The 111284-nt window shown below is 71.0% G+C and carries 108 protein-coding genes, 2 tRNA genes and 1 pseudogene (2 of these 111 cut by a window edge); 56 read left to right on the top strand and 55 right to left on the bottom strand.

Annotated features, from left to right (window positions below; all coding sequences use genetic code 11):
• Both ACFQMF_RS09485 and ACFQMF_RS09490 read left to right on the top strand, forming a co-directional pair.
• Positions 1–421, top strand: partial view of a class I SAM-dependent methyltransferase gene (locus ACFQMF_RS09485; RefSeq protein WP_256408852.1) — the 3' portion only. It extends 386 nt beyond the left edge of the window; the window shows 421 of its 807 coding nt (coding positions 387–807); the start codon falls outside the window, past its left edge; its stop codon occupies positions 419–421.
• A gap of 75 nt (positions 422–496) precedes the next feature.
• Positions 497–1225, top strand: a complete 729-nt coding sequence (locus ACFQMF_RS09490) for a 3-oxoacyl-ACP reductase family protein (RefSeq protein ID WP_256408853.1) — start codon at positions 497–499, stop codon at positions 1223–1225.
• 3 nt (positions 1226–1228) lie between these two features.
• Here the strand turns inward: ACFQMF_RS09490 and ACFQMF_RS09495 are convergent, their stop codons facing one another.
• The 5 genes from ACFQMF_RS09495 to ACFQMF_RS09515 all read right to left on the bottom strand — a co-directional run bounded on the left by ACFQMF_RS09495 (position 1229) and on the right by ACFQMF_RS09515 (position 6948).
• On the bottom strand, positions 1229–2383 hold the full coding sequence (locus ACFQMF_RS09495; RefSeq protein WP_256408854.1) for a pyridoxal phosphate-dependent aminotransferase: 1155 nt from the start codon (positions 2381–2383) through the stop codon (positions 1229–1231).
• Between the two features lie 87 nt (positions 2384–2470).
• Entirely contained in the window at positions 2471–3115 is a 645-nt protein-coding gene (locus ACFQMF_RS09500) for a DUF7095 family protein (protein WP_256408855.1), read from the bottom strand.
• 79 nt (positions 3116–3194) lie between these two features.
• Complete coding sequence (locus ACFQMF_RS09505; protein WP_256408856.1) at positions 3195–3713, bottom strand: Mut7-C RNAse domain-containing protein; 519 nt, start codon at positions 3711–3713, stop codon at positions 3195–3197.
• Complete coding sequence (locus ACFQMF_RS09510) at positions 3713–5551, bottom strand: helix-hairpin-helix domain-containing protein (RefSeq protein ID WP_256408857.1); 1839 nt, start codon at positions 5549–5551, stop codon at positions 3713–3715. The genes ACFQMF_RS09505 and ACFQMF_RS09510 overlap by 1 nt, the downstream gene beginning before the upstream one ends.
• 83 nt (positions 5552–5634) lie before the next feature.
• Positions 5635–6948: an MFS transporter gene (locus ACFQMF_RS09515; RefSeq protein WP_256408858.1), complete on the bottom strand. Its 1314-nt coding sequence runs from the start codon at positions 6946–6948 to the stop codon at positions 5635–5637.
• 144 nt (positions 6949–7092) lie between these two features.
• Between ACFQMF_RS09515 and ACFQMF_RS09520 the strand changes: the two genes are divergently transcribed.
• Positions 7093–7530 (top strand): DUF2237 family protein, encoded by a 438-nt coding sequence (locus tag ACFQMF_RS09520; protein ID WP_256408859.1) that lies wholly within the window; start codon positions 7093–7095, stop codon positions 7528–7530.
• Between the two features lie 18 nt (positions 7531–7548).
• Here ACFQMF_RS09520 and ACFQMF_RS09525 read toward each other — a convergent pair whose 3' ends face one another.
• The 5 genes from ACFQMF_RS09525 to ACFQMF_RS09545 all read right to left on the bottom strand — a co-directional run bounded on the left by ACFQMF_RS09525 (position 7549) and on the right by ACFQMF_RS09545 (position 12133).
• Positions 7549–8775 carry an MFS transporter gene (locus ACFQMF_RS09525; protein WP_256408860.1) on the bottom strand — a complete coding sequence of 409 codons (1227 nt, stop codon included), beginning with the start codon at positions 8773–8775 and terminating at the stop codon, positions 7549–7551.
• Positions 8776–8861: 86 nt separating this feature from the next.
• A complete protein-coding gene (locus ACFQMF_RS09530; RefSeq protein ID WP_256408861.1) occupies positions 8862–10256 on the bottom strand; it encodes a signal recognition particle protein Srp54 in 1395 nt (464 codons plus the stop codon).
• A 93-nt stretch (positions 10257–10349) separates the two neighbouring features.
• Positions 10350–10826, bottom strand: coding sequence for a PIN domain-containing protein (locus tag ACFQMF_RS09535; protein WP_256408862.1), 477 nt, complete (start codon positions 10824–10826; stop codon positions 10350–10352).
• Positions 10823–11119, bottom strand: coding sequence for an AbrB/MazE/SpoVT family DNA-binding domain-containing protein (locus ACFQMF_RS09540; RefSeq protein ID WP_256408863.1), 297 nt, complete (start codon positions 11117–11119; stop codon positions 10823–10825). The genes ACFQMF_RS09535 and ACFQMF_RS09540 overlap by 4 nt, the downstream gene beginning before the upstream one ends.
• A gap of 84 nt (positions 11120–11203) precedes the next feature.
• Positions 11204–12133 (bottom strand): pantoate kinase, encoded by a 930-nt coding sequence (locus tag ACFQMF_RS09545; protein WP_256408864.1) that lies wholly within the window; start codon positions 12131–12133, stop codon positions 11204–11206.
• Between the two features lie 123 nt (positions 12134–12256).
• Between ACFQMF_RS09545 and ACFQMF_RS09550 the strand changes: the two genes are divergently transcribed.
• The 3 genes from ACFQMF_RS09550 (at position 12257) to ACFQMF_RS09560 (ending at position 14443) form a co-directional block, all read left to right on the top strand.
• The gene (locus ACFQMF_RS09550; protein WP_256408865.1) at positions 12257–12760 is read left to right on the top strand and encodes a YgzB family protein; all 504 of its coding nucleotides are present in this window, start codon (positions 12257–12259) and stop codon (positions 12758–12760) included.
• 127 nt (positions 12761–12887) lie between these two features.
• Positions 12888–13385: a FlaD/FlaE family flagellar protein gene (locus tag ACFQMF_RS09555; RefSeq protein ID WP_256408866.1), complete on the top strand. Its 498-nt coding sequence runs from the start codon at positions 12888–12890 to the stop codon at positions 13383–13385.
• Between the two features lie 2 nt (positions 13386–13387).
• Positions 13388–14443: an acetate and sugar kinases/Hsc70/actin family protein gene (locus ACFQMF_RS09560; RefSeq protein WP_256408867.1), complete on the top strand. Its 1056-nt coding sequence runs from the start codon at positions 13388–13390 to the stop codon at positions 14441–14443.
• A gap of 28 nt (positions 14444–14471) precedes the next feature.
• Here ACFQMF_RS09560 and ACFQMF_RS09565 read toward each other — a convergent pair whose 3' ends face one another.
• From ACFQMF_RS09565 to ACFQMF_RS09575, 3 genes are all read right to left on the bottom strand, one after another.
• Entirely contained in the window at positions 14472–14945 is a 474-nt protein-coding gene (locus tag ACFQMF_RS09565) for a hypothetical protein (RefSeq protein WP_256408868.1), read from the bottom strand.
• A gap of 86 nt (positions 14946–15031) precedes the next feature.
• Positions 15032–15373: a hypothetical protein gene (locus tag ACFQMF_RS09570; protein WP_256408869.1), complete on the bottom strand. Its 342-nt coding sequence runs from the start codon at positions 15371–15373 to the stop codon at positions 15032–15034.
• A 158-nt stretch (positions 15374–15531) separates the two neighbouring features.
• Positions 15532–15682 (bottom strand) — tRNA-Gln (locus tag ACFQMF_RS09575).
• Between the two features lie 171 nt (positions 15683–15853).
• Between ACFQMF_RS09575 and tnpA the strand changes: the two genes are divergently transcribed.
• Both tnpA and ACFQMF_RS09585 read left to right on the top strand, forming a co-directional pair.
• The gene (tnpA, locus tag ACFQMF_RS09580) at positions 15854–16234 is read left to right on the top strand and encodes an IS200/IS605 family transposase (protein ID WP_256408870.1); all 381 of its coding nucleotides are present in this window, start codon (positions 15854–15856) and stop codon (positions 16232–16234) included.
• Positions 16231–17505, top strand: a complete 1275-nt coding sequence (locus ACFQMF_RS09585; protein WP_256408871.1) for an RNA-guided endonuclease InsQ/TnpB family protein — start codon at positions 16231–16233, stop codon at positions 17503–17505. The genes tnpA and ACFQMF_RS09585 overlap by 4 nt, the downstream gene beginning before the upstream one ends.
• Positions 17506–17639: 134 nt before the next feature.
• On the opposite strand, the gene ACFQMF_RS09590 is transcribed toward ACFQMF_RS09585, so the two are convergent.
• A complete protein-coding gene (locus tag ACFQMF_RS09590) occupies positions 17640–17978 on the bottom strand; it encodes a hypothetical protein (protein ID WP_379791902.1) in 339 nt (112 codons plus the stop codon).
• Positions 17979–18304: 326 nt separating this feature from the next.
• Entirely contained in the window at positions 18305–18622 is a 318-nt protein-coding gene (locus ACFQMF_RS09595; protein ID WP_256408873.1) for a hypothetical protein, read from the bottom strand.
• A 6-nt stretch (positions 18623–18628) separates the two neighbouring features.
• Here ACFQMF_RS09595 and ACFQMF_RS09600 point away from each other — a divergent pair, with 6 nt between their 5' ends.
• The gene (locus ACFQMF_RS09600; protein ID WP_256408874.1) at positions 18629–19219 is read left to right on the top strand and encodes a DUF5658 family protein; all 591 of its coding nucleotides are present in this window, start codon (positions 18629–18631) and stop codon (positions 19217–19219) included.
• 28 nt (positions 19220–19247) lie between these two features.
• Here ACFQMF_RS09600 and ACFQMF_RS09605 read toward each other — a convergent pair whose 3' ends face one another.
• Entirely contained in the window at positions 19248–20432 is a 1185-nt protein-coding gene (locus ACFQMF_RS09605; RefSeq protein ID WP_256408875.1) for a S24/S26 family peptidase, read from the bottom strand.
• A gap of 1108 nt (positions 20433–21540) precedes the next feature.
• Positions 21541–21870: an ArsR family transcriptional regulator gene (locus ACFQMF_RS09610; RefSeq protein ID WP_256408876.1), complete on the bottom strand. Its 330-nt coding sequence runs from the start codon at positions 21868–21870 to the stop codon at positions 21541–21543.
• Between the two features lie 297 nt (positions 21871–22167).
• Between ACFQMF_RS09610 and ACFQMF_RS09615 the strand changes: the two genes are divergently transcribed.
• The gene (locus ACFQMF_RS09615; RefSeq protein WP_256408877.1) at positions 22168–22749 is read left to right on the top strand and encodes a metal-dependent hydrolase; all 582 of its coding nucleotides are present in this window, start codon (positions 22168–22170) and stop codon (positions 22747–22749) included.
• A 128-nt stretch (positions 22750–22877) separates the two neighbouring features.
• On the opposite strand, the gene ACFQMF_RS09620 is transcribed toward ACFQMF_RS09615, so the two are convergent.
• The 4 genes from ACFQMF_RS09620 to ACFQMF_RS09635 all read right to left on the bottom strand — a co-directional run bounded on the left by ACFQMF_RS09620 (position 22878) and on the right by ACFQMF_RS09635 (position 24956).
• The gene (locus tag ACFQMF_RS09620) at positions 22878–23042 is read right to left on the bottom strand and encodes a hypothetical protein (protein ID WP_256408878.1); all 165 of its coding nucleotides are present in this window, start codon (positions 23040–23042) and stop codon (positions 22878–22880) included.
• A gap of 86 nt (positions 23043–23128) precedes the next feature.
• Positions 23129–24364 (bottom strand): RNA-guided endonuclease InsQ/TnpB family protein, encoded by a 1236-nt coding sequence (locus ACFQMF_RS09625; RefSeq protein ID WP_256408879.1) that lies wholly within the window; start codon positions 24362–24364, stop codon positions 23129–23131.
• Between the two features lie 9 nt (positions 24365–24373).
• On the bottom strand, positions 24374–24502 hold the full coding sequence (locus ACFQMF_RS09630; protein WP_321169218.1) for an AbrB/MazE/SpoVT family DNA-binding domain-containing protein: 129 nt from the start codon (positions 24500–24502) through the stop codon (positions 24374–24376).
• A gap of 52 nt (positions 24503–24554) precedes the next feature.
• Positions 24555–24956 carry a DUF7504 family protein gene (locus ACFQMF_RS09635; protein WP_256408880.1) on the bottom strand — a complete coding sequence of 134 codons (402 nt, stop codon included), beginning with the start codon at positions 24954–24956 and terminating at the stop codon, positions 24555–24557.
• A gap of 222 nt (positions 24957–25178) precedes the next feature.
• Here ACFQMF_RS09635 and ACFQMF_RS09640 point away from each other — a divergent pair.
• Both ACFQMF_RS09640 and ACFQMF_RS09645 read left to right on the top strand, forming a co-directional pair.
• Positions 25179–26462, top strand: a pseudogene (locus ACFQMF_RS09640) (RNA-guided endonuclease InsQ/TnpB family protein).
• A gap of 50 nt (positions 26463–26512) precedes the next feature.
• The gene (locus ACFQMF_RS09645; RefSeq protein ID WP_256408881.1) at positions 26513–26662 is read left to right on the top strand and encodes a DUF7550 family protein; all 150 of its coding nucleotides are present in this window, start codon (positions 26513–26515) and stop codon (positions 26660–26662) included.
• Between the two features lie 62 nt (positions 26663–26724).
• On the opposite strand, the gene ACFQMF_RS09650 is transcribed toward ACFQMF_RS09645, so the two are convergent.
• From ACFQMF_RS09650 to ACFQMF_RS09665, 4 genes are all read right to left on the bottom strand, one after another.
• Positions 26725–27858, bottom strand: a complete 1134-nt coding sequence (locus ACFQMF_RS09650; protein ID WP_256408882.1) for an ABC transporter ATP-binding protein — start codon at positions 27856–27858, stop codon at positions 26725–26727.
• Between the two features lie 135 nt (positions 27859–27993).
• The gene (gene purL, locus ACFQMF_RS09655) at positions 27994–30264 is read right to left on the bottom strand and encodes a phosphoribosylformylglycinamidine synthase subunit PurL (protein ID WP_256408883.1); all 2271 of its coding nucleotides are present in this window, start codon (positions 30262–30264) and stop codon (positions 27994–27996) included.
• 509 nt (positions 30265–30773) lie between these two features.
• Complete coding sequence (locus tag ACFQMF_RS09660) at positions 30774–32030, bottom strand: RNA-guided endonuclease InsQ/TnpB family protein (RefSeq protein WP_256408884.1); 1257 nt, start codon at positions 32028–32030, stop codon at positions 30774–30776.
• A 225-nt stretch (positions 32031–32255) separates the two neighbouring features.
• Positions 32256–32633, bottom strand: coding sequence for a hypothetical protein (locus tag ACFQMF_RS09665; RefSeq protein WP_256408885.1), 378 nt, complete (start codon positions 32631–32633; stop codon positions 32256–32258).
• A 192-nt stretch (positions 32634–32825) separates the two neighbouring features.
• Between ACFQMF_RS09665 and ACFQMF_RS09670 the strand changes: the two genes are divergently transcribed.
• The 9 genes from ACFQMF_RS09670 to pyrE all read left to right on the top strand — a co-directional run bounded on the left by ACFQMF_RS09670 (position 32826) and on the right by pyrE (position 43859).
• Positions 32826–33851 carry a two-component system sensor histidine kinase NtrB gene (locus ACFQMF_RS09670; protein WP_256408886.1) on the top strand — a complete coding sequence of 342 codons (1026 nt, stop codon included), beginning with the start codon at positions 32826–32828 and terminating at the stop codon, positions 33849–33851.
• Positions 33852–33942: 91 nt separating this feature from the next.
• The gene (locus ACFQMF_RS09675) at positions 33943–35034 is read left to right on the top strand and encodes an MBL fold metallo-hydrolase (RefSeq protein WP_256408887.1); all 1092 of its coding nucleotides are present in this window, start codon (positions 33943–33945) and stop codon (positions 35032–35034) included.
• 56 nt (positions 35035–35090) lie between these two features.
• Entirely contained in the window at positions 35091–36041 is a 951-nt protein-coding gene (locus ACFQMF_RS09680) for a DUF4129 domain-containing protein (protein WP_256408888.1), read from the top strand.
• A gap of 2 nt (positions 36042–36043) precedes the next feature.
• The gene (locus ACFQMF_RS09685) at positions 36044–36631 is read left to right on the top strand and encodes a DUF7269 family protein (protein ID WP_256408889.1); all 588 of its coding nucleotides are present in this window, start codon (positions 36044–36046) and stop codon (positions 36629–36631) included.
• Entirely contained in the window at positions 36624–37937 is a 1314-nt protein-coding gene (locus ACFQMF_RS09690) for a DUF58 domain-containing protein (protein WP_256408890.1), read from the top strand. Before ACFQMF_RS09685 ends, ACFQMF_RS09690 begins: the two co-directional genes overlap by 8 nt.
• The gene (locus tag ACFQMF_RS09695) at positions 37877–38512 is read left to right on the top strand and encodes a DUF7519 family protein (RefSeq protein ID WP_256408891.1); all 636 of its coding nucleotides are present in this window, start codon (positions 37877–37879) and stop codon (positions 38510–38512) included. Before ACFQMF_RS09690 ends, ACFQMF_RS09695 begins: the two co-directional genes overlap by 61 nt.
• A 130-nt stretch (positions 38513–38642) precedes the next feature.
• Positions 38643–39608, top strand: coding sequence for a bifunctional 2-dehydro-3-deoxygluconokinase/2-dehydro-3-deoxygalactonokinase (kdgK1, locus tag ACFQMF_RS09700; protein ID WP_321169219.1), 966 nt, complete (start codon positions 38643–38645; stop codon positions 39606–39608).
• A gap of 273 nt (positions 39609–39881) precedes the next feature.
• Positions 39882–43193 (top strand): PAS domain-containing protein, encoded by a 3312-nt coding sequence (locus ACFQMF_RS09705; RefSeq protein WP_256408893.1) that lies wholly within the window; start codon positions 39882–39884, stop codon positions 43191–43193.
• Positions 43194–43310: 117 nt separating this feature from the next.
• Entirely contained in the window at positions 43311–43859 is a 549-nt protein-coding gene (gene pyrE, locus ACFQMF_RS09710; RefSeq protein ID WP_256408894.1) for an orotate phosphoribosyltransferase, read from the top strand.
• Positions 43860–43876: 17 nt separating this feature from the next.
• Here pyrE and ACFQMF_RS09715 read toward each other — a convergent pair whose 3' ends face one another.
• Positions 43877–44839: an AAA family ATPase gene (locus ACFQMF_RS09715; protein ID WP_256408895.1), complete on the bottom strand. Its 963-nt coding sequence runs from the start codon at positions 44837–44839 to the stop codon at positions 43877–43879.
• Between the two features lie 143 nt (positions 44840–44982).
• Here ACFQMF_RS09715 and ACFQMF_RS09720 point away from each other — a divergent pair.
• Positions 44983–45067 (top strand) — tRNA-Ser (locus tag ACFQMF_RS09720).
• A 118-nt stretch (positions 45068–45185) separates the two neighbouring features.
• Positions 45186–45548, top strand: coding sequence for a group I truncated hemoglobin (locus tag ACFQMF_RS09725; RefSeq protein WP_256408896.1), 363 nt, complete (start codon positions 45186–45188; stop codon positions 45546–45548).
• A 48-nt stretch (positions 45549–45596) separates the two neighbouring features.
• On the opposite strand, the gene ACFQMF_RS09730 is transcribed toward ACFQMF_RS09725, so the two are convergent.
• The gene (locus ACFQMF_RS09730; protein ID WP_256408897.1) at positions 45597–45908 is read right to left on the bottom strand and encodes a DUF8081 domain-containing protein; all 312 of its coding nucleotides are present in this window, start codon (positions 45906–45908) and stop codon (positions 45597–45599) included.
• 180 nt (positions 45909–46088) lie between these two features.
• Here ACFQMF_RS09730 and ACFQMF_RS09735 point away from each other — a divergent pair, with 180 nt between their 5' ends.
• Entirely contained in the window at positions 46089–47756 is a 1668-nt protein-coding gene (locus tag ACFQMF_RS09735) for an alpha-amylase family protein (RefSeq protein WP_256408898.1), read from the top strand.
• A 39-nt stretch (positions 47757–47795) separates the two neighbouring features.
• On the opposite strand, the gene ACFQMF_RS09740 is transcribed toward ACFQMF_RS09735, so the two are convergent.
• The 3 genes from ACFQMF_RS09740 to ACFQMF_RS09750 all read right to left on the bottom strand — a co-directional run bounded on the left by ACFQMF_RS09740 (position 47796) and on the right by ACFQMF_RS09750 (position 51555).
• Entirely contained in the window at positions 47796–49364 is a 1569-nt protein-coding gene (locus ACFQMF_RS09740) for a (R)-citramalate synthase (RefSeq protein ID WP_256408899.1), read from the bottom strand.
• 302 nt (positions 49365–49666) lie between these two features.
• Positions 49667–50404: a hypothetical protein gene (locus tag ACFQMF_RS09745; protein ID WP_256408900.1), complete on the bottom strand. Its 738-nt coding sequence runs from the start codon at positions 50402–50404 to the stop codon at positions 49667–49669.
• Between the two features lie 458 nt (positions 50405–50862).
• Positions 50863–51555 (bottom strand): hypothetical protein, encoded by a 693-nt coding sequence (locus ACFQMF_RS09750; protein WP_256409055.1) that lies wholly within the window; start codon positions 51553–51555, stop codon positions 50863–50865.
• A 171-nt stretch (positions 51556–51726) separates the two neighbouring features.
• Between ACFQMF_RS09750 and ACFQMF_RS09755 the strand changes: the two genes are divergently transcribed.
• The 9 genes from ACFQMF_RS09755 to ACFQMF_RS09795 all read left to right on the top strand — a co-directional run bounded on the left by ACFQMF_RS09755 (position 51727) and on the right by ACFQMF_RS09795 (position 62204).
• A complete protein-coding gene (locus tag ACFQMF_RS09755; protein ID WP_256409056.1) occupies positions 51727–52308 on the top strand; it encodes a biotin transporter BioY in 582 nt (193 codons plus the stop codon).
• Positions 52309–52386: 78 nt separating this feature from the next.
• Positions 52387–53166 (top strand): energy-coupling factor ABC transporter ATP-binding protein, encoded by a 780-nt coding sequence (locus tag ACFQMF_RS09760; RefSeq protein ID WP_256409057.1) that lies wholly within the window; start codon positions 52387–52389, stop codon positions 53164–53166.
• Positions 53163–53876 carry an energy-coupling factor transporter transmembrane component T family protein gene (locus ACFQMF_RS09765; RefSeq protein WP_256409058.1) on the top strand — a complete coding sequence of 238 codons (714 nt, stop codon included), beginning with the start codon at positions 53163–53165 and terminating at the stop codon, positions 53874–53876. Before ACFQMF_RS09760 ends, ACFQMF_RS09765 begins: the two co-directional genes overlap by 4 nt.
• A 101-nt stretch (positions 53877–53977) precedes the next feature.
• Positions 53978–56170 carry a (Fe-S)-binding protein gene (locus tag ACFQMF_RS09770; RefSeq protein WP_256409059.1) on the top strand — a complete coding sequence of 731 codons (2193 nt, stop codon included), beginning with the start codon at positions 53978–53980 and terminating at the stop codon, positions 56168–56170.
• Positions 56171–56337: 167 nt separating this feature from the next.
• Positions 56338–57375 carry a PstS family phosphate ABC transporter substrate-binding protein gene (locus ACFQMF_RS09775; protein ID WP_256409060.1) on the top strand — a complete coding sequence of 346 codons (1038 nt, stop codon included), beginning with the start codon at positions 56338–56340 and terminating at the stop codon, positions 57373–57375.
• A gap of 57 nt (positions 57376–57432) precedes the next feature.
• Positions 57433–58407, top strand: coding sequence for a phosphate ABC transporter permease subunit PstC (pstC, locus tag ACFQMF_RS09780; RefSeq protein WP_256409061.1), 975 nt, complete (start codon positions 57433–57435; stop codon positions 58405–58407).
• Positions 58407–60173 (top strand): phosphate ABC transporter permease PstA, encoded by a 1767-nt coding sequence (pstA, locus tag ACFQMF_RS09785; RefSeq protein WP_256409062.1) that lies wholly within the window; start codon positions 58407–58409, stop codon positions 60171–60173. Before pstC ends, pstA begins: the two co-directional genes overlap by 1 nt.
• 1 nt (position 60174) lies before the next feature.
• Positions 60175–61011, top strand: a complete 837-nt coding sequence (gene pstB / locus ACFQMF_RS09790; protein ID WP_256409063.1) for a phosphate ABC transporter ATP-binding protein PstB — start codon at positions 60175–60177, stop codon at positions 61009–61011.
• 140 nt (positions 61012–61151) lie between these two features.
• Positions 61152–62204, top strand: coding sequence for a sodium:calcium antiporter (locus ACFQMF_RS09795; protein WP_256409064.1), 1053 nt, complete (start codon positions 61152–61154; stop codon positions 62202–62204).
• Positions 62205–62251: 47 nt separating this feature from the next.
• On the opposite strand, the gene ACFQMF_RS09800 is transcribed toward ACFQMF_RS09795, so the two are convergent.
• Positions 62252–63208: a VOC family protein gene (locus ACFQMF_RS09800; RefSeq protein WP_256409065.1), complete on the bottom strand. Its 957-nt coding sequence runs from the start codon at positions 63206–63208 to the stop codon at positions 62252–62254.
• Between the two features lie 90 nt (positions 63209–63298).
• Here ACFQMF_RS09800 and ACFQMF_RS09805 point away from each other — a divergent pair, with 90 nt between their 5' ends.
• From ACFQMF_RS09805 to ncsA, 5 genes are all read left to right on the top strand, one after another.
• Positions 63299–63718, top strand: a complete 420-nt coding sequence (locus ACFQMF_RS09805; RefSeq protein ID WP_256409066.1) for a cobalamin B12-binding domain-containing protein — start codon at positions 63299–63301, stop codon at positions 63716–63718.
• The gene (gene meaB, locus ACFQMF_RS09810) at positions 63719–64843 is read left to right on the top strand and encodes a methylmalonyl Co-A mutase-associated GTPase MeaB (protein ID WP_256409067.1); all 1125 of its coding nucleotides are present in this window, start codon (positions 63719–63721) and stop codon (positions 64841–64843) included. It abuts the gene before it with no gap.
• Between the two features lie 46 nt (positions 64844–64889).
• Positions 64890–65846, top strand: a complete 957-nt coding sequence (locus ACFQMF_RS09815) for an alpha/beta fold hydrolase (protein ID WP_256409068.1) — start codon at positions 64890–64892, stop codon at positions 65844–65846.
• A gap of 96 nt (positions 65847–65942) precedes the next feature.
• Positions 65943–66728, top strand: coding sequence for a response regulator (locus ACFQMF_RS09820; RefSeq protein ID WP_256409069.1), 786 nt, complete (start codon positions 65943–65945; stop codon positions 66726–66728).
• A 557-nt stretch (positions 66729–67285) separates the two neighbouring features.
• Positions 67286–68269, top strand: a complete 984-nt coding sequence (gene ncsA / locus ACFQMF_RS09825; protein WP_256409070.1) for a tRNA 2-thiolation protein NcsA — start codon at positions 67286–67288, stop codon at positions 68267–68269.
• A 39-nt stretch (positions 68270–68308) separates the two neighbouring features.
• Here the strand turns inward: ncsA and ACFQMF_RS09830 are convergent, their stop codons facing one another.
• Genes ACFQMF_RS09830 through ACFQMF_RS09840 form a run of 3 tightly spaced genes read right to left on the bottom strand, consistent with a single transcriptional unit; the run spans position 68309 to position 70862 of the window.
• Positions 68309–69388 carry a hypothetical protein gene (locus ACFQMF_RS09830; protein WP_256409071.1) on the bottom strand — a complete coding sequence of 360 codons (1080 nt, stop codon included), beginning with the start codon at positions 69386–69388 and terminating at the stop codon, positions 68309–68311.
• Positions 69385–70488 carry a glycosyltransferase family 4 protein gene (locus ACFQMF_RS09835; RefSeq protein WP_256409072.1) on the bottom strand — a complete coding sequence of 368 codons (1104 nt, stop codon included), beginning with the start codon at positions 70486–70488 and terminating at the stop codon, positions 69385–69387. The genes ACFQMF_RS09830 and ACFQMF_RS09835 overlap by 4 nt, the downstream gene beginning before the upstream one ends.
• Positions 70485–70862, bottom strand: a complete 378-nt coding sequence (locus tag ACFQMF_RS09840; protein ID WP_256409073.1) for a 6-pyruvoyl trahydropterin synthase family protein — start codon at positions 70860–70862, stop codon at positions 70485–70487. Before ACFQMF_RS09840 ends, ACFQMF_RS09835 begins: the two co-directional genes overlap by 4 nt.
• Positions 70863–70968: 106 nt before the next feature.
• Here ACFQMF_RS09840 and ACFQMF_RS09845 point away from each other — a divergent pair, with 106 nt between their 5' ends.
• The 3 genes from ACFQMF_RS09845 (at position 70969) to ACFQMF_RS09855 (ending at position 74327) form a co-directional block, all read left to right on the top strand.
• Positions 70969–72960, top strand: coding sequence for an aldo/keto reductase (locus ACFQMF_RS09845; RefSeq protein WP_256409074.1), 1992 nt, complete (start codon positions 70969–70971; stop codon positions 72958–72960).
• Between the two features lie 63 nt (positions 72961–73023).
• Positions 73024–73410, top strand: coding sequence for a DUF7475 family protein (locus tag ACFQMF_RS09850; protein WP_256409075.1), 387 nt, complete (start codon positions 73024–73026; stop codon positions 73408–73410).
• A 146-nt stretch (positions 73411–73556) separates the two neighbouring features.
• Positions 73557–74327 carry a CDP-alcohol phosphatidyltransferase family protein gene (locus ACFQMF_RS09855; protein ID WP_256409076.1) on the top strand — a complete coding sequence of 257 codons (771 nt, stop codon included), beginning with the start codon at positions 73557–73559 and terminating at the stop codon, positions 74325–74327.
• A gap of 13 nt (positions 74328–74340) precedes the next feature.
• On the opposite strand, the gene ACFQMF_RS09860 is transcribed toward ACFQMF_RS09855, so the two are convergent.
• The 4 genes from ACFQMF_RS09860 to ACFQMF_RS09875 all read right to left on the bottom strand — a co-directional run bounded on the left by ACFQMF_RS09860 (position 74341) and on the right by ACFQMF_RS09875 (position 77786).
• Positions 74341–75390 carry a zinc-dependent alcohol dehydrogenase gene (locus ACFQMF_RS09860; RefSeq protein ID WP_256409077.1) on the bottom strand — a complete coding sequence of 350 codons (1050 nt, stop codon included), beginning with the start codon at positions 75388–75390 and terminating at the stop codon, positions 74341–74343.
• A 181-nt stretch (positions 75391–75571) separates the two neighbouring features.
• Positions 75572–76789, bottom strand: a complete 1218-nt coding sequence (gene ftsZ, locus ACFQMF_RS09865; protein ID WP_256409078.1) for a cell division protein FtsZ — start codon at positions 76787–76789, stop codon at positions 75572–75574.
• A gap of 4 nt (positions 76790–76793) precedes the next feature.
• Entirely contained in the window at positions 76794–76973 is a 180-nt protein-coding gene (locus tag ACFQMF_RS09870; RefSeq protein WP_004595187.1) for a ribbon-helix-helix domain-containing protein, read from the bottom strand.
• 213 nt (positions 76974–77186) lie between these two features.
• The gene (locus ACFQMF_RS09875; RefSeq protein ID WP_256409079.1) at positions 77187–77786 is read right to left on the bottom strand and encodes a double zinc ribbon domain-containing protein; all 600 of its coding nucleotides are present in this window, start codon (positions 77784–77786) and stop codon (positions 77187–77189) included.
• A 179-nt stretch (positions 77787–77965) separates the two neighbouring features.
• Between ACFQMF_RS09875 and ACFQMF_RS09880 the strand changes: the two genes are divergently transcribed.
• The 4 genes from ACFQMF_RS09880 to ACFQMF_RS09895 all read left to right on the top strand — a co-directional run bounded on the left by ACFQMF_RS09880 (position 77966) and on the right by ACFQMF_RS09895 (position 84326).
• Entirely contained in the window at positions 77966–78394 is a 429-nt protein-coding gene (locus ACFQMF_RS09880) for a DUF7518 family protein (protein WP_256409080.1), read from the top strand.
• Positions 78395–78418: 24 nt separating this feature from the next.
• Positions 78419–82006 (top strand): chromosome segregation protein SMC, encoded by a 3588-nt coding sequence (smc, locus tag ACFQMF_RS09885; protein WP_256409081.1) that lies wholly within the window; start codon positions 78419–78421, stop codon positions 82004–82006.
• Positions 81999–82985 carry a segregation and condensation protein A gene (locus tag ACFQMF_RS09890; RefSeq protein ID WP_256409082.1) on the top strand — a complete coding sequence of 329 codons (987 nt, stop codon included), beginning with the start codon at positions 81999–82001 and terminating at the stop codon, positions 82983–82985. Before smc ends, ACFQMF_RS09890 begins: the two co-directional genes overlap by 8 nt.
• A 96-nt stretch (positions 82986–83081) precedes the next feature.
• Complete coding sequence (locus tag ACFQMF_RS09895) at positions 83082–84326, top strand: glycosyltransferase family 2 protein (protein ID WP_256409083.1); 1245 nt, start codon at positions 83082–83084, stop codon at positions 84324–84326.
• A 407-nt stretch (positions 84327–84733) separates the two neighbouring features.
• Here ACFQMF_RS09895 and mtnP read toward each other — a convergent pair whose 3' ends face one another.
• The 3 genes from mtnP to ACFQMF_RS09910 are packed head-to-tail and all read right to left on the bottom strand — an operon-like array spanning position 84734 to position 86828.
• On the bottom strand, positions 84734–85600 hold the full coding sequence (mtnP, locus tag ACFQMF_RS09900; protein ID WP_256409084.1) for an S-methyl-5'-thioadenosine phosphorylase: 867 nt from the start codon (positions 85598–85600) through the stop codon (positions 84734–84736).
• Between the two features lie 50 nt (positions 85601–85650).
• A complete protein-coding gene (locus ACFQMF_RS09905) occupies positions 85651–86646 on the bottom strand; it encodes a YeiH family protein (protein ID WP_256409085.1) in 996 nt (331 codons plus the stop codon).
• Positions 86646–86828 carry a hypothetical protein gene (locus tag ACFQMF_RS09910; protein WP_256409086.1) on the bottom strand — a complete coding sequence of 61 codons (183 nt, stop codon included), beginning with the start codon at positions 86826–86828 and terminating at the stop codon, positions 86646–86648. The genes ACFQMF_RS09905 and ACFQMF_RS09910 overlap by 1 nt, the downstream gene beginning before the upstream one ends.
• Positions 86829–86939: 111 nt before the next feature.
• Here ACFQMF_RS09910 and ACFQMF_RS09915 point away from each other — a divergent pair, with 111 nt between their 5' ends.
• The 3 genes from ACFQMF_RS09915 to ACFQMF_RS09925 all read left to right on the top strand — a co-directional run bounded on the left by ACFQMF_RS09915 (position 86940) and on the right by ACFQMF_RS09925 (position 89826).
• Entirely contained in the window at positions 86940–88406 is a 1467-nt protein-coding gene (locus ACFQMF_RS09915) for an HD domain-containing protein (RefSeq protein ID WP_256409087.1), read from the top strand.
• 100 nt (positions 88407–88506) lie between these two features.
• A complete protein-coding gene (locus tag ACFQMF_RS09920) occupies positions 88507–88953 on the top strand; it encodes a hypothetical protein (RefSeq protein WP_256409088.1) in 447 nt (148 codons plus the stop codon).
• Positions 88954–89016: 63 nt separating this feature from the next.
• The gene (locus ACFQMF_RS09925) at positions 89017–89826 is read left to right on the top strand and encodes a nucleoside phosphorylase (RefSeq protein WP_256409089.1); all 810 of its coding nucleotides are present in this window, start codon (positions 89017–89019) and stop codon (positions 89824–89826) included.
• A 49-nt stretch (positions 89827–89875) separates the two neighbouring features.
• Here the strand turns inward: ACFQMF_RS09925 and ACFQMF_RS09930 are convergent, their stop codons facing one another.
• Together ACFQMF_RS09930 and ACFQMF_RS09935 are read right to left on the bottom strand one after the other, a co-directional pair.
• Complete coding sequence (locus tag ACFQMF_RS09930) at positions 89876–90541, bottom strand: HD domain-containing protein (RefSeq protein WP_256409090.1); 666 nt, start codon at positions 90539–90541, stop codon at positions 89876–89878.
• A gap of 9 nt (positions 90542–90550) precedes the next feature.
• A complete protein-coding gene (locus tag ACFQMF_RS09935) occupies positions 90551–91246 on the bottom strand; it encodes a phosphoribosyltransferase (protein WP_256409091.1) in 696 nt (231 codons plus the stop codon).
• Between the two features lie 585 nt (positions 91247–91831).
• Between ACFQMF_RS09935 and gatB the strand changes: the two genes are divergently transcribed.
• Genes gatB through ACFQMF_RS09950 form a run of 3 tightly spaced genes read left to right on the top strand, consistent with a single transcriptional unit; the run spans position 91832 to position 94024 of the window.
• Entirely contained in the window at positions 91832–93319 is a 1488-nt protein-coding gene (gene gatB / locus ACFQMF_RS09940) for an Asp-tRNA(Asn)/Glu-tRNA(Gln) amidotransferase subunit GatB (RefSeq protein ID WP_256409092.1), read from the top strand.
• Between the two features lie 7 nt (positions 93320–93326).
• Positions 93327–93545, top strand: a complete 219-nt coding sequence (gene samp2 / locus ACFQMF_RS09945) for a ubiquitin-like small modifier protein SAMP2 (RefSeq protein WP_256409093.1) — start codon at positions 93327–93329, stop codon at positions 93543–93545.
• A complete protein-coding gene (locus ACFQMF_RS09950) occupies positions 93542–94024 on the top strand; it encodes a GNAT family N-acetyltransferase (protein WP_321169221.1) in 483 nt (160 codons plus the stop codon). The genes samp2 and ACFQMF_RS09950 overlap by 4 nt, the downstream gene beginning before the upstream one ends.
• 7 nt (positions 94025–94031) lie before the next feature.
• On the opposite strand, the gene ACFQMF_RS09955 is transcribed toward ACFQMF_RS09950, so the two are convergent.
• Complete coding sequence (locus ACFQMF_RS09955) at positions 94032–95393, bottom strand: MEDS domain-containing protein (protein WP_256409094.1); 1362 nt, start codon at positions 95391–95393, stop codon at positions 94032–94034.
• Between the two features lie 277 nt (positions 95394–95670).
• Between ACFQMF_RS09955 and ACFQMF_RS09960 the strand changes: the two genes are divergently transcribed.
• On the top strand, positions 95671–96480 hold the full coding sequence (locus ACFQMF_RS09960; RefSeq protein ID WP_256409095.1) for an RlmE family RNA methyltransferase: 810 nt from the start codon (positions 95671–95673) through the stop codon (positions 96478–96480).
• A gap of 15 nt (positions 96481–96495) precedes the next feature.
• On the opposite strand, the gene ACFQMF_RS09965 is transcribed toward ACFQMF_RS09960, so the two are convergent.
• The 10 genes from ACFQMF_RS09965 to ACFQMF_RS10010 form a co-directional block, all read right to left on the bottom strand.
• Positions 96496–98163: a histidine kinase N-terminal 7TM domain-containing protein gene (locus ACFQMF_RS09965; protein WP_256409097.1), complete on the bottom strand. Its 1668-nt coding sequence runs from the start codon at positions 98161–98163 to the stop codon at positions 96496–96498.
• Between the two features lie 107 nt (positions 98164–98270).
• A complete protein-coding gene (locus ACFQMF_RS09970) occupies positions 98271–98843 on the bottom strand; it encodes a dihydrofolate reductase (protein WP_256409098.1) in 573 nt (190 codons plus the stop codon).
• A 40-nt stretch (positions 98844–98883) separates the two neighbouring features.
• Positions 98884–99954, bottom strand: coding sequence for an ornithine cyclodeaminase family protein (locus ACFQMF_RS09975; RefSeq protein ID WP_256409099.1), 1071 nt, complete (start codon positions 99952–99954; stop codon positions 98884–98886).
• Positions 99955–100479: 525 nt separating this feature from the next.
• Positions 100480–101658: an inorganic phosphate transporter gene (locus ACFQMF_RS09980; protein ID WP_256409100.1), complete on the bottom strand. Its 1179-nt coding sequence runs from the start codon at positions 101656–101658 to the stop codon at positions 100480–100482.
• Positions 101658–101786, bottom strand: coding sequence for a DUF7859 family protein (locus ACFQMF_RS09985; protein ID WP_255310142.1), 129 nt, complete (start codon positions 101784–101786; stop codon positions 101658–101660). The genes ACFQMF_RS09980 and ACFQMF_RS09985 overlap by 1 nt, the downstream gene beginning before the upstream one ends.
• A gap of 319 nt (positions 101787–102105) precedes the next feature.
• On the bottom strand, positions 102106–102672 hold the full coding sequence (locus ACFQMF_RS09990; RefSeq protein WP_256409101.1) for a metallophosphoesterase: 567 nt from the start codon (positions 102670–102672) through the stop codon (positions 102106–102108).
• Between the two features lie 471 nt (positions 102673–103143).
• Positions 103144–104127: a replication factor C small subunit gene (locus ACFQMF_RS09995; protein ID WP_256409102.1), complete on the bottom strand. Its 984-nt coding sequence runs from the start codon at positions 104125–104127 to the stop codon at positions 103144–103146.
• Between the two features lie 100 nt (positions 104128–104227).
• Positions 104228–105175, bottom strand: coding sequence for an electron transfer flavoprotein subunit alpha/FixB family protein (locus ACFQMF_RS10000; protein WP_256409103.1), 948 nt, complete (start codon positions 105173–105175; stop codon positions 104228–104230).
• A complete protein-coding gene (locus ACFQMF_RS10005; protein WP_256409104.1) occupies positions 105172–105960 on the bottom strand; it encodes an electron transfer flavoprotein subunit beta/FixA family protein in 789 nt (262 codons plus the stop codon). Before ACFQMF_RS10005 ends, ACFQMF_RS10000 begins: the two co-directional genes overlap by 4 nt.
• A 112-nt stretch (positions 105961–106072) precedes the next feature.
• A complete protein-coding gene (locus ACFQMF_RS10010; RefSeq protein ID WP_256409106.1) occupies positions 106073–107383 on the bottom strand; it encodes a helix-turn-helix transcriptional regulator in 1311 nt (436 codons plus the stop codon).
• Positions 107384–107548: 165 nt separating this feature from the next.
• Between ACFQMF_RS10010 and ACFQMF_RS10015 the strand changes: the two genes are divergently transcribed.
• From ACFQMF_RS10015 to ACFQMF_RS10025, 3 genes are all read left to right on the top strand, one after another.
• The gene (locus ACFQMF_RS10015; RefSeq protein ID WP_256409107.1) at positions 107549–108844 is read left to right on the top strand and encodes a DUF7094 domain-containing protein; all 1296 of its coding nucleotides are present in this window, start codon (positions 107549–107551) and stop codon (positions 108842–108844) included.
• 102 nt (positions 108845–108946) lie between these two features.
• On the top strand, positions 108947–109348 hold the full coding sequence (locus ACFQMF_RS10020; protein WP_256409108.1) for a hypothetical protein: 402 nt from the start codon (positions 108947–108949) through the stop codon (positions 109346–109348).
• A gap of 32 nt (positions 109349–109380) precedes the next feature.
• Positions 109381–109917 (top strand): type IV pilin N-terminal domain-containing protein, encoded by a 537-nt coding sequence (locus tag ACFQMF_RS10025; protein ID WP_256409109.1) that lies wholly within the window; start codon positions 109381–109383, stop codon positions 109915–109917.
• A gap of 44 nt (positions 109918–109961) precedes the next feature.
• Here the strand turns inward: ACFQMF_RS10025 and ACFQMF_RS10030 are convergent, their stop codons facing one another.
• On the bottom strand, positions 109962–110585 hold the full coding sequence (locus ACFQMF_RS10030) for a methyltransferase domain-containing protein (RefSeq protein WP_256409110.1): 624 nt from the start codon (positions 110583–110585) through the stop codon (positions 109962–109964).
• Between the two features lie 157 nt (positions 110586–110742).
• On the opposite strand from ACFQMF_RS10030, the gene ACFQMF_RS10035 reads away from it, so the two are divergent.
• Positions 110743–111284: the 5' portion of a DUF6663 family protein gene (locus tag ACFQMF_RS10035; RefSeq protein WP_256409111.1), read on the top strand. Its footprint extends 283 nt past the window's final position; the window shows 542 of its 825 coding nt (coding positions 1–542); its start codon is at positions 110743–110745; its stop codon lies beyond the right edge, outside the window.

Consider the following 111284-nt stretch of genomic DNA (forward strand, 5'->3'; position numbering starts at 1 on the left):
GCCGGACAACGGCGACGTGACGGTCAGCTCGACGGTCGCCGCCGAGGAGCGGCTGGAGCGGGAGGCCCGCGAGGCGTACCTGAGAGGCGTCGGCACCGACGTCGCCCTCGGCGACCGCGTGCGGGAGGCGTTCGCGGGGGCGGGGCTCGACGACGTCCGGACGCGCCGGTACGTCCACGAGAAGCGGACCGCGCCGCCGTACGCGGAGCCCGCGCTGTCGTCCGCGGCGCGGAAGGCCTCCGGCGCCGGGCTCGCCGATCACCGCGAGGAGCTGATCGCCGCGACCTCCGCGGACGCCTACGACGACCTCCGGCGGCGCTGGCGCGAGATGGGCCGCGAGGTGGTCGACGCGATCGGGGACGGGGAGTACGAGCGCGTCGAGCGCGTCCCCTTCGACGTGACGGTGGGACGGGTGCCGTAGGCGGCCGGTGAGTCCGACCGTCGGCCCGCTACCGAGGCCGGAAGGTCGAAGTCGGACGGGGTCGATTCGCGACACATGCCGGCCGCACTCGTGACGGGCTCTTCGAGGGGTATCGGACGGGCGATCGCGCTTCGGTTCGCCGCCGACGGCTACGACGTCGCCGTCAACTACCGCACCAGCGACGAGGCCGCGGAAGCGGTCGCGGAGGCGGTCCGCGACCGGGGTCGGGAGGCGGTCGCCGTCGGCGCCGACGTCTCGGACCCCGACGCGGCCGCGCGGCTCGTGGAGACCGCCGCCGACGCGCTCGGCGGGCTGGACCACGTCGTCAACAACGCCGGGATCGACCAGCACGTGTACACCGAGGACCTCGACCCGGCGGACTTCGACCGGGTCACCGACGTCAACGTCAACTCCGCGTTCAACGTCACGAAGGCGGCGCTCCCGCACCTCCGGGACTCCGACGACGACCCCTCGGTGACGAACCTCTCCTCGATCCTCGCGCACACCGGGGCGCCGATCGAGTGCCACTACGCCGCCTCGAAGGGGGCGCTCCTCTCGCTCACCCGGAGCCACGCCGGGGACTTCGCGCCGGAGATACGGGTGAACGCGATCGCGCCCGGACACGTCGAGACGGACATGACGGACGACCGGACGCCGGAGGAGAGGCGCGAGGAGCTGGCCGAGATCCCGATCGACCGGTACGGCCAGCCCGAGGACATCGCCGACGCGGCCGCCTACCTCCGTGACGCGACGTTCGTCACGGGCGAGACGCTGAACGTGAACGGCGGGGAGCTGATGCGCTAGCGGTCAGAACTCGGCGAGCCCCGCCTCGATCCGGTCGAACCCCTCCTCCAGCCGGTCGACCGAGTTCGCGAACGAGAGGCGGAGCCGCCCGGGGGCCGTGTCGCCGAAGCCGTCGCCGGGCGCGAGGACGACGCCGTGCTCCCGCAGGAGGTACTTCGCGACGTCGATCGCGGGCGCGTCGATCCCGGGGTCGAGGAAGGCGTAGAACGCGCCCTCGGGCCGGGGCGCCGAGAGCCCCTCGATCCCCGCGATCCGGTCGACGACGAGGTCGCGCCGCTCCTCGAAGGCGCGGTACATCTCCTCGAACGGCTCCCGCGGGCCCGTCAGGGCCGCGATCGCGGCGTGCTGGGCGACGCTCGACGCGCAGGCGGTTGTCGACTCGCGGACCGTCGCCACCTCGTCGATCACCTCGGGGTCGCCCGCGAGCCAGCCCAGCCGCCAGCCGGTCATCGCGTACCGCTTCGAGCAGGAGCCGACCGTCAGCACGTGGTCCGGGCCGCCGGTGTAGGCGGCGATCCCCTTGGCGGGGCCGTCGTACGTGAGCCCGAGGTACACCTCGTCGGCGATCACGTAGGCGTCGTGATCGGCCGCGGCCTCGACGACCGCCCGGCACTCGTCGCGGTCGAAGACGCGCCCGGTCGGGTTCGAGGGCGTCGTCAGCACGACCGCCGCGGTGTCGTCGCTCATCGCGTCGATCACGCGGTCGGCGTCGAGCGCGAACCCCGTCTCGGCAGGCATCGGGACCTCCCGGAACGTCCCGTCCGCGAGCGTCGCCTGCGTCTCGTAGTTCGGCCACGTCGGCCCCGGAACGAGCAGCTCCTCGCCGGGCGACACCGTCGCGAGGACCGCGAGGTGGAGCGCCTCCATCCCGCCGACGGTGACGACGATCTCGTCCGGGTCGTGCTCGACGCCGTACTCGGCCGCGAGCGTGTCGCTGATCGCGCGCCGGCACTCGGGGAGTCCCGCGTTGGAGGTGTAGTGGGTCGCGCCGCCGCGGGCGGCGCTCGCGGCCGCGTCGATCACGTGTTCGGGCGTGTCGAAGTCCGGTTCGCCGACCTCCAGCCTGACGAGGTCGCCGTCGTGACGCTCCGCGAGGTCGAACATCACGCGGATCCGCGAGCGCTCCGCGCGCCGGACGCGGTCGGTGGGCGTGGGCATACCGTCCCCACGGCGAACCGCGCAAAAAACCGTCCGGTGGCGGCCGACGCGGTCGGGAAGGGGAACCCGAAGTAACCGGCGTCCCGACTACACCATGTCGCCGCGCACCGAGGCGCCCTCCTGCTCGGCGCGCCGGCGTTCGAGCACGTCGGCGGCCTCGCGCGCCACGTCCTCGTCGGCGCCGAGCATGCCGAGCGCTGCGGGGAGCGTCGGCATCGCGAGGGAGGCCTCGCGGAGCCGGTCGAACGCCTCCTCGTCGCGGGTGCCGTCGACCCACAGGCAGACCCCGCGGGGGTCGAGCACCTCCTCGTAGGCGTCGCGCGCGAGCGCCCCTTTCAGGCGCTGACGCACGTTGTCCTCGAAGCTCGCGTTACACACTTCGAGGTGGATCGGCTCGTCCTCCGCGACGAGCTCGGCCGCGAGGCACTTCTCGGGGGCGGCGTACCCGTTGTCGCTCGCGCGCACGCGGTCCGGGTGCGCCTCGGCCCACTCGGCGCGCACGGAGGTGCCGACGCCCTTCACGCCGTACTCGGCCTCGAACGCGACGGCCGCCTCGCTGTCGCCGCCCATGATCACGTCCTTCGTGAGGTAGACGTCGAGGCGCTCGACGGGGTCGAGCCCGAGCGCGACGTCGCCGAACGCCCACACCTCGCGGACGGGGACCGGCATCGTCTCGTCCTCGACGCGGTCGACGAGGGTCGCCAGCCGGTCGACGGCCTGGTCGCGGTTCATCGACCGACCGTAGGCGGGTCGCGGGCAAACCGGTTTCGCTCGGGCGCGGACGGCGGTGCGGCCCGCGACGACCCGAGCCTCACACCGCGTCGAGCCGCTCGGCGACCGACGTCCAGTGACCGCCCTTCCAGAACCAGCGCCCGCAGTCGCGACAGCGCCACGCGGGGCGGGGGTCGTCGCCGTCCGGGGGAGACTCGGCCGCCGGCGACGCTCCCACGTCGTCGGGGACGTACTCGGGGCGGTCGCCGGGGTCGATATCGGCCCCCGGACCGATCCGTTCGACCGGGCCGTTGCAGTCACCGCATCGGGTCGGCTCCGCAGCGAGTTCGACCGGGAGCCCCGCGGCCGCGACCTCGCGGAGCTGGTCGAGCACGTCGCGCTCGGTGAGGAGGACCGCGGCGGGGTCGCGGTCGGCGGCGCGCGCCGCAAGCTCGCGGTCGCGGGTGATCAGGGTCCGGTCCTCTTCGGCCGCGATCGACAGGAGCCGGTCGTCCGCCTCGACCCCGCGGTCGAGCGCGTACGCCGCGTCGTGGCCGCACATCCGGAGGTACGTCGCGAGCTTCCCGCACATCGCGTCGCAGAGGACCCGGGGAGCCATCAGCCGTCGATGAACTCGCGCAGGCCGGCGGCCGAGCGCGCGTTGAGCACGTCGGTCGCCTCGGCCCACCCGCGCCGCGCGGTGTGGACGCCGTACCGCGCGTTGTCGAGCTCGCGGGGCGAGTGCGCGTCGGTGTTCACGGCGACCGCGGCGCCCGCGTCGAGCGCTGCTCGAACGGCGTCCCCGTCGGCGTCGAGGCGGGCGGGGTTCGCGTTCACCTCGATCGCGGTGCCAGCGTCGGCGGCGGCCGCGACGACGGCCTCGACGTCCGGCGAGACGCCCGGTCGGCTGTTGATGATCCGGCCGGTCGGGTGGCCGAGGACGTCGACGTGGGGGTGTTCGACCGCGCGGACCAGCCGCGCCGTGGCGGCGTCGTCGTCCTGGCCGAGCGCGGAGTGCGGCGAGGCGACGACGAGATCGAGGTCGGCGAGCGTCGCGTCGTCGGTGGTGACCGCTCCCTCCGCGTCGACGTTCGCCTCGATCCCGTGGAACACCGCGATCGTGTCGTCGTCGCCGCCCGGGTCGTCCCCGTCGCCCGGGTCGTCCCCGCCGCCCGCGCCGTCGACCTCGCGGCCCATGACGGCGCCGTCGACCTCGCGCACCGCGTCCTCGACCGCCGCGGCCTGCTCGGCGATGTCGGCCTCGTCGAGCCCGGTGTTTCCGAAGATCCCCGGACCGGCGGCGTGGTCGGTGACGACGTGGTAGTCGTGGCCGCGCTCCGCGGCCGCCTCGATCATCTCCGCGATCGAGAAGCCGCCGTCCGACCAGTCGGTGTGCGTGTGGAGGTCGCCGCGCAGGTCGCCGGTCTCGACGAGGTCCGGGAGTTCGCCCGCCGCGGCCGCCTCGACCTCGCCGTTGTCCTCGCGGAGCTCGGGCGGAACCGGGTCCATGTCGAGCGCCTCGTAGACGCCGGCCTCGGTCTCCCCGGCGACGCGCTCGCCGACGCGCTGGCCCGCGTCGGGGTCGTCGACCGCCGAAACGTCGAACAGCCCGTACTCGTTGAGCTTCAGGTCGCGGTCGATCGCGCGGTTGCGGACGGCGACGTTGTGGGCGCGCGAGCCGGTGAAGTACTGGAGCGCGGCGCCGAACTCCGCGGCGTCGACGACCCGGAGGTCGACCCGGGTCCCGCTCGCGCGGACGCTCGCCTTCCCGGTGCCCGCCTCGATCGTCGCGTCCGCCTCGGGCCAGTCGGTGAACGCCTCGACGACCGGCTCGCCCGCGTCGCTGGCGACGAGCAGGTCGATATCGCCGATGGTGTCCTTCCAGCGCCGGATCGAGCCGCACACCTCGGCCGAGCCGACCGCGTCGAGGTCGGCGAGGTACGCGAGCGCCGCGTCGGCGACGGGCCGGGCGTCGCCGAGCCGGGTCCGCTTCCGCGCCTCGCGGGCGAACGGGACGTTCTCCAAGATGTTCTCCTCGGTCTTCGCGCCGAAGCCGGAGACCTCCCGGATCTCCCCGGCCTCCGCGGCCGCCTCCAGCTCGTCGAGCGTGGTGACGCCGAGCGCCTCGTAGAGGCTCCCGACCGTCTTCGGCCCGACGCCCTCCACGGCGGTGAGTCCCGCCATGTCGACCGGGAGCTCCTCGCGGAGCTCTTCCAGTTCCTCGATCTCACCGGTCTGGAAGTACTCCACGACCTTCGACGCGATCGCGTCGCCGACGCGGTCGATCTCGGCGACGGCGTCCTCCCCCTCCCCCGCGAGGTTCTCGATCGGCGCGGTGTGCTCGCGGACGTTCTCGGCGGCGCGGCGGTAGGCCGTCGGCTTGTACTCGACGCCCGTCGCCTCCAGCAGGTCGGCGAACTCCTCCAAGAGGGCGGCGACCTCGTCGTTCCGGCTCATTTGTGCGGCGTTCGGTCGGGCGCTCCTTATACTGCCCGGCGGTGACCCCGACCCCCGTTCGCCGCCGGGATCCGACCGGTCGGTCACCCGGTCGCTCCGCCGACCAGCGGCGCCGCGGCGGCGTACCGTCGGACGAGGAGGACCAGCGCCGCGCCGAGGATCACCAGCCCGCCCGCGGCGCCGAAGGCGACGACGTAGCTCACGGCGGCGAGCCACCCGCCGGCGACGCTGCCGACCCCGCCCGCGAGCGCGCCGAGGGCGGCGTAGGTGCCGAGCGCCTCCCCGCGGATCGACAGCGGGGAGAGCCGCGTGACGAGCGTCCCCGCGGTCACCGCGATCACGGCCCACGTCACCCCGATCACGGCGAAGGCGACCGCGGCGGCGCCGAACCCGAGCGTCGCCGCGCCCCACGTCGCGCCGACGAGCGCGACGGCGGGGAACGCGACCGCCCGCGTCGACAGCGAGGCGGTCTGGAGGAGGGCGGCGTCGCGGTCGGCGGTCAGCCGTCCCGCGGCGCCGAAGGAGGCGGCGGCGGCGATCCCGTTTATGAGGTACAGCGCGAAGACGCCGTCGGAGCCGAAGCCGACCTCGGTGAGGAACGCCGGCAGCGGCGCGAAGAAGACCGCGAACCCGGCGAAGACGCAGAAGACGGCGATGAAGTACAGCGCGAGCGCCGGCGTGAACCGCTCGACGAACCGCCGGGGGTGGAGCCCGCGGAAGTCGGCCCGACCGACGGTGAACGGGAACGCGGCGGTCCGGACGCTGAACCGGTCGGCCGCGCGGATGGCGCGCCGGAGGCGGGTCCCCGACGCGCGCCGGTCGGCGCCGGGGCCCGGGTCCGCCGGCAGCGTCCGGATCCCGAGGAGGAGACCGAGCGCCGCACAGACCGCGAGCGGGACGAACAGCAGCCGGATCACGGCCTCGGGCGGGAGGAACCGCCCGCCGACGCCCGTCCAGACGGCGCCGAGCAGCAGTCCGAGCGCCCAGCCGATCCCCTGGTACTGGTTCAACAGCGCGATCCGCTCGCTCCAGGCGCTCTCCGGGACGTCGGCGACCGCGAGCAGCGTCAGGACCGGGGTCGCCGCCGCGAACGCGAACCAGATCGCGCCGTTGGCGAGGATCACCGGCGTCACGCGGTCCGTGAGCGGGATCACGGCGATCCCGACCGCGACGAGCGCCAGCATCGCGAGCACGACGACCCGCCGCCTGCCGGTCCGGTCGGCGATCCGCCCGGCGCCGAGCGCGGCCGGGACCCCGACGACGGCGGCGACGGCGGCGAGCACGCCGAGCACGACCGGCCCCCCGCCGAGCTCGACGACGTACAGCGGGGCGACGAGCGAGGCGCCCCCGAGCGCGACCGACCCGAGCCCCCACCCGTACAGCCAGCGTTCGGCCATGCCACCCGGTGGAGCGGGCCGCCGGATAGGCGCACCGATCCGCGCGGCGCGGCCGAGACGCGGAGGTCGAGCGGGCGGCGCGGGGCCGGATCGAGGCGCCCCCGCGGCACCACCGATAAGTCGCGCGGGCACCGAGCGAGGGACGTGTCCACCGACGAGACCGACGGGACCGAGGCCGAGCGCAACGTGTTCGGCGGCGAGCTGGAGCCCTGCGGCCGCGAGCCGGTGACGGGGTACCTCCGCGACGGGTACTGCCGCGACGTCGACGGCGACGTCGGCGAGCACACCCTCTGTGCGGTCGTCACGGCGGAGTTCCTGACATACAGCCGCGACCGGGGGAACGACCTGATCACGCCGCGGCCGGAGTTCGACTTCCCCGGGCTGGAGCCGGGCGACCGCTGGTGCCTCTGCGTCGGCCGGTGGGTCGAGGCGGCGGACGCCGGGGTCGCCCCGCCGGTCGTGTTGGAGGCGACCGACGAGTCCGTGCTGCGCGCGGTCGACCTCGACCGGCTCCGGGAGCACGAGTTCGACCCGGAGGCGTTCGATCCGGGGACGCTCGGCGACGGGGCGCAGGGAGGGTGAAGAGGGGCGCACGCGGAGCTACGTCGTCAGCCACAGCCCGCCGGCGGCCAGCGCCGCCGCGGCCATCGAGCCCGCGAGCAGCGCGAACGCGGGGCGGAATCCGGCGACGTCGGCGACGGCACCGACGACCGCGGGCGCGAACGCGCCGGCGCCCATGAGCAGCGTCCGAACGACGCCGAGCCCCCCGCCGGCCAGCCGCTCCGGGAGGGCCTCGACGAGGTACGCGCCGCGGACCGGCCGGAATCCGTGCGAGCCGAGCCCGAGCGCGACGACGACCGCGCCGAGGGCGAGCGCGCCCGAATCAGCGAGGGCGATGGCCCCGACGAGGGCCGCGGCCGCGAGCCCCAGCGCGGCGACCATCACCGGGAACCGCCCCAGTCTGTCCGAGAGGTCGCCGGAGAAGAGCTGGACGAACGTCGCCGCAAACAGGGCGGAGTACAGCAGGTTCGCGGTCGTCGTGGCGAGGCCCGCCGCCTCGGAGAGGTACAGCGGGAGGAACGCGACCGTCCCGTTGTACGCGAACGAGAAGGCGACGGTGACGAGGACGAACGCCGCGAGCCGGCGGTCCTCGAACAGCGCGAGGTAGTCGCGGGCGCTCGGCCCGGGGTCGTCGCGTTTCCGGCCGCCGTCCGCGCCGGCCGAGAGCCGCCCGGGCACGCGAGCGACGAAGGCCGCCGCGAGCGCCAGTCCGACCGCTCCCGTGACGGCGAAGAGCCCGCGCCAGTCGCTCCCCGGGAGGCCGGAGAGCAGGGCCGCGAGCCCGGGAAGCGGAGAGACGAACAAGACGACGGCCGCGGGCGCGACCACCCCGCCGAACGCGCCGAGGGTGTCGTGGACGCCGAGCGCGCGCCCGGTCCGGACCGGGTACATCCGCGAGAGCAGCCGGACGGCCACGGTCTTGTGCGCGCCCGTGCCGGCGCCGATGACGAGCATGGCGCCCGCCAGCGCGAGGAAGGGCGCGTCGAACAGGATCGCGAGCGAGCCCACGGCCGCGACGCCCGCTCCCGCGGTGATCACCCGGACCGCGCCGACGCGGTCGGCGACCGCCCCGCTCGGGAACTGCATCAGCGCGTAGACGGTCATGAACCCCGAAAACGCGGCGCCGACGGCGGCGTTGCTCACGCCGTAACCGGCCTGGAGCGGCTCGAAGAGCGGCGGGAACGCGTACCGCACGAACTTGCCGAGAAACCAGATCAGGGCGGTCAACGCGAGCACGTCGTACTCCCCGACCCGCCGGATGTCCATCGGGCGCTCTTACCCGGTCGGCGATATAAAATGCCTGAAGCGCTCCGAGACTGCCGGTAGGTCGGGACCGACGGGCGGTCGACCCCTCAGAACGGTCCCTTCCCGCCGCCCATCATGTCGCCGAGACCGCCGCCGCCCTCGCCGCCCATCTTCTTCATCATGCGCTGCATGTCGCCGTCGCCCATCCCCTGGAACTGGCTGATCGTCTGCTCCATCATCGAGTGCTGCTCCAAGAGCTGCCGCACCGTCTCCTCGTCGGTGCCGGAGCCGCGGGCGATCCGCTCGGTGCGCGACTGCCCGACGACGCGGGGGTTCGTCAGCTCCTCCTCGGTCATCGAGTCCATGATGCGCTCGAACTTGCGCATCCGGTCCTGGGTGACGTCCATCGCGTCGTCCGGGAGCTGGTCCATCATCCCGCCGCCCATGCCGGGGATCATGTCCATCACCTGGTCGAGTGGGCCCATCCGGTTCATCGCGTCCATCTGCTTTTTCATGTCCTTCAGGGTGAACTCGCCCTGGAGCATGTCCTCGGGGTCCCAGTCCTCGTCCTCCTCCTGGGCCTCCTCCATGGCGCGCTCGACGCGCTCGGAGAGCTGCTTGAGGTCGCCCATCCCGAGCAGCCGCGAGATGAAGCCGGAGGGCTCGAACCGCTCGATGTCCTGGACCGTCTCGCCGGTCCCGAGGAAGGCGATTGAGGAGTCGGTCTCGTTGACCGCCGTGAGGGCGCCCCCGCCCTTCGCGGTCCCGTCGAGCTTCGTGATCATCACGCCCTCGATGCCGATCGACGACTCGAACTGGCGGGCCTGCTCCTTGGCGCCCTGTCCGATCGCGGCGTCCAGGACGAGGAGCGAGCGGTCGGGGTCGACCGCCGACTCGATCTGCTCGATCTCCGCGATGAGGTCGTCTTCGAGCGCGTGCCGACCCGCGGTGTCCACGATGTGCACGTCGGCGTCCGCGGTCTCCTCCAGTCCCGTCCGCGCGATGTCGACGGGATCGTCGCTGTCGGGGTCGCCGTAGAAGTCGACCTCGGCGCGCTCGCACATCTGCTTCGCCTGGTCGTACGCGCCCGGCCGGAAGGTGTCGGTCTGGATGACGGCCGGTCGGAGCCCCTTCTTCGAGAACCACCACGCCATCTTGGCGGCGGAGGTGGTCTTCCCCGACCCCTGGAGGCCGGCCAGCAGGATCGTCTGGTTTTCGAGGGGGAGCTCGGTGGAGTCGCCCACGAGGTCGACCATCTCCTCGTAGACGATCTTGAGGACGTGGTCCCGCGCCGTGGTGCCGCCCGGCGGCTCCTCTTCGAGCGCGCGGGTCTTGATCGAGTCCGACAGCTCCATCACGAGGGAGACGTCGACGTCGGCCGAGAGGAGCGAGCGCTGGATCTCCTTGACGATCTCCTCGACGTCGCTCTCGGAGAGGCGGGTCTTCCCCTGGAGCTTGTCGAGGCTGCCCCGCAGGGACGAGCCGAGGTCGTCGAGTACCATTTGCCCGAGCTAGGCGGGCGACGCGGTAAAGCTTTGTTCGTCGGCGTCGGCGACGGGGCCCGTCAGCGCGGGGTGCCCGGGGAGGCGATCGGTTCAGTTCGGAGAAACCGCCAGCGACGGGAAGTACGTCGAGTAGAACCCCCCATCGAACGTGATCAAGCCGTCGCAGTCGACGGCGGCGTGCGCGCCGATGAGGAAGTCGGCGGCAATGTGCTGGCGCGGCGAGAGCGACTCGCCGCACGCGTCGCAGTCGACGGAGTGTTTCTCACCGCACGCGGGACACTCGATCCCGTCGGGTCGACGGTCCACGTATTCCCGGAATCGATCACCCGCCGCGAAGCGTGCCTCTCGCGACGGATCGACGACATCGACGCTGAAATCCGCGAGGAACCGATCGAGGTCAGCGGCCGAGTCGAAGCGGCCGTCGGCCGCGAGTTCGGCGTAGACGACCGGCGTGACGACCACCGCCCCCTCTCGGTACGCGTCTCTGAGAGCCGCCTCGCTGGCGTCGGCGTACTCGTCGTCGTAAAGCAGCGCGAGGAATGCGTTCGTGTCGACGGCAGTCGTCACGGGTCGGCACCATCGTCGTCAGTCGACTCCTCGACCGCAGGCGAGTCGTCCGTGTCGCGCGGATACTCGCCGCGGAGTCGACGCATCCGCTCCGGCATCGTCTCGTCTCCGTCGGCGCTTCCCCGATGCTTCTCGAACGGGTCGTCGCCCTCTTCGGTGGTGGGGGCCTGTTTCTGAAGCCGGTACTCGGAGCCGACGCGCTCGAAGTCGACCTCGTCCCCTGGCTCGATTCCGAGAGCGTCTCGGATCTCTTTCGGGATCGTGACTTGTCCCTTCGTGGTGACTCGGGGCATACCGTAGCTATACATTCAATGTAATACTAAATAAGTATTACTCCGACGACGACGGTGCGCGATCCGTTCGTCACCGGGGTGTCGTCACTCGACGAGCCGCGCGCCGGCGGCGTCGACCCGACACGCCTCGGGGTCGTAGCCCGCGTCGGAGAGCCCGGTGCCGAGCGCGAAGGCGGTGCGGCCGAGCATCGCCATCGCGGCCTCGCCGCCGGCCGCGTCGACCGCGTCGACCGCCTCGGCGACTTCCGGGACGAGGAGGTCGGCCTCGCGGGCGAACTCGCGGGCCGCGTCCAGCAGCGTCGGGAGCCGCGGGTCCGCACGGAGCCGGTCGAGGGCGTCCTCGCCGGCCGCGGTAAGGGCGGCCGTGTCGCCGCCCAACACCGCCTCCGTCGACAGCTCGCCGAAGGTGACGTACTCCACGCGGGCGGCCGCGGGGATCCCGTCGAGCTCCCCGATTCCCGGCGCGCCGGGCTCCACCCGGATCGGGACGCCGCCGCGCGCCTGCGCGACCACGTCGCCGAGACCGGTGCCGCGACCGACCTCCGCCTCGTGGGCGATCCGGACCAGCTCGTTCTCGGAGCGGCAGCGGTCGAGCGCGTCGTTGGCCGCGAGGGCCGCGCCGAGCGCCGCGGCCCCGGAGACGCCGAAGCCGGCGCCGATCGGGAGGTCGGACTCGACCGCGACGTCGACCGGGACTCCGTCGGTCTCGCCCGGGGCGTCTGCACTGCCGGCAGCGTCCCCACCGCCGGCGGCGTCGGCACCGCCCGCGGCTCCGAGCGCCGCGAGCGCGTCCTCGACCGCCCCGATCGTCCCTGGTCCGCCGTCGATCTCGCGGGCGCCGACCGACCCGTCGCCCCGGCTCGTTCCCGTCGCCGACACCCGAACGGTCACCCCGTCGGTGAGGGTCAGGCCGGCTCCCCGCGACCCGGTGGCCGCGGGGCGCTCGGCCGAGTGCGCGCTGAAGAAGGCGGTGACGTGCCCGGGGACGAACGCGGTCGCCCGCTCCCTGCTCATGGCGGCCCGGAGGACCGGGCGTCGATTAACGGTTGTTATCCGCGGCGGGGAGTCGCCGGCGTCCCCGACCGGAGACCGCCGACACCGTAGCCCGTAAGTACCCCCCACTCGAATCCGGGCCGTATGCGAGACCAGTTGCGCCCCGTCCTCGCCGCCGTCCTGGCGTTGGCGTTCCCGGGACTCGGCCACCTCGTCCTGCGTCGCTGGGGGCGGGCGCTGCTGTGGCACGTCACGGTCGTCGGCGGCGGCGTCGCCCTCCTCACCCTCTACGACGTCGACCCGAGCGGGTCGGCCGCGTCGCCGTTCGAGGCCGCCGCCGCGCTGCCGACCGAGGTCGCGCTCCCGGTCGCCCTCCTCACCGTGCTGTCGTCGATCGACGCCTTCGTCGTCGGTCGGGCCGACGTCGCCGAGCGGAACCGCGTCGACGCGACCGCCGAGGCGGTCCGGCGCCGCGCCGCGAGCGCGGACGACGAGGGCGGCGCCGTCGCCTCGCCGATCGGCGAGCTCACCGGCGACGACGGCGAGGCCGCCCGGGTGGAGTGCCCGAGCTGCGGGAAGGAGACCGACGCCGAACTCGACTTCTGTCACTGGTGTACGGAGCCGCTCCCGTGGGCCGACGCCGAGTGAGAGGGGGAGCGCGGGAGGCCGACCGCCGGGGGCCCGGCGTTAGTTTCTCATCGGTGATAACTGCGGAGGAACTATCATATGTCCCGGCGGTGAGGGTGGGGGTACGGACGCGAACGACGGACGGAACATGAGTCTGAATCCACGGCAATACGACGTACGGGAGCTGCGCCGGATCGCGGGGGCACCGCGGGACGGCGCCGACGAAGCGCCTCGGGAGCGGTCGCTTCGTCAGCCGAACCGGAACCGAGCGGAGCAGGCCGCCCGCTCGGCCGCGTTCACCGAGCTGCTCCAGCGTCAGCGAGGGCTGCGGCTGTCCGGCGGCGGGTCGACCCCCGCCGACGCCGAGGACCGCCCGTACCTGCGGGCGGTCCCGGCCGCACCGGACGCGGAACGCGAGGTCGGCGAGTGGCTCGGCTACCTCGTCGACGTCGGCGGCCACCTGCGGAGCCGCGACGCGCTGTCGTACTACGCCGAACTCGGGTGGATCGACCCCGACGCGGTCGGCGCGCTGACGCGCCGGCTGGAGGGGTTCGACGCCCCGCGGCGGGACCGCCCCTTCACGCCCGCGGACCATCGGATCAGCCTCGTCTCCATCGTCCGGATCGCTTCGTGTGCGAGTGATTAACAATGAGCGACGACGACGAATCCACGGAGATCAACGGTACAGACGGCCCGGACGCGGTCGGCGTGAAACTCGGGAGCACCCGGACGGTGCTCGACCTCCCCGACGGGCGGGGCGGCCGCGAGCGACGCTCGACGCTGACGTGTCTGGCGACGTACGAGGACGCCATCACGGGCGAGGAGAAGGTGCTGTTCGGCGAGGAGGCCGCGATCGAGTACCCCGACACGGTGCGGTTTATGCTCCGGTCGGGGCTGCCGGAGGACGACGAGAGCGTCGCCGACGCCGAGCGCTTCTTCGAGGCGCTCGTGGACGCCCACGACGTCCCCGAGGACAGCGCGGTCGTCTACGCGGTCCCCACCATCGACAACGAGGCGGGCGTGGAGAACCTCCGGTCGGTGATCGAGGGCTCCTCGATCGGACAGGCGGAGACGCGGAGCTATCCCGAGTCGCTGTGCGGGGCGATCCCCGCCTACGGCGACGACCTGACCGCCATCGACGAGGTGTTCGTCTCGATCAACATGGGGTCGACGACGCTGGAGGCGTGCGCCTACCGGCGCGGCGAGCAGCTCTCGCCGTTCTCGACCGGCTCGGTGACGGGCAACGAGGTCGACCGCCGGATCGTCGCCGCCGTCGAGGAGGAGAGCCAGGGCCGGGTCCACATCGACCGCACGACCGCCCGGGAGTACAAGGAGGAGCACGCCGACGTGTACGACTTCGAGCCGTTCACGGACGTGATCCAGCAGCCCGGCGGCGGGAGCCACGAGTTCACCGTCGACCGCGGCGTGCGCGAGCCCGTGGACCGGTACATCGACGAGGCGGTCGACGTCGTCGCCAACGAGTTCCTCCCGGAGCTCGCGAACGACCACATGAAACCCTACCAGCTCGCGCTGGGCCGCCCGGTCGCCGCCACCGGCGGCATGGCCTGTATCCCCGGGCTCACCGAGGAGTTCGAGAAGCGGCTCTCGGCCGAGCTCGACCGCGACGTCGAGGTCGTCTCTCCGGACGACCCCGCGACCGCCGCCGCAGAGGGCGCCGGCAGGATTGCGGAACGGCTGATCTGAGCGGCGAGCGTCTGTTTTTAATACGGATTCACACGTCGAACAGCCGGTCGGCGTCGTCCGCCTGTCGGCGATAGATCCCCCGCCCCTTCAGCCGCGGTACCTCGTGTCGGTGGAGCGTCTCCGCCTCGCGGTCGTACACGATGGGGAAGACGTTGGTCCGGCGGCGGGCGACCGTGTACGAGCGCGCCGCGTCGACGAGCGCCGGGTCGGGCTCGCGGACGGCGAAGACGACGTAGCCGAGCGGGGTCGTCGAGCCGTGGCGGTCGTCGACGCGGTCGACGAGCACGTCGCGGAACGAGTCGGCGGTCGCGACGAGGTCCTCCGGGCCGAGGTCCGGCTCGTCGTCGACGAGCGTCGCGAGGACGGCGACCGCCCCGATCGAGTCGTCGTCCTCGCGACGCTCCCAGACCGGGTCGAACCCGTTCGTGCGCTTATCGACCGGCTCGAAGCCGTGTTTCCGGCGGTTCCCGGCGACGGCGTCGCGGTACTGCGTGCGGTCCATACGCTACCGCAGGACCCGGATGATAAAAAATGACACACATGCCGGCGACCGGCGCGGCTCTCGAACCGCCTCCCTCGGCCGGCCGGTCAGCGTAGTCGGTCGAGCTCGTTCGCCGCCGCAAGCTCCGCGACCATGTGCCGGTGTTGCACGGCCCACCACCGCTTCGCGACCGCGTACGCGACGGCGACGGCGGCGACGGCGAGGAGCCCGGCGACCGGACCCGCCGTGACGGCCACGAGGTACGACTGGGCGGCGAGCGTGCAGACGACGACCGCGGCGACGAGCGTGGCTATGGGGCGACGGCGCGGGTCCCGCGCGAGGTCGGTGAGACGGCGCGGACCGCGTTCGAACGCCGGCGGTGACCCGTCGGCGACCGCGTCGCCCTCGACCTCCCGCGCCGAGCGCGTCGATCGGGTGGATCCGAACATACGGGTCCGCGAGAACGCGCCGCAGGTATATTTCTTGTGGGTAGATCACACGCGCCGAGAACACACGGCACGCCGGTCGAACTCGGTAGTCGAAGCGGAGCCGATCAGGACACGGAAACCGCGCTCGCGACGCCGTTCTCACGGTCGGCCGCGCGAAATAGTCCCGGGCGGATTCGAACCGCCGTCAATGGCTGACTTCGGGCGTCCGACGGGCGTCTCCGAGGAGACGGCCCGAGATCGTGCCTCGGTCGCAGACGCGGACGAACTCCCTCCAAAGGCCATTATGATTGGCCACTACACCACGGGACTCCGACCGGTAATTGCCCGCCCGCACTCAAGTAGGTTACGAGAAATTCGAGGCGAAAGCCTCGCCCCTTCAGGGCGGGGATGAAGCCGACCAACAGTATTCAACCGCCAACGATAGCATAGACGGGGTTCCAACACAATATTTAATGCGTCTAACTATAATAGTATACACAGATGGTAAAGAGTACTCGTCATGCGAAATACGAACTCTACTACCATACAGTGTTCGTGCCAAAATATCGGCGTTCGCATCCGACGGGGAAGACGAAGGAACGTCTCGAAACCATCTTTGCGGAAATCTGTGAGAATAAAGACCTCGAACTGGCCGAGTCCGAGGTCATGCCCGACCACGTACACCTGTTCATCGGCAGTCCACCCAAAAACGCCCCGTCGCTCATCGTCAACTGGGTGAAGGGCATCTCCGCCCGCAAGTACAACCAGCGGTACGACGACCGCGTGAAGTGGACTCGTTCCTACTATGTCGGTACGGCGGGAAGCGCCTCGAAGGGCGCTGTCGAACAATACATCGCTGAACAGGAGGGTGGCAAGGAATGAAGCGCGTCAACACCTTCGAGGTCGTGCCACAGACCGAGAACGACAAAGAGTGCCTTCTACGGCTACTCGACGCCTCCGCTTCCCTGTGGAACGAACTGACGTATGAACGCAGACAGAACTACTTCGGTGACGGCGACGTATGGGACACCGCCGAGTACCGAGGATGCTACAACGGCGTCGTCGGAAGCGCAACCGTCCAACAGGTCACGCGCAAGAACAGCGAAGCGTGGCGATCGTTCTTCGCCCTCAAAGAGAAAGGCGAGTACGCCAACCCACCGTCGTACTGGGGCAACGAGGAGGACGGACGCGAACTCCGTACCTACATCCGAAACAATCAGTACACGATCCAGTGGGGCAAGCGTAGCCGTCTCGAAATCCCTGTCGGGCAAGAACTGAAAGACGAATACGGACTCGGCTACCACGAACGACTCCGCCTCGAACTCCGAGGCAACCCGAAGTGGGACGGCAAACAGGGCCGTCTGGAACTTGAGTACGACAAAGTGAGCGACACGTTCAGGGCTTTTCAGCCAGTCACCGTCCCTGATTCTCGACTGGATTCACCACTGGCTTCTCACGAAGCCGCCCTCGACGTTGGCGCGAACAACCTCGTCGCCTGTTCCACGACTACCGGGAACCAGTACCTCTACGACGGGCGGGAGTTGTTCGGACGGTTCCGCGAGACAACCGACGAAATCGCCCGCCTACAGTCGAAACTCCGCGAAGGACGCTACAGTTCCAAGCGGATTCGACGGCTGTACCGACAGCGAACGAAGCGGCGTGACCACGCACAGAACGCGCTGGTGCGCGACCTCGTTGAACGACTGTACGACGAGGGTGTGGAAGCGGTGTACGTGGGCGACTTGACCGACGTGCTAGAAACGCACTGGTCGGTCAGGGTGAACGAGAAAACGCACAACTTCTGGGCGTTCAAGAAGTTCATCCACCGTCTCGCATGCGTTTGTGAGGAATACGGTATCAGCCTCGAAGCCGAGTCGGAAGCGTGGACGAGTCAGACGTGCCCGAAGTGTGGCGACCACAAGGAGACGGTTCGCCACAGGGATACGCTGACGTGTCCATGCGGGTTCGAGGGGCACGCTGATCTCACGGCGTCAGAGACGTTCCTTCGAGAAAACAGCGATTGCGAAGTCAGGCCGATGGCACGGCCCGTGCGATTCGAGTGGGACGACCACGATTGGTCGGGGCAACCACACCCTCACGACAGTCCCAAAGAAGCGCGCACGAACCCGCAAGTTGCCTCCGTGGGTCGGTAGCCGAACCCCCAACGAGGAATCCTCGCGCTTTATGGCGGGGAGGATGTCAATTTCCCTGACCGATCGTCGGAGCCACGCGCGCCGATCACGGAGTCCCCAGCCACGGGGACCGTCCCGAGTCCGCCTCAGTTCGGCTAGAACGGAACGACGCTTCCTGTTTGAAGCCCGGCGAGGAGCACGCTCGCGTTGTGGACCGACACGATCGCGAAGCACACCGAGGGCAACCCGTAGCCGACGAGCCGAACGACGGGGGCCAGGTGACCGTCCCGTCGCCGGACGGAGACGAGCACCGAACCGATCTCGACGACGAGGGTGACGCCCGCGATGATCGCGGCCGACGCCACCGCGAGTCCGATAACGACTCCCACCTCGCGAAAGAGGGACGCGACGATCGGGTTCGCCTCGTAGACGCCCGGAAGGTGTAACAGCCCGATCCCGGTCGTCAGCGCGTCCGACAGCTTCGTGACCGTCAATAATGCCAACCCGGACACGGAGAGGGTACTCCGACCGTATCCGGCGGACGGCGCGGGCGACGCGGACGGCCCGGAAGACGGCGTCGGCGTCGATCGGCGGCGCCGCTCGGACGGTCGCCTCGCCGCCGACGGCCCGGATTCGTCGAGGACGAACCGGTCCCGGTATCGGCAGTCGACCGGCTCCGCGTCGCCGTCCGAGTCGGCCCGCTGCGTCGACATCCCTTGTCGTGACGCATAGTTTCAATCGACATAAACATGTGTGCCAGTGTCTGACTGTCAAGCGCTCGGAGCCGACAGCGACCGAGGGCCTCGAAGCACCGAGAGCCTTACTCGCGAGGCGGGAACTCGGAGTCCGTCGGCGGGACGGGATCCGTCGACCGGGACCGGGTGCGGAGGGTCGGATCGGAGAACGGATTCCAGGAGCTGCCCGCCGCCACGCCGGTGAACGTCTCCTCGCAGGAGGGACAGACGGGCTCGGTGAGCATCGACAGGTCGACGCGCGCGTCGCAGCTCTCGCACCGCCCGCCGTCGACGTTCGACCGTTGAGCCTCGCGGCGGAGATCTGAGAGGTCGGCGCGCGTCCGCTCGGCCTGCGCGACGGTCTCGACCGTCTCTTCGACCTCGTCGAGTCGCTCGTCGACCACGGCGCGGTGGAGGGGGCCGTCGAGACGTACCTCTCGCTCGTGGCCCGCCGCCGACGGATCGAGGCCCGGCGGGACGAGGCGGACCTGGCCGACGACGAGCGCTACCGGGAACTGACGGGCGAGATCGCCGCCCGGCGCCGACAGATCGACACGCTGCTCGCGGAGATCGACGACCCGGTCACGGGGGCCGGGGGCGACGCAGTCGACGCGGACGCCGCGCCCGGCGTCGACGACGCCTCGGTGGCGAGTGTCCCAGCTGGACCGCCGCTGTACCAGAGTCGCTCGACGCAGTTCTACGCGCTCTGGCTCGCCGCCGCCCTCGCGTACGGGGTCGGCGACGTGGTCTCGACGCTGTACGCGACGATCGCGGTCCCCGGACTGATCGAAGGGAACCCAGTTGTCAACGCGCTGCTCTCGACCGCGGGGCTCCCGGGATTCCTCTTATTAAAACTGATCGTGCTGCTCGTGTTGGTCTCGGTGAGCGTTCAGGGGGCTCGACAACGGGAGCCGTTCTCGTACTACTGGCCGCCGGTCGTCGCGACCGGGATCGGCCTGCTGCTCACGGGGTGGAACGTCCGGCTCATCGCGGGCGCGTGAACGACGAGGAGACCTTCCGGGTCCCGACTCACCGCCATTTGCGGATCGTCCGCCGGACCCGCTGGGACAGCGACAGCTCCCGACCGCGGTCGCGGAACCGGAACGGTTCGAGCCCGACGGCGAGCACGTACACCGCCGTGACGACGACGACTATCACGGCGTTTATCGCCGCGACGGCGGCGAACGGGTGGATCGCGTGCAGCGAGAGGATTACCGGCGCCGGGAGGAACTGCACGTACTGCCACTCTGAGACGGACCTGACGTACGCGCCGGTCTCCTCGGGGGCGTGAAGCGTGACGGTGGTCGACGCCGTCTCGCCGCGGGGCGCAGTGAGCGAGCTCTGAGCGACGTCGACGCCCGTGCTGGCCGCGTCGACGGTCGCGATCCGGGGGATGAACCCGTCGTTGCTGAAGTTGTACGTGTACTCCACAGAGCCGCCGCGCTCGATGACGGTCGGGTTCGAACTCGGCGACTGCGAGCTCACGATCGTGATGTCGTTCGTCCCTGAGGGGATCACCATACTCGCCGTCGCCGGCACGGTGATGAGAAGCAGGATGGCGAGCAGGACGAGGACCGCGCTCGTCTTGCCGCCGCGGTCCCTGGAGCGGTCGTCTCGGCCCGAGCGGCGGTTCGACCCGCCGACGGCCTCAGCGACGAGGCTGTAGCCTAAGAGCAACAGCCCGACGAGGACCATCGACGAGCCGACGTTACCCTCGGCGAGCCCTCCGAGTCCCGGAATCGCAGCGAGGAACGTCGCCGCAAAGCCAAACGCGTCCTGCATCGCGATGGCGGCGAGGCCGATGTTGGGGATGACGACCGTGTCACCGCCGAGCTGGAGCGCGACGGCCTTGATCTGCGACTCCTGAACCGGCGGTTCGGGACCGTCCTGATCGGTGAAGGGGTTGGCGTCGCCGCGCGTGATATACCCTTGATCGGTCTCCGCGACGACCCGATGGGTGGTCAGTCCGCCGCCCTGAAGCCCCTGAGCGTCGAACGTCACCACGTCGCCTTCCTCGACGTCGCCGGCGATCGCCGGCGGGACAGCGATGAACCCGTCACCCGGGGCCATGTTGGCCGGCTCGGCGTTCATGCTCCCGGTGAGGACGAACCCGAGAACGATCGGCTGGCCGAGCTGCTGGCCGATCAGCATGGCAACTACGAGGACGACGAGAAGCGCCGTGATGCCGGATCCGGCCAGCGATCGCAGATCCATCGTTGAATTCCCTCTTCCGGCCTCGTGCCGGTCACGGCTCGCTACGTGCGTCGAACGTATAGCTCGTTCGCCGACCGGCCGCCGGCTGCGGCGATCACGAACAACAATACGGCCGCCGGGCGGGAGATGAGCAACCCACTCCAAAACGGATACAGTAGCGCGGGAGCGCTACTCTCAGGCAACCAGCAAAAGCGAGTGAGTAACGAGGAGTATAGCACGTTCGTATTAGGCTTGTAACTTCGATAAACACGAGCCTATCAGTATCCATACACTGACTTTCGCTTCCGCGCGAACGTCAAGAGACACTAGTACGCAGGCCACAATACCGGCGACTGTAACAGAATTCGGTCGATGCCAGCATCGGTGATCTGCGATCAGTTTACTGTGAGAATTCCCCGCGAAATCGGCGCTTCGTGGGAAAATCCACCGATACTGGGAGAGAGTTCCCGTCCGCAACATACCTGCGTGAAATAAGTGACACTACTGGGCATCTCGCAGCAAGAAGCAACAACGCAGTAGAGAGGATGACACTCACGGAATCGAGTGGGAGAACCTCACAGAAAACCACCAGACGGCGTGGCAGCCATCCGTTTCCTCACCAACACGCATGGTGGCACCACACCAAACAAAGTAAGAGGAACTATCGCGTATCTGAACAGACGGATCGCCGTCACCACCCCCACGGTATCGGGTGTGATCCGGTAGTACGGCATTATCTTATCATTAAACGAATATACATCAGACGGCGCTCACTACGACTCACTCCCGGGTGGTGACACACCGAAACACTCGTTGATGGGCGCATTCAGCCGGATCACACGGTCTCGTCTGCCGGCTGTATAACACGTCACCACAACCACTGAGCCACTAAGTGGCCGGCTCAGATTGGTTTTCACCCGTTCTCCACAGAAGTATTGCGGCCGGCAGCATTCCTGAAACACATAGAGACCACCATGCTAACATACCAGCAAATACCCCCACCAGCCGTGAGGAGAGGACTTCCTGCCTCTGTGTCGCTTGCAGGTTCAGAGATTTGCACAGGGTGTGTCGCCTCGATAGGCATTGGAACTGAATTTGCTACGGTGGAAGACAGTGTTGGCGTGGTCGATCACTGAGTCGACGCCGATCCAGTGATCTCGATAGCCGGTGGTTCGATTGTTACTGCAGACGCTCGTTGATCAAGGAGTGCTTCGAACCGGTCGCGATCAGTTTCATAGATCGATTGGTGCTGGACGGCGACGACCCCACGGGGTGTGATCTGATACAATCCCGAATGCTCGTTTGGCCCAATACGCTGGATTAGATCCGCGTCTGCAAGCGCCGGAAGTCGGGTGTTCACGTAGTTACGATCTTTCTCAATACGAACTGCAAGGTTTGACGCTGTATCTCGATATCCGTCGGCCAGTGCAGCAAGCAACTGGAAGTCTGTCGGTTGCACAAGCCGTGTCTGCATATGAGAGACAATATACTATACCAATATAGGATCACTGTTTTGAGAGGGTATTCAGAGAAACTGGTTCGTTGCGAAGACACACTGGTATCACGAGTGTCTGCCAGTACTCGATTGGCATGAGTAGTAGGTAGAGAACTGCACCGATTTATACGAGACAGATGGCCGTATTGAAATTAGAGCATAGTATAAATAATCTGTGCTCATCTGCAGTCTAATTCATCATTATCCCGGGAACAGATGTCAATAGCGGCGCTTATTCACCTTCCTCATTAGCTCCTTACTGTGCTACCGCTGGGTCATTTCGCCTTTGCATATCTCTGGTACGCAGTCTATGCGGCCGTTGGGACACGCCAGCTCCCAGTGCGTCTCGCGTTGGTCCCGCTTGCAATTGGGAGCCAGTTTTCGGGTCTGCTTGATAAACCGCTAGCATATCTTGACGTGCTCACCTATGGCCGCTCGTTCGCACACTCTGTGTTCACGTTCGCAGTTTGTACACTTACCGTCTGGTGGGTTACGATGCGTCTTCGCGGCCGTTGGACGACAGAGTCACCGTCCGAGCAGCTCCGAGTCGTAATTCCGCCAGCATTTGCTCTCGGGTATCTGAGTCATCTTCTCGGCGACACCTATCGTTTTCTCTTTATAGGTGATTTCTGGGCCGCACGCTTTCTGTTGTATCCGCTGTTTCCCGTCTCGGAATCGCCTGCTGATGATATCTCTCCATGGATCCGGTTGTTCCAAATTTATCAGGAGATGGAATCGCACCCACAGTTGATTCTTATCATTCTCGCACTTGTTGTGTTTGTGGGCCTACAACTCCGTTACTACCTATCTCAAAAAGGGAGTCCCTCAGTAATCAAATCATAGATTTGACGGGTCAGTCAGTCGTTGATCCGCGGACAATTGTAGTAGAACGGCGCACACAAGGAGTCGTAGCGGGCGGGCGGCCACAACGTGTTGTTTAGCGGATTGCACGCAAACTCATCGCCCTGACATCAAACCACTTCGATCTCCCGCCATTCGTTCCGCTCCGGCCGCTGCACCCGAAACCCCCACGTCTCGTCGTCTCGACGCCGCATCTCGACCACGCCGTCGAACAGCGGGACGAACTGCTCAACCGTCGTCTCGTCGTGCGCACCGGGGTCGATCGTCGCCGCCACGGGTCACTCCTCGCCGGTCGCTCGCTGGGCGAGAACATACAGGAACTGGAACACCTCCGAGGCGGACGCGTGAACGCACCCCGGGATCAAGCCCCGGGGCTTCCTGCTTCAACGACGCGCTTTGCATCCACAACCTCTCGGTGAGGGGTGAACGTAGGGAGCGCAGTCTGCACAGGCGTTGATTCGGACAGTCCCCGCCCTAACTGCTTCAGCCCTCGATTACGTACGTTTTTCGCCGCATTCAGATCCCGATCATCCGTATGTCCACACGCCGGACACGAGTGCTCTCGTACCCAGATCGGTTTTGCCGTCTCGACACCGCACCACGCGCACTCTTTCGTCGTCCCTCCCGGCTCCACTAGCTCAACATGCGTTCCGTGAAGCTCGCTTTTGTATTCCAGCAACCGGATGAACCGTGACCACGCGACATCCTGTTTGTTCTTCGCGTTCTGGCTGGTTTCCAACATTGACTTCACGTCCAAGTCTTCGACTGCCACAACATCATACTCTTCGACGAGCCACGTCGTCAACTTGTGCTGGTAGTCTAGCACCTTCCGCTTAATTGCGCGTTTCGCCTTCGCGACCTTCTGGCGCTGGTTCTCCCAGTTGGCCGAGCCATGTTCCTTCCTATCGAGCTTCCGCTGTTCGCGCGCGTAGCGGTCGTACTCGTCGGACAAATCGAGTCGTTCCACCGAGAGGTTCTCTGAGGTGTGGATGTAACTGATGATGCCAAGGTCTACACCGACACAGTCCTCAGGTCCGATCTCACTCAGTGACGGTTTGTCAGGCGTATTGTCCACAGTGGTCACGAGTGAGACGTACCACTCACCTGTCTTCTCCTTTTTTAGAATGACCCTGTCAATATCAGCTGCCGCCGGGACTGAGCGGTCAGTGCGAATCTTGAACCAGCCAATCTTTTCGAGTCGGAACCGTACGAACCGGTCGTCGCCCGTGTTGTGATCCACGTTGAAACGACTGGACTGATTGTACGATACCGACCGAAATTCACCAGCACCTTGCCAATTCAACTCTCCGACCTTGTAACCCTCATCTTGGCGGTCTTGGAGGTTGTCGAGGTCTTTGTGAATTTGGCTGATAGCCTGTTGAGCGGCGTGTTGTGATGGCTCTGAGAATGTCGGCCATCTGTCTGTCCAGCCTGTGAGTTTGTTATGCTGGTCATATTCAGATGGTCGATTGTTGGAGTCACTGTAGTAGTCTCGGACAGCATGGTTGCGGATCTGTCGGAGAATGTCGATGTGTCTCCACGCTTCGCTGGCCACGTCGTCAGGTAGGTACGCACGGAAGCGAAGCGTGTGTTTCATTCAGATTTTTTAGTCAAGTTTCACTACAGTGAGCTCCAACTGGTCACCTTCCTCAAGATCAAGTCCGTCTCGAACCTCTTCTGGGATCGTAACAACACCTCGTTGTCGCATTTTCGGGTAGCACTTCATCTGACTCATACTGATTCAATCAGTACTAGACATTATAATACTGTCGGCTTTAACCCCGAGGTCAAGCTCCGGGGCAGTCGCCTTGACCCCTGTACATCAACAGCGGCGAGACGGTCGTCACGCCGACCGCGAGCGCGTCCTCGTCGCGGTCCTCGGCCAGATCGACGAACGTCGTCCCGATGGACGTGAGGTTCCCCGGGTCCTGCGCGTATCCCGTCGCGTCGCCCCCGTCGCCCGCTCGGCCGACGGCGTTCGCCACGCAGTCGACCACGACCGGCTCCGCCGGGTCGCCGTCGACGGTCCGCCGGTGAGCGTCTCGCACGCGGGAGGCGGGCTGCCGGGTCGACACCAGGACCGGCCTGCCCGGTCGCGCCGCCAACAGCCGGTGGAACAGCCGTCGGCGACCGGAGAACGCCGGACCAACGATCAGTACGTCGTCAAGATCGCGACCGGGGAGGGACATCAACGGAAACGAATTAAGTATCAGACAATTAAGCCTTCCGGCGGTCGCCGCGCCGGTCAGCATAATACAAGGTGGAGCCTCCGACCTCAAGGAGTGAGCGAAACGAGCGAGTAGGTCGGGGAGGAAACCGACCCGGCACTACACCAGCCACGTTCGATTGTCGGCTGACTCCTCACTGAATCGTTACTAATATAAAAACGAGAGTATACATCTGAAGTACGGATGGAGGTCCGCCGCACCATCCCTGTCAAGCTTAATGTGGCCGACAGCGACGCTGACCTCCTCCATGAAACCATCTCCGAGTTTCTGTGGGCCGCCAACTACGTCGTCGACCACGCCTGGCAAGGCGAGTATAAAACGACGAGCAAAGCCGAACTCCAACGTGAAACCTACGACGATGTGCGGGCTGAGACACGGTTACAAGCGAATCTCGTCCAGAACGCTCGCAACAAGGCTGCCGACGCCGTTCAAAGCGTCGTCGCCCGCTGGAAACAGGGCGATTACGCGGGAAAGCCGCGCTTCACTGCCTCAACTCTCGTCTACGACAAGCGGTGTGCGACGTTCAACGACGACCACGCGACGCTCGCAACCGTCGAAGGCCGCATCACCGCCGAGTACATCCTTCCGGACGATAACCGCGAGACGCCCCACTCGGAGTACCTGTTCAACGAAGATTACGACGTAACGGGTGCGGAACTCCACTACCACGACGGCGAGTTCTACCTTCACGTCCGCACAAAGGCGGACGTAGAGTCCGAGACTGCCGATGAAGGTGACGCCGAGCACAGCACAGTCCTCGGCGTTGACCTCGGCATCGAAAACGTCGCCGTCACCTCGACGGGCACGTTCTAGAACGGGTCGGAGTTGAACCACTGGCACCGCGAGTTCGAGAAGCGACGCGGGTCGCTCCACCAGCGCGGGACGCGGGCCGCTCACGAAACCATCCAGTCGGTCGGACAGACCGAGACGGGGCGGTACGATCACTTCTTCCACACCGTCTCGAAAGAACTCGTCGCAGAAGCCGTCGAACACGACTGTGACGTGATCGCGTTCGAAAACCTGAGCGGAATTCGTGAGCGGATGCCGAACGCCAAGAAGTTCCACGCGTGGGCGTTCCGACGCCTGTTCGAGTACGTCGAGTACAAAGCCGAAGTCGTCGGCATTTCGGTCGAGCAGGTGAGTCCCGCCTACACCTCCCAGCGGTGTTCCAAGTGCGGGTTCACTCACGAAGACAACCGCCCCATCTCGAACGGACAGGACGTGTTTGAGTGTATTAAGTGCGGGTACTCACCCCATGCAGACTACAACGCGGCGAAGAACATCGGTTTGAAGCATCTCCGCTCGGCGCAAACGTCGTCGGGCGGAGGCGCGCCCGTAAACGTGCGCTTGAATCGCGGGACGTTGAACGTGAACGGTGATTACGAACCTGCCAGCGATGGCCAGAACGGGAGTCCACGCGAAAGCCCCACCCTCAACGAAGCGAACAGCGAAGCCGTGAGCGAGTAGGGCGGGGTAGTTTACACGCGTTTTTATATCTCGGGTCGCCACGGGTGGGTATGGACGACCACTCTCACGACCCCGACCCGGACGAGCGCGTGACCGCACCCATGCAGTCGTTCGGCAACCGCGAGGTCGGCATCGGCGCCGCCGTCACCCTCGTCGGCCTGCTGATCGCGTACGTCATTCCCTTCCTGTTCAGCTTCTGAGCGGCGACACGGGTCGCTCCCGAGTTTAAAATACACACGACGGACCACCGCCAGCCACCCGCTTATCGCGGATACCACGCCAGCGGGTGGTCGGCGGTGAGCTCCAGCGTGACCGGCTCGTCGAGGTCGAACTCCTCGACGTGGTTGTGGAGGCAGTGGACGGCGCCGCCCGACTCCAGTTCGACCCGGTAGACGAAGGAGGGGCCGACGTACTGCCGCGAGACGATGACGCCGTCGGCCAGCTCGGGGCTCGCGGGCGTCGCCCGGAGGTCGTCCGGACGCACGAGCACGTCGACAGGCGCGCCGTCGTAGACCGTGTCGTACCCCTCCAGCGTGACCGCGTCGAACCGGCCGATCCCGGTCTCGACCTTCCCGTCGCGGAGCTCGCCTTCGAGGAACGACGCCCGCCCGAGGAAGGAGGCGACGAACTTCGACTCGGGGCGCTCGAACACCTGCTCGGGGCGCCCGACCTGCTCGATCCGGCCGTCGTTCATGACGGCGACGCGGTCGGAGATGGAGAGCGCCTCCTCCTGGTCGTGGGTGACGGAGACGGCGGTGACGCCGGCCTCCTTCAGGATCTGACGCACCTCCTCGCGCATCTCGACGCGGAGCCGGACGTCGAGGTTCGAGAACGGCTCGTCCAGCAGCAGCACCTCGGGCTCGGGGGCGAGCGACCGGGCGAGCGCGACGCGCTGCTTCTGGCCGCCGGAGAGCTGATCGGGCGTCTTGTCGCCGTGGTCGGTCATCTCGACGAGCTCGAGCAGCTCGTCGACGCGCGCCTCGGTCGCCGACGCGTCGGCGTCGGAGAGCCCGAAGGCGATGTTCTCCCGGACGGTGAGGTGCGGGAACAGCGCGAAGTTCTGGAAGACGATGCCGACGTCGCGCTGCTCCGGCGCGACGAACGCGCCGTCGCCGCCGGCGACGACCTCGTCGTCGAGGCGGATCTCGCCCTCGGTCGGCTCCTCCAGCCCGGCGATGGTGCGGAGCGTCGTCGTCTTCCCGCACCCGGAGGGGCCGAGGAAGGTGAGGAGCTCGCCCGGCTCGACGTCGAGCGAGACGCCGTCGACGGCGGTCTCGGGCCCGAACTCCTTGGTCACGTTCGACAGCGACAACACCGGGTCGGGCGACGGGTCCGCGGGCGACCCGCTCTCCGTGTCGCTCGACCGCTTCGTTCCGGGAGATTGCGTCTGAGCCATCGGTGGATCGGACGCCGGACGGACCGGCGTTCCGTGATTGCTCCTACGTATTTTAGGAATGCCTAAAAGCGTGTCGCTCGGTTCGGGGCGGCGGGACCGACGGGAACGAAGGAGAGCGACGTTCGCGGTACCGCGTCAGGCCAGTTCCCGCCCGATCACGCCGCGGAGCTCCCGGATCGCGTCGGCGTCGAGCGCGGTCGATTCCTCACCGACCGACAGCGAGAGCGTCCCGTCGGTCGTCACGTCCCCGAGCCTGAGGACGGGGAGGTCGCCCGCAGCCTCCGCGACCGCCTCGGAGTCGGTCGTCTGGACGACGAGGCGGCCGGGCGTCTCGTCGAACGCCGCGACGCGGTCGGGGAGGCTCACGTCGGCGCCCGCGTCGTCGGTCACCAGTTCGGCGAGCGCGACCGCGAGCCCGCCGTCGCTCACGTCGTGGGTCGCCAGCGTCGACTCGCGGCGGGCGACCGCCGAGAGCGACGCGGCGATGTCGACAAGGGCAGGGGAGTCGGCGGCCGCGTCCGGCAGCTCCGGGAACCGGTCGCTTCCGCCCGCCTGCGCGAGGTACTCGGACCCGCCGAGCGCGTCGCCGCCGGCGCCGACGAGGAGGAGCTCGGAGTCGCCGGCGCGGTCGGCGTCGAGCGCGGCCGGCGGCGCGTCGTACCCGCGCTTCGTCCCGATCAGCGCGAGCGTCGGCGTCGGCGGGATCGGCCCCTCGACGCTGTCGTTGTACAGCGAGACGTTGCCGCCGACCACGGGCGCCCCGAGCGCGGCGCAGGCGTCGGCGAGTCCGTCGACGATTCCCTTGAAGCCGCCGTACACGTCCGGCTTCTCCGGGTTGCCGCCGTTGAGGCAGTCGACCGCGGCCAGCGGGACCGCGCCCTTCGCGGCGAGGTTGGTCGCGTTCTCCAGCGCGACGGCGCGGGCGCCCTCGTAGGGGGCCACCTCGGTCCAGTTCGGATTCGCGCCCGCGGAGAGCGCGAGGCCGACGCCCGGCCCGCCGTCGCCGCCCGCGGCGTCGCCGCCCTCGGCGGAGTCGTCGCCGTCCGCGGCCGCCTCCCGGATCGCCATGATCGCGGCGTCGTCGCCGGGCTTCACGGCGGTGCGGGCGCCGACCTCGTGGTCGTACTGGCGGTACACCCAGCGCTTGCTCGCGGTCGACGGCGCGGAGACGACCGCCTCGACCGCGTCGGCCAGGGCGGGCTCGGGGAGGTCACGGGCCGGCCGCGTCGGCTCCTCGCTCGGGAGGTCGTTCATCGGCGCGCCGTCGGCGAGGTACTCGGCGTCGACGTCGACGACGGTCTCGGACTCGCCGTCGCCCTCCCCGTCGCCCGCGAACTCGCAGACGTAGTTCCCGTCGGTCACCTCGCCGATGACGGAGCAGCCGAGGTCGAACCGCTCGGCGAGCGCGCGCACGCGGTCGACGTCGCCGGGCGCGACCTCGTAACACATCCGCTCCTGGCTCTCGGCGAGCAGGATCTCGGTCGCGTTCATGTCCGGCTCGCGCTGGTGGACCGCGTCGAGGTCGATCCGGGCGCCGAGCCCGCCCTTCGCGACGAGCTCGGAGGAGGCGCCGCCGAGCCCGGCCGCGCCGAGGTCGCGGGCCGACCGCACGAGGCCCTCGTCGACGAGGGCCTCGTTGCACTCGATCAGCCGCTTCTCGGCGTAGGGGTCGCCAACCTGCACCGCGGGGCGGTCCTCGGTCTCGGCGTCCTCCGCGAGGTCCTCCGAGGCGAAGGAGGCGCCGCCGAGCCCGTCGCGGCCGGTGCCGTTGCCGACGAGGACGAGCTTGTTCCCCGGTTCCGTCGCGGTCGCGGTCACGAGCCGGTCCGCGTCCGTCAGCCCGACGCAGGCGACGTTGACGAGGGGGTTCCCCTCGTAGCCGCCGTGGAAGGCGACGCTGCCGCCGACGGTGGGGACGCCGATGCAGTTGCCGTAGTGGGAGATGCCCTCGACGACCCCCTCGAAGAGGTACCGCGAGCGCTCGCGGTCGAAGCCGCCGAAGTACAGCGAGTCGAGGAGGGCGATCGGGTACGCCCCCATCGACATCGTGTCGCGGACGATGCCGCCGACCCCCGTGGCCGCCCCGTCGAACGGGTCGACGAAGGAGGGGTGGTTGTGGCTCTCGACGCCGAAGGTGACGTACTGGTCCCCGTAGTCGTCGGCGTCCCGCTCCGACGCGGGCGCGTCGGCCGCGTCCGGCTCGGGCAGCGCGAGGACCGCCGCGTCGTCGCCGGGCCCGACGACGACCTGGTCGCCCCCGCTCTCGAACGCCGACAGCAGCGGCCGCGAGGAGCGGTACGCGCAGTGCTCGCTCCAGAGGTTCTCGAACAGCGCGGCCTCGGCCGTCGTCGGCTCCCGACCGAGCTCGGCGACCACGAGCTCGCGGTCCGGTTCGGAGAGACTCATTCACTTACGTGGTTACCGAGCTCGTTATAATGCTTTTCTATGTACACATTCGTGCATCCAGATCGACACCGGTGGTGACGCGGGCCGCAGTACTGTGCGGTGGCGCGCGCCTCCGAGCGGCCGCCACCGGCGGCCGCGGAGGAGCGCCGCGCGAGGGAGTCGCGAGGGAGCGGGCGACCGGCGGGAGCCCCGACCGAGCGACGAGGCTGGGGAGGCGTGAGGTGCGGGGCGGTTGCGGTCGGGTGGGACTCAAAGCCCCGGCCGCGAGGAGGAAGCACGACGACGCAAGCACCGCAGCGAAGGAGTGAACGGAGTGAGCGACTGAGCGAGGAGCACAGCGAGTCGCGCGAGTCCTCGCGGCCGGGGCTTTGGAGGCGTTTTCCGTCGGTCCATCGCCGGACAATTATAACCGAGCGGCCGGGGCTTTGGAGGCGTTCGCCGCGCCGGCAACGGTTTATAATTGACATCCTCCTCCGGCTGAAGCCGGAGGAATCCCGAGCGTTGGGATATTAGGGTTTGCAGACTCCCCGTTCTCTCGTGTTGAACGACCCGCTCTCACGGTCGAACAGGAAGACTCCGGGCTGTGCCAACCAGCCGTTACTCATATCCCCCGTCGGGGGACTCTGAGTTATCCTTCTGCGAATGTTCACCGCACTGTTCACGTCCGCGTTCATCGTCGTCTCGCACGACGAACAGACGTACAACCCACGCTCCACGCGATTCGAGTCACGAATCTGCCCGCAACACGAACACGTCTTGCTCGTGTTCTCCTCGTCCACACGATCAACGATGATGCCGTGTTCCTCTGTCTTGTATTCGAGCAAGCGAGTGAACCGGGCAAACTCCCAGCCGTGGAGTTTCTTGTTCCCCGACGCACCCCAGTTCCGCGGGTCACCGTTCTCGTCTTCGCGGATGTTGCTGAGGTCGCCAACCGCTATCTTCTCCACGCCTTCTTCCACACACCGCTGGACGATGTGCTTCGAGAGAGTGTGGAGGAAGTGGTCTTTGCGTCGGGAGAGTTTCTGTCGGGCCTTCCGTGCACGACGTGACAGGCCGTTCTCGCCCTCGGTCTGGTACTCCTCGCGGGTGAAGTAGTGTTTGTCCTCTTTCAGCACGTTCCCCGGATACAGCTCCGAGGGGCCGTCTTCGTAGTCGATGGCGAGGTAGTTGCTGATTCCGAGATCGATCCCCGCCGTGTTGTCACCCGGTGCATCTTCGACTGAAATCTCTTTCTTGCAGACGAGGTGGAGTTCCCACTCGTCACCGTTCCAGACGGCACGCACCTGCTGGATGTTTTCGACTTCGACGTCGGGGCGGGGTTCGTATTCGGCGAGGATGAAGTCCGACCGACTCTTTTTCAGGTTGAAACCTTTTGAGAGGCGGAGTTGGCCGTGTTTGTCGTCGTGCTTGATTGCTCGTTTCTTCCACGTGACAGTGGAGCGGGGGTAGTCGTCGCCACGTTTCCGGTAGCCGGGTGGATTGTTGCTGTCGTTGGAGTTGTACCAGCCGGTGAACGCCTCAGCAAGCTCTTCGAGAACTCGCTGACTTGACTGCGAATGCAGGTCACTGTAGCGTTCGTGGTCTTTCAACTCCGATTTCAACTCGGCCTCGTCGGGTATCTCGTCGTCTTCGTCCCACCGCTGGTGGGCGTAGTAGCGTCCGACGTTCCACAGTTTGGATGCTGCGAACCCGCACTGGTCGAGGTCGCCACGAACCTGTTGGTGGTTCGTGATTCGGGCGACGTAGGTGCGGGTCGTCTCCAGCATCGTACTGTTTTCATAAGCAATTATGAGATTTTGAATGTTAAAACCGGCGACGGGGCGTTGAATATCCGGTTGGAGTGTCGTCGTGGGGTTGTCAGTCGGAGTGTCGGATTCATCCCGCGCCTAAAGGCGCAGGTATTCTCCTTGTTGTTTATAAACGATCAAATCTTCAAAACTGCTCACCAAGACGATGACGCGGTATCGAACGCGAACCGTCCGAACAGCTACTTATAAGCCGACGACTGCGACTCCGTAAATCACAATCGTCCCGACGGCGCCGACGGCCACCGACTTCGCGTTCAGCCGGACCGCGCGCTTCCGGTCGGCCGCCAGCGCCGCCTCGTCGAGGACCCGGTTCGTCCCGTCGCCGACGTCGAAGACGCCGATACCGGCGAAGCCAATGCAGAACCGCTCGCGGTACTGGAAGTAGCCCATCGCGGCGCCGTACAGCGGGAAGACGGAGAGCAGCAGCGCCCGGCGCGGCCAGCCGACCGCGACGACGGCGGCGACGAGACCGACCGCGAGGAGGAGCGACGCGATCCCGAGGAGGAGCCGCCGCCGCTGTTGGGCCGGCCCGATGTTACAGACACCCGGTTGGTACTCCATGCCGTCTCGTGGGCGCGCGGCGACGAAAGCGCACCGGATCCGCTCCGGAGTCGCGTCCCTCCGGCAGGGGGCGAGCGGTCGGGATCCGACCGCGCTCCGACTCCGCAAGCGACTGGGATTCGACCGCGCGAGCGACGACCGTGACGACCCATTTTATTACTGAACGGCTGAAACGAACGGACGAGAAGCGCCATGACGGACAGGTCACCTCGGGACAGGGAGATACGGCGGTATGAGACGATCCTCGACTCGCTCGACGACGCGGTCTACGCCGTGCGTCCCGACGGGACCATCGCGTACGTCAACGACCGGTACGCGGAGATGAAAGGCGTGAGCCGGGAGGAGCTGCTGGGGACGGACATCTACGACTGGGTGACGGAGGAGGCCGCGGAGAAGGCCGGCCGGGTGCGCGACGAGGTGAACGCCGGCGACCGCGACGTCGGCACGGTCGAGTACGACTTCCTCACGGCCGACGGCGAGCGGTTCCCGGTGGAGATGCGCTTCAACCGGGTGACCGGCGAGGAGGGCGAGGAGCTGGACCGCGTCGGCGTCATCCGCGACGTCAGCGAGCAGAAGCGCCGCGAGGACGCGCTCCGGGAGAAGAACGAGCGGCTGGAGGAGTTCGCCAGCATCGTCTCGCACGACCTCCGGAACCCGCTCAGCGTGGCGCGGGGGCGGCTCGACCTCGCCCGCGAGGAGTGCGACTCCGAGCACCTCGACGCCGTCGCCGACGCCCACGACCGGATGGGGACGCTCATCGACGACCTCCTCGCGCTCGCCCGCGAGGGCGACGGCGTCGAGGAGACGGAGCGGGTCTCGCTCTGCGAGCTCGTCGAGGACTGCTGGGAGGGCGTCGAGACCGCGGACGCGACGCTGCGGGTCGAGACCGACCGCGCCGTCCGCGCCGACCGGAGCCGGCTCAGGCAGGTGTTCGAGAACCTCGTACGCAACGGCGTGGAGCACGCGGGCGAGGACGTCACGGTGACGGTCGGCGACCTCGACGGCGGCTTCTACGTCGCCGACGACGGTCCGGGGATCCCCGAGGCGGACCGCGAGGCGGTGTTCGAGGCCGGGTACACCACGAACGACGACGGCACCGGCTTCGGGCTGGAGATCGTCGAGGCGGTCGCGGCGGCCCACGGCTGGGAGGTGCGGGTCGCCGAGAGCGAGTCCGGCGGCGCGCGCTTCGAGTTCACCGGCGTCGACGTGCTCGACTGAGCGGGCGCCCGCTCCGCGGCGGCGCTCGCCGACGTGCTCGACCGAGTGCCGCGGAGGCAACCCTCAAATGCGCGCCCGACGACGGGAGGGTGTGAAGCGGATCCAGCTCGGCAACACCGTGTTCGAGGGCGCGAACGACGTCTACCTGCTCGACGGCGAGACGACCGCGCTGGTCGACACCGGCGTCGCGCTCCCGGACGTCCGCGACGACCTCGCGGCGGGCCTCGCCGAGCACGGCGTCGCGTTCGCCGACGTCGACGCGGTCGCCCTGACGCACTGGCACCCCGACCACGCGGGACTGGCCGGCGAGATACAGGCCGAGAGCGGCGCCGACGTGTACGTCCACGAGGCCGACGCCTCCCTCGTCGACGGGACGGAGACGCCGCTCTTCCTCGACGGCGACCTCCAGCGCGAGACGTTCGAGCGGTGGGGGCTCCCGGATGAGGACCAAGAGCGCCTCCGCGAGTTCTTCGACGCGGTGAGCGCCGACCTCAGCGGCCGTCCCGCCGAGGTGACGGCGATCGCCGACGGCGACGCCGTCGAGGCCGGCGGCGTCGCGCTGGAGGCCGTCCACCTGCCGGGTCACACCGCCGGGCTCACCGGCTTCGCGTTCGACCCGCGCGAGGTCCCGGGCCACGAGCCGGTCGGGCGGAGCGGGCGAGGACCGCGGCGGGGGTCGGACCGCGCCCGCGGCGAGTCGACCGCCCCCGCGGAGCTGTTCGCCGGCGACGCGCTCCTCCCGCGGTACACCCCGAACGTCGGCGGCGCGGACGTCCGCGTGGACGCGCCGCTCGCGGCGTACGCCCGGAGCCTCGCGCGGGTCGTCGAGCGCGACTTCGACGCCGCGCACCCGGGCCACCGCGAGCGGATCGACGACCCGAGCCGGCGGGCCGCGACGATCCTCGACCACCACCGCCACCGGACGCGGCGCGTGCTCGCCGTCCTCGCCGACCGCGGCCCCGCGACGGCGTGGGAGGTGTCGGCCGAGCTGTTCGGCGACTTGGTCGACATCCACGTGCTCCACGGGCCGGGCGAGGCGTTCGCGCACCTCGACCACCTCGCCGACGCCGGGGTCGTCGAGCGCGACGGCGCCCGCTACCGCCTCGTCGACACGGACCCCGACGTCGACGCGCTGTTCCCGACGACGCCCCTGGACGGCGCCGTCGACGGCGGGGCGGACTGACGGCGACGCAGCGCCCCCGCCGAAAGCTATTCCCGCGGCACGGCGTACCCCCGGACGTGCAACGGGACGCCCTCGCCGCGGTCCTCCTCGCCCTCCTCGCGGTCGTCGCGCTCGGCGTCGCGGCCGCGACCCTCGACTCCGCCGTGAGCCTCGGCGGCGGCGGGCTCGGCGGCGGCGGTGACGCCGGCGGACCGGGCGGTCAGAGCGCCGACCTCGGCGCGTCGCCGGCCCCGAGCGGCGGCGGCGCCCTCTCGATCCCGCCCGCGTGCTACGAGTTCCTCCGGGAGCCGCCGGCGCTGCTGGCGTTCGCCGCGGTCCTCTTCGGGCTCGCCGCGTTCGTCTACCGGGACACGGGCTCGGGGCTCGCCGCGGGCGCCGTCGTCGGGTCGCTGGGGGTCCCGACCGCCGCGCTGGGGTGGCTGCTCTCGGCCTGCCGCCCGGTCGACGAGGGGGTCGAGTTCGCGCTCGGCGCCGCGGCCGACGAGGGCGGGTTCCTCCCCGAGGGCGGCGGGGGGCTCGGCGGGGCCGGCGGCGGGGAGGGGACCGCCTCGGCGCCGGAGCTCCTCTTCGCCCTCGTCGTGGTCGCGGCCCTCGTCGCGAGCGTCGCCGTCCTCCTCGGCGCCGGCGGCGACGACGAACCGACCGACGGCGAGGCCGCGGCCGAGAGCGACGGCGGCGACGAGCCCGGCGACCCGGACCTCCGCGCGGTCGGGCGGACCGCGGGCGCGGCGGCCGACCAGATCGAGCGGTCCGACGCCGACAACGAGGTGTACCGCGCGTGGCGCGACATGACCGAGGCCCTCGACGTCGAGCGCCCCGCGTCCTCGACGCCGGCCGAGTTCGCGGCCGCGGCCGTCGACGCTGGCGTCGACGAGGAGCCCGTCGCCGACCTCACGGCCGTCTTCGAGCGGGTGCGGTACGGGGGCGAAGAGGCGACCGCGGAGCGCGAGCGCCGGGCCGTCGAGGCCCTCCGACGGATCGAGGAGCGCCACGGGGGTGCGGCGTAGCCGTGCGCCCCCTCGTCGCGCTCGGCGTGGCGTCGGTCGCTGTCGGCTTCGTCGCCGCCGTCGACCGCGGGGTCGCGAGCGCGCTGGACCCGTCGACGACCGTCGTCACCCTGATCGGCGCGCTCGGCGCGGTCCAGGGCGTCAGGTACGCGAACGCCCGCCGCGACCGGGAGCGCAGAGCGGCCGACCCCGGTGACCCGGAGCGGCGGGCGCCGGCGACGGTGCCCGGCGCCGACCTCGACGAGCGCGTCGCGCGGGCGACCGGCTCCGCGCTCCGCGGGCACCGGGCCCGGCGGGAGCTCCGCGACCGGACCAGGGAGCTCGCGGTCGCGGCGGTCGCCCGCGACCGGAACGCCTCGACCGAGGCGGCCGCGGAGCTCGTCGAGGGCGGCGAGTGGACCGACGACGCGACCGCCGCCGCGTTCCTCGCGCGGGAGTCGTCGTACCCGGTCCGGATTCGACTTCGGGCGGCGCTCTCCGGACGCTCGCGCTACGGGTTCGGCCTCCGGGCGGCCGTCGACGCGATCGGTCGGCTGGAAGGAGACGAGGAGGGAGGAGGCGACGGGAGGTCGGGGGCGAGCGATGCGTGAGGACGACGGGGGAGCGACGACCGAGCGCAGGGCTCTCCGCGAGGCCGAGACCGGGCGCTGGGACGGAATTCGCGGGGCGGCGCTCGCCCTGGTCGGCGTCGGGGTCGTGACGCGGCGCCCGAGCCTCGTGCTCCTCGGCGCGGTGGGGGTCGGCTACGCCCTGTACGCCGGCGTCGGCGAGGCGCCGGCGGCGACCCTCGACGTGAGCCGGACCGTGAGCGACGCGATCCCCGAACCGGGCGACGAGGTGACCGTCGCGGTCCGGGCGCGCAACGCGGGGGACGCCCCGATCGCCGACCTCCGGCTCGTCGACGGGGTCCCGCCGGGGCTGGCGGTCGTCGACGGCCCAGCGCGGGTCGCGACCGCGCTCCGCCCGGGCGCGTCGGTCGCGTTCGAGTACGTCGTGCGCGCGAGCCGCGGCGAGCACGAGTGGGAGGCGCTCACGGCGATCGCGCGGAACCCCGCCGGGTCGCGCGAGCGGACGACCGAAGTCGACCCGGCCGACCCCGCGCGGGTCGTCTGCACCCCGGAGCTCGCCGCCGGCGGCGACCTCCCCCTCCGCGGGCTGACGACGCGGTACCACGGCCGGATGCCGACCGACGTCGGCGGGTCGGGCGTGGAGTTCCACGCCACCCGCGAGTACCGCCGCGGCGACCCCCTCAAGCGGGTGGACTGGAACCGGCGGGCGCGGACGGGCGAGCTGGCGACCGTGGAGCTCCGGGAGGAGCGCGCCGCGACCGTCGTCCTCCTGATCGACGCGCGGGAGTCGGCGTACGCCGCCGCCGAGCCCGAGGGGCGGACCGCGGTCGAGGCGAGCGTCGGGGCCGCCGGCCGGGCGTTCCGCGCGCTCCTCGACGGCGGCGACCGCGTCGGCATCGCGGCGCTCGGCCCCGTGGACTGCTGGCTCGCGCCGGGCGCCGGGACGGCGCACGCCGCCGAGGGGCGCGAGACGCTGGCGACCGACCCCGCGCTGGCGCCGACGCCGAGCGGGCAGCGGTTCTACCGGTCGCGGTGGCTCCGGCGGTTCCGACGGCGGCTCCCGGCCGACGCGCAGGTGCTCTTCTTCACTCCCCTGATCGACGACGCGGCCGCGTCGCTCGCGCGCCGGATCGACGCGCACGGCCACCTCGTCACCGTCCTCTCGCCCGACGTGACCGCGGGCGGGACCACCGGCGAGCGGCTCGTCCGGTTCGAGCGCCGCGAGCGGCTCCGGGAGCTCCGGTCGGTGGGGATCCGCGTGGTCGAGTGGGACGGGGAGCCGTTCCCGGTCGCGGTCGCGCGGGCGACGAGCGGGTGGTCGCCGTGAGCGGTGGCGGGGCTCACGGCGAGGAGGGCGACGACGGCAACGACTCCGACGATCCCGACGACCAGGACGCGCCGACCGACCGACCCGAGCGCGACGCCCGCCCCCCGGCGCTCGCCGTCGTCCTCAGCCTCGTCGCGGCCGCGGTCGCGAGCCTCGCCGCCCTCCTCGCCGCGCCGCTCGGGGGCGCCCTCCTCGGCGCCGCGACGGTCGCCCTCGCGGCCGGGTCGGTCCGGCGGTCGCACCGCCTCCTCTCGTGGGCGGCCGGGATCGGGCTCGTCGGGCTCGCCGTCGGGGGGTACCGGGGCGGGAGCGTCGAACCGCTGCTCGTCGGCGGGGTCGCGCTCGCGGTCGCGTGGGACGCCGCGGACCACGGGCTCTCGGTCGGCGAGCAGGTCGGCCGCGGCGCCCGGACCCGCCGGAACGTCGCCGTCCACGCGGGGACGACCCTCCTCGCGGGCGCGCTCTCCGTCGGCGTCGTCTACGGCGTCTACCGCGCCGCGGCCGGGTCGCAGCCGGTCGCCGCGCTCGCGCTGCTGCTGTTCGGGGCGGTGGCCCTGGCGTCGGCGCTCCGGTGAGGGGAGGTCGGGCCGGGGCGGGACCGATCGCCTGTCCTTTTGTATCGCCCCGCCGACGGGTCGGTATGGACATCGCAGCGACCCCGGCGATCGCGGCGGCCGCGTTCCCTCCGAGTCACGGTTCCGCGGGGTGGTCGGCGTGACGGACCTCGTGACGTTCGGCGAGACGATGCTCCGGCTCTCGCCGCCGCGCGGCGAGCGCCTGGAGACGGCCCGGTCCCTCGACGTGCAGGCGGGCGGGGCGGAGAGCAACGTCGCGGTCGGCGCGTCTCGGCTCGGCGCCGACGCCGTCTGGCTCTCCAAGCTGCCGGAGTCCCCGCTCGGCCGCCGGGTCGTGAGCGAGCTCCGGAGCCACGGCGTCCGGACCGGCGTCGCGTGGGCCGACCCCGCGTCGAGCCGCGTCGGGACGTACTACCTCGAACACGGCGGCGAGCCGCGCGGGACGAGCGTGATCTACGACCGCGCCGACGCCGCGATCACGACGGTCGAGCCCGGGGAGCTGCCGACCGCCGCGCTGGAGGCGGCCGAGCGCTTCCACGCGACCGGGATCACCCCGGCCCTCTCCGACCGCGCGGCGGAGACGACGACCGCGCTGCTCCGCGCCGCGGGCGAGGCCGGCGCGACGCGCTCGTTCGACCTGAACTACCGGGCGAAGCTCTGGGGCCCCGAGGCGGCGCGGGCGGCGTACGAGGAGCTGTTCGCGCACGTCGACACCCTCTTCGTCCCGCGGCGCGACGCCCGGGAGGTGCTCGACCGCGAGGGCGACGCCGTCGAGATCGCCCACGGGCTCGCCTCCGAGTTCGGCTTCGACGCCGTCGTCGTCACGCGGGGGAGCGAGGGCGCGGTGGCCCTGCGGGACGGGTCGGTGTACGAGCAGGGCGTCTTCGACGCGGAGACGTTCGACGCGATCGGCACCGGCGACGCGTTCGTCGCGGGCTACCTCGCGCGGCGGCTCGACGGCGGGGGCGTCGCGGACGCGCTGGAGTGGGCCGCCGCGGCCGCCGCCCTGAAGCGGACCGTCGACGGCGACCTCGCCGTGATCACCCCCGAGGACGTCGCCGACGTCGTCGGCGGCGCGGCCGGGATCGACCGGTAGCGGTCGGCGTCGCCGCGTCGCGCGCGGCGACGAGCGTTTCTCTCGGATCGGTCGCTCTCGCCGGCGACGACCGTCGGCGAAATCGACGGACGGCGACGTTCGACCGGAAAATATCGAGAACGGGAACTTCGGGGGAACGGTTATCACCCCCCTTCCGGTAGTGATGGCGTATGAGTGGACGGCCCGATCGCGACCGCCGACCCGAGGCGTCGGCGAACCCTGCCCTCCGAAACGGTGAATGCGGCGCAGTCAGAGGCCGCGCGCGCCGGGGAGATGAGCGCTGACCGACCGACCCTCCACGTCGGCGGTCGCGGCGACCTGCCGGACGAACCGTGGACGAGCCTCCCGGACGGGACGGCGCTGACCGAACCGGACGGCGCCGCCGAGAGCGGCGCCGACGCGGCCCGGCCGGTCGTGATCGTCCGCCTCGGAGCGACCGGCGGCGACGCGGGCGGGCGGCTGCGTCGGGTCCGGGAGCGGTTCCCCGACGCGCCGGTCCTCGCGTACACCGCGGACGACGACGCGGACGCCGCGATCGACGCGAGCCGGCTGGGGGTCGAGTACGTCTCCGGGCGGCGGCTGGCGGCCGACGGCGAGACGCTCGCGGAGCGGGCGGCCGAGCTGGCGGAGTCGGCCGCCGAGCCGGCGGGGCCGGCCGGAAACGAGGTCGCGGGGACGGCGAGCGGGGAGGGCGAGGACCCGTTCCTCGAACGCTTCGTCCGGATCACCGCCGACCGGACCGCGGAGCTGGAGGAGAAGCTGGACGCGCTGCTCGACCTCGGCCGCGAGCGGCTCGGCCTGTCGATCGGCTACGCGTCGCACACGACCGACGACCGGTTCGCCGTCCGCCGGCAGCGGGGCGGGGACGAGCTGCTGGAATCGCTGATCGAGCGCGGCGTGATCGACGAGGACGGGACCATGCCGCTGGAGGACACGTACTGCCGGCGGACGGTCGGCGGTGTCGGGGACGACGCCGGGAAAGCCGGCGAGGACCCCGGGAGCGACGGAACCGACGCCGACGGCGGCGTCGTGGCGTTCACCGACCCCGCCGAGGCGGGGTGGGAGGGCGACCCGACCCACGAGCTGTTCGGGCTCGGGAGCTACATCGGCGGCCGGATCGTGGCCGACGGGGAGGTCGTCGGCACCCTCTGTTTCGTCGACGAGTCGAACCGGAGCCGCCCGTTCACCCCCCGGGAGCGGCTGTTCGTCGAGCTGCTCGCCGACTGGCTCGGCCGGGCGTTCGAGCGCCGTGCGGCCCGCGAGGAGCGCGAGGCGGCCGTCGACCGCCTGGAGGACACCCTCGAACGGATCGACGACGCGTTCTTCGCGCTGGACGACGAGTGGCGGTTCACCTACGTCAACGAGAAGGCGGCGGCGCTGCTCGACCGGTCCCCCGGGGAGCTCGTCGGCGAGAACGTCTGGGAGGAGTTCCCCGACGCGGTCGGCGAGACGTACGAGGAGCGCTACCGGCGGGCGATGGCGACCCAGGAGTCGGTGTCGTTCGTGGAGCGCTACGAGCCCCTCGACCTGTGGACCGAGGTGACGGCGTACCCCTCGTCGGACGGGCTGTCGGTGTTCTTCTCCGACGTCACCGACCGGAAGCGCCGGGAGCGGATCCTCGAACGCCTCCTCGGCACCGTCGAGGAGATCCAGCGGGCCGACGACAGGGCGGCGGTCGCCGACCGGCTGATCGAGGCCGCCGACGAGATCCTCGGACACGAGATCGGCGGCGTGCGGCTGTACGACCCCGACGCCGACCGGCTCCGGCTGGTCGCCACGAGCGACGGGCTCGGCGAGGCGTTCGCCGACCGCGGGCCGCGGCCGCCCGGCGAGGGGGTCACCGGCGAGGTGTACGCGAGCGGCGAGCCGTGGGTGTGCGACGACGTCGCCGCGCTGGGCGACGACCGCGACTACCACGAGATGCGCTCGTTCGCGGCCGTGCCGCTCGGCGAGCACGGCGCGTTCGTGGTCGGCGCCCCCGAACCGGGCGCGTTCGACGAGGACGACGTGTCGGTGCTGGAGCTGCTGGCGACGAACGCCGTCGCCGCGATGGACGCCCACGATCGCCGGCGCCGGCTCCGCACCTACGAGGACGCGCTCAAGAACGTCGACGACATGGTCTGCGTGCTCGACGCCGACGGCGCCGTGACGTACGCCACCGAGCCGTTCGCCGAGTGGCTCGGCGCGGACTCGGCGGCGCTCGTCGGGCGGCGGATCCGCGACGCGCTCCCGGCGGCGGACGGCGACCGCGTCGCCGACGCGGTGAACGCGGTCGGCGAGGCCGAGGCGAGGGCGACGGGGAGCGACGCGGGGGAAAACGGGAGCGACGCGGGGATCGAGCGGGTGCGACGGGTGGAGGTCGCCGTCGAGCGCGACGGGCGGCGGCGACACGGCGAGCTGCGCCTCTCGCCGCTGTCCGAGGGGTCGAGCGGGGTCGTCGCGTCGCTGACGGACGTCACCGACCTCCGGCGGACGCGGACGGAGCTCTCGCACGAGCGGGACCGCTTCGACCGGCTGTTCGAGCGCCTCCCGGACCCCGTGATGGAGGTCGCGCTCGAACCGGACGAGACGGTCATCGCCGGGGTCAACCCGGCGTTCGCGTCGCAGTTCGGCTACGACGCGGCCGCGCTCCGCGGGCGGACCATCGACGCGCTCGACATCCGCGACGACCGGCTCGCGGGCCTGGGCGACGAGGCCGGACGCGCCGGCGACGGCGCCGGGCCGACGGACGGGAGCGGCGAGGCGAGCGAGCGGTCCATCGACGAGCGGGTGCGCGACGAGGGGTTCGTCACGACGGAGGTCCGCCGGCGGACCGTCGACGGGCCGCGCGAGTTCCTCTTCCGCGGGTTCGCCTACGAGACCACGGACGGGCGCCGCGCGTTCGGCATCTACACCGACATCACCGACCGGCGGCGCCGCGAGCGGTACTTCCGGGTCGTCAACCGCATCCTCCGGCACAACCTCCGGAACGAGCTGAACGTCGTCTTCGGCTTCGCGAGCGAAATCGCGAACGACGCCGCGGACGAGCAGACCGCCGACTACGCCCGCCGGATCGAGACGACGGGGAAGCGGCTCGCCGGCCTCGCGGAGGGGGCGGCCGAGATCAGGCGCGTCGTCGAGGAGGGGATCGTGAGCGACCCCGACCCCGTGTCGGTGGGGCGGGTCGCCGCGGCGGTCCGCGAGGAGTACGCGGAGCGGTACCCCGAGGCCCGGATCGACGTCGCGGTCCCCGACGACGCCGTCGTCCGCGGCGACGAGCGGCTGGCGGAGGCGATCGGGCACCTCGTCGAGAACGCCGTGGTCCACTCGCGAGGGGACGGGCCCAGAGTCGAGATCGCCGCCGAACGCCACCCGGAGACCGGGACCGTCAGCGTGCGCGTCGCCGACGACGGGCCGGGGGTCCCCGAGGGCGTCCGAGGGGTCATCACGGGCGAGGCGGAGGTGACCCAGCTCAACCACAACACCGGCATCGGGCTGTGGATCGTCGCCTGGATCGTCGAGGCGTACGGCGGCGAGGTCGCCTTCGGACCGGGGATCGACGGCGAGGGGACGACCGTCACGCTGCGGCTCCCGGCGCCGGAGTGAGCGGGGCGGCGCGCCGGGGCGGACCGAGACCGCGTCGCGCGACGCTCCGCGCGTCCGTCGCGGCCTCGGCGCCCGCGTTCCGACCCGTTTATGGTCGCCGCCCCGTCCCGTGAGGGTATGACCGACGACGAGCGACGACGCGAGCTGATCGCCGCGCTCCGCGCGGCCGACGCCGTCAAATTCGGCGAGTTCGAGCTCTCGCACGGCGGGACGAGCGACTACTACGTCGACAAGTACCTGTTCGAGACCGACCCGGAGGCGCTGACGCTCGTGAGCGAGGCGTTCGCGGCCCGGCTCGCCGAGACGGACGCGAAGCTCGCGGGGGTCGCGCTCGGCGCGGTCCCGCTCGTGGCCGTGACGGCCGCCGAGCTGGGCCGCCCGTACGTCATCGCGCGCAAGTCGGCGAAGGAGTACGGCACCGGCAACCGCATCGAGGGTCGGCTCGACGAGGGCGAGGCGGTCGTCGTGTTAGAGGACATCGCCACGACCGGGCGGTCGGCCGTCGACGCCGTCGAGGCGCTGCGGGAGGCCGGCGCGACCGTGGACCGCGTGCTCGTCGTCGTCGACCGCGAGGAGGGGGCCGAGGAGCTGTTGGCCGAACACGACGTCGAGCTGGAGTCGCTGCTGACGGCGACGGAGCTGCTGGCGGAGCGCGACGAGGGGTAGGCGGTCTCCGCCCGGCGTCACGCCTCGGCCGCCTCGACCGTCGGCACCGCGACCCGGTCGAGGACGTCGGCGATCACGTCGCGCTCGTCGGCGTCGTTGACGGCGGCGTCCGGGGTCAGGACGAGCCGGTGCGCGAGCGTCGGCTCCGCGACGCGCTTCACGTCGTCCGGGGTGACGAACTCGCGGCCGGCGAGGACCGCGGCGGCGCGGGCCGTCTCGAACAGCCGCTGGGTGCCGCGGGGCGAGACGCCGACGTCGACGCGGCGATCCTCGCGGGTCGCGCGGGCGAGCGCGGCCATGTATTCCAGGAGGTCGTCCTCGACACGGACCGTCTCCGGCACCTCGCGGAGCGCCGCGACGGCGTCGGGGTCCAGCACGCGCTCGACCGTCGGCGCCCGCTCGGCGCGGCCCGCGCGCCGCCGGAGCAGCTCGACCTCGCCGTCGTCGTCGGGGTAGCCGATCGAGGTCTTGACCGCGAAGCGGTCGAGCTGCGCCTCGGGCAGCGGGAACGCGCCCTCGCTCTCGACCGGGTTCTGCGTCGCGATGACGTAGAACGGGCTCGGCAGCTCGTGGGTGTCGCCGTCGACGGTCACCTGCCCCTCCTCCATCGCCTCCAGCAGCGCGGCCTGCGTCTTCGGCGGCGCGCGGTTGATCTCGTCGGCGAGCACGACGTTCGCGAAGACCGGGCCGGGCGAGAACGAGAAGGAGCCGTCGCGCTCGTCGAAGACGTTGGTGCCGGTGACGTCGGACGGGAGGAGGTCCGGGGTGAACTGGATCCGGGAGAACTCCAAGCCGAGCGCGGTCGCGAACGAGCGCGCCGAGAGGGTCTTGCCGGTGCCGGGCGCGTCCTCCAAGAGGACGTGGCCGCGGGCGAGGATCCCGAGCGTCACGCGGTCGAGGAACTCGCGGTCGGCGACGACCGCGCCGCCGACCTCGTCGACGACGCGCGAGCAGGCCGCCGCGGCTTCGGGGACGTCCATACCGGCCGCACGGGAGCCGCCCCGAAAAGCGTTGCCGGCGGGGGTCCGAGGACGGTCGCGCCGCGGCGACGAGGGGGCGCCGCCGAGGGGGCGCCGCCGGCGATCGAAACGCATAACAGCGGAACCGGCCAACACGGAGGTGAGCCGAGGTAGCCTAGCCTGGCCAAGGCGGTAGATTCGAAATCTACTGTCCATTCGGACACCGGAGTTCAAATCTCCGCCTCGGCGCTTCTCCCGAGTTCCGCGCGTCAAGCCGCGGCGCCGGCGATTTATACGCGACGCCACGCGCGATCAGCCGGCGGCGCCCCGGGGAAAGAGCCATACGTCGCGCCCGTGACCGAATCGTATGTCCGACGCGACCCTGTACGACCGCCTCGGCGGCGAGCCGGCCGTCGGCGCGGTCGTCAACGAGTTCTACGAGCGGGTGCTGGCCGACGAGCGGGTGGCGCACCACTTCGACGACGTCGACATGGCCGACCAGCGGTCTCACCAGACGAAGTTCCTGAGCGCGGTCACCGGCGGGCCGATGGCGTACGAGGGCGACGACATGGAGACGGCCCACGAGGGGCTGGGAGTCACGGAGGACGAGTTCGACGCGATCGCGGCGCACCTCGACGCGGCGCTCCGCGAGTTCGACGTCGCCGACGCGGACCGGGAGGTGGTGATGGAGACGGTCGAGGGGTACCGCGACGACATCGTCGAGGCGTGACCGGCGGGTAGCGGGCGAACGGGAGCGACCGGGAGCGCGAGCGATCCCCTACGACTCCCCGCCCAACGACTCCTGTTCGCCTCCGGCGTCGCCCCGCAGCCGACGCCGGCGCTTGTCGTACGCCGCCTCCAGCTTCGCGTTCGTCGCCCGCGAGACGAGGTAACAGTCGACGTCGTCGCCGTCGCGGGGGTGCGCGCTCGCGACCCAGACGTGGCCGTCCCCCGTCGAGAGGTCGGCCGCCCAGCGCTCCGCGGCCGCGCGGCTCTCGAACGAGTGGCGGGGGCCGTCCTCGAAGACGAGCCGCCCCACCTTGGCGTTTCGCTTGCGCGCCGAGGGCTTCACCGCGACGACGACGCTCACGGGCGTCGTTCGAGCGGGCTCGCTTAAAAACCTCGTCAGACGCTGCCGGTCGGGGCGCGGGACGGCCCAGTCAGGGCGCGGGACGGCCTAGTCGCGGCGCCGGACGGCCTATCGCCGTCGACGGGCAGGGACGACCGGCGAACCGCAAGAATCCAGACCCTCGCCTCCCTACCCGAACTCATGAGCGACCCGGCCTGGTACGAGGACGCGACGATCTACTCGCTCGACGTCAAGACGTTCAACGACGGCGACGGCGACGGGTGGGGCGACTTTCGGGGGGCGACCGAGCGCCTGGACTACCTCGACGAGCTCGGGGTCGACGCGCTCTGGGTCCGGCCGTTCTACCCGAGCCCGCTCCGCGACAACGGGTACGACGTCGCCGACTACTACGGCGTCGACGACCGGCTGGGGAGCCTCGACGACTTCCGCGAGTTCGCCGACCGGGCGCACGAGCGCGGCATCCGGGTGATCACCGACCTCGTCTTCAACCACACCTCGGACGAGCACGAGTGGTTCCGGCGCGCCCGCGAGGACCCCGAGTCGGAGTACCACGACTACTACCTGTGGACGAGCCACCCGGACGACGCCCACCAGCGCGGCAACATCTTCCCGGAGTACGAGGACGGCGTCTGGACCCACGACGAGGTCGCGGGCAAACACTACTTCCACCAGTTCTACGGCCACCAGCCCGACCTCAACGTCGCGAACCCCGCGGTCCGCGGGGAGCTGTACGACGTGCTCCGGTTCTGGCTCGACCAGGGCGCCGACGGCTTCCGGATCGACGCCGCCCACCCGATGCTGATGCCGAAGGGCCACGACGCGACCACCCTCGACGAGACCGACCTCGGCGACGCCATCGAGCTGTTCAGGGAGATGCGGCGGGTCGTCGAGGCGGAGCAGTCGGACGCGGTGTTGCTGGCCGAGGCCGACGACGAGCCGGAGCACCTCGACTACTACTTCGGCGACGGCGAGGCGTTCCACCTGCAGTTCAACTTCGTGATGAACGCGCACCTCACCTACGCGGTCGGCGTGAAGGACACGTGGCCGCTCCGGCGGGCGGAGGAGATCCTGCCGGACGTCTCCGAGGTGGGCGGCTGGGTGAACTTCCTGCGGAACCACGACGAGTGGAACCTGCTGAAGCTCCCCGAGGAGGCGTTCGAGCACGCCCGCGAGTACTTCGGCGACGACGCCGGCGACTCCTGGATCTTCGAGCGCGGCCACCGGCTCCGGCTCGCCGACCTGTACGCCGGCGACCGCGACCGGATCGCCGTCGCCCACAGCCTCCTCTTCTCGTTGCCCGGCTCCGTCGCGCTCCAGTCCGGCGACGAGATCGGCATGGGCGCGGACCTCTCCCTGCCGGAGCGCGAGGCGGTCCGCACCCCGATGCAGTGGGACGACTCGGCGAACGGCGGCTTCTCGACCGCCGCCCCCGAAGACTGCTACAACCCCGTGGTCGACGAGGGGAAGTACGCCTACGATCGCGTGAACGTCGCCGCCCAGCGCGGCGACCCCGACTCGCTGCTCTCGCGGGTCAAGGCGCTCGTGGCGGCCCGCGACGCCTGCCCCGAGATCGCCCGGGGCGACTACCGAGCGCTCGACACCGACCACAAGGAGACGCGCGTCCACCGGTTCGACGGCGACGGTGAGGGAGCCGACGGAAACGAGACCGTCCTGCTCTGCGCGCACAACCTCGCGGACGGGCACCGCGAGGAGGTCGTCGGCTTCGACGTCGACCCGGCCACCGTCGAGCACGTCGTCGGCGACGGCGGGCACTACGTCGCGGAGGGAGGCGTCACGTTCGAGCTCGACGCCTGCGACTACGTCTGGCTGCGCGGCGAGAAGCGGTAGCGACGACGGCGCGTCCGGTCGAGGCGGGGCCCTCGCCGTTCAGTCGTCCGCGATCGCGCTCGGTTCCGCGTCCGCCTCGGCCGAGAGCAGTCGGTCGAGCCCGTCGACCATCGCGACGACGCTGGCGCGGGTGATGTCCGCGTCCGTCGAGGAGACCGAGACGGACCGGTCGCCGCGCGAGAGGTCGACCTCGACGGTGACGACCGCGTCGGTGCCGCCGGTGATCGCGTCGACGTGGTAGGAGTCGAGGTCGAAGGAGACGCCGCCGGGACCGTCGCCCTCGGCGCCGTCGGCGTCGGCGGCGCCGTCGTCCGCCAGCGCGGCCCGCACGGCTTCGAGGCCGGCGTCGACGGGGCCGGCGCCCGTGCCGGAGGCGACCCGCTCCTCGTCGCCGACGCGGAGCCGGACGGACGCGGTGGGGAGGTTCCCCCCGGAGGTGGCCGTCAGGTCGACGAGCTCGACGCGGCGGTCGCGCTCGCGGCCCTGCACGTCCTCGGTGATCGCGAGCAGGTCGGCGTCCGTGACGCGTTTCCCGCGGTCGCCGAGCTCCTTCACGCGGCTCACGACCGCGCTCAGCTCGTCGTCGTCGACCGCGACGTCGTGCTCGGCGAGCGCGGCCTTGACGCCGGCGCGGCCGGCGTGCTTGCCGAGGACGAGCCGGCGCTCGCGCCCCACGGTCTCCGGCGGGTACGGCTCGTACATCGTCCCGTCCTTCAGGGTTCCGTCGGTGTGGATCCCGGACTCGTGGGCGAAGGCGTTGGCGCCGCAGACCGCCTTGTTCGGCGGGAGTGCGACGCCGGTCGCCTCCGAGACGGTCCGGCAGAGCCGATAGAGCCGCTCCAGCTCGACCGTGTCGACGTCGTACGACCGGTCGAGCGCGACGGCGACCTCTTCGAGGGCGACGTTGCCGGCGCGCTCGCCGACGCCCATCACGGTGCCGTGGACGGTGTCGGCGCCCGCCTTCAGCCCGGCGTGGACGTTCGCCACGCCGAAGCCGAGGTCGTCGTGGGTGTGGAGGCTCGTCGGGCCGAGCTCGGCGAGCCGGGAGACGACCGCCGCGGTGCGCTCCGGGTCGGCCGCGCCGACCGTGTCGCAGTAGCAGATCCGGTCGGCGCCCGCGTCGAGGCCCGCGCCGAGCAGGCGTTCGAGGTAGTCGAGGTCGGCGCGCGAGCCGTCCTCGCCGAGCACCTCGACCCAGAGGCCGTGGTCCGTGGCGTACTCGACGAGCTCGACCGTCGTCTCGACCACCTCGTCGCGGGTCGAGCCGACCTTCGTCTCGACGTGTTTGTCCGAGGCGGGCACGACGAGGTTGATCCCGTCGACGCCGCAGTCGAGCGCGTGGTCGACGTCGCGTTTCACCCCGCGGGCGAAGCTCGTCACGGTCGCGTCGAGCCCCTCGCCGGCGACCCGGCGGATGGCCTCGCGCTCGCCCGCGGAGGTGCACGCCGAGCCGGCCTCGATCAGGTGCATCCCCGCCGCGTCGAGCGCGCGGGCGACGTCGACCTTCTCGGCCGGCGCCAGCGAGACGCCGGGCATCTGCTCGCCGTCGCGCAGGGTGGTGTCTAACAGCTGTACCTCGTCGAGGTCGGTGAGTGGTGTTCGGGTCAAAAGGGAGTCCGTCGGCTCTGCGGTGGGTTCGGGGTCGGTGCCGCCGCGGGGCGGTCGTGCCCCGGAGTCGTTATCGTCGGAGAATTTCGCGGCCAGCCGCCGCGAGGCGACTTCCTCTATCCTCCGAACGACCGCGATCGTCGCGTGTCATTCGTGTCCGTGGCGACGCGTCACACGCATATAAACGGACGGGTCGCGACAGGAATGACCGACGGATCGTCGGCGACCGCGGCGGTTCGGCGAGGATCCGTTAACGGAGTTCGTCAGCGAGAGGGCGGCGCGTCGCGCTCGCCGGGAGACCGCTAGCCGAGCAGCGACCGGAACGACCGGCGCCCGACCCCGCACTCCTCGCGGTAGTCGCAGGCGGAACACCGGTCGTCGTCGACGCGCGACGGCGGGCCGTCGATCGCGCGGGCGGCCCGCAGCGCCCGGCGGTAAGCGGCCTTCTTGCGGGTCGTGAGTCGGACCTCGCGCGCGGCGCCGACGCTCGGGTACTCGACCAGCGCGCGCGGCACCTCGCGCTCGCGCTCCCACGCGACCGCCTTCGCGACGGCGACGGCCCTGACCGCCTGTGACCCCCAGACGCCGTTCTCCGGGGGCTCGCCCGGCGAGACGACCGTGGGAAGGGGCGGCTCGTCGTCGCCCGGCGCGTCGGCGGCGGCGTCCTCGCCCGGCGCGTCGGCGGCGGCGTCCTCGCCCGGCGCGTCCGCGGCGTCGCCCCCGGCGCCGAGCACCTTGTGAACCGTTCCGTGACAGTCCTTCCCGGAGACGAACGCGCGCTCGCGAGCGGGGTCGACGAGCCAGTCGTAGTCGTCGCGGCCGCGGAGGCGGTCGAGGTTCCGGCGGTAGGCGGCCGGCGAGCGCCGGATCGGGAGCCGGCGGAGGGTCGCGTCCGGCGCGTCGACGAGCGCGGGGTAGCGATAGGCGAGGTCGATCCGGGCGCGGGCGTCCGGCGGGACCGCCCGGTCGTCCTCGCGGCGCGCGTAGTAGAGCTGTCGAGGGCAGTAGGCCGCGCGAGCGAGGTCGCTGAAAGGGATCACGGAGCGGTTGGGCGCGGTTTCGTACATAAGGAGTCGACTGCGGATAAACGACGAACACCGCCAAAGCCCCGGCCAGCCGGCCGTATGTGGTCGAATCCGGATCCCTAGCGAACACCGCCAAAGCCCCAGCCGCGAGGACGGCGCACGCTCGCTGCGCGCCTCACTCGGTCGCTGACGCTCCCTCGTTGCGGTGCTTGGGTCGCCTGCGCCGTCCTCGCGGCTGCCCCTTTGAGTCCCACCCAACCGCTCCGCACCGCAGCCTCGCGCCTCCCCAGCCTCGGCGGACGGCCCGGCGCGGGCAGAGCCGCGCCGGGCCGCCGCCTCCCTCGCGGGCGGGTCGCGTCCGGCGGACGCGACCCGGCGCGCCCATTCGTCGTTGGGACTCGTGAGCGTACGGTGGTGGTCGAGCGAGAGCGGGGAGGCGACGGACCGCGAAACCGGCTACAACGAGCGGCGATTTACAGGGAGACGTCCGTCTCGATATCCTCGGTCGCCTCTTTCAGGCCGTCCTCGCGGGCGGACTCGGCGTGGGTGCCCTCGATCTCGGCGTCGGTGAGGAGGTCGCGGAACTCGTCGCGGAAGCGGTCGTTCGCCCGCGTGGAGGTCAGGTCGACGCGGGCGACGCGGGCGTACTTCGCGACGACGTCGGGGTCAGTGCCAAGCGCCTCGGCGCAGTCGACGATGGAGCGTCCCTCGGCCGTGAGCGACTTCAGGGCGGCGTAGTCGAACTCGGCGTCGTCGACCTCGCGGTCGGCGTCGCGCACGAGGTGGAGGTCGAAGCGGGCGTCGCGCACGGTGTCGGGGTCGACGTCGACCGGTTCGGGAGCGTCGACCGGTTCGGAGCCGTCGCCGCCGACCTCGTCGGGCGCGCGGACCGCGTCGTCGCCCGCGGCGAGCGCGGCGGCGATCGCCGCGTCGTCGTCCAGCTCGAAGCGTCCGCGGGCGATCCGGGCGTAGGTCGCGTCGTCGAGGGGCGTCGAGAAGTCGTACCGCTCGCGCATCGCGGCGACCAGCTCGCGGACGCGCTCGGCGACGGCGGCCTCGTCGCGGTCGGTGAGGGTCCCGGGGGACTCCGCCTGCCGCTCGGTGACCGTGTCGGACCCGGTGGTCTCGACGAAGATGTCGCGGAGCTCGGCGGTCTTCTCGTCCATGGGCTCCCCCCTACGCGTTCCCGATAGAAAAGCCTCGCGTCCGATTTCGGCCGGCTCGGGCGCAGTCGCTCCGGATCGGCGACGGGAGGCGCGGCGGCCGGTGGACGCCGTCCGGCCGCGGGCGCGTCGTCAACCAGTATCTTCAAGTTGGTTTACGAGCCTGTCACGGACATGGCAACCAACACGGAGTCGGTGGATCTCGTCGGCGACGAGGCCGCGACGAACCTCGCCCGCGCGGCGCTGTTCGCCGCGCTCGTCGGCGCGTTCGCGTACGTCTCCTTCCCGTTCCCGGTGTCGCCCGCGCCGGTCACGCTACAGGTCCTCGGCGTCTTCCTCGCCGGGATATTCCTCGGTCCCGTCTGGGGCGGCGCGGCGCTCGTCCTGTACCTCGCCGCCGGCGCGCTCGGCGCGCCGGTGTTCGCGGGCGGCTCCGCGGGCTTCGGAGAGCTCGTGGGCGGGACCGCCGGCTACCTCTGGTCCTACCCCATCGCGGCCGCGCTCGTCGGCGCGATCGTCCACCGCGGCGGCGACATCCGCGACCTCGACGGCGTCTCCGTCCCGGTCCTGGTGGGCGCGATGGCCGTCGGCACGGCCGTCGTCTACGCGATGGGCGTCGCCGGCCTCTACCTGGTGCTGGAGCTCACCCCCGCCGAGGCGTTCGTCCAGGGCGCGGCCGTGTTCCTCCCCGCGGAGGCCGCGAAGATCGCCGCCGCGGTCGGGATCGTGCGCTCGGACGCGATCGCGGCCGCGTGAGGCGACGCCGTGAGCGATTCCGAGGTGACCGCGTGAGCCTTCCCGAGGTGGCGCCGTGACCGACCCGGAGGCGACGCCGTGATCGACGTCGACGGCGTCACGTGTCGGTACGGCGGGACGGGCGCCGGGGAGCGCGACGGGGGCGGGGTAGTCGCCGTCGACGACGTCTCCCTCTCGGTCCCCGACGGCGAGTTCCTGGTCGTCGCGGGCGCGAACGGCTCCGGGAAGACGACGCTGGTCCGGACGTTTAACGGGCTCGTCGAGCCGGACTCGGGGTCGGTCTCGGTCAACGGGACCCCCGTCGGCGACGACCTCGTCGCCGCCCGGACCGCGGTCGGCATGGTGTTCCAAGAGCCCCGCGACCAGTTCGTCGCGGCCACCGTCGGCGCCGACGTCGCGTTCGGCCCGGAGAACCTCGGGCTCTCGCACGCCGAGATCGACCGCCGGGTCGGGGCCGCGCTCGACGCCGTGAACATGGGCGGGCGCGGGGACGACCGGATCGCGTCGCTGTCGGGCGGCGAGCGCGAGCGCGTCGCGATCGCCGGCGCGCTGGCGATGGAGCCGGACCACCTCGTCCTCGACGAGCCGTTCACCGGGCTCGACGAGCCGGCCCGGCGGTCGGTCGTGGACGGCCTGCGAGAGCGCCACCGCGCGGGGACGGGCGTCGTCGTCGTCACCCACGACCTCCGCGACGTGCTCGGGCTCGCCGATCGCGTGGTGGGGCTGTCGGACGGCCGGATCGCGGTCGACGCGCCCCCGGACGCGGCCGTCGCTGACCTCCCGGGACTCGACGTGCGGGTCCCAGAAGGCGCGCTCACGGACCGCGGCGGTGACCACGTCCCGGCCTCCGACCCGTGACCCTCTCGTACGCCCCCGGCGACTCGCTCGCCCACCGGCTCGACCCGCGGTCGAAGCTCCTCGTGCAGGTCGGGTTCGCGGCCGCGGCCTTCGCGCACACGACGCCCCGCGGGCTCGCGGCGCTGACGGTCCTCGCCGCGGGCTGCCTGCGGGCGGCCGGCGGCGGCCCCCGCGACCTGTGGGCGTACCGGGTCGCGCTCCCGTTCCTCCTCGTCGCCCCGGTCGTGGCGGGCGCGACGGTCGGCGACCCCTGGTTCCGCCTCGACCGCGCGGCCGACACGGCGCTGGCGAGCTACCGGGTCCTCCTGGTGCTCGTCGTCGCCGCCGCCTACGTGCGGTCGACGCCGGTCCGCGACTCCCGGGCGGCGGTCCAGTACGCGGTCCCCGGCAGGCCCGGGCGGCTGCTCGCGGCCGGCGTCGCGCTCGTGTTCCGGTTCCTCCCGCTGCTGAAGCGCGACCTGCTGACCGCGCGCGACGCCATGCGGGCGCGCCTGGGCGACGAGCTACCGGTGCGGGACAGGATGCGGATCGTCGCCGTCGCGGGGATCGACCGCGCGTTCGGCCGCGCCGACCGGCTGGGAACCGCCCTCGCGGCCCGGTGTTTCGCGTGGAACCCGACGCTCCCGCGGCTGGCGTTCGGCCGGGGGGACGCCGTCGCGCTGGCGGTCGGAGTCGGCCTGCTCGCGGCCGCGCTGACCGGCGTGATCTGACGGGGACCCCGCGATCGATCGGGGCCAGAGACCGGGCCCGGAGACCGGACCGATCCCGCGCCGTGGCAAGTTTTAACCGGACCGTATCCGGCTAACCTACCATGACGCCCCTGCAGGCGGCCACCCGGGAGACGTTCTGGACGATCGGTCCGGTCGGGAAGGCCGCGTTCTACTGGCTCGCCGCGGTCGCGATCCTCGTGTTCCTGTACGGGGTGTACGCTCGGTTCGCGGCGTACGCCCGCGGGAGCGCGGACCCTCGCGACCGGCTGTCGGACCTGCCCTCTCGGACGGTCGCGGCGACGAGGACGGTGCTCTCGAACGAGAACCAGTTCGACGGCGACGCGTACACCGGCGTGATGCATACGTTCGTCCTCTGGGGGTTCCTCACCCTGCTCGTCGCGACGACGATCCTCGGGTTCGACATCGACGTCTACCGCCCGATCGCGGGCGAGTCGTTCTGGGTGGGCGACTTCTACCTCGCCTACCAGTTCGTCGTCGACGCGTTCGGCCTGCTGTTCGTCGTCGGCGTCGGGATGGCGATGGTCCGCCGCTACCGGAACCGCGAGGGGCGGCTGTGGGGGAGACACACCTCGCTGGAGGACGACGCGTTCGTCTGGACCCTCTTCGCGCTCGGCGTCGGCGGCTTCGTCGTGCAGGCGCTCGGCATCGTCGGCCAGCCCGCGCGCGCCGACGAGACGGTGAGCTTCGTCGGGATGGCGATGGCCGCGGGGTTCGAGGCCGCGGGGCTGACCCCAGCCGGCGCCGAGGCGGTCTACGGCGTCGTCTGGTGGAGCCACGCGCTGCTGGCGTTCGCGTTCATCGCCTGGATCCCGTACGCGAAGCCGTTCCACATGATCTCCTCGTTCGCGAACGTCGTCGCCCGCGACGAGAAGGCCGGCGCGCGGCTCCCGAACGTCCCCGCCGACCTCGACCACACCAACGCCGAGTCGCTCGACGACTTCACCTGGAAGGAGCTCATGGACGGCGACGCCTGTACCAAGTGCGGCCGCTGCACCGACGCCTGCCCGGCCGACACCGTCGGCCGGAACCTCGACCCGCGAGACGTGATCTTAGACCTGAAGGCGTACCGCGAGTCCGTGACCGACGACCCGGTCGCGGGGAGCGGCGGCGGTCCGGTCGCGACTGACGGCGGCGTGGCCGGCTCCGCCGCCGTCAACGACGGAGGAACCGTCCCCATCGTCGCCGACGAGGGCGGGGTCATCGACGCCGAATCGATGGAGTCGTGTATGTCCTGTATGGCCTGCATGGACGCCTGTCCGGTCGACATCGAGCACCTCACCTCGTTCACGAAGATGAACCGCCAGCTCGTCGACGAGGGGGCGGTTGACTCGAACCTCCAAGACGTGTTCCAAGACGTCATGGGGAAGGGGAACACCTTCGGCGAGTCCCAGGCGAACCGCGGCGACTGGGCGGACGACCTCGACGACGTCGAGGTCCCGGACGCCCGCGAGCGGGAGGTGGAGTACCTCTGGTACGTCGGCGACTACCCGAGCTTCGACGACCGCAACAAGAAGGTCGCCCGCGCGCTCGCCCGGCTGTTCGACGAGGCCGACGTGTCGTTCGGCATCCTCTTCGACGACGAGAAGACGGACGGCAACGACATTCGGCGGATCGGCGAGGAGTTCCTCTACCTCGAACTCGCCGGCCACCACGTCGAGACGTTCGCGGACTGCGAGTTCGAGAGCATCGTCTGTACGGACCCGCACTCGTACAACACCATCAAAAACGAGTACCCCGAGGTCGACTTCGCGGCGTTCGCCGACGACCCGATGATGCCGTTCGACCGCGAGGAGCCGTGGAACCCGGAGGGCGAGGTCGACGTGTTCCACTGGACGCAGGTGGTCGAGGAGCTGGTCGACGAGGGGCGGCTCGGCCTGTCGGGCGACGAGCTCGACTACACTGTCACCTACCACGACCCCTGCCACCTCGGCCGGTACAACGACGAGTACGAGGCGCCCCGCGAGCTGATTCGCGCGACCGGCGCCGACCTCCACGAGATGCCGCGCTCCCGGGACGACTCGTTCTGCTGCGGCGGCGGGGGCGGCGGGCTCTGGACCGAACACGACGAGGCGGTCAAACCGAGCGAGGAGCGCCTCCGCGAGGCGGTGGAGGACACCGACGCCGGCGACGCGGTCGAGAAGTTCGTCGTCGCCTGTCCGATGTGCACGACGATGTTCGAGGACGGCCGGAAGACGGGCGACTTCGAGGACGACGTGGAGATCGTCGACGTCGCGGAGCTCCTGATCGAGGCGGTGGCGGCCGGGAGAGCGTAACGGAGGCGTGGGGCGTTCCGGTTCGCGTCCGCGCTCGGTCCCCGACGAGCACTCGCGGGGAGCTCGCCGACCGATCTATATAGCGTATATAGCGCACCCGAGCGGTACCCCTCGGACCGTACCCATCATAGCATACTACTTAACCGAAACTCGCCGATCGACTGGTAATGGCATCCAGCCACGACACGGACGCGACGGGGATCACGCGGCGGCAATCGCTCGCGGCGCTCGGCGGGGCGGGCGCGCTGGCGCTCGCCGGCTGTACGCAGAGCGGCGGTGACGGCGGCTCCGGAGACGGCTCCGACGGCGGCTCCGGGGACGGCGCCGACGGTGGGAGCGGGGAGCTCTCCGGCCCGATCAACATCGCGGGGTCGAGCACGGTGTTCCCGCTGATGAGCGCGGTCATGGAGGACTTCGCCGAGATGCACCCGGGCGTCGACCCCGACATCAGCTCGACGGGGTCCGGCGGCGGCTTCTCGAACTTCTTCTGTACGGGCGACACGGATTTCAACAACGCCAGCCGCCCGATTCAGCCCGAGGAGGAGGAGCTGTGCGAGGAGAACGGCGTCGAGTACGTGGAGCTGATCGCGGCGACCGACGCGGTCACGGTCGTCGTCAACCCCGAGGCCGACTGGGTCGACTCGCTCACGACCGACGAGCTCGCGCAGATCTGGCGGTCCGACCCCGCACAGACCTGGGACGAGGTCCGCGACGAGTTCCCCAACGAGGAGATCGAGCGGTTCGGCGCCGCCGACACCTCCGGCACGTACGACTACTTCATCGAGGCGATCCTCGGCGAGGAGGGCCACACCAGCGACTACCAGGCGACCGAGCAGGACAACACGATCGCGCAGGGCGTCGCCGGCAGCGAGTACGCGATCGGCTACTTCGGCTTCGCGTACTACTTCCAGAACCCCGACCAGCTGAAGGCGCTCGGGATCGACGACGGGGACGGCCCGGTCGAGCCGAGCCTCGAAACGGCCTCCTCGGGCGAGTACACGCCCCTCTCGCGGCCGCTGTTCACGTACCCGTCGATCTCCTCGCTCGCCGAGGAGCACATCGCGGAGTTCGCCCGCTACTTCGTCGAGCAGACGACCAACGAGGAGCTCGTCGCGGGCGACGTCGGCTACGTCCCCGCCACCGAGGAGACGCAGGAGGAGCAGATGGGGAAGCTCGAAGACGCGATCGAGCGGGCCCAGGGGTAGCGCCCCCGGAATGAACCGGTGTATTGATTTACGACAGCGTTCGATACCTCACCGTTCGTGACTGACAGCACAGAGAGTCCCGACCTGTCCCGGCGGGGCGGGCTCACACGACTGAAGGAGGGAACCTACGGCGGGCTGTTCGCGGCGTGCGCGGCGATCACCCTGCTCACGACCGTCGCGATCTTCGTCACGCTCCTGTCGGACGCGGTGGTGTTCTTCCGGTCGATCCCCGTCGCCGAGTTCCTCACCGGCACCAACTGGAGCCCGAACCCGGCCGGCGGGGGGCAGGCGTTCGGCATCATCCCGCTGCTGATCGGGACGATCACCGTGACGGTCACCGCGGCGTTCATCTCGATCCCGATCGGGACGCTCACCGCGATCTACCTCAGCGAGTACGCGACCCCGAACGCCCGGTCGATCCTGAAGCCGCTGTTGGAGATCCTGGCCGGCATCCCGACCGTCGTCTACGGCTACTTCGCGCTGGTGTACGTCACCCCGGCACTGAAGGCGACGCTGTTCCCCGAGATGAGCACGTTCAACGCGCTCTCGGCGTCGATCATGGTCGGGATCATGACGATCCCGATGGTGTCGTCGATCTCCGAGGACGCCATGAGCGCGGTGCCGGACCAGCTCCGACAGGCCGGCTACGGGCTCGGCGCGACCAAGTTCGAGGTGTCGACCGGGATCGTCGTTCCGGCGTCGATCTCCGGGATCGCCTCCTCGTACATCCTCGCCGTCTCCCGCGCCGTCGGCGAGACGATGATCGTCGTCGTCGCGATGGGCGCGCAGGCGCGGATGCCGGAGGTCCAGCGGGCGCTGTTCGGGATCCCGTTCGTCGACCCCGCCGACATCCTGTTGGAGTCCGGGATGACCATCACCGTCGCGATGGTCCAGATCACCGGGGGCGACCTCACCGGCGGCACGCTCCCGTACAACTCCATGTTCGCGCTCGGTCTCGCGCTGTTCGCGGTCACCCTCGTCATGAACGTGATAAGCGACATCATCGCGGAACGCTACCGGGAGGAGTACTGATGGCGACCGAGAACCCGAACGCCGACGGCTTCGGCGAGGTCAGCCGGGTCAGGGGGATCGCCTTCGAGTACCTCTCGTTCGGCGCGAGCGTGTTCGGCCTCGTCGCGCTCGGCGTCCTCTTGGTGTACGTCGCGATCGACGCCTTCGACCTGGCGAACGCCAGCCCCGAGTGGCTGCTGACGTACTTCCTCACGCTGGTCGTCCCGTTCCTCGCGTTCTGCCTGTTCAGCGCGAGCGACCCCGACGTCACCCGGCGCTCGCTCGGCGCGCTCGGCGGCGGCCTCGTCGCCGTCGCGGTGCTTTTCACCGCGGTCGAGGCGCTCGTCGCCCCGATCCCGCGACTCAACTGGCAGCTCGCGTACCTCTTCGTCGTCGCCGGGCCCGTCGCGGCGTACCTCGCGTACGTCGGGAGCCGCGGCCGCGTCGGCGCGGTCGGCTTCGGGCTCCTCGGGCGGCTGATCGGCGGCGTCGCGATCGGGCTCGCGGTCGGCACCCTGTTCCTGGTGCTCGACCCGCTCGTGTGGTTCCTCGCGTACACGCTCGGGATCCTGCCGGCCGTCGGGCTGTACGCGCTCGGGCGGGGTCGGTCGTCGTCGCGCGCGCAGACCGCGGCGGCGCCGGTCGGGCTCGTCGGGCTGGTCGCCGCGGTGTTCCTCCGCGGCGTGGTCCCGGTGTTCCCGTCGGACCTCGTCATCTACCTCTGGACGATCGCGGTCCCGGTCGCGGCCGCGGGGGCGTTCCTCGTCGCCGACCGTCGGGGCCGGACCGCCGCGGCGGTCGCCGGCGGCGTTCCGCTCGCCGTCGCGACCGCCGGCGGGTTCCTGGCCGCGGGCGCCGGGCTGCCGGCCCCCACGGTCCTCCTCGTGCTCGTCCTGACTGGCGTGCCGACCGCGGTCTACGTCTCCCGCGTGGTCGACAGCGGGGAGGGCCTCGTCGGGCTGGGGCTCCCGCTGCTGCTCGCCGCGGGCGTGGTCGCCGGAGCGCTGATCGTCGAGGCGTGGGGCGTCCCGGCGCCCGACCCGTGGCTCGACCCGTCGTACCTCACGGAGGCGCCCTCCCGAACGCCGACCGAGGCGGGGCTCTACCCGGCCATCGTCGGCTCCGTCATCATCATCGCGATGGTCGCGGTGCTGTCGTTCGCGCTCGGCGTCGGCACCTCCGTATTCCTGGAGGAGTACACGCCGGAGAGCGGGCCGCTCGGTACCCTGACGCGGATCCTGCAGGTCAACGTCGCGAACCTCGCGGCGGTGCCGTCGGTCGTCTACGGCCTCCTCGGCCTCGGGCTGTTCGCGAACCTCCTCGGCCTCGGGATCGGGACGGCGGTGACCGCGGCGCTGACGCTGTCGCTGCTCATCCTGCCGATCACGATCATCTCGGCACAGGAGGCGATCCGGTCGGTGCCGGACGACCTCCGGCGGGGCTCGGACGCCATGGGCGCGACGCGCTGGCAGACGACGAAGAACGTGGTGCTGCCCGAGGCGATGCCGGGGATCCTCACCGGGACGATCCTCGCGCTCGGGCGGGCCATCGGCGAGACCGCGCCGCTCATCATGATCGGCGCGGCGACGACGGTGTTCAGGGCGCCGGACAGCCTCTTCAGCCGGTTCAGCGCGATGCCGATGCAGATCTACACGTGGGCCGGCTTCCCGCAGGCCGACTTCCGGTACGGCGTCGTCGCCGCGGGCGTCATCACGCTGCTGATCATCCTCGTCGGCATGAACGGGACGGCGATACTGCTGCGGAACCGCGCGGAGCGGGGGAGCTAACATGAGTAACACGACATCAGACGACTCGCTGATCACGACGGAGGTACAGGCGGAAACGGACGACGGACGGGCGCCGCTCGCCGACGCCGGCACCGCGGTGGCGGCGCGGAACCTCGACGTCTACTACGGCGACGAGCAGGCGATCGACGACGTGACGATGGAGATCCCCGAGAAGCGCGTCACCGCGCTGATCGGGCCGTCGGGCTGCGGCAAGTCGACGTTCCTCCGGTGTATCAACCGGATGAACGACATGATCGAGATCTGCCGCGTCGAGGGCGACGTCGAGTTCGGCGGCAAGAACGTGTACGACGACGACGTCGACCCGGTCGCCTTACGCCGGAAGATCGGGATGGTGTTCCAGAAGCCGAACCCCTTCCCGAAGTCGATCCGGGACAACGTCGCGTACGGCCTGAAGATCCAGGGGTACGAGGGCGACGTCGACGAGCGCGTCGAGGAGTCGCTGAAGGGCGCCGCGCTGTGGGACGAGGTGAAAGACCAGCTCGACTCCTCGGGGCTCGAACTGTCGGGCGGGCAACAGCAGCGGCTCTGTATCGCCCGCGCCATCGCGCCCGACCCGGAGGTCATCCTGATGGACGAGCCGACCTCGGCGCTCGACCCCGTCGCGGCCTCGAAGATCGAGGACCTCATCGACGACCTCGCGGAGGAGTACACCGTCATCATCGTCACGCACAACATGCAGCAGGCGGCCCGCATCTCCGACCGGACCGCGGTGTTCCTCACCGGCGGCGAGCTGGTCGAGTACGACGACACCACCAAGATCTTCGAGGATCCGGAAGAGCAGCGCGTCGAGGACTACATCACGGGGAAGTTCGGGTAGGCGCCCCGCGTCGCCCGCCGCTCGCTCCGCGGCGAGCGGTCCGGACCGTTCGACGGCGGGCGGTGCGGACCGGCGCGTGAGGGGCGGGCCGGAGCGCCCGCTTCCGGAACCACTAATCGGTTCCGCGCGCATCCTCCACCGTGACGTTACTCGGGGAGCTCATCGGCGATCAGTCGCTGTTCGTCTGGATCCCGATCGGCGTCGTCGGGTTCCTCCTGACCTGGAAGGGCGCGAACGTCGTCGAGTCGACGACGTCGAAGATCAGCGACCACTTCGGCGTCTCGCAGGCGATCCAGGGCGGGCTGATCGTCGCGGCCGCGACCTCGTTCCCCGAGCTCGCGATCATCGTGATCTCCGTGCTGGTCCTCGGCGAGTTCGGCGTCGGCGCCGGCGCGCTCATCGGCACCGCGGTGTTCAACATCTTGGTCATCCCCGCGGCCGTCGCCGTCACGAGCGGCGACACCACGACGACGCAGGGGATCGTCTACCGCGACGCCATCTTCTACATGGTCGCCGTCCTCGCGCTCTTCGGCGTGATCGCCCTGGGCGTCCTCGGCACCGACGGGCGGGAGCTCGCGCGGATCACGCCGCAGATGGGCGTCGGACTGCTGGTGCTGTACGGCGTGTACGTCATCCTGCTCGTCGGCGGGAAGAGCGGCGCGTCGGCGCGCAAGAAGGCCGAGTCGACGAACGTCCCGAAGCAGGTCGGGCTGTTCGCGGCCGGGCTGGCCGTCGTGCTCGTCGGCGTCGAGTCGATGATCGGGATGACGCTCGAAGCCTCCGAGGCGCTGGGCGCGCCGCCGTTCCTGATGTCCGTCACCGTGCTGTCGGTGATGAGCTCGTTCCCGGACCTCCTCGTCGGCGTGAAGATGGGCAAGGCCGGCGACAAGCGGGCCGCGGTCGCCAACGTCTTCGGGACGAACACGTTCAACCTCGTCGCCGCGCTGCCAATCGGCGTCATCCTCGCCGGCGGCGTCTCGATCGGGTTCCTCACCTCGGTCCCCCTCATGCTGTTCCTGTTTTACACCACCCTCGTCGTCGTGGTGATGGCCGCGACGGACTTCGAGATCACCACCGAGGAGGGGTACGCCTTCCTCGCGATGTACGCGGCCTTCCTCGGCTGGATGACGACCGAGGCGCTCGGGATCACCACCCTGTTGACCGAGTCGACGCTCCGGACGATCGTCGGGTGAGCCGGCGGTGACTCGATCGGTGGCGCGACCGAGTCCCCGGCCCGCCGCTACTCCGTCCGGATCCAGACCTCGATCCCGTCGGCGTCGGTGACGGCGACTCCGCCCTCCCGCTCTGCGACCGCGACGTCGACGTCGCCGCCGGCCGCGACCGCCTCCAGCCGAGTCCGGACCGCGTCGAGCGCGGCGGCGTCGGGAACCACGACCTCGAACCACGCGAGCCCGCGGCCCGCGGCCGGCGTCGTCCGCCCCCGCCACGCGTTCGCGGCGAGGTGGTGGTGGTAGCCGCCGGCCGCGACGAACCGGACGTCCGGGCCGGCCTCGCCGACCTCGAAGCCGATCCCGTCGACGTAGACGGCTTCGAACGCCGACAGCGACGTCGCTTCGAGGTGGACGTGGCCGACGTCGGTGCCGGACGGGACGCGGTCGACGGGCGAGGGGTCGGCGGGGGCGTCGCCCGCGTCGGCCGCCCCCGCGGCCGCCGCGACGCCCTCGACGTCGAGCGGCTCGGTCGCCATCCGAGGCGTCCCGTCGTCGTCGACCGGCCACTCCTCGCGGGGGCGGTCGCGGTAGATCTCCACCCCGTTCCCCTCCGGGTCGTCGAGGTACAGCGCCTCGCTGACGAGGTGGTCGGACGCGCCGTCGAGCCGCCAGCGCTCGCGCACCCGGCCCAGCGCCCCGCCGAGCGCGGCCCGAGAGGGGACCCGGAACGCGACGTGAAAGAGGCCGGCCTCGGTTGGGCCGCGCTCTGGGCGGTCCGGGTCGCGGCGAAGGGCGAGCAGGGGAACGGCCTCGCGCCCCGCGGCCTCCGCGCCGTCGACGCCGAGGACGGCCGCGTCGCCGTCGCGGTCGAGGACGGCGAGGCCGACGACGTCGCGGTAGAAGGCGGTCGTCTCGTCGAGGTCGGCGACGCGGAGCGCGACGCGGCCGATCCGCGTGTCGGCGGGGAGGCGGTCGCTCGCGGATCGGTCGGCGTCGGGGCGGTCGACGCGAGGGTCGTCGGGCATACCCCCGTCGAGGGGCGCCCGCGCGTTCAACGCGTCGATCCCACCCGATCGTCCGTTAGAGTCAAACGGCGGGGCGACGCAGTACCCGACATGAGCGTCGAACAGGAGGAGCGGGCCATCCGGTGTCTGGTGGCGAAGGTCGGCCTCGACGGCCACGACCGGGGCGCACACGTGATCGCGCGGGCGTTCCGCGACGCCGGCTTCGAGGTCGTCTACTCCGGGCTCCACCGCGCGCCCGAGGACATCGTGCAGGCGGCGGTCCAGGAGGACGTCGACGTGCTCGGCATCTCGATCCTCTCGGGCGCCCACAACACCCTCGTGCCGAAGGTGATCGAGGGGCTCAAGGAGTACGACGCGTTCGAGGACACCCTCATCCTGGTGGGCGGGATCATCCCCGACGACGACGAGGACGAGCTCAAGTCGCTCGGCGTCGCCGAGGTGTTCGGCCCCGGCACGCCGATGGAGGAGACGATCGAGTTCATCCGGGACAACGTGCCGGAGCGGGCGTAGATGGGCGGGCCGACCCCCGACGAGGAGTCGACGGCGCGGGCCCCGGAGCTGAGCGACCGCGACGCCGAGCTCGTCGAGGAGCTGCTCGCCGGGAGCCACCGGGCGCTCGCCCGGGTCATCACGCGGATCGAGGACCGCGCGGCGGGCCACCGGGCGATCGTCTCCGCGCTCCACGGGCACACCGGCGGCGCCGACGTGATCGGGATCACGGGCTCGCCCGGCGCGGGGAAGTCGACGCTCGTCGACAAGCTGGCGGCCGCCTACCGCGAGCGCGGCGACACCGTCGGCGTCGTCGCCGTCGACCCCTCCTCGCCGTACACCGGCGGCGCCGTGCTCGGCGACCGGATCCGCATGGGGTCGAACGTCGGCGACATGGACGTGTTCTTCCGGTCGATGAGCGCGCGCGGCCAGCTCGGCGGGCTCTCGATGGCGACGGCGGACGCCGTGAAGGCGCTCGACGCCTTCGGGAAGGACGCCGTGATCATCGAGACGGTCGGCGCGGGGCAGAACGAGGTCGACGTGGTCCGCACCGCCGACACGGTGGCGGTGCTCGTCCAGCCCGGCTCCGGCGACGACGTGCAGACGCTGAAGGCCGGCATCCTGGAGATCGGCGACGTGTTCGTCGTCAACAAGGCCGACATGGACGGCGCGGAGCGCACCCTCGCCGAGTTGGAGGAGATGGTCCACCGGCGGGAGGGGCCCACGAAGGGGCTCGAAACGGGCCACCACGGGTTCGACGCGCCGGAGCATCCGGACGACCCGGAGGATTCGGACGATTCGGACGCGGAGGACAGTTCGGGCTCCCCCGAGTGGACCCCCGAGGTGCTCCGGACCGTCGCGAACACGGGCGAGGGCGTCGACGAGCTGATCGCGGCGTTCGACGCCCACGCCGCGCACCTCCGGGAGTCGGGCGAGATCGAGGCGACGGAGCGCCGGCGCTACGCCGAGGAGATCCGGACGCTCGTGCGCTCGGACGTGGGCGCGCTCGCGGCCGGCGAGATCGAGCGCCGCGGCGGGATCGACCGGCTCGCCGAGGCGGTCCGGAGACGCGAGACCGACCCGTACAGCGTCGCCGCCGAGGTCGTCGCCCCCATCGTCGACTGCGTCGAGCCGGACGGGGAGTGACCCCTCCGCCACGAGGTATAAGTCGCCCGCGGACCAACAGGTTTCCATGAAGCTCAGGAACCTCGCCGGGACCGCCCTCCTCGGCGTCGGCGCGCTCGCCGCGGTCAACACCGGACTCCGCTACGAGGGCGAGCTGGAGGCCCCGCTCGACGGCGACGACGGCGTCTTCCGCTGGCGCGGGATGGACGTCGCGTTCACCGAGGCGGGCGACCCCGACGACCCGGACCTCGCGCTGCTCCACGGGATCAACGCCGCCGGCTCCTCGGGCGAGTGGCGCGCGGTGTTCGACGACCTGGCGGCCGACTACCACGTGATCGCGCCCGACTTCCCGGGGTACGGCCGCTCCGACCGGCCGCCGCTCCGGTACTCCGCGGCGCTGTACGAGGACTTCGTCCGCGACTTCCTCGCCGACCTCCACGAGCCGGCCGTCGTCGCCTCGTCGCTGTCGGCCGCGTACGCCGCCGCCGCGGCGACCGGGGACGGGTCCGGAAGCGACGCGGTCGACGTGCGCGGCTTCGTCGGGGTCTGTCCGACGAGCACCGCGGGACCGAGCCCGCCGAAGTCGTGGCTCCGCGAGCTGCTCCGGTCGCCGCTGATCGGCGACGCCCTCTTCAACGTCATCGCGTCGAAGCCGTCGATCCGCTACTTCAACGCCGACCACGGCTACGACGACCCGACGAACCCGAGCGAGGAGTGGACCGACTACGAGTGGCGGACGACCCACGTCGAGAACGCCCGGTTCGCGCCGGCCTCGTTCGTTTCCGGCTACCTCAACAGCGACCTGGACCTCGCGGCCGCGCTCGCCGACCTCGACGTGCCGCCGACGGTCGTCTGGGGGCGCGAGGCCGAGGTGAGCCCCCTCTCCGAGGGCCGCGAGCTGGCCGACGCGGCCGACGCGCGCCTCGTCGTCTTCGACCGCGCGCGACTGCTCCCGCACGTCGAACACCCGGACCGGTTCGTCGAGACGGTGCGGGAGAGCCTCGTCGCGGGCGCGACCGCCTGAGGCGGGCATCCCGTAGGGTCCGGCGTCCGGCGCGCGAGTATCAGCGCTGAGTATCGCGGGGTAACCGGTTTATTCCGGAACCGGCGACTCCGAGCCATGACCGACTCATCGCTTCGAGTGCTCTGCGTCGACGACGAGCCGGGGCTCGCGGCCCTCGTCGCCGCGTACCTCGAACGCGACGACGGGATCGGCTGCGAGGCCGTCGCCGAGACCGACCCGGAGGCGGCGCTGGACCGCATCGAGCGCGAGGCGTTCGACTGCGTCGTGAGCGACTACGACATGCCCGGCCGCACCGGGATCGAGCTCCTCTCGGCGGCGCGCGAGAGCGAGCCCGACCTCCCCTTCCTCCTCTTCTCCGCGACCGAGCCGGACGCCATCGCGGCCGAGATGGTCCGCGCGGGCGTCAGCGACTACGTCGCCAAGCGCGGCGGCGTCGACGGGTACACCGCGCTCCTGCGCCGCGTCGGACACGCGATCGACGGCGACGGCGGGAGCTTCGGGGCGGGCGACGAGGGCGAGTCGGCCGCGGCCGTCGACCCCGCGGCCGACGTCGCGCTCGACGGGGTCTGTACGGTCGCGCCCGACGGGACCTTCGAGTTCGTCGGCGATGAGTACGGGCGGCTGTACGGCTACGAGCCGGACGAGCTCGTCGGCGAGCGCTGGCAGCGCCTCCACCCGGACGAGGAGGTCGAACACATCCGGACGCACGTCATCCCGGCGGTGATGGAGGGCGAGCGGTGGACCGGGACGAGCGAGGGGCTCCGCGCCGACGGGACGACGTTCACCGAGTCGAAGCTGGTGAGCGCGGCGGGCGACGGCCGGCTCGTCATCTCGGTGTCCCCGTTCGACGAGGTCGCCGGCGGACGGGCCGCGAGCGACTGAGGCGGTGGCGAATTAGTCGCGTTCCGGGGGAACTCTTCGACGACGACAAGCCCGTGTCGGAACCGACGGCAGCGCGCCCGGGGTCGTCGACAGTGGACGCTTCCTGACGCTAATTACGGTGGCGCGTGCCTCCGAGCGCCCATCGGGCGCGAGGAGCACGCGCGAGGGACGCGGCGACCGAAGGGAGCCGCGAGGCTGGGGAGGCGTGAGGTGCGGTCGCTGTGCGGTCGGACGGGACTCAAAGGGGCAGCCGTGAGGCGGGCACAGGCGACGGAAGCACTGCAAGGAGCGAGCCCCGCGAGCGACTGAAGCGCGCAGCGAGCGTGTGCCCGCCTCACGGCTGGGGCTTTGTGGTTGGTCTCAATCTCGACGATCACGTACGGCCGAGGGGCTGAAGCTCTGGAGGAATTACCCGTCGACTCACGGTCTGGTATCTATCACCGAGCGGTCGGAGCTTCGGGGGCGTTCGCGTCGATGTCGCTCCCACTCAGTCTCGATACCATTCTCACGTATGCGGCCCGAAACGGGTATCCGCGCGCGTCCGCAACCCGACACCGATGGAGTGCGACAAGTGCGGGGCCGACGCCGTCCACCACGCCGCCTACTCCGGGGCGCACCTCTGCGGCCACCACCTCCGCCGGTCGGTCGAGAAGCGCGTGAAGCGCCGGATCCGCGAGGACGCCCTCCTCGACCCGGACGCGACACCCGAGGATCCCGACCGCTGGGTGATCGGCCTCTCGGGCGGGAAGGACAGCGTCGCGCTGACGCGGATTCTCGACGACGTGTTCGGCGAGGACCCCCGCGTCGAGATGCTCGCGCTGACGATCCACGAGGGGATCGAGGGGTACCGCGACGAGAGCCTCGACGCCTGCGTCGAGCTCGCCGAAGACCTCTCGCTGCGCCACGAGGTCGTCTCCTACGAGGAGGAGTTCGACGTGCGGATGGACGACGTCGTCGAGAGCGACCCGGAGGACATGGCCGCCTGCGCGTACTGCGGCGTGTTCCGGCGCGACCTCCTCGAAGCGTACGCCGCCGAGTTCGACGCCGACAAGCTGCTCACCGGTCACAACCTCGACGACGAGGCGCAGACGGCGATGATGAACTTCCTCGAAGGCGACGTGCGACAGGTGGCGAAACACTTCGACGCCTCGCTCGGCCCCTTCGACGAGCGGGAGGAGACGGACGCGTTCGTCCCGCGCGCCAAGCCCCTCCGCGACGTGCCCGAGAAGGAGGTCGCCCTCTACTGCCACGTCCGCGATCTCCCGACCCACATGGCCGAATGTCCCCACTCGTCGGAGGCGTACCGCGACGAGATCCAGTCGACGATCCACGAGCTGGAGGCGAACCACCCCGGCGCCCGCCACTCGATCATGGCCGGCTACGAGGAGCTCTCCGCGCTCGCGGCAGAGGCGTACCGCGAGGGCGGCGACGCCGCCGACGACTCGCCCGACCTCGGGGAGTGCGAGCGCTGCGGCTCGAAGACGAGCCGCGACGTCTGTCGGAAGTGTCGCCTGCTCGACTCGATCGAGGCGGCGACCTGACCTCGACGCCGGCCGGGTGAACCGCCCGACCGGCGGCGGTCAGGCGTCACCGTCGACGCGCCCGAGCAGGTCGAGCTGGTGGGTGAGGTAGACGAGCTCGCCGGAATCGACCTGCTCGCGGCGGGTTTCGAGCCACGCGTCGAGGTCGGCGGCCGACACGCCGGCGGCGTCCCCGTCGACGACCACCTCACCGGCGGCGTCCCCGTCGACCGCGATCACCTCGCCGACCGCCGCCTCCACGGTGTCGAGGATGTGTCGGAGGAAGAACGCCTCGTCGCCCGGGTAGCCGGCTCCGTCGCCCGGACGACCGCCCTCGTCGTCGTCCGGACGACCGCCCTCGTCGTCGACCGGGCGCACGACCCAGTCGGAGCCGGCGACGCCGAGGAGCGTCGAGCCGTCCGCCTCGCGCAGCCGCGCGAGCGCCTCGCCGCCGGCGCGGCTGTTCCCGCCCGGTTTCCCGTCCATGTGCCGGTGGTAGCGCCGCTCGATCGCCTCGTCGTCGGGGTGCGCCGGGCGAAAGCGCGTCCCGCCGTCGAACGTGATCGGGAAGTAGTACGTCCCGCCGGGCGCGAGCGCGCCGAGCAGGGCGTCGAGCCCGTCGAGGTCGAGCACGTCGAGCAGCGCCATCCCGATCAGCGCGTCGAACTCCCCCGGTCGCTCCGCGGCGTGCGCGACCGCGTCGGCGGCGACCGGCTCGACCGCGACGGTGCGCGCGTCGGTCTCGACGACGAGCGCGTCGCCGTCGGCGTCGTCGACGGACGCCGGTTCCTCCCTACTCGCCGCCCACTCCCGGAGGAACGGCTCGACCCCGGCGAGCGCCTCCGCGTCGCGGTCGACGGCGACGTACCGCGTCTCGCCCGGCGGGAGCACCTCCCAGTCGATCAGCCGGGCGACCATCGTCCCGACCCCGGCCCCGGCCTCCAGCGCGCGGAGGGGGCCGTTCCCCTCGGCGGCGCGCGCCGTCAGCCGCTCGCGGAGGAGCCCGACGAGCCGCCGGTCCAGCGCCCGGTCGTCGACGGGCCGCTTCGCGCGGAGGTACCGCCGGAACGCGGCGGTGTCGGCGGCGATGGCGTCGCCGTCGGGCGCGTCGTCGCCGGACCCGGCGCCCTCTCCCGTCACGTCGCCACCTCCGGATCGGGCGCGTGAGGGGCGTCGTCGGCGCCGGCGACCTCGGCGAGCAGCCGGCGGACGCGCGCGGTCGACTCCGCCCAATCCGGGTGGCGCTCGTACCGGCGCCTGGCGGCGCGGCCCATCTCGGCGAGCCGGTCGGGGTCGGCCGCGAACCCGTCGAGCGCGCGGGCGACGGCGGCCGGGTCGTCCGGGTCGACGAGGGCGCCCGTCTCGCCGTCCGTGACGGTCTCCGCCGCGCCGCCGGCGCGCGAGGCGATCGCCGGGAGGCCGAAGCTCATCCCCTCCAGGTAGACGATCCCGAACCCCTCGTAGCGCGAGGGGACAGCGAGGACGTGGCTCTCGCGGAGGACGTCGGCCAGCGCGGCGTCCGACAGCCGGCCGGCGAAGCGCACGCGGTCGCCGAGCCCGCGCTCCCGCACCAGTCGCTCGACGTCGGCGACGTGACTCTCGTCGACCGCGCGGCCGACGACGGTGAGGTCGACGGCGGCGTCGGCGAGCGCCACCCCCTCGACGAGCGTGTCCAGCCCCTTCCGCGGTCCGACGTTGCCGACGAACGCGACCCGGAGGGGGTCGGACTCGCCGAGCGCGGCGGCCCGCGCCGCGATCGCGGCGTCGTCGACCGCGGGGTCGAACCGGTCGCCGGCGGGCGGGGCGACGACGGTCGCCTCCGGATCGACGCCGAGTTCCGCGACGGCGTCGCGGGTCGCCGCGCTGTTGCAGACGACGCCGTCGACCGTCGCGAGGTATCGGCGCTCGACGGCGCGGTACAGCGGCGAGAGGCGCCGGGGCTCGCTCGCGCGCAGGTGGTGGACGACGCTCACGACCGGGTACGGCAGGTCGCGGTTGGCGAGGACCAGCGAGGGGTGCGCGAGCTCGTCCTGCAACATCACGTCGACGTCGACGCGGAGCCGGTCGCGGAGCGCCGGGCTGGCGTTGTCGAGCAGCCCGCGCGGGTACGATCGCCACGGGAGCTCGACGATCTCGACGGCGTCGCCGGCGGCCCGGAGCCCCTCGACCAGCTTCCGGTCGTAGCGGAATCCTCCCGACCGCTCGTCGAGGCTCCCGTACAGCGCGAGGCCGACCCTCATACCGGCGCGTCGTACGTCGCGGCGGCCGTCTCGTCCTCCCAGACGGTCACGGCCAGCTCCGTCACGGTCTCGTCGGTCACCGCGTCGGTCACGCGATCGAAGATCACGCGGGCGAAGCGCTCGACGCTGGGGTTGTCCCCCTCGAACTCGGGCAGGTCGTTCAGCAGCTCGTCGCGGTAGCGGTCGGCGAGGTCGGCGAGCGCCGCCTCGGCGTCGTCGATGTCGACGAGGTAGTCGTGGGCGTTCAGCTCGGGGCCGCGGAACGTCAGCTCCACCTCGAAGCGGTGGGAGTGCGGGACGCTCTCCGGCCCCTCGTCGACGACCGTGAGGTAGTGCTGGGCCACGAACTCCGTCAGCACCGTCGTCGCGTACATGGACCGATCCACGGGCGCGACGCACCTAAATCCGGAGGGCGTCGCGGTCGCGCCGTCCGGTCGCGGTCGCCGGGACACCTATACGTCTTCCCGCCTCGATACGACCGTGAACTGCCTGTTCGTCGGGGCCGGATCGATCGCGTCGGAGTACGCCGCCGGCCTGTCGGCGGGCCCGCTGTCGCTCGCCGGCGTCGTCGACCTCGACGCCGACCGCGCCGCGGCGCTCGCCGCGGACCGCGACTGCCCGTCGTTCACCGACCTGGAGGCGGCGCTCGCCGCGGTCGACGCGCCGCTCGTGGTGAACCTGACGAGCCACGCCGCCCACGCGCCGGTGACGCGGACCGCGCTGGAGGCCGACCGCCACGTCTACTCGCAGAAGCCGCTCGCGCTCGACGCCGACGAGGCGCGGGCGCTGGTGGGGCTCGCCCGCGACCGCGGCCTCGCGCTCGGCTGCGCGCCCGGGACGCCGCGGGCGCCCTCGCAGCGCCGGGCGGGTCGGCTCCTCGCGGACGGCCGGCTCGGTCCGGTGAGACTGGGGTACGCCCACGCCCACGTCGGGCGCGTGACCGACTGGCACGACCGCCCCGACTCCTTCCTGGAGATCGGGCCGCTGTACGACGGAGCGGTGTACCCGCTCGCGCTGCTGGTGACGTGGTTCGGTCCGGTCGAGCGCGTCCGCGTCGCCGACGCCCTCGACGTCTGGCCCGACCGCGAGGAGCGCCGGCCGTCGGCGCCGAGCCACGTGGAGGCCGCGCTCGCGTTCGCCGCGGGGCCGACCGTCAGGCTCACGGCCAGCTTCTACGCGCCCCACCGGAGCCGGGAGTTCTACGGCCTGGAGCTCCACGGCGACGACGGCTCGCTGTACCTGGCGGACGCTGGCGCGACGGCGACCGACCGCGACGGCGTCCGGTTCGGCCGCGTCGGTCGGGAGTACGTGAGCGCGCCGCCGGCGTCCCCCGAGGAGCCGTACGAGTACGTCGACGCCGTCGAGCGGCTCGCCGCGTCCGTCGAGTCCGGGTCGCCCTCGCGGGCCGGCGGCCGCCGGGGCGCCCACGTCGTCGCCGTCTGCAACGCGATCGAGGCGGCCGTCGAGGAGGGCGGGCCGGTCCCCGTCGACGACTGCGGGGCGACCGCCGACCCGCCCCCGGCGCCGGTCGTGCGGCCGGCGGCGTCTCTCAGCCGTGATACGAGCGAGGGGAGCGGGGAGGGCGCGGCCGCGGTCCGACTTCCGTCGGTCGGCTTCGGCTGCTCGCGCTACCGCGACGGGGCGTACGTCGAGCGCGCCGACTCGATCGCGACCGCGCTCGACGCCGGCTACCGCCTCCTCGACTCCGCCGAGCTGTACGGCAACGAACACCGGATCGGGGCGCTGCTCGCCGCGCCGGGCGCGCCCGACCGCGAGGGCGTGTTCCTCCTCGGGAAGGCGTGGCGGACCAACCACCGCCGCGAGCACCTGCTCGCCGCCTGCGCGGGCAGCCGGGAGGAGCTCGGGATCGACGCCTTCGACTGCTACGCGCTCCACTGGCCCTCGGCGCTCGAACACCGGGGCGAGCTGCGCCGGCTCGCCGAGGAGCCGGTCGAGCGGCGGGAGGCGCTCACCTTCCCCGAGGACGCGGACGGCGAGCTCGCGACCGACGACGTGTCGCTCGCGACCGCGTGGGAGAACCTGGAGGCCGTGTACGAGAAGGGGTGGGCCCGGACGCTCGGAATCTGTAACGTCTCGCGGGCGCAGCTGGAGACGGTACTGGAGACCGGCGACGTCGACCCGGCCCTGGTGCAGGTGGAACGTCACCCCTACCGGCCCCGGAACGATCTGGTCGACTTCTGCCACGAGCGCGGGATCCGGGTCGTCGCGCACTCGCCGCTGTCGGCGCCCGGGCTCCTCGACGAGCCCGTCCTGAACGCGATCGGGACGGACCGGGGGCTCTCGCCGGCCGAGGTCGTGATCGCGTGGAACGCGACCCGGGGCGTCGTCCCGATCCCGTCCAGCACCACGGAGTCGCACGTCGTCTCGAACCTGGCCGCCGGAGCCGCGCGGCTGACCGCGGACGAGGTCGCGCGCGTCGACGCCCTGCACGACCCCGACTTCGAGCGGTAGGGGGCCGGCGCCCGCCCGCCGATCGGTCGGTATTCCTATGTGACTGAAGTCCATGTGTGTGATATGGCAACGACCGAGACGCAGCAGCCCACGGTCGACATCGGCTCGCTGAACGGCCTCCACTGGGTGGGTATCGTCGCGGCCCTGGTCTCCGCCGCCGTCCACCTCTTCCTCGGCGTCAGCTTCGCGCCCTCCCCGCTGGGGATCAGCTTCGTCCTCGCGGGGCTCGGCTTCGTCGGCGGCGTCGTCCTCCTCGTGATCGACTACCGCCGGCGCGCGGTGTACGCGGTCGGGATCGCCTTCACGCTCGTCCAGATCGTCCTGTGGTACGTCGTCAACTTCGCGGGGGGCGCCGGATCGTTCCCGGGCGACGTCGGGACCCTCGGCGCCGTCGACAAGGTCGCGCAGGTCGTCCTGATCGCCGTGCTGGTCGCCCTCCTGCGGCGGTAGCCGTGCCGACTCCGGACCGCCGATCGCGACGCTCGCTCGCCGCCGCGCCGGTCGGAGGCGGCGGGAACGCGTGCGATCGCGGCGTAAACGCACCCGAGGCCGCCGTAAACGCCGTCTTTCGGGGGACGGCGGGAGGCGACGGGTAGATGGCCGAGGCCCCCCAGCGGCGGTCCGTCCACGTCGGGGTCGGGGTCGGACTGCCGCTCGTCGCCGCGGCCGCGCTCGGCGTCCTCCTGTTCCGGCTGTTCCCCGCGGACGCCATGGTCCGGTGGGGGCTCTCCCCGGCCGTCGTCGCCGGCGTCTGCTGGGCCGGACAGCTCTGGTACGTCGGCTACGGGCTCGATCCGGGGGGGATCGCCGACGGGTTCTGGCGGCGGCTGCTCGGTCTGGCGAACGCGGTCACGCTCGCGCGCGGCGCGCTGTACGCCGTCGTCGCCGGGTTCGTCGTCGTCCCGCCGGGGACGTCGCTCGCGTGGGGCCCGGCGCTGTGTTACGGCGCCGGGGTCGTCCTCGACAACCTCGACGGGGCCGTCGCCCGGACCGTCGGCCGGGAGACGGAGATCGGCCGGCGGCTCGACATGGCGTTCGACACGTTCGGGTTCGTCGCCGCGCCGCTGGTGGCGGTGTCGTGGGGGCTGCTCCCGGCCTGGTACCTCTCGATCTCCGCCGCGCGGTACGTCTTCCGCGGGGCGGTGTGGCTGCGGCGCGTCCGCGGACTCCCGGTCGGCGACCTCCCCGACGGCGACCTCAGCAGGTACCTCGCGGGCGTGCAGATGGTCTTCGTGACGGTCGCGCTCCTCCCGCCGACGCCGACGGAGCTGGCGTGGGCCCTCGCGCCCGTCGTCCTCGCGCCGTCGCTGGCGGTGTTCGCGCGGGACTACCTCGTCGTCAGCGGCCGGCTCTCCCGGCGCCGGTGACCGCGGCGGGCGCTCACGGGTACTCCAGGATCACCTGCACCGCCGCGTCGGGCTCCGCGTCGAGCAGCTCGTACGCCTCCGGCGCGCGCTCGAAGGGGATCCGGTGGGTGATCAGCTCGTCGGCGGGGATCCGCTCCAGCCGGTCGAGCGCCGCGTCCATGCGTCGGTCGCGGTCCCAGCGCCCCCGGAGCTCGGGGCTTATCGTCGACACCTGACTGGAGACGATGTCGATGCGGTCGCGGTGGAACCGCCCGCCGAGGTCGATCGGCGCGCGCTTGGTCCCGTACCACGAGCCGACGACGATCCGCGCGTCGTAGCCGACGACGCCGATCGCGTCGTCGAGCGCGTCGGGCTGGCCGGAGAGCTCGATCGCGAGGTCGGCGCCGTCGACGGCGGAGTCGGGGCCGAGGTCGGAGTCGGCGTCGCCACCGGTCGTCCCGATCGCGTCGCCCTCGCCGAGTTCGGCCGGGGTCGCCGTCCGGTCGGCGCCGAACGCCGCGGCGAGGGCGCGGCGCCGCTCGATCGGGTCGACGACGACGAGCGACTCCAGCGGGAACGCCGAGAGGATCCGGGTGACGCAGAGGCCGATCACGCCGGCGCCGAACACCACGACCCGCTCTCCGAGCCGGGGGGCGGCGTCGAGGACGACGTTCGTCGCGGTCTCGACCGACGGGAGCAGCGAGCCGGCCGCCGGCGTCGTCTCCGGCGGGAGCGCGACCACCGAGTCGGGGGTGGCGCGGAAGCGCGTCTGGTGGGGGACGAAGGCGAACACCGACCGACCGACCCACGCCGGATCGACGTCGGCGCCGACCTCGCTGACCACGCCGCTCGCGGCGTAGCCGTACCGGAGGGGGTACGAGAGGTCGCCGTCGAGCGCGTCGAGCGTCTCGTCGGCCGGGAGGTCGTCCGGCGTCTGGTCGCGGTACACGAGCAGCTCCGTTCCCGCGCTTATCGCCGACGCGCGGGCGTCGACGAGGAGCTCGTCCGCGTCCGGCGGGCCGACCGACGTCTCCCGGACCTCGACGGTCTCCGGGCCGGTGAAGTAGAGCGCGGCGTCGGTCATCGCGTCGCGCGCGCGGTCCCGTCTCGGTCGACGCCCGAGCGACGCCGCGGGCCTCGGCTCGGCTGGTGGCGTGACACGTCACAGTCCACGGACCGCGCGATGTTAAGTCCTCGCGCCGTCCCGCGGGTCGGGCGCGGAGCGGGCGGCGAAAAAGCGAGGCGGGTCGGTCGACGGGCGACGCCTAGCGGATGACGTCGAGGCCGTTGTTCTTCTCGGTCGGCTCGGTGCCGCCGTCGGACTCCCAGGCGCCGCCGTCGGCGCCTCCGGAGGCCGTCGCGCCGGCGGTGCCGTTCGTCTCGGCGGCCCGGGAGCGCGAGTCGCCGAGGTCCTCGCCGTCGACCGCGGCGCGGGACTTATCGGCCTGCTTCTGCGTCGAGGGACCGAGCACCTGCGCGCTCTGGACGCCCGTCATGATCGCCATGACGCGGACCTTCCCCTTGTACTCGTCCTGGATGCGGGCGCCCCAGATCACGTTGGCGCTCGCCTCCAGCCGCTCTGTGATGTTGTTCGCGATCCCCTCGGCCTCCTTCAGCGTGAGGTCCGGGCCGCCCGTGATGTGGACGAGCCCGCCGGAGGCGCCGCGGTAGTCGACGTCCAGGAGCGGGTGGTTCATCGCGTCGTTGACCACCTCCTGGGTCTTGTTCTTGTCCTGGGTCTCACCGACGAGCATGACCGCCACGCCGCCCTGGTTCATGATCGTGGACATGTCGGCGTAGTCTAGGTTGATGAGGCTCGGCTGGGTGATCGTCTCGGAGATCCCCTTCACCGTCTCCGCGATGATCTGGTCCATCACGGAGAACGCCTTCCCGATCGGCAGGTTCGGCACGTAGTCGAGCAGCCGGTTGTTGTCGAGGACGATGATGGAGTCCGCCTCGTTGCGGAGCGTCTCCAGGCCCTCCTCGGCCTTCACCGTGCGGGCGCGCTCGACGTTGAACGGGGTCGAGACCATCCCGACGACGATGGCGCCCTGCTCTTTCGCGATCTTCGAGATGACCGGCGCCGCGCCGGTGCCGGTGCCGCCGCCCATCCCGGCGGTGACGAAGACGAGGTCGGCGTCGCCGAGCACCTCCTTGATCGTGCCCTGCGCCATCTCGGTGGCGCGCTCGCCCATCTTCGGGTCGCCGCCGGCGCCGAGCCCCTGCGTGAGCGACTTGCCCACGAGGATCTTGGTGTCGGCCTCGACCATCTTGAGGTGCTGTTTGTCCGTGTTGACCGCGACGGTGTCGGCGCCGTCGACGCCGATGTTGTACAGTCGGTTGATCGTGTTGTTGCCGGCGCCGCCGGCGCCGACGATGACGATTCGGGGGTCCCCGAACTCGTCGTCCTCCATGTCGACGGAGTCCATGTCGCGCTTCTCCGCCTCCGCGTTGTCGAGGGCGTCCTGAACGAGATCTTGCATCGGTTTACACCTTCGCCCAGTTGCGGTTGCGGCCGCGCTCGTCGCGCTCGCCGTCCTGTTCGTTCAACATGTCGCGGACGGCCGACCGGATCGCCTCGCTCCGGTTCGGGAACTCGCCCGTCTCGACCATCTGTTCGACCTCGTCGATCTGCTGTTTCGGGATTCGTAGTGTCACACGCTCCATTGGTATTCCCCCGGTAAGACGGCGAACACGCGACGCGTGTGTCTTACAGCGACGGGTCGCCCGTCAGCGGGGTCATCCCCGCCGCGGACGGTCGCTGTAAGACGACCGTCTTACGCAGTTCGAATCACCGAGGCTATCATTATAAAACTACCGACGAGTGTAAGACATCATCCGAAACGCCGAATTTCGGGAGCCTTACGCCTCAGAAACTCGTTATCTGTCCTTCAACACGTCCGCAGCCGGCGTCCGACGGCCGCAGCCGGGGCAGAACGCCCAGTCGGTTCGCAGCTCGTCGCCGCACTCGCAGAACGCCCTGTGAGACTGTTTTTCGCCGCAGTTCGGGCAGTAGACGTGGTCCTCCGGAACGTTTTCGCCGCAGCCGCCGCAGACGCTCTCGGTCGCGCCCACGCTCGGCGGCGTCTTACGCGACTCCGTCTCGGCGTCCGCCGACGTCTCACGTGTCACACGCGCGTCCTCCGGATCGGCGTCAGGAGCGTCGAGAGAGACGTTCACGTTGATTTCGGCCGGGTTTTCGCGCGCATACGCCGCGTCGGACGGGCCCCGCCGACCGCCGAGTCGGTCGTCCAACGCGGCGTCGAGCCGCTCGGCGATGAGGTCGTCGACGCGGTCGGCCAGCGCGGCGTCGACCGTGTCGTCCGCGGCGTCTCGGCCCGCGTCGCCGGCGGTCGCCCCCGCCTCGGCGTCGTCGAGGTGAGCGCGGAGCGCCTCCCGCATCACCTCGCTCTTGGAGGCGTCACACGCTTCCAGCCGCTCAACGAGGCCGTCGTCGGCTCGGAAGGTGATCTTGCTCATACGGACGCCATATCGACCGCACTACAAGTATCTTCCCCCCGATATCGGGCGACGGCGCCGCGGCGTTTCAGTCCCTCGAAACGAACGCTCGGCGCCGTCGCGGTCGGCGAAATCGTGGGATATGGTCACACGTGTGTCTGACGCGGATTTATACGGCCCGCGTGAGCATACGTGTGTATATGAGTAACCGCGTCGAGGACCTCGAACGACAGGTCGCGGAGCTGCAGGCGGCGGTCAACGGGCTCACGGAGGAGCTGGTCGAGATGAAAGAGCGCGTCCGACAGGTCGAGGACGCGCAGGAGGTGTCCGTTCAGGCGGGGGCCGCGGGCGAGGACCCGGGGACCGCCGAGACTGCGACGGCGTCGGCCGCAGACGAGCCGACCGAATCGGCCGGCGGCGAGACGCGGACGCACTCCGACGACCACGTCGAGGTCGTCGAGCGGACGGGCGGCGAGGGCGCCGACGAGGCCGCCGGCGCCGGTGCCGACGCCGAGAGCGACGACATGGTCGTCCCCGAGCAGGAGGCGACGACGCCGGACGCCGAGGCCGGGGAGTCCGAGGCAACGAGCGACGACGAGGAGTCGGACAGCGACATCATCGTCGCGTAGTCCGCCTCCGCACCCCCGCGTCACATGCACATCAGCGAAGTCGTTCTGGACGGGTTCAAGAGCTTCGGGCGGACGACGAGGATCCCCTTTTACAACGACTTCACGGTCATCACGGGGCCGAACGGCTCCGGGAAGTCGAACATCATCGACGGGGTCCTCTTCGCGCTCGGACTGGCGCGCACCCGCGGGATCAGGGCGAAGAAGCTCACCGACCTGATCTACAACCCCGGCCACGACGACGGCGAGGGCTCCGGCGGCCCGAACGAGGCCTCGGTGACGGTGGTGCTCTCGAACGAGGACGGCACCCTCGACCGGTCGCAGGTCGTCTCCGCGGCCGGGACGGAGAACGTCGGCGACGTCTCCGAGATCACGATCAAACGCCGCGTGAAGGAGACCGAGGACAACTACTACTCGTACTACTACCTCAACGGGCGCTCGGTGAACCTCTCGGACGTGCAGGACCTGCTCGCGGCCGCGGGCGTGACGCCCGAGGGGTACAACGTGGTGATGCAGGGCGACGTGACCGAGATCATCAACATGACCCCCTACCAGCGGCGGGGGATCGTCGACGAGATCGCGGGCGTCGCCGAGTTCGACGAGAAGAAGGAGGCCGCCTACGAGGAGCTGGACACGGTCGGGGAGCGCATCGGCGAGGCCGACCTCCGGATCGGCGAGAAGGAGGACCGGCTCGACCGGCTGGCCGACGAGCGCGAGACCGCGCTTCAGTACCAACGGTTCCGCGAGGAGCTGGAGGAGTACCGCGGCTTCCGCAAGGCCTCCGAGCTGGAGGAGAAGCGCGAGGCGCTCGACGACATCGAGGCCGACATCGACGAGGCGGAGGCCGAACTCGCGGAGCTCCGCGAGGCGCTCGACGCGAGACAGGGGAAACTCACCCGGCTTGAGGAGGACCTGGCCGACCTCAACCACGAGATCGAGACGAAGGGCGAGGACGAGCAGATTCAGATTCGGTCGGAGATCGAGGAGGTGAAAGGCGAGATCTCGCGGCTGGAGGACAAGATCGAGGCGGCCGAGGAGCGCGCCGCCGAGGCGGAGACGGAGCGGCGCGACGCGTTCGTCCAGATCGACCGGAAGGAGGAGACGATCGAGGAGCTCGACGCGGAGATCCGCGAGGTGAAAGTCGAGAAGGCGTCCGTCAAGTCCGAGATCGCGACGAAACGGTCCGAGCTGGCGGACGTCGAGGCCGAGATCGAGGGCGCCGACACCGAGTTCGACGAGCTGAAAGACGAGCTCGCCGAGAAGAAGGAGGCGATCGAGTCGCTGCGCGAGGAGAAGAACGAGACGCAGCGCGAGAAGGACCGCCTGCTCGACGAGGCGCGCCGGCGCTCGAACGCGGTGAGCGAGGCGCGGACCGAGCTGGAGGAGGCCCGCGAGTCGCTTCCGGAGCACAAAGCGCGGATCTCCGAGCTCCGCAGCGAGCTCGACAAGGCCGAGAAGAACGAGGCGACGATCGAGGAGGCGGTCGCCGACCTCTTCTCGGAGAAGGCGGAGAGGAGCGAGGACCTGGAGGCGGTCGAAGCGGAGCTCCGCGAGAAGCAGAACGAGTACGCCAAGCTCGAGGCGGCGGCCGACGAGCGCGGCGACGCCTCCTGGCCGCGCGCGGTGACGGAGGTGAAGAACGGCGGCATCGACGGGGTCCACGGCGCGGTCGGCGAGCTGGGCTCGGTCGAGGCCGAGTACGCCGAGGCCTGCGAGACGGCCGCCGGTGGCCGGCTCGCGAACGTCGTCGTCGACGACGACGGCGTCGGCTCGACGTGTATCGACTACCTCAAGCGGCGGAACGCGGGCCGGGCCACCTTCCTCCCGATCACGGAGATGGACGACCGGAGCCTCCCGCGGAAGCCCTCGCTGCCGGGCGTCGTCGACTTCGCGCGGAACCTCGTCGACTACGACGCCGCGTACGCCTCGGTGTTCTCGTACGTGCTCGGCTCGACGCTCGTCGTGGAGGAGATGGACACCGCCCGGGAACTGATGGGCGACTACCGGATGGTCACCCTCGACGGCGACCTCGTCGAGAAGTCGGGCGCGATGACCGGCGGCTCCGGCGGCGGCTCGCGGTACGCGTTCACGAAGTCGGGCGGCGGGAAGCTCGAACGGCTCGCCGCGGAGATATCGGAGCTGGAGGACGAGCGGCAGTCGCTACAGGCCGAGATCGACGCCCTCGAAGACGACATCGACGACGCGCGCGACCGGAAGGCCGACGCCGCCGAGCGCGTCCGGTCGCTGGAGGCCAACGTCGAGCGCGCAGAGGACGAGCTGGCGGACGCCGAGGAGCGCATCGACGAGCTGGAGGCCGAGCTCGAGGAGCTGGAGGCCGAGCGCGAGTCGGTCGACGAGGAGATGAGCGAGATCGACGGGACGCTCGCCGAGCTCGACTCGGAGATCTCGGACCTGGAGGCCGAGATCGACGATATCGAGGCGGAGCTCGCGGACTCGGAGATCCCGGAGCTCTCCGAGCGCGCCGACGAGATCCGCGACGAGATCGCGGAGCTGGAAGACCGGATGAGCTCGCTCGACGGTCGGCAGAACGAGCTGGAGTTAGAGAAGGAGTACGCCGAGGACGCCGTCGACGAGCTTCACGACACCGTCGAGGAAGCGCAGAACCGGAAGGCCGACGCCGAGGAGGCGATCGCCGAGCACGAGGCCGCGATCGAGGAGAAGGAGGCCGAGCTCGAGGAAAAGAAGGCGGCGATCGCCGATCTCGAGGAGGAGCTCACGGAGCTGAAGGCCGACCGCGAGGACCTCCGCGAGGAGATCAAGGAAGCGACCCGCGAACGGGACGAGCAGCGCTCGCTCGTCTCGGCGGCGGAGTCCGACCTGGAGGACCTGACCGACCGCCGCGACCGGCTGGCGTGGGAGATCGACGAGCTGGAGTCGCAGGTCGGCGACTACGACGCCGACGAGATCCCCGACCTCGACGAGGTCGAGTCGCGGATCGAGGAGCTGGAGGCCGAGATGGAGGCGTTAGAGCCCGTCAATATGCTCGCGATCGACGAGTACGACGAGGTGCAGGAGGCGCTCGATCAGCTGCGGGAGCGCCGGGACGTCTTGGTCAAGGAGCGCGACGCGATCGAGGAGCGTATCGAGGGGTACGAGGCGGCGAAGAGGGAGACGTTCATGCAGACGTTCGAGTCGATCAACGACCACTTCGAGGACATCTTCGCCCGCCTCTCGGCCGGCAGCGGCGAGCTCCTCTTGGAGAACCCCGAGGACCCGTTCGAGGAGGGGCTGACGATGCGGGCGCAGCCCGCGGACAAGCCGGTTCAGCGGCTCGACGCGATGAGCGGCGGCGAGAAGTCGCTGACCGCCCTCTCCTTCATCTTCGCGGTCCAGCGGCACAACCCCGCGCCGTTCTACGCGCTCGACGAGATCGACGCGTTCCTCGACGCCGTCAACGCCGAGCGCGTCGGCGAGATGATCGAGGAGCTGGCCGCGGACGCCCAGTTCGTCGTGGTCGGCCACCGCTCGGCGCTGCTGGAGCGCTCCGACCGCGCGATCGGCGTCACGATGCAGGGCGACAACCTCTCCGCGGTCACCGGGATGCAGTTCGGCGACGACGGCGACGGGGACGAGGAGGTGACGGCGGATGACTGAGCCGCCGGAGTCGGCGGGCGCGGGCGGCGGCGGCTCGGACGACGGCGTCCCGGACCTCGACCTGACGAGCGATCGCGACGTCGGGGCGCACGACGGGGCGACGCCGGAAACGCTCGGAGGCGACGAACCGGCCACGGGCGACGCGGGAGGTGACGCCAGCGACAGCGATGCGGGCGTCGACGATGACGGCGAGGTCGAGCCCGTCGAGCTCCTCGTCCAGCTCGCCGAGGAGGGCGAGATCGAGCCCTGGGACATCGACATCGTGCAGGTGACGGACGCCTTCCTGGAGCGCCTCGACGAGACGGACCTCCGGACGACCGGCCGAGCGCTCTTTTACGCCAGCGTCCTGCTCCGGATGAAGAGCGACGGGATGTTGGCCGACGACGACGAGGACGAGGAGCCCGAGCCGGAGCCGTGGGAGGTCGCGATGGAGGGCGGCGCGCCCGACCCCGCCGACGGCGACGTCGACCCGGTCGACGAGCTGGAGGCCGAGATGGACCGGCGGCTCGACCGGAAGAACACCCGGGGGTCACCCGAGACGCTCGACGAGCTGGTCCGCGAGCTGCGCGAGGCCGAGCGCGGCTCGTGGTGGAAGGACTCCCGCGAGTACGACACCTCGGAGTCGCCGCAGGGGTACGACCGCGGCACCCAGACGCTCGACTACCGCGCGGGCGACGAGTTCCGGCGGGACGGGGAGCCGACAGCGGGCGAGGCGACCGACCGCACCCACGACGAGGACATCGAGGAGGTGATCGTGGAGATCGACAACGCCCTCCGGACCCACTTCGACCGCGGTCGCACGGAGGTGCTGTTCGCGGAGATCGAGACCGCGGGCGGCCGCCCGTTCATGACGTACCTCGCGCTGCTGTTCATGGCCCACCGCGGCTCGGTGCGGCTCCAGCAGGACGACTTCTTCGGCGACCTGTGGGTGAAGGACCCGGCGGCGGCGACCGGGGAGTCGGAAGCGATCGCGGACTGACCGGCGCCGCGGTCGCTCTCCGCGAACCCCGTCATCCGAGGCCGTCGCGGTCCGGACACCGCCACGCTGATTGTCCGGCCGCCCGCACCGTTCCGCGTGTTCCAGTTCGTCGCGGGCAACCCCCTCCTCGCCGTCGTCGTCGCGGCGCTGTGGGTCGCGCTCGTCCTGTACGGCGCCTCGTCGGCGTGGTGGCTCTTCGAATCCGTCGTCCTCGCGCGCGGCGGCCGCGTCGCCCCCGACGAGGTCGAGTGGGGGTACGACGACGTCCAAGTTCGAATCCTCACCGTCGACGCGGCGGCGGTCGTTCAGGCCACGGTGAACGCGGTGCCGGCGGGGCTCGACGACGTGCGCGTGATCGCGGAGGAACCGATCGACGTCGACGGCGCTGACGTTCACGTCGTCCCGGACTCCTTCGAGTGCGCCGCGACGAACAAGGGGCGGGCCGTCGAGTGGGCCCGCCGCGAGGTGCCCTGCGACCGCGAGTACGTGCTGTACCTCGACGAGGACACCATCATGGCCGGCTTCGAGGGGCTGCCCGACGCCGACGTGGTCCAGTTCACCGAGAAGCCGCTGTACACGGGGTCGCGGCTCACGTACCTGAGCGAGATCTTCCGCGTCGGCTACCAGTACGAGCAGTTCGCGTTCCACCGCCTCCGGTACCCGCTGTACGCGTGGGGCGGCGGCGTCGCGGTCCGGCATTCGCTGGAGGACGCGATCACGTGGGACGTCGCGACGATCACCGAGGACACGAACTTCATCTGGCGGGCCGCCGACCGCGCGGGCGTCTCCTTCGCCGTCCTCGACGTGCGGTTCCGGAACCAGGCGCCCCCGTCGCTGCGCGCGATGGCCAAACAGCGCCGTCGGTGGATCTCCGGGACGCGCGCCGACGGGGGGCTCCTCCCGCTCGCCTATCGGCCCGTGTATTACACGCGGATCGTCGCGTGGGCGTTCTCGCCGCTCGTGCCGCTGCTCGCGGTCGCGTCGATACTCCTCCCGGGCACCGCGCCGGCGATGGAATGGTACCAGACCGCGTCACTGGCGCTGGTCGGGATCCTGTTCGTGTACAAACTCGTCGGGACCGCCAGGTACGACAAACACCCCCTCACGTGGCCGGTCTACCTCGCGCTCACGCCGGTCGCCTTCTTCGCGCACTCGATCGGCGCCGTCTGGGGACTGATCAGCCCCGTGACGACCTTCGAGGTGACGGAGAAGCTGGCGCCGGAGGCGGTCGAAGAAGCCCACGACTCGATGGACGAGGGGCAGCTGCGCGACCACGACGGCTCCGAGCGGCTCACCCGTGAGTCCGACTCGGCGTTCACGTTCGCCGTGTTCGACGACTGAGACGCCGTCGCTCCCGCGGCGAACACCTCCAAAGCCCCAGCCGCTCGGTGGTACGTGATTGGCAACTGTAGATCGGCGGTGAACACCTCCAAAGCCCCAGCCGCTCGGTGGTACGTGATTGGCAACTGTAGATCGGCGGTGAACACCTCCAAAGCCCCAGCCGCGACGGCTCGCGCGGCTCGCTGCGCGCTTCACTCGGTCGCTGACGCTCCCTCGTTCCAGTGCTTGCGTCGCCGGGCTTCGCCCTCGCGGCTGCCCCTTCGAGTCCCACCCTCACAGCAACTGCAGCCTCACACCTCCCCAACCTCGCGGCTCCCTCCGCTTCGCTTCGGTCGCCGCGTCCCTCGCGCGTGCGACTCGCGCCCTGCGGGCGCTCGTCGGCACGCGCCACCGCACCGCAAAATTGTTCACAGGTAGTCGCCGAGCAGCGGCTCGACGCGCTCCTGCGTTTCTTCCGGAATCGCCTCGGTCGGCGTGTTGACGGTGCCGTCGAGCGACGTGTGCGCGTCGCACTCCAGATCTTCGGGGAGCGTCCGGACGGCCTCCTCGACCGCGGCCTTGATCGCCGCCTGGTTCTTCTCGGCGTTTTCGAGCACCTCTTCGAGCGTCACCTCGCTGTCTTCCTTCCAGACGTCGTAGTCGGTGACGCCCGCGATCGTCGCGTACGCGATCTCGGCCTCGCGGGCGAGCTTCGCCTCCGGGATCGCGGTCATGCCGACGAGGTCCCACCCCTGGCTCCTGTAGAACTCCGACTCCGCGCGCGTGGAGTACTGCGGCCCCTCGATGCAGACGTACGTGCCGCCCTTCACCACCTTCGTGTCGGCGGGTGCCGCCGACTCGGCCGCCTCGGTCAGGTGGTCGACCAGCTCCGGGCTGTACGGGTCCGCGAACGGCTGGTGGACGACGACGCCGTCGCCGTAGAAGGAGAGGTCGCGGCGCTTGGTGCGGTCGTATATCTGATCGGGGATGACGAGCGTGCCGGGCCCCAGTTCCTCTTTCAGACTTCCAACCGCGTTCGACGCGAAGACGTGGGTGACGCCCGCCCGCTTCAGCGCGTACATGTTCGCGCGGTACGGGAGGTCGGTGGGCGAGACGCCGTGGTCGGAGCCGTGCCGCGGGAGGAAGGCGACCTCTCTGCCCGTGTCCGCGAACTCGCCGATCGTGATCGCGTCGCTCGGCTCGCCGTAGGGGGTGTCGTACTCGACCTCGCGCACGTCGTTCAGGGGGAGCGCCTCGTAGATGCCGCTGCCGCCGATGAAGCCGATGGTGCCCATACCCGGAGTGCGGCGGCTCGCTACTTATAAGGAGTCATGTAAAACGGGGACTACAGCAGCCACCGCACCGCCGCCAGCGCGAGCGCGCTCACGACGAGCAGGTGGACGAGGACGGCGCCGACCGCGGCCCCGCCGACGTCGCGCATCTCGCGGAGCCGGATCGAGAGGCCGAGGCCGACGAACGCCAGCGTGAACAGCGCGTCCGAGACGCGCCCGATCGACGCCAGCGCGGCCGGCGAGAGGAGCCCGCTGTTCGCGACCGCGGCGACCGCGAGGAAGCCGAGCAGGAACTTCGGGAACTCGGCCCAGACCCGGCGTACGCCGGGGTCGGTCGCCGATCGCGCGGTGTACGCCAGCGAGTACGCGACGGCGACGCCCCCCAGCAGGGCGTTGCGCGCGAGCTTCGTCACGGTCGCCCACTGGCCGGCCTCGGGCGAGTGGGCGAACCCCGCGGCCGCGACGGGGCCGGTCGAGAACATGCTCACGCCGGCCCAGACGCCGAACTGCCGGCCGGTGAGCCCGAGCCACTCCCCCGCGATCGGGAACGCGACGAGCGTGACGGCGTCGAAGAGGAGCACGGTCGCCGCCGCGAAGGTGATCGCCGAGCCGCGCGCGTCGAGCACGCGTCCGACGGCGACGACAGCGGAGACCCCGCAGACGCTCGCGCCCGCCGCCAGCAGCGAGGGCGTGGTCCCGTCGAGCCGGAAGAGCACGCGGGCGATCAGCTCGGCGAGCAGCAGGCCGCCGGCGACCGTCGCGACGACCATGCCGAGCACGGTCGGCCCCGCGGCGAGGAACTCCTCGACGACGACCGCGGCGCCGAGCAGGACGATCCCGGTCTCCAAGAGGAGCTTGTCGACGCCGACGCCCGGCTTCGCGGCCTCGGGCGTCCCGACCGCGTTCCCGACGAGCGCGCCGAGCGCGACCGCGACGACGAGCGGGGAGAGCCCGGCGACCGCGCCGGCGACGAGGGTTGCGAGGACCGCCCCGGCGGCCAGCAGCGCGAGGCCGGGGAGGTACGGCCGAGCGGCGGCGGCGACGCCCATCAGAGGAGGCCCGCGACCTGTCCCGCGGCGTGGGCGGCGACGACCCCCAGCCCGAGCGCGAGCGCCTGCCAGCCGCGGTCGAGCGCGGTCCACCGGTCGACGAGCGGGGAGCCGGTCTCGCGGGCGGCGTCGTCCCCGGCGCCGTCGGCGCGAGCCGTGTCGTCGCCGTGCTCCGATACCATGCCCGCGGGTCGGCGCGCTCGGTACTTATAGGGACGGACTCGGCGGGGTGCGGGCGCCCGACGCGCGACCGAAAGAGCGACGGTCCGGGCGGTCGTCGGTCGGACATCCGGATGCCGACCACGCAGATCAAAGACCCCGTGCACGGCTACGTGGAGCTGCCGGACGCGCTCGTCGACGGCGTCGTCGACACCCGCCCGTTCCAGCGGCTGCGGTACGTCCGCCAGCTCTCGGCGACGCACCTCGTCTACCCCGGGGCGAACCACACGCGGTTCGAGCACTCGCTCGGCGTCTACCACCTCGGGCGGACCGTCTTCGAGAACCTCCGCCGGCAGCCGTACTTCACGCGGGACGCGACGACCGACGAGCTGGAGGAGATCCAGCGCACGCTGGAGTGCGCCTGCCTGCTCCACGACGTGGGGCATCCGCCCTTCTCGCACCTCTCCGAGTCGTTCCTCGACGAGGGGGTCCTCCGGGAGCGGGTCGCCGACGCCGGGCTGGTCGACGCCTTCGACCGGGCGGGCGTCGGCGGGGCGCCGCTCCGGTCGGCGAGCCCGCACGAGCTGCTCGGCTGCGTACTCATCGTCGAGGAGTACGGCGGCGCGCTGCGCTCGTTCGACGTGGACCCGTTCGAGGTGTGCGCGTACGTGCTCGGCTACAGCCTCGCGTACGAGCGCGGCGAGCCCTGGCAGTACGGCGTCGGCGCGCAGCTGCTCCACTCGCCAATCGACGTCGACCGGCTCGACTACATCACCCGCGACAATCAGATGACCGGCGCGGGCGTACTGAGCTTCGACGTCGACCGCATGGTCGACGCCTACACCGCCCATCCCGAGGCCGGGCTCGCGCTCACCGAGAAGGCGCTCTCGACCATCGGGAACTACCTCGAAGGCCGGATCGCGCTGTACATGTGGGTCACCCAGCATCACAAGGCCGTCTACGCGAACCGCCTCCTCCAGGAGCTGCTCGGCGAGTACGAGCGCGTGACCGGCGAGAGCCCGGTGACGGTCGACGGCGTGCTCTCGCGGGAGCTCGACGACAACGCCGTGCTCGAACGACTCAAGGTCGCCGCCCGCGAGCACCCCGACTCGACGCTGGCGTCGATGTACGACCGCTTCCGCGGGCGCCGCTTCCCGGCCACCTGCTGGAAACACCGGATCGCGCTGGCCGACCGGATCGGCGGCGACCTCGGCGATGACCGCGACGGCGGCGGTGACCGCGACGGCGACGCGGGCGGTTCCGGCGAGGGACGCGCCCCCGACCTCGACGACTTCACGGCGTGGCTCACCGAGGGCGACGACCGGCTGGAGCGGCTCCTCGCCGACGCGCTCGACGTGCCCGTCCACGAGGTGTGGATCGACCGCTCGTACGTCCCCGCGTACGACCCCGACGAACTGGAGGACATCCCCATCGCCTACGGCGGGACGACCCGGTCGGTCGGGGACTGGGGGCTGTACGGCGACCGCGCGTTCGACGTGCCGATCCCCTTCGTGTTCGTCCCCGACGGGACGAAGCGGCGGGCAATCCGCGTGCTCCGGGAGGCGTTCGAGCGGGAGGTCGGCGTGGCAGCGGGGACGTAGAACGCGACGGCGACGCCGTCGGACCGCGGCAGGGACCCCAAAACGGATACCGAGCGGCCGCGTACTCGGACGGAGACGCCGCGCCCTCCCGAACGGACACATGGACCTCGACTCGAACGCGGCCCTCCGGCGAGCGCTCCTCGGAACCCGGTCGTCACCGAGACGGTCGGGAGCCGCGGTAGCCGCGGGGCTGTTCGGCGTGACCGGGCTGTTCGCGTTCGCGTCACACGCCGCTTTCGACGCGATACCCGAGGCGGTCCTGTTGCCGTTCGTCCTGCTCGGCGGCCTGCTCGCGGTCGGCGCCGCGTACGCCGGAAGCGGACTGCTCGTCAGCACGGCCCTGGTGGTCGGACCGGTGTACGGACCGGTGACGTTCTACGCGTGGCTGATCTCGACGCGAGAGGCGGCGCCCGTGGCGTTCGTGCTGTCGTTTTACGGACACGGCGCGCCGGCGCTCTGGGCGCCGATAGCCGTCGTCCTCGCCGCGGGTAGCTACGCGATCGGAGCGCTCGCTCGGCGGTTCGGGGACCGTCTCGGACTCCGGTGAGTCGGAGGCGCGCAGGCGGGCCCGACCGCAACACCCTTTCGCGAGTTCCGCGAACCGATCCACATGACCGACCCGTCCGACGCGGACGCGTCCCCGCTGTTCGAGGCGAAGGCGTTCGACGAACCGTCCGTGTTCGCGCCGAGCGCCCTGCTGGAGAACGCCCGCCGTCAGAAGGAGCTCCCGGAGCGCTCGGTCCCGGAGGTCTGCGTCCTCGATCCGGACGGGGACGTCGTGCGCCGGCTGCGAGCGGCCGGAGAGGCCGAGCAGGACGAGACGTGGCCGGGGTACCACACCGAGCTCTACCGGTTCGAGCGGGGCGGCGAGGAGTTCGGAATCGTCGGGTGCGCCGTCGGGGCGTCGTTCGCGGTCCTCGTCGCGGAGCAGCTGTTCGCCGCCGGCTGCGAGTTCCTCGTGAGCGTCACCTCCTCGGGGCGGATCGTCCCGCGGGACGACCCGCCGTACTTCGTGCTCGTCGAGCGCGCGCTCCGCGACGAGGGGACGAGCCACCACTACCGGCCGGCGGACCGCTACGCGTCCCTCGATCCCGAGCTCCTGAGGCCGGTCGAGCGCGAGTGCGAGGCGGTGCCCAGACCGGTGTACACGGGAGCGTCGTGGACGACGGACGCGCCGTTCCGGGAGACGGAGACCGCGATCGAACGCGCCCGGTCGGAGGGGATCCTCGCGGTCGAGATGGAGGCGGCGGCCCTCTACGCGTTCGCGGACGCCCGAGACCGGCCGGTCGTCTGCTTCGCGCACGTGACCAACCAGATGGGCCAGACCGAGGAGGAGTTCGAGAAGGGAGACGCGAACGGCAGCGAAGACGCGCTGGCGGTGATCGACGCGGCCGCCGCCGCGTGGCGCGCGTCGGACTGAGCGCTCGCGTCGCGTCGTAGTCCGCGGTCGCGCCCCGTCGTAGTGCGCGTCACTCGCCGTCACGGGCGGCCCGGTACCGATCGCGGAGGCGAGCGAACAGCGCGTTCCCGGTCTCGGTCCGCAGCCGCGGCCCGGTCGTCGCGAAGAACTCGTCGAGGTCGTCGTACTCGCGGAACGCCCCCGGATCGCCGTCGGCGGGGTCGTACCGGTCGTCGCGCTCGTAGCGGACGGCCTGGAGGCAGACGTCGAGGAGGTCGCACTCCTTGACGAGTATCGCCTCCGGCGACTCGCGCGCCTCGTACGCCTCCCACGCGTCGCGGACGCGGTCGGGGAGCGGCCCGGCGAGGTCGCGCATCGCCTCGCGCTCGGCGGCCTCCTTGGCGGCCGGGTCGACGGCGTCCGCGGTCGAGTCGGCGCGGGTCGCGACGTCGCCCGTCTCCGCCTCGGCGACGTCGTGGACCACCGCGAGCCGGAGCGCGCGGTCGAGGTCGACGCCGGGGAGGTCCCCGCGGAACCGGTCGCCGAGCGCGAGGACGAGGTAGGCGACCCCCCACGCGTGGGCCGCGACCGACTCGGGGTCGTCGACCCCGCGGAGCTGCCACCCCGTGCGCCGCTCGTCCTTGAGGGCGGAGGCGTCGAGGAGGGCGTCGAGGGCCTGTTCGGGGACGCCGTGGGGGTCGTCGGCAGCGTCCGACTCCGGGTCGTCTCCGGGCATCGCGGGCGGTCAGTCGGCGAGTCGCCAGGTCCCGTCGCCCGCCGAGTCGGCGACGCCGCGGCGGACCATCTCGTCGAGCACCTCGTCGAGGCGGCCGGGCTGGGCGACCTCCATCTCGATGCGGCCGATGCTGTGGTACTCGTCGAGGTAGTGGCGGAGGTCGTCGCGGTCGAACGTCTCCTGGCCGGCGCGCTCCATCGCGCCCTCGGTGAGGTCGATCATGTCTTCGAGGAAGTTCCACGGGTAGACGACCCACGTCCACTGTTCGAGCCGCTCGCCGACGAAGTCCGGCTGGAACTCGGAGGTGCCGAGCAGCTGGAGCGTCGCGGTGCGGATCTCGGCGGCGTCCCGGTCGTCGACGTACTCCTCGGCGCGGCGGATCGAGCCGCCGGTGTCCGCGATGTCGTCGATGATCAGGACGTCTTTCCCCTCGACGCTCCCCTCCGGCATCGGGTAGCGGATCTGGGGCTCGCCGCTCTTCTCCGCGGTCCCGACGTAGTGCTCCATCTTCAGGCTCGTCAGGTCGTTGAGCCCGAGGAAGTCGCAGACGCACCGCCCCGCGAACCAGCCGCCGCGGGCCAGGGCGACGACCACGTCCGGCTCGAAGTCGGCCCGTTTCACCGCGTTCGAGACGTTGCGGCAGAGCCCGTAGATGTACTCCCAGTTGGTGAGGGTGCAGTCGAAGTCGTCCGGGAGGTCGCTCATACGGCCGTTCCTCCCACCCGCGCGCTCATAAGGGTTTAGCAACGGCGCCGGAGGGGAGACCGGCGCGAGCACCGCGGCACGATTTCTCGGGAACGGCTGCGGTGGCGCGCGCCTGCGAGCGCCCTTCGGGCGCGAGCAGCGCGTGCGAGGGAGTCGGTCGCCCGAAGCGACGCGGAGGGCGACCGACGAGGCTGGGGAGGCGTGGGGTTGCGGTGCCGTGCTGGGCGGGGTGGGACTCAAAGGGGCAGCCGCGAGGACGGCACAGGCGATGCAAGCACCGCAAGGAGCGAACGACGTGAGCGACTGAGGAGCGCAGCGAGCGTGGGCCGTCCTCGCGGCTGGGGCTTTGGAGGTGGTCGCCGACGATCCGGGATCGGCCGCGTATCACCGAGCGGCTGGGACTTTGGAGGTGGTCGCCGACGATCCGGGATCGGCCGCGTATCACCGAGCGGCTGGGACTTTGAAACCGTTCACCGCGTCAGCGGCAGTAGCGACACACAGTCGAGAACCACGCGAACGAGCCTCCGAATCGACATCGTATCGGTCCCGACACGATTTAGGTGGCCGGCTCACAACGGACCGGTAATGAGCACTCAGGCCGCGACGGAGGAGCGGACGGTCGTGATCGGGCTGGAGGTCCACGTCCAGCTCGAGACCGACACGAAGATCTTCTGCGGCTGCTCGACGGAGCCCGAGGAGGACGAGGAGCCGAACACGCGCACCTGCCCGACCTGCCTCGGCCTGCCGGGCGCGCTGCCGGTCCTCAACGAGGCCGCCGTCGAGGCCGCGGTGAAGGTGGGGAAGGCGATCGACGCCGACATCCCCGAGACGACGACGTTCCACCGGAAGAACTACTACTACCCCGACCTGCCGAAGAACTTCCAGCTCACGCAGTACGACGCCCCGATCTGCCAGTCGGGCGAGCTCGAAGTGCGCGTCGACAGCGAGCCGCGCACCATCGGGATCACCCGGGCGCACCTGGAGGAGGACCCGGGGAGCCTCCAGCACGCCGGCGGCTCCATCGAGTCGGCGACCCACACCCTCGTGAACTACAACCGCGCCGGGACGCCGCTGATGGAGATCGTCACCGAGCCGGACTTCCGGTCGCCGGCGGAGACGCGCGCGTTCCTGGCGAAGCTCGAAGAAGTCCTCGAATACCTCGGCGTCTTCGACCCGACCCGCGACGGGAGCCTGCGCGTCGACGCCAACGTCTCGCTCGTACCGGAGGACCGGGTCGCAGACGACGGGACGATCACGGACGAGGCCCTCGCGGACGTGAACCGCGCCGAGGTGAAGAACATCTCCAGCCACAAGGGCGCCGAGCAGGCGCTCGCGTACGAGGTCACCCGCCAGGAGAACGTGCTCCGGCGCGGCCGCGAGATCGAGCAGGAGACGCGTCACTGGGACGAGGCGCGCGGCGTCACCGTCTCGATGCGCTCGAAGGAGGCCGAGAAGGACTACCGCTACTTCCGGGAGGCCGACCTGCCCGCGCTGGAGGTGTCGGACTGGAAGGAGTCGATCCCGATCCCGGAGCTGCCGGACGCCCGCCGGGAGCGCTTCCGCGATGAGTACGGGCTCGACCGCGAGTCCGCCTCGAAGCTCACCTCGACGAAGGCCGTCGCCGACTTCTTCGAGGACGTGGCCGAGTCGTTCGACCCCGAGCTCGCCGCGACGTGGGTCGCCGACAATCTGCTCGGCGAGCTCAACTACCGCGAGATGGCGATCACGGACGTCGAGGACCGCCTCGACGAGTTCAAGCGCCTGATCGAGCTGGTCGACGCCGAGGAGCTCACGGTGAAGAACGCCGAGGAGGTAGTCCTGCGCGAGATGCTCGACGCGGGCGAGGACCCCGAGACCGTCATCGAGCGCGAGGGGCTCGGCGTCGCCGACTCCGGCGAGGTCGAGGCCGCCGTCGACGCCGCGATCGACGACAACCCGGACGCCGTGAGCGACTACCACGACGGCGACGAGGGCGCGATCAACTTCCTCGTCGGCCAGGTGATGCAGGAGACGGGCGGCAGCGCCGACCCCGGCGAGGTGAACGGGCTGCTCCGCGAGCGGCTGGAGGGGTAGCCCCTCGATGCGCGTCTCGGTCGAGGTCGTCGGCGAGGGGACCCGAGCGGTCGACCTCCCCGACGACGCCACCTACGACGACCTCGTCCGCGAGGCCGGCTACCACCCGCAGGAGGCGTCGGCGCTGGTCGACGGCTCGCCCGTCCCCGGCGACCGCATTGTCGACGCCGACGAGGTCCGGATCCTGCGGCTGATCAAGGGCGGCGCGACGGGCGACGGCGCGTGAGCGAGAGCTCCGACCCCGCCGACGATCCGCCGGGCTCGGCCGGTTCCCGCGACCCGCCCGAGGACGTGATCGTCGAGCGGGCGACGCCCGACGACCGTCTCGACGTCCTCCGGATCCTCGACGCGGCGATGCTGGAGACGGACGCGGCGACCGTGGACGACCGGATCGCGGCCGGAGACGCCCTCGTCGCGCGCTCGACCAGAACCGGCGGGGTCGTCGGCGCGCTGGTCGCCGCCCGTCCCGACCCCGACCGGCTCCACGTCGACGGCGTCGCGGTCAGGCGTGCGCGTCGGGGAGGGGGGATCGGTTCCGCGCTCCTCGCGGCCGCGGTCGATCGCGGGCGGTCGGACTCCGCTATCGAGACCGTCACCGCCGCGTTCGACGACGACCTGGTCGCGTTCTACGAGGCAATCGGATTCGTCGTCACCGGCGACACGACCGACGCCCGCCGGCACGGCCGGATCCGCGTCGGCGACTGATCGCCCGTCAGTCGCCGACGCGGTACAGCTCGAACCGGACCCGCGTCCGGTCGTCGGCGTCCACAAACTCGACGGTCCCGTTGGCCGACTCGGCGATCCACCGCATGAGCCAGAGCCCCAGCCCGCTGCCGTGGGCGAGCGGCGTCTCCCTGGTCTCTCGGAGGCACCGCAGCTCGTGTTCGGGGATCGACCCCGGGTTCTGTACCTCGATCCGTACCCGCTCGCTCGTCGGAATCGACACCGCGATCTCGACTCTCGGCGTCGGGTCGTCCTGGTGGACGATCCCGTTCCGGATCGCCTCTTCGAGCGCAACGTCGAGGTTCACGTCCGCGAGAACGACGTGTTCCGGCGATGCAGGGGCTTGGATCCGCGCGTTCGGATACTCGATCCGGACCTCTTCGACAGCCCGCTCTATCGCCGGCCGGAGCGGCGTCGGCTCGACCGTCGAGCGCCCGATCGTCCGCTGGATGTACCGTGCCTTCGCTGCCGTCTCGACGACGGCGTCCGCGTGGCTCGCAGCGGCGGCGACGCGGTCGGCCTCGGCGGCCGTCAGCGACTCGCTCCTCGACAGCTCGGTGAGCACCCCCTGGACGACGTTGAGGTCGTTTCGGATGTTGTGGCGCAACACTCGGTTGAGGACGGTGAGCCGCTCCTCGCGGCGATCCAGCTCCCGGTTGCTCTCGGCCAGTCCCCGGGCCTGCTCTAACATGAGTCGAGCGTCGGGATGTTCCGCGTCTCCGGAGCGGTACGCTTCGAGCGAGACGTGAAAGGGGTTCTCGCAGAGCGTTCCGTCGAAGACGACCTGTCGGTGCGTCCGCAGCGCCTTCGCGGCCGCCGCCTCGTCGAACCGTCGGAGGTCGTACTGACACAGCGCGGTCACCGGCTCGTCGGGGCACGCCGAGTCGAACGCGAACTCGAAATCAACGATCTCGTCAAACGACTTCTCGGCCCCGAACGCCCACGTGTTCTCCCCGGCGAGCCAGAGCCCCTCGTAGCCGCCCGCGGCGCTCCGTTCCGCCTCCGACCGCAGCTCGGTGACGGTGTTGCTGGAGTCGAACCCGCCGTCGAGGTATACCTCCGACGCGTCGCGGACGGCGAGGTCGCCGGCGGCGGCCCGCGCCGCGACATCCACGTCTGCATCTCGAAGGGCCGCTTCGATCCGCGACTGCGGGTTCGCATCGGCGAGGTACACGCACCGATGCCCGGTCGCGAGCCCGTGCGAGAGGAACGCGGACACGGTGTCGAGCTGCGCGGCCGTCGACTCGTAGAACAGCGCGAGGTGACGGTCAAGGTCGCGGCCGGCGAACTCGGCGCGCAGGTTCTCTTGCGATCGGGCACCGAAGCCGATCGACTCTCCTTCGGTAGGCATCTGAGTATCGACTGTACAAAATGGAGGCGGATAAAACGGCCGGAAACGCTCTGAGTCGGCCGTTCACCGCTCGTCGCGGCGAAAATCAACGGCCGGCACCAGGGCGCCCCTCGGCCACAGTCGCTCTCCTCGCGGCTGGTGTCAACGGACCGAACCGCACTGAGCCGTCGACGGTCGCATTCGACGTTCATTTCCCGGTCGCTCCCGTTGTTACGGGTATGAGCGCGATTTCGCCCTCGATTTCGGCGGTCCCATCCCGGGGCGCGGTGATCAAGATATGAGCGGCAAAGACGAATACTACAACCGATCGAAACAGCAGGGGTACCGGAGCCGGGCCTCCTACAAGCTGAAGCAGATCGACGAGGATGCGGACCTCCTCGACCCCGGCGACACCGTGGTCGACCTCGGGGCCGCCCCGGGCGGGTGGCTGCAGGTCGCGGCCGAGGAAGTGGGCGAGTCGGGCACCGTCGTCGGCGTCGACCTCCAGCGCATCGAGGACCTCGACGAGGGCGACGTGGAGACCATCCGGGGCGACATGACCGAGGAGCGCACCCGACACTACCTGCGCGAGGCGGTCGGCGAGCGCGGCGCGGACGCGGTGCTCTCTGACATGGCCCCGAACATGACCGGCGAGTACGCGCTCGATCACGCGCGGTCGGTCCACCTCGCGCGGCAGGCGTTCGACGTGGCCGAGGAGCTGCTCGCGCCCGGCGGGGACTTCGTCGTCAAGGTGTTCCAGGGCGAGGACCTCGACGCCTTCCGCGAGGAGGTCCGGAGCGAGTTCCAGTACCTCCGGACCGTCTCGCCGCCCGCCTCCCGCGACTCCTCCTCGGAGGTGTACCTCGTCGCCAGGGGGCTGAACACCGCGCCCGTCGCGGCCGGCGACCGGCTGGAGGTGACCGTCGAGGAGCTCGGCGACGAGGGCGACGGGATCGCGTACGTCGAGGGGTACTCGCTGTTCGTCCCGGACGCCGACGTGGGCGAGGCCGTGACCGTCGAGGTCGACGAGGCCAAGCCGCGGTTCGGATTCGCCGAGCGCGTCGACGGCGGCTCTGACAGCGATTCCGACGCCGAGAGCGACGACTGAGCCGACGACCCCTCCTCACTCGGCCGGGTCCCGCTCGACCGTGGCCCCGCGAACGACGTACCGGACGCCGTCCTCGTACCCGGGGTCGGGCTCCACGGTCCACCCCTCGACCCGGGCGAGCGCGCGGACGTTCGGCAGCGACATGCCCGCGTCGGCGCTCGGCTCGGCGCTCTCGTACTCGAAGAGGAGCGCCGCCTCGTCGCCGTCGGTCGCGGCGAACCGGCCGTCGTCCGCGATCGCGAACCCGTCGTCGGTCAGGGAGACGGTCACCGCCGTCGCGCCGTTGAACGCGGCGAACGCGAGCGCGTTCTTGAACACCTGCTTGAGGCGCGTCGGGGTCGCGAGCACCCGACCGCTCCCCTCGACGGTCACCGCGACGTCGGCGTCGGCGGCGGACTCCGCGTCGGCCACCGCCGCCTCGAAGTCGACGAGCGACGGCTCGTCGAAGTCGCGGGCGTGGCGCACCAGCGTGTGGAGGTCCTCGACGACGCCGCCGATCCGGCCGACGCGGCGGCGCGCGACCGCGACCGACTCGGCCGCGCCCTCGGCGTCGTCGTCGGCGAGCCGCTCCGCCGCGTCCGCGAGGTAGCCGTCGGCGACGGCGACGGAGTTCCGCAGCTCGTGGGCGATCGCGCCCGCCATGTCGCCGAGCTGTTCCTCGTGGCGTTCGAGCCGGTCGCGCTGTCGCTCGATGGCGGTCACGTCCTGCACGAGCAGCGCCCAGCCGAACTCCGCCCCGCCGACGGAGAGCGACTCGCTCGTGACGCAGTAGGTCCGCTCGTCGCCGCCGGCGTCGACGACGTCGACGAGGACGGGGGCCTCCTCGCGGTACGCGTCGGCGACGGGCGGCGAGACCTCCTCGACGCGGGTCGCGCCGTCCGCGATCGCGGGGAACAGCTCCGCGGCCCGCTCGTTGTGATCGCGGAGCCGGCCGTCGGCGTCGAGGACGAGGACGCCGCCGGCGGTGCGCTCGACGAACGAGCGCGTCGCCGTGCGCTCGACGGCGAGGAAGGTGTCCTCCACGAGGTAGACGGTCCCGACCGCGAAGACGGCGACGCCGAGCGGTTCGTAGCTCAGCGACGGCAACAGGGACGGCGCCGCCTGGGCGACCGCGTTCGGAACGACCGGGAGCCCCGTCGCCGCGAACAGCCCGGCGAGCGTCCACGACGAGTGCTCCGACTCCCGGAAGAGCCGGTACAGGAGGTAGAAGCCGACGAGCGAGAGCGCGTACGCGAGGGCGAGCGACCCCCAGTACAGCGCCCCCTCGTCGATGAGGAGGCGGCGGACGGGGTCGGTGCGGAACGACGCGTCGAAGTACCGGCCGTGGATCGGGTTCGTGAGCTTCGCCGCGACGACGGCGACGTAGACCGCGAGGCCCGCTCGCCGGTACGCCGACCGGCGGTGGTAGTCCCGGCCGGCGTACGCGGAGGCGAAGTACAGCCAGGCGAACGGCGTGGCGAAGCCGACGATGAGCGCGAGGACGTACAGCGCGACCGCCGTCGGCTCCCGGCCCGCGAGCAGCACCCCGGCCTGGAGGAGCCCCCAGACGCCGACGAGGACCAGGAGCCAGCGGAGCCCGCGCCTGGCGTCGTCGTTCCGCAGGCGAGACCCGTGAAGGGCGGCGACGAAACAGGCCGCAGCCGAGAGCGCGAACAGGCCGACGAGCCACCACGAGGCCGCCATCTATCGAGGTGACCCACGTCCGATACCCACTTAGTTTGGTCGCCTAACTCGGGGACGACTGGCGGACGAGGGACAGTCGACTGACACGTCGCGGGCGACGTGCCGGCTCACGCGGCGTCCGCGCGTCGGACCCACTCGCGGAGCGTGAACCCCTCGTAGTCCGTCTCGTCGGCCACGCGCCACTCCGACTCGTCCCACGCCGGGAACCGGGTGTCGCCCTCGTAGGCGCCGTCGACGTGGCTGAGGACCATCCGGTCGATCCGGGGCTGGAACAGCTCGTAGACCGTCCCGCCGCCGAGGACGTAGACGGCCGGCTCGGGCGCGTCGCCGAGCGACCCCGTCCCGGCGGGCGCCGCTTCCCCGGCGACACGGTCGACCGATCCGGCGTCGACGCCCTCGCCGACGAGCTCGCGGGCGAGGTCGATCGCCGCGTCGACGCCGTCGGCGACGACCGCGGTCGGCTCGTCCACCGCGTCGACGCTGCGGCTCACGACGATCTGCCGGCGGCCGGGGAGGTCGCCGCGCATCGACTCGAAGGTCCGACGGCCTAAGATCACCGGCGAGCCGGCGACGCGGGCGCGGTACTGACGCACGTCCTCGGGGAGGTCCGGCCACGGGACGCCGCCGTCGTTCCCGATCACCCGGTTCTCCGCGAGCGCGGCGACGCTGACGAGTTGCACGGGAGCGATACGGGCGGGAGCGATAAAAAGGCCGTCGCGGTCACTCGGCGAGTCCGAGCAGGTCGAACGGGGAGCCGTTGTCGGCCTCGTCGGCCTGCTCGTAGACGACGCGGGCGGCCGCGACGTCCTGGATCGCGAGGCCGGTGGAGTCGAAGACGGTGACGCCCGTGACGCCCGCCCCGCCCGTCGCGGGGCCGTTTCCGCCGGCGTCGACCCCGGCCCGACCCGAGCGGGCGCCGACGACGATCTCGCCGATCTCGCCGTAGATATCGTCGTCGGTGAGCGTCCCCGCCGCGTAGGGGACATTGATCTCGCCGGAGTGGGTGCACTGCTCGCGGTCGTCGATGACGATCGTCGCGTCGAGCAGGAGCTCGTCCGCCAGCTCGTGTTTCCCCGCCGCGTCGGCGCCCATCGCGTTGACGTGGGTGTGCTCGCCCACGTCGCCGGGGCCGACGATCGGGTCCTCGACGGGCGTCACCGTCGAGAGGATATCGCAGTGGCCGGCCTCCGAAACGGAGCCCGCCCGGACGTCGAACCGGTCGCCGAAGGCGTCGATGAAGTCGGCGACGCGCTCCTCGTCGAGGTCGCTCACGACGACCTCCTCGACGTCGCGCACCTCGGCGATGGCCTCCAGCTGCGTGTACGACTGGACGCCCGCGCCGACGATCCCGAGCGAGGTCGCGTCGGGGACGGCGAGGTGGTCGGTGGCGACCGCGGCGGCCGCGCCCGTTCGCTTCATGGTGAGCGTCGTGCCGTCGAGGATCGCCAGCGGGAACGCCGTCTCGGGGTCGGAGTAGATCATCGTCCCCATCACGGTCGGGAGGCCGTGGTCGGCGGGGTTGTTCGGGTGCGCGTTCACCCACTTGATCCCGGCCGCGTCCCACCCCTCGCCGTCGGCCGTCTCCTCGGCGGTGTCCGCCTCGCGCACGTCGAGGTAGGCGGGCATCGACCGGAAGTCGCCGTCGTACTCCGGGAGGTCGATGTACGACTTCGCCGGCATCTTCGCGTTCCCGCGCTCGTAGGCCGTGAACGCGCCGCGCACCGCGTCGATGACCCGGTCCATGCGAGCGTTCTCGTCGACGTCGTCGGCGTTCAGAAGCAGCGTCTGCATGCCGCGAGTTTTGCCGGTGGGGTACTTGAACCCTGCTGGATCGACGGCGGGCACGGGGGCGATCGGTGTGACCGGCCACCGCGGTGGCGCGTGCCGCCGAGGCCGCCTGGCGGCCGAGGGGCACGCGCGAGGGAGTCGCGAGGGAGCGGGCGACCGGCGGGAGCCCCGACCGAGCGACGAGGCTGGGGAGGCGTGAGGCTGCGGTGCGGAGCGGTTGGGTGGGACTCAAAGGGGCAGCCGCGAGGACGAAGCACGGCGACGGAAGCACCGCAGCGAGCAACGCGAGCGAGGAGCGCACCGAGCCGCGCGAGTCCTCGCGGCTGGGGCTTTGGAGGTGTTCTCTATATCACCGACAGCAACGATTTATAAGCGAGCGGCTGGGGCTTTGGAGCTCCTCGTCGTCGAGTCGCCGACCACGTACTACCGAGCGGCTGGGGCTTCGGCGATGCTCACCGCCGATCTGCCAGCCACAATTATATATAACCGAACTCCGAGATTCACCGCTCCACCTGTTCGTCGCACCACCTACAGCACGAACTGCACGACGGTGTAGATGCCGAAGCCCAGCCCCAGCGACCCGACGAGCGAGCCGACCCACGCGAGTACCGTGTACCCCATCTTCGCCCGGCTCACGCCCGCGTCGCCGGCGGCGTAGCCGGCGCCGACGATCGCGGAGACGATGATCTCGTTGAACGACACCGGGATCCCGAACGCGACCGCGGTCTGGGCGATCGCGAACGAGGGGATGAGCGCCGAGATCGACCGCCGCGGCCCCATCGAGGCGTAGTCCTGCGAGATCGCCTTGATCATCCGCGGCGCGCCGGTCCAGGACCCGGCCAGCAGCCCGACTCCGCCCCCGACGAGCAGCGCCCACAGCGGGATCCCGGCGTCGCCGACGAACAGGGGCACGAGCGGCCCGATCGCCAGCCCGACCTGCGACCCGCCGGCGGAGAACGCGACGAGCCCCCCCATCGCCAGCAGGAACCGCCGCTGGGCCCCCTCGCGGTCGCGGCCGAGGTCGAGGTACACCGCGACGGTGACGACCGCGGCCACCGCGGCCGTGACGAGGGGCGTGCCGACCGCGCCGACCCCGAGCCCGGGCCCGATCGCCTGCGAGAGCGACGCCTGCTCGCCCGGGGGGCCGAGCAGCGCGAACCCGACGTTCGCGACGATCGCGCCGACGAGACCCGCGAGCGCCGCGGTGAGCGGTCGCTCGGGGAGGCGCTCGCCGATCAGCGAGCGCGCCACGACGTAGGCGATCCCGCCGCCGACGAACGGGGTGAGCACCCACAGCGTGAGGATCTCTGTGTACTTCGGCCACGCGGGGTCGCCGCCCATCGCGAGGCCCACGCCGACCACCGCGCCGGTGACGGTGAAGGCGGTCGCGATCGGGTACCCGGCGAACACGCCGACCGCGACGAGCCCGGCGGCGGTGACCAGCGCGACGATGGCCGCGCCGGCGGTGAGCGTGACGCCGCCGATCAGCTCCGTGCCGACCGCCTCGGTCACGTTCGCGCCCTGCAGGACGGCGCCGAGCAGCCCGAGGACGCCCACGATCAGCCCGGCGCGCATCACGGAGATGGCGTTCGCCCCGACGGCCGGCGCGAACGGGGTGGACCCCGAGGAGCCGGCGCCGATCGACCACGCCATGAACATGCTCGCCGCGCCGGCGACGCCGAGGGTGAGAACGGTGACGACGACCATTACCGCTGGCCGTCCTCGTACCCCTCGCGGAGCCCGGTCAGCGTGCGCCGGACGAGGAGGAACCCGAAGAAGAAGAGCCCGAGCAGACCGACGAGAATAACCACGAACAGCGGTTCGACCGAGAGCATACAGTCGAATCCGTCGGCACGGTGTTAGGCGTTTCGGGACTCCCGTCCGCCGGCGGGCGGTGACTAAAGCGCGTGTTTGTCCCTAAGCTAGGTATAAGCTATCTCCGGCGTAACGTACGGACGCGACCCCCGCTTCGGCCCTCTCCCCCGCGATCGCTCCGCGTCGATCGGGCCGGTCCCCGCCGATCGCTCCCCCCTGCCCTCCCCCTGCTTTCCCCCCTCCCCATCCCCGGTCGTTCCGGCCCGCCGGCGCGGCTCGGCCCGCGGGGCGTCGCGTCCCGCCCGCTCTCCCCCCCCCTTCTCCCGCGGGCGGTACTTCTCACGGCCCGATCCGAAACCGCTCGAAGACCTCCCCGTCCGGCGTGACGAGTCGCCCGTCGAGCGCGGTCTCGCTCCCGTCGCGCCCGTCGGTCTCGCCCCCTCCGTCCCCGTCCGCATCCACCTCGGTCGCCGGCTCCAGTTCGGCGTGTCCCGGTCGGTTCCCTCGCGGCTGTGCGTGGCTCCCGGGGTTCAGGATCGGGAGGTCGCCCGAGTCGTCGAACCGCGGGCGGTGGCTGTGCCCGCAGATCACGGCGTCGGCGTCGCGTCCCCGACCGAGCATGACCAGTCCCGTGTCCCCGCTGCGGTGGCGGTGGGTGACGGCGAACCGCACGCCCGCGTACTCGACCGTCCGGACCTCCGAGAGGCGGTCGCGGATCGCGGCGTCGTCGTTGTTGCCGTACACCCCGCGTAGCGTCCGCGCCGCCGACTCGAAGGCGTCGAGCACCGGTTCGCGGTAGAAGTCGCCGGCGTGGACGACGAGGTCGGCCTCGCGGACCGCCTCCGCGGTGCGCCCCTGCAGCTTCGACTCCTCGCGTGCGTGCGTGTCGGAGACGACGACGAGCATACCCGCAGTCCGTGCGCGCCCGGCTTAAGAAGCGCGCCCGGGACGAGTACTCGAATGTGCCGGGGCGGTGGCGCGTGCCTGCGAGCGGCCCGCTGGCCGCGAGCAGCACGCGCGAGGGAGCCGGTGAGCGCTCGGTGAGCGCTCGGAGAGCGCGAACCGCGAGGTTGGGGTGGTGTGAGGTGCGGTCGCTGTGCGGTGCGGGGTGGGACTCAAAGGGGCAGCAGGGAGGCGGACGCAGGCGACGTAAGCACCGCAAGGAGTGAGCGGAGCGAACGACTGAGGAGCGCAGCGAGCGTGCGTCCGCCTCCCGGCTGGGGCTTTGGAGGTGTACCCAGTCGATTCTCAATCGTCATCATATCGCCGAACGACCGGAGCTTCGGAGACGGTCTGCCCGCCGCTGCTACCGTCGGTCTGTGATAAATAACTGCGATCGTACGCCGCGAACGAACCGAGACTTCGATCGTAACTGACCTATTCCTCTAACGAAAGCGACGCGAGCAGCGACTCCAGTTGCACCTGCTCGTTGGCGCCCTCGGCGATCCGGTAGTCGGCCTCGCCGATCCGCTCCATCAGCGCGACCGCCTCGCGCTCGCTCAGGTCGAACTCCCAGACGGAGCGGTGGAGCTGGTCGATCACGTCGCCGCCGGCCATCCCCGTCTCCGTGAGCAGCGTGTCCAGGGTCGCCCGCGCCCGCGAGAAGTCGCCCTCCAGCGCGTTCGTCACCATCGACTCGATCTCCTCGGGCCGCGCGGTCGCCGTGATCGCGTACACCGCCTCCTCGTCGACGACGTCGCCGGTCGTCGCCGCCGCCTGCAGCGAGTTGATCGCGCGTCGCATGTCGCCGTCGGCGGCGTACACGAGCGCGTCGACGCCTTCGTCGGTCACCTCGATCCCCTCCGCCGCGGCGATCTCGCGGGTCTGCGCGGCGACGGCCGCGTCCGAGAGCGGCGAGAAGCGGAAGACGGCGCAGCGCGACTGGATCGGGTCGATGATCTTCGACGAGTAGTTACACGAGAGGATGAAGCGGGTGTTGTCGGAGAACTGTTCCATCGTGCGGCGTAATGCTGACTGAGCGTCATCAGTAAGCGAGTCCGCCTCATCGAGGAACACGATCCGGAAATCGCCGCCGAACGACGAGCGCGCGAATCCCTTGATCCGGTCGCGCACCACGTCGATACCGCGCTGGTCGGAGGCGTTGAGCTCGAGGAAGTTGCCGCGCCAGTTGTCCTCGCCGTACACCTGCCGGGCGATGGCGGTGGCCGCGGTCGTCTTCCCGGTACCGGCAGGCCCCCCGAAGAGCAGGTGGGGGATGTCGTCCTGCTCGATGTAGCTTTCGAGCCGCTCGACGATCTCCTCCTGGCCGTGGATGTCGTCGAGCGACTGCGGCCGGTACTTCTCGATCCAGATCTCCCGGCCGGTCGCGGTCGCAGCCGTCTGCTCGTCGGCCTCGCTCATGGCGGATCGGAAGGTCGGCGGGGTGATAAACGAACCGAGAACGGGGCGCGGGCGGGACCGGGTCCCGGCCGTCGGCTCGGGCGAGTCAGTCGACGCGGTCTCAGGCGAACTCGTCGATGAGCTCGGGGACGACCTCGAACAGGTCCCCGACGACGCCGTAGTCGGCGATGTCGAAGATGGGCGCGTTCGGGTCGGTGTTGACCGCGATGATGGTGTCCGACCCCTTCATGCCGGCGACGTGCTGGACCGCGCCGGAGATGCCGACGGCGATGTACACGTCGGGGGTGACGACCTTTCCGCTCTGGCCGACCTGCCGGTTCTTCGGGAGCCAGCCGTTGTCGACGATCGGCCGGGAGGCGGACAGCGTCGCGCCGAGCGCGTCGGCGAGCTCCTCGACGAGCTCCAAGTTCTCCTCCTCCTCGATCCCGCGCCCGACCGAGACGAGCACGTCGGCGTCGGCGATGTCGACGTCGCCGCCGCCGACCTCCTCGAAGCCGGTGACGCGCGCGCCGGACTCGGGCAGCTCAACGTCGACCGACTCGATCGCCGCGTCGCCGACGCCCTCCGCGGGCGCCCACTCGCCGCCGCGGACCGTGAGCACGTGGCGGTCGCCGTCGACGTCGACCGTCGTCTCCACCTTCGAGCCGTACATCTCGCGGGTGACGGTCAGGCCGCCGTCGTGCTCGAACCCGATCGCGTCCGTCACCAGCGGGAGGTCGCGGTCCTCGGCCACCGCGGGGACGTAGTCGAGGCCGTTGACCGAGTTCGGCGCCACGACCGTCCCGGCGTCCGTGCGGTCGAGCAGGGCTCCGACCGCCGCCTGGTAGACGTTGTGGTCGAACTCTTCCCCGTTCTCGACGGCGTGGATCGCGTCCACACCCTCGCGGTTCAGGTCCTCGGTGAAGCCGTCCACGTCCCCGCCGATAACGGCGACGTGGAGGTCGCCGCCGCGCGCGTCGGCGAGCTCGCGGCCGGCCGTGATCGCCTCGTAGGAGACGTCGCGGAGCTCCCCGCGGCGGTGCTCGGCGACGACGAGCACGCTCATCACGCGCCCACCCCCTTGTCACGCAGCACCTCGGCGAGGCGTCCCGCGGCCTCGCCGGCGTCGCCCTCGATCATCTCGGCGTCCGACTCGCTCTCCGGCTCGTACATCGAGGTGATCGTCAGCGCGCTCTCGACGTCCGCGGCGGTCAGCCCGAGGTCGGACAGCTCCTTCGCGTCGATCTCCTTGCGCTGCGCCTGCCGGATGCCGCGCAGGCTCGCGTAGCGCGGCTCGTTGATCCCCGTCTGCACGGTCAACACGGCGGGGAGGTCGACGTCGGTGAGCTCCTCGACGCCGCCTTCCAGCTCGCGGCGGACGTGCGCGACGCCGGCGTCCGCGTCGACTTCGAGGTCGTTGACGACCGCGGCGTGCTCGAAGTCGATCCGCTCGGCGAGCGCGACCCCGGTCGCGCCGAATCCCGTGTCGGCGGCCTGGACCCCGCCCAGCACGAGGTCCGGCTCCTCGGCCTCGACGACGGCCTCGATCGTCGAGACCTTCGCGGCCACGTCGGCGAACCCCTCCTCGAAGGCGTCGTCCCAGACGCGTACGGCGCGGTCCGCCCCCTTCGCGAGCGCCATCCGGATCGTCTCCTCCGCCCGCTCCGGGCCGACGGTGACGGTGACGACCTCGTCGGCGACGCCGGCCTCCGCCAGCTGCACCGCGGCCTCGACGGCGTAGTCGTCCCACTCGTTGAGGTCGTACTCGAGGTCCGACTCCGCGATGTCGGTCCCCTCGATCGCGAAGTCGTCGTCCGCCTCCGCGACCTCTTTGACTGTCACTAGAACCTTCATGATCGTTACTCCGTCGCTCGCCCTGTAAGGGTTTTCGAAACGCCTCACTCGCCGCGAGGAGTTGGCTCCGGACGGGCCTCGCCGCCTACCGCGTTCGGGATCCGGGGCCCCTTCACCGCCCGGCGCGGTCGTCGTCCGCCGTCCCGCTCTCTCCGTCCGCCGACTCGTCGTCGCCGTCCGGAAGCGAGATCAGGTTCTCGCGGCCCAGGCGGAGCTTCTCGATCCGTCCCCCGTCGGCCATCTCCGACAGGAGCTGCGAGACCTTCGCGTCGGACCAGCCGGTCTCGGAGACGATGTCGGCCTGCCGCATCCGTCCGCCGTTCTCCGTGAGAAGCCGCTCGACGCGCTCCTCGTCCGAGAGCAGCGAGAGGTCCTCCTCGGGCTCCGACTCCGCGGACCCGTCGGGATCCCCCTCGGCGTCCGGCGGCCCGACCGCCCCGCCGTTCGGGCCGGCTCCCTCACCCGTCTCCCGGAAGGCGCCCTCGCCGTTTCCGTTCGCGCCGTTCGCGCCGTTCGCGCCGGCTGCGTCCGTCACGTCGTCCCCATTGGTCTCTATCCGCCGGTAGCCGACGACGCTCCCCGCGATGAGCAGCGCGGCGACGACGATCGCGGCGGTGAGCATCTCCCACGGGGGGCCCACGGGCCCCGTCGACGCGTACACGACGGCGACTCGCTCGCCCTCGGCGAACGTGCGCGGCCCCTCGATTATCACGGCGTTGTCGCGGAGCGGGACGGTGGCGCCGGGGGTCCCGGTGACGGTGTACCGCTCCGGGGTCGCCACCTCCAGCGTCTGTCCCTCGCCGAGCGACCGGAGCCACGTCCCCTCAGGGGTCGTCAGCGCGTCGCCCAGCACGAGGTCGTCGCCGTCGGTCCCGAGGAACTCCGTCCAGACGAACGTCAGTCGGAGCTCGCCGACGGCGACGGTCCCGTCGTCGGCGACGTCGAACTCGGACGGATCCTCGTGGACGATCACTTCGCGGTTGACGGCCCGGATCCGCATCGTCCGGTCGACGGTCCGGCTCGCCTCCCGCGCGAACCCCTCGAACAGCGCGGGGGTCGGGCCGACCTCGCCGTCGCGGAACCGCTCGCCGGCGCTCCGGAACGCCCCGACCTCCGTCTCGTCGGCCAGCGCGTACCTGACGGACACCTCCCACCGCGCGTCGCGGTCCGGCGTCGGTTCGATCCGGATCCGGGTCGCCGTGTTCGGGTCGAAGTCGGAGTCGATCTGCGCGGCGGGGCCCGCGGTCGTCCCGAGGGCCTCCGCCGACGGCGCTTCGGCGGTCTGCGCTCCGTGCGAGGCCGACGGGTCGAGCGGAGACGCCGCCGGGGACGCGACCGCGCCCCCGGCGACCGGCGCCGCGACGCCGCCGACGAGGAGGAGGGCGAACAGCGAGACGAGGAGGACGCGAAGGGGATTCCGCATGCACGTCTGTCCTCTCGTGGACCGGGCAAAACGCTTTCCATAGTCGGTTTGTGGGCGGGAAACGTCCGTTCGGTCATCCGAAGCGTCGCAGACCGACCCGGCGCCGCCGGGCCGTGCGGGGCCGTTGAGGTGGATTTTTTATATCAGGGGTCGAACCATCGAACGATGAGAGCCCTCCCTATCGTCGTCGCGGTCCTGCTGCTGGTCGTCCCGGTCGCAGGGACGACGTCCCCCGCTTTCGGGTCCGACTCCACGGCGATCGCCGAGGTCCCCGGCTCGATTCCGGTCGATGCCGCCGACCCGATCGAGCCGCCGCGGCTCCCGAACGACCCCTCGCAGGTCGACGAGCCGAACCTCACGTTCCGAACGCTCTCCGCGCCGGCCGGCGCCGACTCCCGGGTCGCCAGCGCTCCCCGCGGCGCGAACCTCGGTCCCGCGCTCTCCTTCTCGGTCGCGGACGCCGAGGCCGCCGTGGAGACCGCGGCGGTCGTCGACCGGATCGAGAGCGCCGAGACGAACGCGGAGCGGCGTCGACTCATCCTCGCGGCGCTCGATCGCGTCGAACGCGGCGAGGAGCGCCTCCACGGCCGCCAGTCGGACGCGTTCAGGGCGCACGCCTCCGGGAACCTCTCCGACCGGGAGTTCCTCAACGAGCTCGTCCGCATCTCCGCCATCGCCGAAGAGTACGACCGGCGGCTCGAAGAGATCGACGCGCTCGCGGAAGCGACCGACGGCTTCAGCTCCCCGACTCGGCTCGACGAGCTCCAGGTCGCGATTCAGGTGTACGAGGGGCCCGTCCGCGACCTCGCGCTCGCGACCGCCAGCGGCGAGGTCTCTGCGGCCGAGATTCATATCGAATCGACCCCGAACTCGGTCACGCTGGCGACGATCGTCGACGGCCAGTACGTCCGCGAGACGTTCCGGAACGACCGCTGGGACCGCGGCGGCGGCCCGATAAGCAACGACGCCGCGATCGAGGTAACGTCCGAGTCGTACCCCGAGACGGCGGCGCTCCGGGCGCCCGACGCGTTCGGGGTCGGCTCCGTCCAGCGGATCACCGTCCCGCACGAGTACGGGATCCTCCGCACCTTCGTCAGCGGCGGAACGCGGGAGGTGTTCGTCGAGCACCAGCGGATCGACCTCGACGCCTTCCCCGACGCCGAGCGCGTCTCCGAGACCGGCGACGGGTTCACCGTCACCGTCGACCGGAGCTACGTCGGCGGACCGGTGACCGTGACCGTCCTCGACGAGGAGACCGGCGAGCCGGAGCCCGACGTCACCGTCACGAAAAGCGTCGGTGACAGCGACAGCAGAGCGATCGGCACCACGAACGACGACGGCGTCGTCCGGACGCTCTCGCCGGCGGGGTCGTACCGCATCACCGTCGTCGACGAGCCCCGCGTCGTCGTCGTCGACGGTCTCGGGCCGATCCCGACGCCGCGGCCCGTCGACGAGGGGTAGCGCGGCACACGAACCGCGGGCGTCCGCCGTCCGGAACCGCGGGTTCCCGGCCTATCGGAACCCGGCACTGGCCTCTTGTCGGTCCCGCGACGACCCCCGACTATGCGCCTCCGCGGTCGGCCCCTCTCGCACTGGCTGCTCCTCGCCGCGCTCGGCCAGCTCGCGGCGCGTGCGGCCGTCGGCGGCGTCGCGCTCGTCGTCGACCCCTCCGGCGGCCTCGTGAACGCGTCGCCGGCTCCGCTCGCCGCGACCCCCGTCGACGACTTCCTACTCCCCGGCGTCCTCCTCCTCCTGCTGTTCGGCGTTTGTCCGCTCGTCGCCGGCTACGGGGTCAACGCGGGTCGCTCGTGGGGGCGAGCCACGGCCGTCGCCGTCGGCGTCGCGCTGGCGATCTGGGTCGGCGTCGAGACGGTCCTTGGGTTCGCCCGCCCGACACGGGGGCTGAACCTCGCCACCGCAGTCGCGGTGGCGGCGCTCGCCGCGGTTCCGCTCGCCCGGTCCTGACGTTTTTATCGGATACCGCGACCAGTCGCGCCGTGCTCTCCGACAGCTTACCGCCGCCGTCGCGCTCGCCGCCGCGTCGAAAGACCGACGCGGACGCCCGCCGCTCCGCCCGCGCGCTCGCCCCGGTCGCCGGCGTCCTCCTGCTCGCGATCACGGTCGTCCTCGCGGGCGGCGTCGTCACCGTCGCGCTCGGCGCTCCCGCCGAGCCCGTCGAGCCCGCCCCGACGGCGTCGCTGTCGCTGTCGGCGACCGACGACCGGATCGCGGTCACGCACCGCGGCGGCGACGCCCTCGACGCGAGCGAGCTCGACGTCCGCGTCACCGTCGACGGTGAGCCCCTCGCCCGCCAGCCGCCGGTGCCGTTCTTCTCCGCGGCGGGGTTCCGGCCGGGACCGACCGGCGCGTTCAACGCCGCCAGCGGCGGCGACTGGCGTGTCGGCGGGGAGGCGTCGTTCCGCGTCGCGGGGACGAACGACCCCGTCCTCGAACCGGGCCGCGCGGTCGCCGTCGAGATCTCCGTCGACGGGCGGCCGGTCGCGGCGTTAGAGACGGTCGTCGAACCGAGATGAACGACGGCGAAGCGAAGGAACCGAGCGCGTCGACCCGTCGCGCGCTACTCCCCGGGAACGCGAGCGACCGTCGTGATCGCTCGGGGGCTCCGCGGGGTCGCCCGCTGGATGTGGTGTTCGAACTCCTCGTAGCCCGCCGCCTCGAACATCCGGTCGGCCTCGTCCTCGTCGTAGAAGAGCATGATCGCGTCGGCGACCCGCTGGAGGACGCGGTTGCGCGGGTAGTCGGGGCCGACGACGAGCACCTGTCCGCCCGGCCTGGCGACGCGGCGCAGCTCTCGGAGCCCCTCGACGGGGTTCGGCCAGTACTCGATCGAGCCGGACGACCAGACGACGTCGAACGCGTCGTCGCGGAAGGGGAGCCGCTCGGCGTCGCCGCGGTAGAAGTTCACCAGGTCGCGCTTCCCGAACTTCTCGAACGCCTTCTCCATCTGGTGGACGCTCTGGTCGAGCCCGTGCACGTCGTCGGCGTGTTCCAGCAGTCCCTCGGTGCCGAACCCGGTGCCGCACCCGACGTCGAGCACCCTCGGATCGTCGCCGAACTCCAGCCAGGAGAGCGCCTCGGAACGCATCTCCTCGTTCCAGTTGAAGCGGTTGACCCGGTCGTACACCTTCGAGAGGTACTTGTAGAACAGGCGGGCGTTCGACTTGTCCTCGAGGATCCCCATTTACCGTTCCGTTGGGTCGCCCGCCCCATAACGACACGGATCCGCCCCGCGGCGGCGTCGATATGGCGGGGTATCGACGGGACGACACCGATATCTCGGCGAATCCGTTCGCGCCCCGGTCCGCCCCGCTTATCAGCCCGCCGACCGATCCACGCGTATGGACCCGACGACGAGCGGCCGGTTCCGCGTGCACGACCGGCGGCCGCGACCGGACATCGAGGACGACTCCGACGGCGGCGGGGGCGACGCAGCTCCCGACGCCGCCGACGCCCCCGAGGAGTTCGTCCTCGTCGAACTCCCGGACGGACCGATCGATCCGACGGCGGCCGACGCCGAGGACCGGTTCGATCCCCTGTACGCGACCGCGGAGGGGTACGAGGGGGAGCTCGCCGAGCGCGTGGCGTCGCTGGAGCCCGGCCACGTCGTCGACGCGACGCTGGCGTGGACGGACGCCTCGGCGCGGTTCGTCGACGTCGAGGTCGCCCGCGAGAGCCGGTTCCGGTTCGCCGACGACGTCGAGGGGATGTTCGAGGCGGCGGTCGAGACGTGGGACCGGATCCGCGCCGAGGGGGAGGCGGTCGGCTCGATCACGACCCGGTCGAACGACGGCGAGCCGAACGGAGCGCTGTACCTGTTCGCCGACGCGCCCGGCGGCGACGCCTTCGCCGACCTCCGGGCCGCGCGGCTCCCGATCGAGCC

This window comes from Halorubrum rutilum (assembly GCF_042665015.1).
In the GTDB taxonomy this organism is placed as follows: domain Archaea; phylum Halobacteriota; class Halobacteria; order Halobacteriales; family Haloferacaceae; genus Halorubrum; species Halorubrum rutilum.

Excerpts from the sequence above, each read along its gene's own strand:
- ACFQMF_RS09490 (WP_256408853.1), top strand. The coding sequence starts at position 497 with ATGCCGGCCGCACTCGTGACGGGCTCTTCGAGGGGTATCGGACGGGCG.
- ACFQMF_RS09495 (WP_256408854.1), bottom strand. The coding sequence starts at position 2,383 with ATGCCCACGCCCACCGACCGCGTCCGGCGCGCGGAGCGCTCGCGGATC.
- ACFQMF_RS09500 (WP_256408855.1), bottom strand. The coding sequence starts at position 3,115 with ATGAACCGCGACCAGGCCGTCGACCGGCTGGCGACCCTCGTCGACCGC.
- ACFQMF_RS09505 (WP_256408856.1), bottom strand. The coding sequence starts at position 3,713 with ATGGCTCCCCGGGTCCTCTGCGACGCGATGTGCGGGAAGCTCGCGACG.
- ACFQMF_RS09510 (WP_256408857.1), bottom strand. The coding sequence starts at position 5,551 with ATGAGCCGGAACGACGAGGTCGCCGCCCTCTTGGAGGAGTTCGCCGAC.
- ACFQMF_RS09515 (WP_256408858.1), bottom strand. The coding sequence starts at position 6,948 with ATGGCCGAACGCTGGCTGTACGGGTGGGGGCTCGGGTCGGTCGCGCTC.
- ACFQMF_RS09525 (WP_256408860.1), bottom strand. The coding sequence starts at position 8,775 with ATGGACATCCGGCGGGTCGGGGAGTACGACGTGCTCGCGTTGACCGCC.
- ACFQMF_RS09530 (WP_256408861.1), bottom strand. The coding sequence starts at position 10,256 with ATGGTACTCGACGACCTCGGCTCGTCCCTGCGGGGCAGCCTCGACAAG.
- ACFQMF_RS09540 (WP_256408863.1), bottom strand. The coding sequence starts at position 11,119 with ATGCCCCGAGTCACCACGAAGGGACAAGTCACGATCCCGAAAGAGATC.
- ACFQMF_RS09545 (WP_256408864.1), bottom strand. The coding sequence starts at position 12,133 with ATGAGCAGGGAGCGGGCGACCGCGTTCGTCCCCGGGCACGTCACCGCC.
- ACFQMF_RS09550 (WP_256408865.1), top strand. The coding sequence starts at position 12,257 with ATGCGAGACCAGTTGCGCCCCGTCCTCGCCGCCGTCCTGGCGTTGGCG.
- ACFQMF_RS09555 (WP_256408866.1), top strand. The coding sequence starts at position 12,888 with ATGAGTCTGAATCCACGGCAATACGACGTACGGGAGCTGCGCCGGATC.
- ACFQMF_RS09560 (WP_256408867.1), top strand. The coding sequence starts at position 13,388 with ATGAGCGACGACGACGAATCCACGGAGATCAACGGTACAGACGGCCCG.
- ACFQMF_RS09565 (WP_256408868.1), bottom strand. The coding sequence starts at position 14,945 with ATGGACCGCACGCAGTACCGCGACGCCGTCGCCGGGAACCGCCGGAAA.
- ACFQMF_RS09570 (WP_256408869.1), bottom strand. The coding sequence starts at position 15,373 with ATGTTCGGATCCACCCGATCGACGCGCTCGGCGCGGGAGGTCGAGGGC.
- tnpA (WP_256408870.1), top strand. The coding sequence starts at position 15,854 with ATGGTAAAGAGTACTCGTCATGCGAAATACGAACTCTACTACCATACA.
- ACFQMF_RS09585 (WP_256408871.1), top strand. The coding sequence starts at position 16,231 with ATGAAGCGCGTCAACACCTTCGAGGTCGTGCCACAGACCGAGAACGAC.
- ACFQMF_RS09605 (WP_256408875.1), bottom strand. The coding sequence starts at position 20,432 with ATGGATCTGCGATCGCTGGCCGGATCCGGCATCACGGCGCTTCTCGTC.
- ACFQMF_RS09625 (WP_256408879.1), bottom strand. The coding sequence starts at position 24,364 with ATGAAACACACGCTTCGCTTCCGTGCGTACCTACCTGACGACGTGGCC.
- ACFQMF_RS09630 (WP_321169218.1), bottom strand. The coding sequence starts at position 24,502 with ATGAGTCAGATGAAGTGCTACCCGAAAATGCGACAACGAGGTGTTGTT.
- ACFQMF_RS09635 (WP_256408880.1), bottom strand. The coding sequence starts at position 24,956 with ATGTCCCTCCCCGGTCGCGATCTTGACGACGTACTGATCGTTGGTCCG.
- ACFQMF_RS09645 (WP_256408881.1), top strand. The coding sequence starts at position 26,513 with ATGGACGACCACTCTCACGACCCCGACCCGGACGAGCGCGTGACCGCA.
- ACFQMF_RS09650 (WP_256408882.1), bottom strand. The coding sequence starts at position 27,858 with ATGGCTCAGACGCAATCTCCCGGAACGAAGCGGTCGAGCGACACGGAG.
- purL (WP_256408883.1), bottom strand. The coding sequence starts at position 30,264 with ATGAGTCTCTCCGAACCGGACCGCGAGCTCGTGGTCGCCGAGCTCGGT.
- ACFQMF_RS09660 (WP_256408884.1), bottom strand. The coding sequence starts at position 32,030 with ATGCTGGAGACGACCCGCACCTACGTCGCCCGAATCACGAACCACCAA.
- ACFQMF_RS09665 (WP_256408885.1), bottom strand. The coding sequence starts at position 32,633 with ATGGAGTACCAACCGGGTGTCTGTAACATCGGGCCGGCCCAACAGCGG.
- ACFQMF_RS09670 (WP_256408886.1), top strand. The coding sequence starts at position 32,826 with ATGACGGACAGGTCACCTCGGGACAGGGAGATACGGCGGTATGAGACG.
- ACFQMF_RS09690 (WP_256408890.1), top strand. The coding sequence starts at position 36,624 with ATGCGTGAGGACGACGGGGGAGCGACGACCGAGCGCAGGGCTCTCCGC.
- ACFQMF_RS09705 (WP_256408893.1), top strand. The coding sequence starts at position 39,882 with ATGAGCGCTGACCGACCGACCCTCCACGTCGGCGGTCGCGGCGACCTG.
- pyrE (WP_256408894.1), top strand. The coding sequence starts at position 43,311 with ATGACCGACGACGAGCGACGACGCGAGCTGATCGCCGCGCTCCGCGCG.
- ACFQMF_RS09715 (WP_256408895.1), bottom strand. The coding sequence starts at position 44,839 with ATGGACGTCCCCGAAGCCGCGGCGGCCTGCTCGCGCGTCGTCGACGAG.
- ACFQMF_RS09725 (WP_256408896.1), top strand. The coding sequence starts at position 45,186 with ATGTCCGACGCGACCCTGTACGACCGCCTCGGCGGCGAGCCGGCCGTC.
- ACFQMF_RS09735 (WP_256408898.1), top strand. The coding sequence starts at position 46,089 with ATGAGCGACCCGGCCTGGTACGAGGACGCGACGATCTACTCGCTCGAC.
- ACFQMF_RS09750 (WP_256409055.1), bottom strand. The coding sequence starts at position 51,555 with ATGGACGAGAAGACCGCCGAGCTCCGCGACATCTTCGTCGAGACCACC.
- ACFQMF_RS09755 (WP_256409056.1), top strand. The coding sequence starts at position 51,727 with ATGGCAACCAACACGGAGTCGGTGGATCTCGTCGGCGACGAGGCCGCG.
- ACFQMF_RS09770 (WP_256409059.1), top strand. The coding sequence starts at position 53,978 with ATGACGCCCCTGCAGGCGGCCACCCGGGAGACGTTCTGGACGATCGGT.
- ACFQMF_RS09775 (WP_256409060.1), top strand. The coding sequence starts at position 56,338 with ATGGCATCCAGCCACGACACGGACGCGACGGGGATCACGCGGCGGCAA.
- pstA (WP_256409062.1), top strand. The coding sequence starts at position 58,407 with ATGGCGACCGAGAACCCGAACGCCGACGGCTTCGGCGAGGTCAGCCGG.
- pstB (WP_256409063.1), top strand. The coding sequence starts at position 60,175 with ATGAGTAACACGACATCAGACGACTCGCTGATCACGACGGAGGTACAG.
- ACFQMF_RS09800 (WP_256409065.1), bottom strand. The coding sequence starts at position 63,208 with ATGCCCGACGACCCTCGCGTCGACCGCCCCGACGCCGACCGATCCGCG.
- ACFQMF_RS09805 (WP_256409066.1), top strand. The coding sequence starts at position 63,299 with ATGAGCGTCGAACAGGAGGAGCGGGCCATCCGGTGTCTGGTGGCGAAG.
- meaB (WP_256409067.1), top strand. The coding sequence starts at position 63,719 with ATGGGCGGGCCGACCCCCGACGAGGAGTCGACGGCGCGGGCCCCGGAG.
- ACFQMF_RS09815 (WP_256409068.1), top strand. The coding sequence starts at position 64,890 with ATGAAGCTCAGGAACCTCGCCGGGACCGCCCTCCTCGGCGTCGGCGCG.
- ACFQMF_RS09820 (WP_256409069.1), top strand. The coding sequence starts at position 65,943 with ATGACCGACTCATCGCTTCGAGTGCTCTGCGTCGACGACGAGCCGGGG.
- ncsA (WP_256409070.1), top strand. The coding sequence starts at position 67,286 with ATGGAGTGCGACAAGTGCGGGGCCGACGCCGTCCACCACGCCGCCTAC.
- ACFQMF_RS09835 (WP_256409072.1), bottom strand. The coding sequence starts at position 70,488 with ATGAGGGTCGGCCTCGCGCTGTACGGGAGCCTCGACGAGCGGTCGGGA.
- ACFQMF_RS09840 (WP_256409073.1), bottom strand. The coding sequence starts at position 70,862 with ATGTACGCGACGACGGTGCTGACGGAGTTCGTGGCCCAGCACTACCTC.
- ACFQMF_RS09850 (WP_256409075.1), top strand. The coding sequence starts at position 73,024 with ATGGCAACGACCGAGACGCAGCAGCCCACGGTCGACATCGGCTCGCTG.
- ACFQMF_RS09855 (WP_256409076.1), top strand. The coding sequence starts at position 73,557 with ATGGCCGAGGCCCCCCAGCGGCGGTCCGTCCACGTCGGGGTCGGGGTC.
- ACFQMF_RS09860 (WP_256409077.1), bottom strand. The coding sequence starts at position 75,390 with ATGACCGACGCCGCGCTCTACTTCACCGGCCCGGAGACCGTCGAGGTC.
- ftsZ (WP_256409078.1), bottom strand. The coding sequence starts at position 76,789 with ATGCAAGATCTCGTTCAGGACGCCCTCGACAACGCGGAGGCGGAGAAG.
- ACFQMF_RS09870 (WP_004595187.1), bottom strand. The coding sequence starts at position 76,973 with ATGGAGCGTGTGACACTACGAATCCCGAAACAGCAGATCGACGAGGTC.
- ACFQMF_RS09875 (WP_256409079.1), bottom strand. The coding sequence starts at position 77,786 with ATGAGCAAGATCACCTTCCGAGCCGACGACGGCCTCGTTGAGCGGCTG.
- ACFQMF_RS09880 (WP_256409080.1), top strand. The coding sequence starts at position 77,966 with ATGAGTAACCGCGTCGAGGACCTCGAACGACAGGTCGCGGAGCTGCAG.
- smc (WP_256409081.1), top strand. The coding sequence starts at position 78,419 with ATGCACATCAGCGAAGTCGTTCTGGACGGGTTCAAGAGCTTCGGGCGG.
- ACFQMF_RS09890 (WP_256409082.1), top strand. The coding sequence starts at position 81,999 with ATGACTGAGCCGCCGGAGTCGGCGGGCGCGGGCGGCGGCGGCTCGGAC.
- mtnP (WP_256409084.1), bottom strand. The coding sequence starts at position 85,600 with ATGGGCACCATCGGCTTCATCGGCGGCAGCGGCATCTACGAGGCGCTC.
- ACFQMF_RS09905 (WP_256409085.1), bottom strand. The coding sequence starts at position 86,646 with ATGGGCGTCGCCGCCGCCGCTCGGCCGTACCTCCCCGGCCTCGCGCTG.
- ACFQMF_RS09910 (WP_256409086.1), bottom strand. The coding sequence starts at position 86,828 with ATGGTATCGGAGCACGGCGACGACACGGCTCGCGCCGACGGCGCCGGG.
- ACFQMF_RS09915 (WP_256409087.1), top strand. The coding sequence starts at position 86,940 with ATGCCGACCACGCAGATCAAAGACCCCGTGCACGGCTACGTGGAGCTG.
- ACFQMF_RS09920 (WP_256409088.1), top strand. The coding sequence starts at position 88,507 with ATGGACCTCGACTCGAACGCGGCCCTCCGGCGAGCGCTCCTCGGAACC.
- ACFQMF_RS09925 (WP_256409089.1), top strand. The coding sequence starts at position 89,017 with ATGACCGACCCGTCCGACGCGGACGCGTCCCCGCTGTTCGAGGCGAAG.
- ACFQMF_RS09930 (WP_256409090.1), bottom strand. The coding sequence starts at position 90,541 with ATGCCCGGAGACGACCCGGAGTCGGACGCTGCCGACGACCCCCACGGC.
- ACFQMF_RS09935 (WP_256409091.1), bottom strand. The coding sequence starts at position 91,246 with ATGAGCGACCTCCCGGACGACTTCGACTGCACCCTCACCAACTGGGAG.
- gatB (WP_256409092.1), top strand. The coding sequence starts at position 91,832 with ATGAGCACTCAGGCCGCGACGGAGGAGCGGACGGTCGTGATCGGGCTG.
- samp2 (WP_256409093.1), top strand. The coding sequence starts at position 93,327 with ATGCGCGTCTCGGTCGAGGTCGTCGGCGAGGGGACCCGAGCGGTCGAC.
- ACFQMF_RS09955 (WP_256409094.1), bottom strand. The coding sequence starts at position 95,393 with ATGCCTACCGAAGGAGAGTCGATCGGCTTCGGTGCCCGATCGCAAGAG.
- ACFQMF_RS09960 (WP_256409095.1), top strand. The coding sequence starts at position 95,671 with ATGAGCGGCAAAGACGAATACTACAACCGATCGAAACAGCAGGGGTAC.
- ACFQMF_RS09965 (WP_256409097.1), bottom strand. The coding sequence starts at position 98,163 with ATGGCGGCCTCGTGGTGGCTCGTCGGCCTGTTCGCGCTCTCGGCTGCG.
- ACFQMF_RS09975 (WP_256409099.1), bottom strand. The coding sequence starts at position 99,954 with ATGCAGACGCTGCTTCTGAACGCCGACGACGTCGACGAGAACGCTCGC.
- ACFQMF_RS09980 (WP_256409100.1), bottom strand. The coding sequence starts at position 101,658 with ATGGTCGTCGTCACCGTTCTCACCCTCGGCGTCGCCGGCGCGGCGAGC.
- ACFQMF_RS09985 (WP_255310142.1), bottom strand. The coding sequence starts at position 101,786 with ATGCTCTCGGTCGAACCGCTGTTCGTGGTTATTCTCGTCGGTCTGCTC.
- ACFQMF_RS09990 (WP_256409101.1), bottom strand. The coding sequence starts at position 102,672 with ATGCTCGTCGTCGTCTCCGACACGCACGCACGCGAGGAGTCGAAGCTG.
- ACFQMF_RS09995 (WP_256409102.1), bottom strand. The coding sequence starts at position 104,127 with ATGAGCGAGGCCGACGAGCAGACGGCTGCGACCGCGACCGGCCGGGAG.
- ACFQMF_RS10005 (WP_256409104.1), bottom strand. The coding sequence starts at position 105,960 with ATGAAGGTTCTAGTGACAGTCAAAGAGGTCGCGGAGGCGGACGACGAC.
- ACFQMF_RS10010 (WP_256409106.1), bottom strand. The coding sequence starts at position 107,383 with ATGCGGAATCCCCTTCGCGTCCTCCTCGTCTCGCTGTTCGCCCTCCTC.
- ACFQMF_RS10015 (WP_256409107.1), top strand. The coding sequence starts at position 107,549 with ATGAGAGCCCTCCCTATCGTCGTCGCGGTCCTGCTGCTGGTCGTCCCG.
- ACFQMF_RS10020 (WP_256409108.1), top strand. The coding sequence starts at position 108,947 with ATGCGCCTCCGCGGTCGGCCCCTCTCGCACTGGCTGCTCCTCGCCGCG.
- ACFQMF_RS10030 (WP_256409110.1), bottom strand. The coding sequence starts at position 110,585 with ATGGGGATCCTCGAGGACAAGTCGAACGCCCGCCTGTTCTACAAGTAC.